Here is a 113,557-nt window from a genome sequence, read left to right as displayed (position 1 = left end):
CCAGGCGCAGCGTGGACAGGCGGCGCTTCAGCGCGTCCAGCAGCTCGTCCTGGATCGACTCCTGGACGATCAGCCGCGAGCCGGCGCAGCAGACCTGGCCCTGGTTGAAGAAGATGCCGTTCACGATGCCCTCGACAGCCTGGTCGATCGGGGCGTCGTCGAAGACGATGTTCGCGCCCTTGCCGCCGAGTTCGAGGGTGAGCTTCTTGCGCGTGCCGGCCACGGTCCGCGCGATCGCCTTGCCGACCGCCGTCGAGCCGGTGAACGCGACCTTGTTCACGTCCGGGTGCGCGACCAGGGCGGCGCCGGTACGGCCGTCACCGGTCACGATGTTGACGACGCCCTTGGGCAGGCCCGCCTGGCGGCAGATGTCCGCGAAGAACAGGGCGGACAGCGGGGTGGTCTCGGCGGGCTTCAGGACGACCGTGTTGCCGGTCGCGAGCGCCGGGGCGATCTTCCAGGCCAGCATCAGCAGCGGGAAGTTCCACGGGATGACCTGGCCGGCCACGCCCAGCGGCCGCGGCTCGGCGCCGAAGCCCGCGTGGTCGAGCTTGTCGGCCCAGCCCGCGTAGTAGAAGAAGTGGGCCGCGACCAGGGGGAGGTCCGCGTCGCGGGTCTCCTTGATCGGCTTGCCGTTGTCCAGCGTCTCCAGGACGGCCAGTTCGCGGCTGCGCTCCTGGATGATCCGGGCGATGCGGAACAGGTACTTGGCGCGCTCGGCGCCGGGCAGCGCGGACCACTTCTCGAAGGCCCTGCGGGCGGCCTTCACGGCGCGGTCGACGTCCTCCTCGGAGGCTTCGGCGACCTCCGACAGCACCTCTTCGGTGGACGGCGAGACGGTCTTGAAGACCTTGCCGCCGGTGGCGTCGGTGAACTCGCCGTCGATGAACAGGCCGTAGGACGGCGCGAGGTCGACGACCGAGCGGGACTCGGGCGCGGGTGCGTACTCGAATGCGGATGCGGATGCCATGGTGATCAGTCCACCGTCACGTAGTCGGGGCCGGAGTAACGGCCGGTGGCCAGCTTCTGACGCTGCATCAGCAGGTCGTTCAGCAGCGAGGAGGCGCCGAAGCGGAACCAGTGGTTGTCCAGCCAGTCCTGGCCCGCCGTCTCGTTGACCAGGACGAGGAACTTGACGGCGTCCTTGGTCGTGCGGATGCCGCCGGCCGGCTTCACGCCGACCTGGATGCCGGTCTGGGCGCGGAAGTCGCGCACCGCCTCCAGCATCAGCAGGGTGTTGGCGGGCGTCGCGTTGACGGCGACCTTGCCCGTCGAGGTCTTGATGAAGTCGGCGCCGGCGATCATGCCGAGCCAGGAGGCGCGGCGGATGTTGTCGTACGTCGACAGCTCGCCGGTCTCGAAGATGACCTTCAGCCGGGCGCTCGTCCCGCAGGCTTCCTTGACGGCGACGATCTCGTCGTACACCTTCAGGTACTTGCCCGCGAGGAACGCGCCGCGGTCGATGACCATGTCGATCTCGTCGGCGCCCGCGGCGACGGCGTCCCGCACGTCGGCCAGCTTCACCTCGAGGGCGGCGCGGCCGGCCGGGAAGGCGGTGGCGACCGAGGCGACCTTGACGTGGGAGCCGGCGACGGCCTCCTTGGCGACGGCCACCATGTCCGGGTAGACGCAGACCGCGGCCGTGGTCGGGGCGGTGCGGTCGGTCGGGTCGGGGTGGACCGCCTTGGCGCCGAGCGCCCGGACCTTGCCCGGGGTGTCCGCGCCTTCCAGCGTCGTCAGGTCGACCATCGAGATGGCGAGGTCGATGGCGTACGCCTTCGCGGTGGTCTTGATGGAACGGGTGCCGAGCGACGCGGCGCGCGCCTCCAGGCCGACCGCGTCGACGCCGGGCAGCCCGTGCAGGAAGCGGCGCAGCGTGCTGTCGGACGCGGTGACGTCGGCGAGCGCATGTGCGGGGGGTGCGGTGGTGGGCATGGTCACCAGACGAGCATATCTACGCGCGTAGCTGCTGTACACCCCCGGGGCGGATTCCGGGTCTCTCCGGTCCGTGCGGAGCCCGGAAGATCACGGATGGATACGGGTGCCGGGGCACATGGCGGCGCCCGCCGCGGCGTCATGCACAATCGGGCCATGACGACCCCGGACAACAAGCCACCCGCGTCGCAGCCTCCGGTACCCGCCGTGAAGGACCGGATCTACCGCTCGCCCATGGGGCTCGCGGGCGGCGCGCTGCTGCTCGCGGTCGTCGCCTGGCTGGGCTTCGACGCGCTGTTCAAGGGCCACGGCCGCACCCCGTGGCTCGCGCTGGCCTCGATGATCCTGGTGCTGCCGCTGGTGATCGCCTTCACGCTGCGCCCTGCCGTGTTCGCCAACGAGGACCGGCTGCGGATCCGCAACCCGTACCGGGTGATCACCGTGCCGTGGACCGAGGTGGAGGCGCTGCGCTCCAGCTTCACCAACGAGGTGCGCACCAAGTCCGGCGCCAAGTACCAGCTGTGGGCCGTCCCCGTGTCGCTGCGCGGCCGCAAGAAGGCCGAGCGGCGGGCGGCGGCCGCGGCACGGCGGTCGGCGACGGGCAGCGCGGGGCTCGGCGGCGGGATCGGCGCCCGGGGCGTCGGCTTCGGCACTCTCGGCGCCGGGGGCGACGGGCCGAGCCGCGCGGAGAGCGACAAGGTCATGGACGACCTGCGCGACCTCCTGGACCGGCGCGGGAACGAGGAGCCCGCCCAGGGCGGTACGACGATCCGCTGGGCCTACGAGGTGGCGGCGCCGACGCTGGCGGGCGCCGTACTGCTGGTGATCCTGCTGGCGACCGGCGGCTGAGAAGACGGCGGTACGGGCCGTACGGCGTTCGCGGCGCCGGTACGCGCGAGGGGCGCCCCCTGGGATCGGGACCGATCCGGGGGGGGTGCCCCTCGCTTTTCCGGTGATTTCCGGTGGCCGCGTTTCCGGTGTCTTCCGGTGGCCGCGGCGGTTTCAGATGCCGGCGGCCGCGGAGAGGTCGCGCTTGACGGCCTCCAGGAGCTCCTTCGCGCGGGCGTGCGCCGCCGGGAGGTCCGCGCGGTCCGGAACCGGTACGACGACCTCCAGGTAGCACTTCAGCTTCGGCTCGGTGCCGCTGGGCCGGACGATGACGCGGGCGCCGTCCAGGGTGTAGCGCAGGCCGTCCGTCGGCGGCAGCGTCTCGGTGCCCCGGGTCAGGTCCTCCGCCCGGGTGATGGCCAGGCCCGCGAGCCGCGTCGGGGGCTGCTCGCGCAGGCGGCGCATCGCGTCGGCGATCAGGGAGAGGTCCTGGACGCGCACGGACAGCTGGTCGGTGGCGTGCAGGCCGTGCTCGACGGCGAGGTCGTCCAGGAGGTCGAGGAGGGTACGGCCCTCCTCCTTCAGCCCGGACGCCAGCTCGGTGATCAGGAGGGCCGCGGTGATGCCGTCCTTGTCGCGCACGCCCTCGGGGTCCACGCAGTAGCCGAGGGCCTCCTCGTAGCCGTAGCGCAGGCCGTCGACGCGGGCGATCCACTTGAAGCCGGTGAGCGTCTCCTCGTACGGCAGCCCCGCCTTGCCGGCGATCCGGCCGAGCAGCGAGGAGGAGACGATCGACTCCGCGAAGGTGCCCTGGACGCCCCGGCGCACCAGGTGGGCGGCGAGCAGCGCGCCGACCTCGTCGCCGCGCAGCATCCGCCACTCGCCGCCGTCCTTGACGGCCACGGCGCAGCGGTCGGCGTCCGGGTCGTTGGCGATGACCAGGTCCGGATCGGTCGCGCGGGCCAGGCCGAACGCCAGGTCCATCGCGCCCGGCTCCTCCGGGTTGGGGAAGGCGACGGTCGGGAAGTCCGGGTCGGGCTCGGCCTGTTCGGCGACCAGCACGGGCTCCGGGAAGCCGGCCCGGGCGAAGGCGGCGAGGAGGACGTCCTTGCCGACGCCGTGCATGGCGGTGTAGACGGTGCGGGCGGTGCGGGGGGAGCCGGCGGCCAGTACGGCGTCCGTACGGGCGAGATAGGCGTCCAGGACCGCGTCGTCCAGGGTCTCCCAGCCGGACTCCGGGCGGGGTACGTCGTGCAGGGAGGCGATCGCGTCGATCTCGGCGGCGATGCCCGCGTCGGCCGGGGGCACGATCTGGGAGCCGTCGCCCAGGTACACCTTGTAGCCGTTGTCCCGGGGCGGGTTGTGGCTCGCGGTGACCTCCACGCCCGCGACCGCGCCCAGGTGCCGGATCGCGAAGGCGAGCACGGGGGTGGGCAGCGGGCGGGGGAGTACGGCGGCGCGCAGACCGGCGCCGGTCATCACGGCGGCGGTGTCGCGGGCGAAGTCGGCGGACTTGTGGCGGGCGTCGTAGCCGATGACGACGAGGCCGGCGTCGGGGCCGCCGTGGGGGGCGCCGTTCTTCTTCAGGTACGCGGCGAGACCGGCGGCGGCGCGGATGACGACGTTCCGGTTCATGCGCATCGGACCGGCACCGAGTTCACCGCGCAGGCCGGCGGTGCCGAACTGGAGGGTGCCGGCGAACCGCGCCGCCAGTTCCTTCTCGTCGCCGGCCTCGATCAGCTCGGCGAGTTCGGCGCGGGTGTCCGGGTCGGGGTCCTCGGCGAGCCATGCGCTGGCCCGCGCGATCAGATCGTGCACCTTGGGATCAACCTCTCCTGTGTTTGCCGATGTCCTGCCCGCCCGACTCGGTCGGCCGGATGGGTGACGGGTGGGGCGGGGCGGTGGGGATGGCTCCGGGGGCGGCCCGGGCCTTGCTCGTCCGGACCGCGCACGCCGTCCGCCGCCGGCGGGGACGTGATGCCGTCGGCGGGGACGTACACACGACCCGGTGCCCGCCCGGTCAGTCCACGCCGCCCGGCTCTCGACCGGGATGCACACGTGCCCCGCCGCCCGGCCGGACGGCCCGCGCGGCCCGGCTCTCGTCCGGGGCGGGCCCGTGGTCCGCCGTCGGGCGGGAACGTGCATGTGATCCGCTGCCCGGCCGGACGACTCGCGCCGCCCGGCCCTCGTCCGGACCACGCCCGTCAGCCGCCACCGGACTCGACACGCGGGTCGTCCGACGCGGGTCGTCCGACGCGGGCCGTCCGACGCGGGCCGGGACGCACGCCGCCCGGCGCCGGCCGGACATCTGCGGGGTCCGGCGCCGGCGGGGGCACGCGCGCACCGCCCCACCGTGGCCGCCGCGCCCCACCACGGCCGCCGCGCCCCACCGCGGCCCCGGCAGCCCCCGTGCTCCCGGTGCCCGGCCGGGCCCCGGCGTCCGGGTCGCCCGATGTCCGGACCGTCGGCCGGGGGCTACAGCTTGCGCAGCACCTGGGCCAGCAGCGTCCCCATGCGGGCGGCGGAGTCGCGGCCGGCCTGGAGGACTTCCTCGTGGTTGAGGGGCTCGCCGGTCATGCCCGCGGCGAGGTTGGTGACCAGGGAGATGCCCAGGACCTCGGCACCGGCCTCGCGCGCCGCGATGGCCTCCAGGACCGTGGACATGCCGACCAGGTCCGCGCCGATGACACGGGCCATGCGGATCTCGGCCGGGGTCTCGTAGTGCGGGCCGGGGAACTGCGCGTAGACACCCTCCTCCAGGGTGGGGTCCACCTCCTTGCACAGGGCGCGCAGCCGCGGCGAGTACAGGTCGGTCAGGTCGACGAAGTTCGCGCCCACGATCGGCGAGGTCGCCGTGAGGTTGATGTGGTCGCTGATCAGCACCGGCTGGCCGGGGCGCATGCCCTCGCGCAGACCGCCGCACCCGTTGGTGAGCACGATGGTCTTGCAGCCGGCGGCGACGGCCGTACGGACGCCGTGCGAGACGGCGGCGACGCCACGGCCCTCGTAGTAGTGGGTACGGCCCAGGAAGACGAGGGCGCGCTTGTCACCGAAGGTGTACGAGCGGACCTTGCCGCCGTGCCCCTCGACGGCCGGCGGCGGGAAGCCCGGCAGCTCGGTGACCTGGAACTCCGCGTCGGGAGCGCCGAGGGCGTCGACGGCCGGAGCCCAGCCGGAGCCCATCACGAGGGCGACGTCGTGGGTCTCGGCGCCGGTCAGTGCGCGCAGGCGCGCGGCGGCGGCGTCGGCGGCGGCGTACGGGTCGCCCTGGATGTCGTCCGGAAGAAGAGATGCGTTCACGTGGACGAGGGTAGCCGCTTCTCGCCTACGCGCGTAGATGACAGACCTCACGGGATTGGGATCGTTGTCTTGTCGTTTCCGACGATGGATTACCGCGGGTAATTCATCGGTGCGCGGGATGCGCGCCGGTCAGCAGGGGCGCTTGCGCAGCTCCATCACATAGTCGTGGGGCGCGCCGGCGGACTCCACGGCGTCGGCGATCTCGCCCAGGTAGCGGGCCGAGGGGAGGCCGCCCTCGTAGTCGTTGAGGACATAGGTCCAGGCCGGCTTCTCCCCGTCCAGGGTGTGCACGCGGACCCGGACCCGGCGGTACGTGCCGAGGTCCACGCCGTCCCAGCGGTCGAGGGACTCCTCGTCCATGGGCGCGATGTCGTACAGGCCCACGAACACCTGGGCCAGCGGCTCCTCGACGATCGTCGCCAGCGCGCCCTCCCAGCCGAACTGCTCCCCGCCGAAGGTCAGCCGCCAGTCGTTCAGCCAGCCCGTGGCGCGCAGCGGGGAGTGCGGGGCGCGGCGGGACATCAGCCGGGCGTCGAGGTTGCCGGCGTAGGCGGCATAGAGCGACATGGGGGAGAGGGTACGGCAGCGCTCCCACCCCGCCCGCGCGCCCCGGGAGCGAGCCCCGGGGCGCCCCTGAGGCTCCGGGCCGGGACCCATCGGGCCGCACGCCGGCGGGGGGCCTCGTCACCCAGGCGCTCGTCGGGCGGCCGGGTGGGATTACGTACGGTTCGTCATCCGGGGAACACGCGTCGGCGCACGTCGGGAGGGCCCCGCCGCCCCCGGGCAGTGGCACCTTGAAGCGTGCGGGACAATGGGGTACGTGACTCGGATCGTGATCATCGGTGGCGGACCTGGCGGATATGAAGCGGCGCTGGTGGCCGCGCAGCTCGGCGCGGAGGTGACCGTCGTCGACTGCGACGGCCTGGGCGGCGCGTCGGTACTGACCGACTGCGTGCCGTCCAAGACCCTCATCGCGACGGCCGAGGTCATGACGACCTTCGACTCGTCGTACGAGGAGCTCGGCATCATCGTCGCCGACGACACCCCGCCCCTGGAGCAGGCCGCCCGCGTCGTCGGCGTGGACCTGGGCAAGGTCAACCGACGGGTCAAGCGGCTCGCGCTGGCGCAGTCGCACGACATCACCGCCTCCGTGACGCGGGCCGGCGCGCGGGTCATGCGCGGACGCGGACGCCTGGAGGGCATGCAGTCGCTCGACGGGTCGAGGAAGGTCGTCGTCACCGCCGCCGACGGCACCGAGGAGACCCTCACCGCCGACGCCGTGCTGATCGCGACCGGCGGTCACCCGCGCGAGCTGCCCGACGCCCAGCCCGACGGCGAGCGCATCCTCAACTGGACCCAGGTCTACGACCTCGACGAGCTGCCGGAAGAGCTGATCGTGGTCGGCTCCGGTGTGACCGGTGCCGAGTTCGCGGGCGCCTACCTCTCGCTCGGCTCCAAGGTCACCCTCGTGTCCTCCCGCGACCGGGTGCTGCCCGGCGAGGACCCGGACGCCGCCGCCGTCCTGGAGGACGTCTTCCGCCGCCGCGGCATGAACGTCATGGCCCGTTCCCGCGCGCAGTCCGCCAAGCGCGTCGGCGACCGGGTCGAGGTCACGCTCGCCGACGGCCGCGTCATCACCGGCACGCACTGCCTCATGGCGGTCGGCGCCATCCCGAACAGCGCGGGCCTCGGCCTGGAGGAGGCCGGCGTCAAGCTGCGCGACTCCGGGCACATCTGGACCGACAAGGTCTCCCGCACCACCGCGCCCGGCGTCTACGCCGCCGGTGACGTGACCGGCGTCTTCGCGCTCGCGTCCGTCGCCGCCATGCAGGGCCGGATCGCGATGTACCACTTCCTGGGCGACGCGGTGGCCCCGCTGAACCTGAAGACGGTCTCCTCCAACGTCTTCACCGACCCCGAGATCGCCACCGTCGGCTACTCGCAGGCGGACGTGGACGCGGGCAAGATCGACGCCAAGGTCGTCAAGCTGCCGCTGCTGCGCAACCCGCGCGCCAAGATGCAGGGCATCCGGGACGGCTTCGTCAAGATCTTCTGCCGCCCGGGCACGGGCATCGTCGTCGGCGGTGTGGTCGTGGCGCCGCGCGCCTCGGAACTCATCCACCCCATCTCGATCGCGGTCGACAACAATCTGACGGTCGAACAGATCGCGAAAGCCTTCACGGTGTACCCCTCCCTCTCGGGATCGATCGCGGAGGTCGCGCGCCAGCTGCACACCCGCAAGGCGGGCGCCGAGGGCTGATGACCTGCGGCGACTTCCCGCTGATCGCGGGGAGTCGCCGGACATGCGGCTGGCATAGTCGGGCGGGATAGGTCGGGGGAAGGTCCTATACCACTTCGGGTTCGGCCATGCGAACAACTTCTGTTAATCGGCGCAAACTGCTGAAAGCAGACGGTCGCTGGGGTTACTGTCAGTTTCGTGTTCGCTGCTGAACGTCGCCAATTGATCCTCGAAATGGTGCGAGCGAACGGTGCCGTGTCGCTCCGTGAGCTCGCCCGCGTCGTCCAGACCTCCGAAGTGACCGTACGGCGGGACGTGCGGGCGCTGGAGGCGGAAGGACTCCTCGACCGCCGGCACGGCGGTGCCGTACTGCCGGGTGGGTTCACCCGGGAGTCCGGCTTCCCGCAGAAGTCGCACCTCGCGACCGCCGAGAAGACGGCGATCGCCGATCTCGCGGCCGGCCTCGTCGAAGAGGGCGAGGCGATCGTGGTCGGCGCGGGTACGACCACACAGGAGCTGGCCCGCCGGCTCGCCCGCGTGCCCGGTCTCACGGTGGTCACCAACTCCCTGCTGGTCGCACAGGCGTTGGCCCATGCGAACCGGGTGGAGGTCGTGATGACCGGTGGCACCCTGCGCGGCTCCAACTACGCGCTCGTCGGCTCCGGTGCCGAGCAGTCCCTACAGGGGCTGCGGGTGTCGAAGGCGTTCCTGTCCGGGAGCGGGCTGACGGCCGAACGCGGGCTGTCCACCTCCAACATGCTCTCCGCGTCCGTCGACCGGGCGCTCGTGCAGGCCGCCGCGGAGGTGGTGGTCCTCGCCGACCACACCAAGCTGGGGACGGACACGATGTTCCAGACCGTGCCGACGGATCTCATCACCCGCCTCGTCACGGACGAGCCGCCCGGCCACGACGACCGCGCCGCGACGGAGTTGCAGGCCCTCGCCGACCAGGGGGTGCAGATCGCCGTGACCGGGGCGAACGGAAGCCCGGGGGGTGACCAGGTCCCGCCGGCCCGCCGCCCCCAGCTGCCGGGACCACGCCGGGGCAACCCCCTGCGCTCCACCTCCGTCCTCTCCGACCAGCCCCAGCCTTCCGAACGGGCCAGGGTCGCCGACCTCCGCCGCAGGTGAGCCGCGCCGCGCTCGCCGAGCCGAGGGGCCGAGTCCTCGTCGGCGGGCGGGCCGAGCGACCCACCGGCGGGTTTATGACGCCGTGAGCCGTATACAGGCGTGACCGGTGCGGGCTGCTCCTGGTGGCCCGGGCGGGAACGCGCTGCCGGGAGCTGCCGATGCTGAGGGCTGTCCGGCCGGGCCGAGCCCGGCGGGGACCACTCGGCGCGGCCGGGTGACGTGGGCTGTACGACGGGATCGGCGGGCGCGGCTGAAAGCACGGGCTGCCGTGGCCCCGCGCTGCTCAGGCGGACCGGCACCGGACGGAACGGCCATGGGGAGGCTGCTTCGGCACACCGGCCGACCGGGCCGGGCGGAGGCTGCGGGGGCGGGGCGAGTCGCCTGTCCGCCGGGAGCCCGGCGCTCGCCGTTCCGGGCAGTCCCGAGCCCCCCTCGGCACACCCGGCCGTCGGCCGGCGCCCGCCCGCTTTGCCGACGCCTTCGCGCAACGCCTTCGTACGCCCCCTTCGTACGACGCCACGGCCGAGCCGGCGGGAGGCCGCCCCGCGCGGCCGGGCGCCCCCGCCGGGTCCGGTGAACGCCCGGTTCGTCGTCGGGGTCGGCCGGCCGCGTCCCGCCGCCGAGGACCCGCTCTCGCCGCCGTCGGAGCCCCGCTCCGAGTCCCGCCCCCAGCAGCCGCGCCCGCGCCCCGCACACGCCCGTCCGTGCCGTCCTCCACGCCCCGGAAGCCCCCGACGACGAACCGGCCCCCGGTGCACACGCACCAGGAGCCGGTTCAGGTCGTACAGGCGGACGTCAGTCCTTGATCTCGCAGATCGCCGCGCCCGAGGTGATCGACGCGCCGACCTCCGCGCCCAGGCCCTTGATCGTGCCGGCCTTGTGGGCGTTCAGGGGCTGCTCCATCTTCATGGCCTCCAGGACGACGACCAGGTCGCCCTCCTTGACCTCCTGGCCCTCCTCGACGGCCACCTTCACGATGGTGCCCTGCATCGGGGAGGCGAGGGTGTCGCCGGAGGCCACCGGGCCGGACTTCTTGGCCGCGCGGCGCTTGGGCTTGGCGCCCGCCGCGAGGCCGGTACGGGCCAGGGACATGCCCAGCGAGGACGGCAGCGAGACCTCGAGCCGCTTGCCGCCGACCTCGACGACCACGGTCTCGCGGCCCGTGTCCTCGTCCGCCTCGGCGTCGGCCGGCGCGGCGAAGGGCTTGATCTCGTTGACGAACTCCGTCTCGATCCAGCGGGTGTGGACCTTGAACGGCTCCGTGGAGCCGGTGAGTTCGGGCGCGAACGCCGCGTCCCGGACCACCACGCGGTGGAAGGGGATCGCCGTGGCCATGCCCTCGACCTGGAACTCGTCCAGCGCCCGCGCGGCCCGCTCCAGGGCCTCCTTGCGGGTGCGGCCGGTCACGATCAGCTTGGCGAGGAGCGAGTCCCACGCCGGGCCGATGACCGAGCCCGACTCCACACCGGCGTCCAGGCGGACACCGGGACCGGACGGCCCGGTGAACGTGGTGACCGTACCCGGGGCGGGCAGGAAGTTGCGGCCCGGGTCCTCGCCGTTGATGCGGAACTCGAAGGAGTGGCCGCGCAGCTCCGGGTCGCCGTACCCGAGCTCCTCGCCGTCCGCGATGCGGAACATCTCGCGGACCAGGTCGATGCCAGCGACCTCCTCGGTCACCGGGTGCTCGACCTGGAGACGGGTGTTGACCTCCAGGAAGGAGATCGTGCCGTCCTGGCCGACCAGGAACTCACAGGTTCCCGCGCCCTCGTAGCTGGCCTCCTTGAGGATGGCCTTGGAGGCGCGGTACAGCTCGGCGAGCTGCTCCTCGGACAGGAACGGTGCCGGCGCCTCCTCCACGAGCTTCTGGTGGCGGCGCTGGAGCGAGCAGTCACGGGTGGACACGACGACCACATTGCCGTGCTTGTCCGCCAGGCACTGGGTCTCCACGTGCCGCGGACGGTCCAGGTAGCGCTCCACGAAGCATTCGCCGCGCCCGAAGGCGGCGACCGCCTCGCGCACCGCCGAGTCGTACAGCTCCGGTACCTCTTCGAGAGTGCGGGCGACCTTCAGGCCGCGGCCGCCGCCGCCGAACGCCGCCTTGATGGCGATCGGCAGACCATGCTCCTCGGCGAAGGCGACGACCTCGTCGGCGCCCGAGACCGGGTCGGATGTGCCGGCCACCAGGGGCGCGCCGGCGCGCTGGGCGATGTGGCGGGCCGCCACCTTGTCGCCCAGGTCGCGGATGGCCTGCGGCGGCGGGCCGATCCAGTTCAGACCGGCGTCGAGGACGGCCTGCGCGAATTCGGCGTTCTCCGAGAGGAAGCCGTAACCCGGGTGGATGGCGTCCGCGCCGGACTCCCGGGCCGCGTTCAGGACCTTCTCGATGTCCAGGTAGCTGGTTGCCGGTGTGTCACCGCCCAGGGCGAACGCCTCATCCGCAGCGCGGACATGCAGAGCGTCCCGGTCCGGGTCCGCGTAGACGGCAACGCTCGCGATCCCCGCGTCCCGGCAGGCCCGAGCCACCCGGACAGCGATTTCGCCACGGTTGGCGATGAGCACCTTGCGCACGATTGAGGCTCCCTCCTTGAAACAAGCCGAGTTTAGGGACTGCCGACACGGCTTCTCGACCCGTCCCCAATGGTGAGCTTGCCCACACGGAGCGTGATGCGGGGCTCGCCCGACCCGCGAAAGTCCCCGTGGCACCGTGCTACGCAGGACTCCTCCGGAAAACCCTAGCCCTGTCATGTGGCCAAGGTCTCTGTAAGAGCGTGCTGCGGCCCACTCGGTTTCTTTGTCGAGTCCCTACGAATGGCCCAATGATTCTTTGCTGCCGCACGAACCCTTGTCCCCTGGTTTACCCGTTAGTAGCGTTCGCCCTGTCTCGGACTACTGCTGGTAACAGCGGTCAAGGTGGGGAGCGGGTGGGGCCGGTGGTGCGCAGAACCGTGGCGTGGGTGGTGACCGTCGTCCTCCTCGTGGAGGCGTTCGCCATCGGGGCGCTGAACTGGTTCCTCGGCGTGGTCGTGGAGCGGCAGAAGATGTCCATGGCCGGCGTGGACCCGCATCTGATGTCGACGTCCTCGAAGATCGGCGGCGTCGTCTTCGGCCTCTACTTCCTGCTCTGCGCCCTGGTCGCCCTGCTGGTGGCGGTCCGCGACCGCGCCCCCGCCGGCTTCGGGCGTGTCGTGCTGATCAGCGCGGCGGTCGTACACGGCCTGCTGGGCGCCTTCGCCTGGGGCCTGGTCAACGCGACGGCCTTCCTGGCGATGATCGTGATGCTCGCCCTCCTGGTGCTGCTCCTGGTGTCGTACGACCGTGACGGCGGCCGCGCCGAGGCCGCGCCCGGCGGGGACGGCCGGGACGGCGGGAGCGGGGGCGGCCCGAGGGCCGTCGACGAGCCTGTGGACGCCTCCCCGGTCCCTCCGGGGGAACCGGCGGCCGGGCGCCCGGCGGGGCCGCAGGACGGGGACGACGAGCCGCAGGACGCCGTCCCCGAGCGGCTCACCCGGCCGGTGCCCACAACTCCGTGATGCCGACGCCCAGTTCGGCCAGCAGTTTGCGCACCAGGGGCAGGCTGATGCCGATCACATTGCCGTGGTCGCCCTCGATGCCCTCGATGAAGGGCGCGGAACGGCCGTCCAGGGTGAACGCCCCGGCGACGTACAGGGGCTCGCCGGAGGCCACGTAGGCGGCGATCTCCTCGTCGCTGGGCTCGCCGAACCGTACGACGGTGGAGGCGGTCGCCGAGACGAAGCGCTTGGCGGCCGTGTCCCAGACGCAATGCCCCGTCTGGAGGATGCCGGCCCGGCCGCGCATGGACTTCCAGCGGGCGGTGGCCTCCTCGGCGTCCGCGGGCTTGCCGAGCGCGCGGTCGTCCAGCTCCAGCACCGAGTCGCAGCCGATCACCAGGGCGCCCTGCACCTCGGGCAGCGCCGCCACGACCGATGCCTTGGCCTCGGCGAGGGCGAGGGCCAGTTCGGCCGGGGTGGGGGCGGTGACGGCGTCCTCGTCGACCCCGCTCACGATGACCTCGGGCGTGAGGCCCGCCTGCCGGAGCAGGCCGAGACGGGCGGGGGACTGGGAGGCGAGAACGAGTCGCCTGCGGTGCGTCGAGGTCATGCGGTCAGGTTAGTCACCCGATTGCGGGCCCGCGCGAATCACCTGGCGGCGGCCCGCGCGAATCACCTGGCGGCGGGTCCGGCGCGGACCCGGTGGGCGCGGCGCGGGCGGTGGGCGCCGGCCGGAGCCCGGTGGGCTCAGCGCAGCCCCATCAGAGCGGCCACGATCATGGCCCCGGTCACCGCCACGGCCATCAGGATGCCGAGCCGCCGCAGCATGTCCTGCGCGTCGCGCAGCTCTTTCGGCGGTTCGTCGTCAGGGTCTGACCAGAGCATGCCTTAAGCGTGCGGCCTGGTCGGCGGGGGCCGCCTGAGTACGGGTACTCAAGTCGGCCCCCGGCGTCGTACCTCCGTACGCTGCCCCGCGCGCCCCTGAGGGCCTCAGCTGGGCCAGTAGGTGCGGGTCCAGGCCGCCGCGCCCGCGCGGGGGACGCGGGCGGCGGCGACGCGGGCCGGGTCGGACCACGCGTCCCTCGGGCCCCGCACGCCGGCCGGCGCGGCGGCCGCCGCCGCGGCGCGGGCGCGGACCACCGCCAGGGCGGCGGCCAGCTCCTCGGGGGTCGGGTTGCCTCGTACGACCTTGATCGTCATGTCGGCTCCTGTCGGTCGGCGGGCCTAGAGGGGGATGTTGCCGTGCTTCTTCGGGGGCAGTGATTCCCGCTTGGTGCGCAGCTGACGCAGGCCCCGGACGATGTGGGAGCGGGTGTCGGACGGCATGATCACCGCGTCGACGTAACCGCGCTCAGCCGCCACGTAGGGGTTGAGGAGGGTGTCCTCGTACTCCTGGATGAGCCGGGCGCGTACGGCCTCCACGTCCTCGCCGGTCGCGGCCGCCTCGGCGAGGGTGCGCCGGTGCAGGATGTTGACCGCGCCCTGGGCGCCCATGACGGCGATCTGGGCGGTCGGCCAGGCGAGGTTGAGGTCGGCGCCCAGGTGCTTGGAGCCCATCACGTCGTAGGCGCCGCCGAACGCCTTGCGGGTGATCACGGTGATCAGCGGGACGGTGGCCTCGGCGTAGGCGTAGATCAGCTTGGCGCCGCGCCGGATGATGCCCTCGTGCTCCTGGCCGACGCCCGGCAGGAAGCCGGGCACGTCCACGAAGGTGAGCACCGGCAGGTTGAACGCGTCGCAGGTGCGCACGAATCGCGCGGCCTTCTCGGAGGCGTCGATGTCCAGGCAGCCCGCGAACTGCATCGGCTGGTTGGCGACGACACCCACCGGGTGCCCCTCGACCCGGCCGAAGCCGGTGACGATGTTCGGCGCGAACAGGGCCTGCGTCTCGAAGAACTCGCCGTCGTCCACGACGTGTTCGACCACCGTACGGATGTCGTACGGCTGGTTGGCGCTGTCCGGGACCAGGGTGTCCAGCTCGCGGTCCTCGTCGGTGGCCGCGAGGTCCGCCTCCTCCGGGAAGACCGGGGGCTCGGAGAGGTTGTTGGACGGCAGGTACGACAGCAGCTGCTTGATGTACTCGATGGCGTCCTTCTCGTCCCCGGCCATGTGGTGGGCCACGCCGGAGACGGCGTTGTGGGTCCGGGCGCCGCCCAGCTCCTCGAAGCCCACGTCCTCGCCGGTGACGGTCTTGATGACGTCGGGTCCGGTGATGAACATGTGCGAGGTCTGGTCGACCATGACCGTGAAGTCGGTGATGGCCGGGGAGTACACCGCGCCGCCGGCGCAGGGGCCGACGACCAGGGAGATCTGCGGGATGACACCGGAGGCGTGGGTGTTCCGGCGGAAGATCTCGCCATAGGCGCCGAGCGAGGCGACGCCCTCCTGGATGCGGGCGCCGCCGGAGTCGTTGATCCCGATGACCGGGCAGCCGGTCTTCAGGGCGAAGTCCATCACCTTGACGATCTTCTGGCCGTAGACCTCGCCGAGGGCGCCGCCGAAGACGGTGAAGTCCTGGGAGAAGACGGCGACCGGACGGCCGTCCACGGTGCCGTAGCCGGTGACGACACCGTCGCCGTACGGCCGGTTCTGCTCCAGGCCGAAGTGGGTGGAGCGGTGCTGGGCGAACTCGTCGAGCTCGACGAACGAACCCTCGTCCATGAGCAGTTCGACCCGCTCACGGGCCGTCAGCTTGCCCTTGGCGTGCTGCTTCTCGACGGCGCGCTCCGAGCCGGCGTGCGTCGCCTCGTGGATGCGCCGCTGGAGATCCGCGAGTTTGCCCGCGGTCGTGTGAATGTCGATCCCTTGGATCTCGTGACGCTCTTCCGGCTCGGACATCGGGATGCGGCTCCCTGCCTGCTCAAAAGGGGGGACGGTTACTCGTTCGTAGAGTAGTGCTGGGGCTACCGATCAGCACTGCGTCGTTTGCCACACCTAGGGTGGCTTGCATGACGCCCCGAGATGCAGCAGACGACAACCCCGGCCGCTGGTCCGATCTGGACCGTCCGCCGCTGAACGCGAGTGCCCTGCGCCGCGCGCTGGTGCGCGAGGGCGGGCTGTGGTCCGGGCTGGAGGTGGTGGAGCGCACCGGCTCCACCAACAACGACCTCGTGGCGCGCGCCGCGGCCGGTCCGGTGGCCGAGGGCACGGTGCTGGTGGCGGAGGAGCAGACGACCGGGAAGGGCCGCCTCGACCGCCGCTGGTCGGCGCCGCCGCGCTCCGGCCTCTTCGTCTCCGTGCTGCTGCGGCCCGCGGAGGTTCCGGTGCACCACTGGGGGTGGCTGCCGCTGCTCACCGGGGTCGCGGTGGCGACGGGGCTGGCGCGGGCGGCGGGCGTGGACACGGCGCTGAAGTGGCCGAACGACCTGCTGGTGACGGTCGAGGGGGAGGAGCGCAAGGCGGGCGGCATCCTGCTGGAGCGGGCCGGCGAGGACGGCGTCGTCATCGGCTTCGGCCTCAACGTCTCGCTGCGCGGGGAGGAACTGCCGGTGGCACGGGCGGGTTCGCTGCTGCTGGCCGGCGCGGTGAACACCGACCGGGACCCCCTGCTGCGGGCGGTGCTGCGTTCCCTGGAGGACTGGTACGGCCGCTGGCGCGCGGCGCTCGGCGACCCCGCGGAATGCGGTCTCCAGGAGGCGTACGCGGCCGGCTGCGCGACCCTGGGCCGCACGGTGCGGGCGGAGTTGCCGGGCGACCGCGACCTGATCGGCGAGGCGGTGGCCGTGGACGGCGACGGCCGCCTGGTCATCGCGACGGCGGACGGGGTCCAGCCGGTGGGCGCGGGCGACATCGTCCACTTGCGCCCGGCGTGATCCGAACGAGGGGCCCTAAGGCCGGGGCGGGGTCCGGGTGCCCTCGAGGAAGGTGGTCAGGTAGCGGTGGGCGGTGCGCAGGCGGGAGGCCGTGTCGCCGCCGTGCAGGTTCACCGCGTGGGCGATGCCGCACATCAGCGGGACGAGGTCCGTCGCGGTGAGGTCGGCGCGGATCGCCGCCGCCGCGTGCGCCCGGTCGAGGAGTTCCGTGCCGGCCGTCGTGAGGGACCGCTTGAGCTCGGCCGTGCGCGGCAGCGCGTCGACCGCCGCCGCCGCGACCGGCGCCAGCGCCGCATCCGTGACCTGGGCCTCCACGACACGCGACAGGAATTCCTCCAGCGCGCGCAGCGGCTCCGTGTCGGCCAGCGCCAGCGCTCCGCGGCCGTGCTCCGCGAGCCCCTCCAGACAGGGCGCGGCCACGGTCTCCAGCAGCGCCTCGGGCGTCGCGAAGTGCCGGTAGACGGTCCCGACCCCGAGCCCCGCCCGCCGCGCGACGTCGTTGAGCTGGAGCGCGGTGCCCTCGTCCACCAGTTCGCGGGCTATGGCGACGATCCGGTCCCAGTTCCGGGCGGCGTCCTTGCGCAGCTGCGTGCTCGTCATAGGGGCAGTCCAGATCGCTCGTCTCGCGGCATCGGTTCGGCGTTCGATCGTACGTGGCGCGTTCGGGCCCGCGGGCCCGTGGGCGGCCCCCCGCACGGCCCCCCGCAAGGGCCGCCCACGGGTCCGGCCGTCACCGCCGGTGCCCCTCCTCGCCGAGGAACCCGGTGATCAGCTCCAGCCACCGCTGCGGCCGCTCCACGAAGGGCAGGTGCCCGGTGGCCAGTTCGACGGTCCGCGCGCCGGGTACGGCCGCGGCCAGCTCGCGCTGGAGGGCGGCCGGTATCAGGGGATCGGCGGTGGTGACGACGACCAGCGTGGGGACGCCGAGCGCACCGAGGTCGGCCCGGACGTCGACCCGGCGGACCAGGTCGACCTGGGCTCCGGTACCGGCCGGCAGCGCCGCCGCGGTCTGCTCGGCGGCCTCGCGCACCTGGGCCGGGGTGAGGGAGTTCAGCACCGGCGCGCTCACCGCCAGGTGGGTCAGGTACTGGGCGAGCAGGAGATGCTGCCCGGACTCGTACAGCTGCTGCCAGATCGCCGCGGCCAGGTCGGTGCGGGTGTCCGGGCGGGCGAAGGCCGCGCTCAGCACGAGCGCGGTGACCCGGCCGGGATGCCGGACCGCCGCCCTGACCGCGACCGGCCCGCCGAGCGAGTATCCGCAGAGCGCGAACGTGTCGAGCCCCTCCGCGTCCGCCGCGGCGACGAGCTGGTCCGCGAGTTCGTCGAGCCCGAGGGGCGCCGTCGCGGCGGGGGTCCGCCCCGAGCCGGGGTAGTCGACCCCGACGACGGTGTGCCGGGCGGCGAGTCCGGCCAGGAGCGGCCCGTAGTTGGCCTCGATGCCGCCGCCCGCGCCGTGCGCGAGGAGGAGACCGGGCCCAAAGCCGCGGACGGTGCGGGCGTAGGCGGCCGGGGCGGTGTCGGTCACGGTGACGTCCTTGTCGTGAGGGGCGTTGGCCGGCACGGCGGCCGGCGGGTCGGTCAGGGGGCCGGTCACGGGAGGGCGCCCACCGGTGCGTGGGTCTCGCTGAGCCGGCGTACGGCCTCGGCGAGCCGGGGGTCGGTCGCGTGCCGGAACGGAGCGACCGGGACCGCCCCGGGGCCGATGACGAGGCCGGTCCTGCCGGTCAGGGCGCCGTCGGTGGCGGCGGTGACCGAGGACCTGGCCGCCGCGGACGCCGGGCCGGAGGTGGAGCGGGCGAGCCTGCGCCGCACCAGCGGCCACAGCAGCCGCAGGGCGGGAGAGACGATCCGGGGATCGGTCAGGGTGCCGTCGGTCATGTCGGTCGCCGCGCCCCCGGGGTCGGCGGCGAAGACCGAGACGCCCGTGCCGTCCAGCCGGCCGGCCAGGTCCAGGGTGTACGCGAGGTGGGCGAGCTTGGCGCGTCCGTAGTGGTGGAAGCCGTAGTAGCCGCCGGGCGGTTCGACGGCGCCGAAGTCCCGCTTGGCGACGGCGACCGCGCCCGAGGTCACGTTCACGATCCTGCTCGGCGCGCCGGCCCGCAGGGTGGGCAGCAGCAGTTCCGTCAGCAGGTAGGGCGAGAGGTGGTTGACGACGAACGACGCCTCGACGCCGTCCAGGACCCGCCGCTCGGCGAACATCGCCCCGACGTTGTTGACCAGCAGCGTCAGGGGATTACCGGTGGCGGCGTGCTCGCCGGCGAGCCGGGCCGCGAGCGAGCGCACCTGGTCGAGCGAGGAGAGGTCGGCGCGCAGGAACCGTCCGGGACGCGCCGGGTTCACCGCGCCGATCCGCTCGACCGCCCCGGCCCCCCGCGCGTGATCGCGCCCGACGACGGTCACCGCGAACCCCGCGGCCGCCAGCCCCAGCGCCGTCTCCAGCCCGATCCCTCCCGTCCCACCCGTCACCACAGCTGTCTGCGACATGAGCGCGCCTCCACCCCGAGATTTAACCGGATAGATCATCCACTTGATGACGCCGAACGCTAGCACATAATCGGATTACCTATCCGTTTAATCTCCGGGCGCCTGCACCGCCCCGAAAGGGGCGCGGGGAACTGTGCGAGCAACCCCCACCGGCCCGCAGGTGCGCACGACGACTTCGCCCCCCAAGCTGATGGCGGGGGACTGGGGGCCGCAGGCCACCAGAAAGGGCGTCGGCGACGACCCCGGCGCACGACCCGGCACCGGACAACCAGACCCCGGCCGAACCCGACGGAGTGAGCTGGCGCACACCTGCCGTAGAGTTGAGGCCGGTCGTACCTGACCGCGGCAGATCGGAAGGGCAGCAGGCGTGACCGTCGACGACACGGGCCCCGGCGAGCAGGACCGGACGGACCCCAGCGCCGCCGACTCCGGCGAGGACCCGCTCGCGCTCCGTCTCGAACAGCTCATCCTGGGCGCCGAGCGCCGCTACACCCCTTTCCAGGCCGCCCGCAGCGCCGGCGTCTCCATGGAGCTGGCGTCCCGCTTCTGGCGGGCGATGGGCTTCGCCGACATAGGCCAGGCCAAGGCCCTCACCGAGGCCGACGTCCTCGCCCTGCGCCGCCTCGCCGGTCTCGTCGAGGCGGGGCTGCTCAGCGAGGCCATGGCCGTACAGGTGGCCCGGTCCACCGGGCAGACCACCGCCCGGCTGGCCGAGTGGCAGATCGATTCCTTCCTGGAGGGCCTGACCGAGCCCCCCGAGCCCGGCATGACCCGCACCGAGGTGACGTACCCCCTGGTCGAACTGCTGCTGCCGGAGCTGGAGGAGTTCCTGGTCTACGTCTGGCGCCGCCAGCTCGCCGCCGCGACCGGGCGGGTCGTCCAGGCCGCGGACGACGAGGAGATGGTCGACCGGCGCCTCGCCGTCGGCTTCGCCGACCTCGTCGGGTTCACCCGGCTGACCCGCCGCATGGAGGAGGAGGAACTCGGCGAACTCGTCGAGGCGTTCGAGACCACCGCCGCCGACCTGGTGGCCGCGCGCGGCGGCCGGCTCATCAAGACCCTCGGCGACGAGGTCCTGTTCGCCGCGGACGACGCGGGTACGGCCGCGGACATCGCGCTGCGCCTGGTGGAGACGCTGGCCAACGACGAGACGATGCCCGAACTGCGCGTCGGCATGGCCTTCGGCACCGTGACCACCCGGATGGGCGATGTGTTCGGCACGACGGTCAACCTGGCCTCCCGGCTGACCTCCATAGCCCCGCGCGACGCCGTCCTGATGGACAGCGCGTTCGCCAAGGAGCTGATCCGCGCCGGTGAGGCGCCCGCCTCGGAGGCGGAGGCGGCGGAGGCCGCGGCGGCCGCCGAGAAGGAGGGCGAGGAGCCGCCGTCGTACCGTTTCGCCCTCCAGCCGATGTGGCAGCGCCCGGTGCGCGGCCTCGGCGTGGTCGAGCCGTGGCTGCTCACCCGGAGGAACGGGGAGCAGTAGCCGGCCCCTGGCCCCCGTGACCGCCGAGCACGTCCACGTCCACACAGAGGGCGATGATCGGCAGGCACAGCCCGCCCGGAGCGGGCGCGGGGGCGCCGTGAGTCGGTGCGGGCGCCGGTGTCGTCGGCGGCGCCGGGTGCGCGGGCGGCGCGGGCGGTGCCGGGGCCGAGGGGCGGGGCGGGGCGCTCGGTGCGGTGCTCTTCCCGGGCGCGGGCGGCACTCCGCCCGCCGAACCGTCCGATCCGCCCGAGTCTCCCGAGCCGCCCGGGTTCCCTGGTGTCGTCGCGGCCCCGGTGGGCGTCGGCGCGGGAGTTCGTCCGGCCAGGTCGGCGGCCGTCGAGGGCGGCGCGAGCGGACCGGTGGCCAGGGTGCCGGTGTCGGTCGTGGCCGGAGCCTCGGGGCCGCCGGGCCGGGACGCGCCGGTGCCCGGTCCGGTGCTCGCGAGGGGGCCGCCCGGATCGAGCCGGGGTTCGGCCGCCGCGGTGCCGGGGGCGCCGACGCCGGACTCCGGGGACATGCGGACCAGGCCGAGCGCCCCGGCCGCGAGGAGGAGCCCGCCCGCGGCGAGCAACGCCCTGCGGGGACGGGGTTTACGGTGCCGTCCGCGACGTAGGCCGGCGAACCAGCCGCCCGGCGCGACCGGTTCCGCCGCCCCGGTCAGGCCCGTCCGTGTGCGTATACGTGTCTCCGCCATGCCTGCCCGCTCTCCCCCCCCCACGACTCCCGCGGCTCCCGCGGCTCCGCTCCCCGCGTCGCCGCGCGCTCCCCTCGCGCCCCCACCGCGCAGCGCACGCTATGCGCTCGTGTGGGTGATGTGGGGCGAGACGGCCGTGATGTCACTCGAACGGGCGTAGCGGTACGGGGTTTCCTGTGGTCGGGTGCGGCTGCGATGATCGGGCCGACAGGGGTTAACCCGCGTTAACACGTGTACCGGAGGATGCGATGAGCGAGGCGCGGTTCGGGGAGTTCGTGCTGGTACGGCGGCACGGATACGTCGCGGAGCTGGTCCTGGACCGGCCCAAGGCGATGAACGCCGTCTCCACGGAGATGGCCCGCTCGATCGCGGCCGCCTGTACGGCACTGGGGGCGGACCGGGACGCCCGGGTGACCGTCCTGACCTCGTCGCACGAGCGGGCGTTCTGTGTCGGCGCCGACCTCAAGGAGCGCAACTCCTTCAGCGACGCGGACCTGATGCGGCAGCGGCCGGTGACCCGGGGGGCGTACACCGGCGTGCTGGAGCTGCCGATGCCGACGATCGCGGCGGTGCACGGGTTCGCGCTGGGCGGCGGCTTCGAGCTGGCCCTGTCCTGCGACCTGATCGTGGCCGACCGTACGGCCGTGGTGGGGCTGCCCGAGGTGTCCGTGGGCGTGATCCCGGGCGGCGGCGGCACCCAGCTGCTGCCCCGGCGGGTCGGCGCGGCGCGGGCGGCCGAGCTGGTGTTCTCGGCGCGGCGCCTGGAGGCCGCGGAGGCCGGCGAGCTGGGGCTCGTGGACCACGTGGTCGAGGAGGGCCGGGACCGCGCGGAGGCGCTGGAGCTGGCGGCGCGCATCGCCGGTAACTCCCCGGTGGGCCTGCGCGCGGCCAAGCGGGCGCTGCGGCTGGGGCAGGGCCTCGAGCTGCGGGCCGGTCTGGAGGTCGAGGACGCCGCGTGGCGCTCGGTGGCCTTCTCCGGGGACCGCGCGGAGGGCGTCGCCGCGTTCAACGAGAAGCGGAAGCCTCAGTGGCCGGGGGAGTAGGGGCGAGCGCCCCTGAGGCGCACCCGGCGGGCACCCCTGAGGCGCCCCTCAGGCACCCCCGAGGCGCCCCTCAGGCACCCCTGAGGCGCGCCCCTCCGCCCCGGAGCGCGCCACTCAAGGTGCATCTCTGGCCAAAACCCCTATTCGCCGCACCGATATCCCCATCACCCGAATTCCTCCCTAATCTGGAGTAATGGGCGACGACGAGCGGCTTGCCGCAGTGGTGGCGTTGGCGCAGGGGATGGCCGCGGCGCGCACCCCCGAGGACTCGTGGCAGGCCGCCGCGCTCGGCGCCTGCCACGCGCTGGTCGGCAGCTTCGCCGCCCTGTCGGTGTGGGAGCGGGAACTGGGCCGGCTGCGGGTCCTGGTGAACGTGGGGGACCGGCGCCCGGACGAGGAGGAGTTCCCGGCGGCCGAGTCCTACCCGGTGCACCAGTTCCCGGAGATCACCGAGTTCCTGCACGAACGCTGGGCCGGGGGCGGCGGCCCGAACGCCTGGGTGGAGACCGCGGAGGGCACCGCCGCCGGCGTCCCCGGCTACTTCCACCAGCGCGTCGCCGCCCTGCGCCGGCGCGGCCGCGGCTGCTGTGTCGTCGCCCCCGTCGTGCTGCACGGCAGGGCCTGGGGCGAGGTGTACGTCGCCCGTGCCGTCGGATCGCCGGTGTTCGGCCGCGCCGACGCCGACTTCGCGACCGTGCTCGCCGCCGTCGTCGCCGCGGGGCTCGCGCAGACCGAGCGCCTGGAGGAGGCCCGCCGGCTCGCCTTCACCGACGCCCTGACCGGCCTCGCCAACCGCCGCGCCGTGGATGTGCACCTCGACGAGGCGCTCGAACGGCACCGCGTCGAGGGTGCCGTCGTCAGCCTCGTGGTCTGCGACCTCAACGGGCTCAAGCGGGTCAACGACACCGCGGGCCACGCCGTCGGCGACCGGCTCCTCGAACGCTTCGGCTCGGTGCTCTCGCTGTGCGGCGCGATGGTGCCGGGCGCGCTGGCCGCCCGGCTCGGCGGGGACGAGTTCTGCCTCCTCGCGGTCGGCCCGGCCGCCGACGAGGTGGTCAAGGCGGCCGACGAACTGTGCCGCCGCGCGGGCGAGTTGGAGCTGGGGGAGGGGGTCGCCTGCGGGGTCGCCTCGACCGACGACCCGATCGGCCCGGTGGCCGACGCCCGGCGGCTGTTCCGCCTCGCGGACGCCGCGCAGTACCGTGCCAAGGCGATGCGCGCCGACCGTCCCGTGGTCGCCGGCCGGGAGGGCCCCGACGACCCCGTGGTCCGGCTCGCCGACGAACCGCCGCCCACCCGCGCCGAGCGCCGCCGGTTCCGCGGCCGCAACCCCTGAGGGCTGCGACGAAGCCCACATCACCGGGTAAGGGGTGCACCCCGCCCCCACTAGTGACAGCGCTGCATTCAATGCGTACGCTCCTGAATATGGATATGCACACTGTGGTGGTGGGGACGTCCGGTGTCTCGGCGTCCGACGTTCTCGCCGTGGCGCGCGGCGCTGCCCGGATCGAGCTGTCGGAGGAGGCCGTGGCGGCACTGGCCGCGGCCCGCGAGATCGTGGACGCGCTGGCGGCCAAGCCGGACCCGGTCTACGGCGTCTCCACCGGCTTCGGCGCCCTGGCGACCCGGCACATCAGCCCGGAACTCCGCGCCCAGTTGCAGCGCAACATCGTCCGCTCGCACGCCGCCGGCATGGGCCCGCGGGTGGAGCGGGAGGTCGTACGGGCCCTGATGTTCCTGCGCCTGAAGACCGTCTGCTCCGGACACACCGGCGTACGCCCCGAGGTCGCGCAGACCATGGCGGACGTGCTCAACGCCCAGATCACCCCGGTCGTGCACGAGTACGGCTCCCTCGGCTGCTCCGGCGACCTCGCCCCGCTGTCCCACTGCGCCCTGACCCTGATGGGCGAGGGTGACGCCGAGGGCCCCGACGGCGTCGTACGACCCGCCGGCGAACTCCTCGCCGAGCACGGCATCCAGCCCGTGGAGCTGCGCGAGAAGGAGGGCCTCGCCCTGCTCAACGGCACCGACGGCATGCTCGGCATGCTGGTCATGGCCCTCGCCGACCTCGACACCCTCTACAAGTCCGCCGACATCACCGCCGCGCTCACCATGGAGGCGCTGCTCGGCACCGACAGGGTGCTCGCGCCCGAGCTGCACGCCATCCGCCCGCACCCGGGCCAGGGCGACGCGGCCGCCAACATGCTCGCCGTGCTGGAGGGTTCCCAGCTCACCGGCCACCACCAGGACGACGCCCCGCGCGTCCAGGACGCCTACTCGGTGCGCTGCGCCCCGCAGGTCGCGGGCGCCGGCCGGGACACCATGGCGCACGCCCGCCTGGTCGCCGAGCGCGAGCTGGCCGCCGCCGTCGACAACCCGGTGGTGCTGCCGGGGGGCACCTCCCAGGCTTTCGGCTCTGGGGGAGGCCGGGTGGAGTCCAACGGCAACTTCCACGGCGCGCCCGTGGCCTACGTGCTGGACTTCCTCGCCATCGCCGCCGCCGACCTCGGCTCCATCGCCGAGCGCCGCACCGACCGGCTTCTCGACAAGAACCGCAGCCACGGACTGCCGCCGTTCCTCGCCGACGACGCCGGCGTGGACTCCGGTCTGATGATCGCCCAGTACACGCAGGCCGCCCTGGTCAGCGAGATGAAGCGACTCGCCGTACCGGCCTCCGCGGACTCCATCCCGTCCTCCGCCATGCAGGAGGACCACGTCTCCATGGGCTGGTCGGCCGCGCGCAAGCTGCGCACCGCCGTGGACAACCTCACCCGGATCATCGCCGTCGAGCTGTACGCGGCCACCCGCGCGCTCGAACTGCGCGAGGGCCTGAGCCCGGCGCCCGCCTCCCGGGCCGTGATCGAGGCCGCCCGCGCCGCCGGCGTCCAGGGCCCCGGCCCGGACCGCTTCCTGGCGCCCGACCTGGCCGCGTCCGACGCCTTCGTGCGCGGCGGGCACCTGGTCGAGGCCGTGGAGAAGGTCACCGGACCGCTCCGGTAACCGGCCTGCTCCGGTCATCAGCCCGCTCCGGTAACCGGCCTGCTCCGTCTACCGGACCCCTCCGGCAACCGGACCGCTCCGGTCATCGGGGGACGCGGGGGCCCTGGCACTGTCCAGGGCCCCCGCGTCGTCACTTCAGCCTGGTCTCCTGGGCCTTCACGACCGCGGGCGTCACCCGGTACGCCTTCTCGGCCATCATCGCGCCCAGATTCGACGTGAAGTAGACGGACACGGTGGAGCCGTGCCGGTCCACCTCGGCGTGCACGAGGGCCGTGCCCGCGCCGTCGCCGTCGTCCTCCTGCCTCATGGTCGCGGCGAACGCCACCGACGCGTCCCCGCCGCCCACCGCCTTCTCCGCGGCGACCCGGGTGAACCGCACCGCGGTGCCCGCCTGCCGGCCGGTGAAGCCGCCCGCGCACGCCTTCACGGCGGCGGACAGCGACGTCAGCGCCCGCTCGGCGCCGTCCCCGTCGTACGAGGCGAGCGCCACCGTGGTGACGTCCCGGTCGAGGGACGTGCGCATCGTCTTCTCGAACTCGCCCTCGTCCAGGTCGTCCAGCGACGTCGGCTTGGCCGAGGGCCGCTTCTTCGCGTTCTCGGTGACCATGCGGTCGGTGCTCGCCGGGGCCTCGGTGGGCGCGAGCCCGCTGAGCACCCGGGTCAGCGGCCCGCAGGCCGCCTTGTCGGTGGTGATCCGCCGGCCGCGGGCCTCGGTCACCTCCCCGACCGCGTAGCCGGGCAGCTCGTGCTGAGTGACGAGCAGCTTCTTCAACTCGGCGGCGCTCAGCGCCTTTCGCGCGGGGCCCTGGTCCGCGGCGGCCTTCGACCCCCCGTCAGAACACCCCGTGACAAGGGCGAACGACAGCGCGCTCACGGCGACGGTGGCGCACAGCCGCCCACCCGATGATCTTTTCATGGGCGAACTATGTAAGCCCTGTGAAAGATCAGTCAAGGGAGATTAAAACCCCAGGCGTTCGCGGCGCACCGAATAGACCACGAACCCGGCGCCCAGCGTGAGGAACAGGGCGCCGCCGACGACGTACGGCGTGGTGTCCGGGCTGCCGGTGTCGGCGAGCCGGGCGTCGTCCACCGGGCCCGAACCGGCTCTGGTGGCCGCCGCCGTCACCACGTCCGCCTGCTCGGTGACGGGCGCGGAGAAGGTCGAGACGGAGCCGGCCGCGGTGTCCTGCGCCGGCCCCTCCTGGGACGCGTTCGCGGACGGGACGAACCACAGGGCGCACAGCAGAGTGCCCGCGGCGGTGGCGGTCAGCAGCGGACGGCGAGCGGATGACACGAAATATCGATCCCCTTGTGACGCTGGCGAATTGGCCGTGTGAGCCGATGTTAGTGAAAGTCGCGGGTCACGGGAAAGTCACGGGAGGTTTCGGCCGTACGCTCCCGCCATGAGCGATGAAGAGACATCACGTTATGTACGGCTTCGGGTGGAGCTGGTGGTCGAGGTCCTGGACGACGACGAGGTGACCAAGGCCGCGCTGCGCCGGCTCGCGGCCGATCCGGAGCTGCCGGAGTCCGAGCGGGACCAGGCCGAGGGCGCTGTGACGGAAGACACCGCGGAGGCCCTCGCCTATCTCGTGGACCCGTTCGACCTGGTCAGCGAGGTGCCCGGGGTGGAGCTCCAGCAGGCGTCCTGGTCGAGTGAGCGGATCGACTACGACCCGGACTCGCCCGAATGGGACATCGACGGCGATGATGGGGAGGACGACGAAGAGGACGGCATCGGCTGAGCGTCCAGGGGCACCTGAAACCCCGGACGGCGACCCGCCGTCCGGGGTTTCGCCGTACGAGGGGGCGCACGGACCGATCACACACCACGACCGCCCGGCGGCGTACCGCACGGGCCGCGGACGTGGTGTGCCCCACAGATCCGGTGGTTCCGGAACGGGACGAACCGGCCGTAGCGTTGAAGGTTCTTACGGGGACTCTCGGGGTTATCTGCGACTCGGCAACGATGGAGAAGCTTGTGATGACGGACGGTAAGCGGCGCAATGGCCTGGTGGCCGCGTCCGCTCTGCTCGGCGGTGTGCTGATGCTCTCGGCCTGTTCCGGAGGGGACAAGGCCGCGGCCCACGGCGGCGGCGCATCATCACAGGCCCAGGCCGACGAGGCGGCCGCCCAGAAGTCGTCCGAGGCGCAGATCGCCGTCACCCCGAAGGACGGCTCCGACAACGCGTCGATCAACAACTCCGGCACCGTCACGGTCGGCAAGGGCACGCTCACCGGCGTCACCATGACCACCGAGGACGGCAAGGCCGTCGCCGGCCAGCTGTCCGCGGACAAGCTGAGCTGGAAGCCGACCGTCCAGCTGGAGCGCTCCACCACCTACAAGGTCGCCGCGACGGCCAAGGACTCGCAGGGCCGCATAGCCCACGAGAACGCGTCCTTCACCACCGTCTCGCCGTCGAACAGCTTCATCGGCAGCTTCACCCCCGACAACGGCACGACCGTCGGCGTGGGCATGCCGGTCTCGATCAACTTCGACAAGGCGATCACCGACAAGGCGGCCGTGCAGAAGGGCATCACGGTCAGCACCAGCGGCGGCCAGGAGGTCGCCTGCCACTGGTTCAACGCCAACCGCATGGACTGCCGCCCCCAGGACTACTGGAAGGAAGGCTCCACCGTCACCCTGAAGCTCGCCCTCGACGGCGTCCAGGGCGCGAAGGGCCTTTACGGCGTCCAGCAGAAGACGGTCACCTTCCACATCGGCCGCAACCAGGTCTCCTACGTCGACGCGAAGACCCACCAGATGAAGGTCACGCAGGACGGCAAGGTCGTCAAGACCATCCCGATCTCCGCCGGCGCCCCCGAGCACACCACGTACGAGGGCCAGATGGTGATCTCGGAGAAGTTCAAGCAGACCCGCATGAACGGCGCGACCGTCGGCTTCACCGACGACGACGGCAAGGGCGAGTACGACATCAAGGACGTGCCGCACGCCATGCGCCTGACCACCTCGGGCACCTTCATCCACGGCAACTACTGGGGCGCCCCCTCGGTGTTCGGCAACGTCAACACCAGCCACGGCTGCGTCGGCCTCCAGGACGCCAAGGGCGCGGGCGACCCGAACACCCCGGCCGCCTGGTTCTACGACCACTCGCTGATCGGTGACGTCGTGGTGATCCAGCACACCGGCGACAAGACCGTCTCCCCGGACAACGGCCTCAACGGCTGGAACATGGACTGGTCGCAGTGGAAGGCCGGTTCGGCCGTCTGAGCCTGCCCCGACAGCCCCGTGAGTGCCGCCCCTTCGGGGGCGGCACCGCTGTTTTCCGGGGTTTCTTATCCATCTCTCACAGTGGGCTCAGGGTGCCGTCACGGTGCGTTTCTAACGTGCGGCGCATGTTCTTCACCTACCTGAGGCGCGAGCTGCGCCGCCGCCGGAAGGCGGCGCTCGTCGTCGCCTCCGGCCTCGCGCTGGGCATCGCGCTGGTCATCGTCGTCAACTCCGTGGCCAGTGGCATGGGCAAGGCCCAGGACAAGGTGCTGCAGTCGCTCTACGGCCTCGGTACGGACATGACGGTCACCAAGGCGGCCACGCCCACCGCCTCGGGCTCCCAGCAGCCCCGCTTCCAGTTCGGCGCGCACGGTGAGGGCGACAAGACCGCGCAGAGCAGCGACCGGGTCCGGGTGCAGGGCTTCAGCACCCTTGCCTCCTCGACCGTCTCCGAGGTCTCCGGCCAGCAGGGCGTCGCGGCGGCCGCCGGCGGCCTGAACCTCTCCGTGGTCAAGGTCAGCGGCACCTTCACCCGCGGCCAGTTCCAGCAGAGCGGCGGGGGCGGCGGCTACGGCTCCCGGCGCGGCGGCGGTCAGCCGCAGGGCGAGGTCAAGGGCGGCGGCGCCGACTTCGGCATCAACCAGTACTCGGTCTACGGCACCGACGTCACCAGAACCGGGCTCGGCCCGCTGACCTCCTCCAAGATCACCAGCGGCCGCGGCTTCACATCCATCGAGACGGACGCCAAGGTGGCCGTGGCGGACTCGGCGTACGCCAAGGAGAAGAACTACAAGGTCGGCTCCACCGTCACCATCAAGGGCACCCCGTACTCGGTGATCGGCATCGCCACCGCGGACAGCGGCGACCCGGCGGCCAACCTGTACATCCCGCTGGAGCAGGCGCAGACCCTCGCGGGCGAGAAGGACAAGGTCACCACGATCTACGTGCGGGCCACCGACTCCCAGAAGATCGACGCCGTCAAGGGCACCATCCAGAAGAACGTCTCCGGTACGACGGTCACCACCTCCGCCGACCTCGCCAAGACGGTCTCGGGCTCCCTGTCCACCGCCTCCTCGCTCGCCACCAACGTCGGCAAGTGGCTGTCGATCGCGGTGCTCGTGGCCGCGTTCCTGGTCGCCGGCCTGCTCACCTCCTCCGCCGTCTCCCGCCGGGTGCGCGAGTTCGGCACCCTGAAGGCGCTGGGCTGGAAGTCGGGCCGGGTCACCCGGCAGGTGGTCGGCGAGGCCATCGTCAACGGCCTGGTCGGCGGCGTCCTCGGCATCGCCCTGGGCCTCGCCGGCGCCTACATCGTCACCGCGATCAGCCCGACGCTCCAGGCCCAACTGGGCGCGGGCGGGGGCGGCTTCGGCGGCGGACACGCAGGTGGCGGCGGCTTCGGCGGGGGCGGTGGCGGCGGGTTCGGCGGCGCCGGCGGTCCCGGCCGGCAGGCCGCGAAGTCCCTGGAGGTGGCCCTGACCGCCCCGGTGAGCCTGACGACCATCCTGCTGGCGGTGGGCCTCGCGGTGGCGGGCGGCCTGATCGCGGGAGCGTTCGGCGGCTGGCGCGCCTCCCGGCTGCGCCCGGCGGACGCGCTGCGGCGGGTGGAGTAGCCGCGCCCCGCGCCAGTGCCCTCCCCGAAAAACCCTCCCAGGAGCCACCATGTATGAACTCAGGAACGTCACCAAGCGCTACACCCGGGGCAAGGAGAGCGTCCACGCCCTGGACGGCGTCGATCTGACCATCGGCGACGGCGACCGGCTGGTCATCCAGGGCCCCACCGGCGGCGGCAAGTCCACCCTGCTCCAGATGCTCGGCGGCCTGGACCGGCCCACCTCCGGCGAGGTCGTCCTGGACGGCACCGACCTGGCCAAGCTGAGCGAGGCCCGGCTGACCCGGGTCCGCAGCGAGAACATCGGCTTCGTCTTCCAGTCCTTCAACCTCATCCCCACGCTCACCGCGCAGGAGAACGTGGAGACCGCCCTCGTACCCCTCGGCATCAAGACGAAGCAGCGGCGCGAACTCGCCGCCGAGGCCCTGGAGTCCGTCGGCCTGGGCGAGCGGCTCGGGCATCTGCCGAGCGAGATGTCCGGCGGCCAGCAGCAGCGTGTCGCCATCGCCCGCGCGCTGGTGAAGAAGCCCAAGGTGCTGCTCGCCGACGAGCCGACCGGCAACCTCGACGAGAGCACCCGGGACGAGATCATGGACGTACTCGAACGGCTGTGGAAGGAGCACGGGCTGACCTTCGTCATGGTCACCCACGACTCCGCCCTCGCGAAGAAGGCCCCCCGGGTCGCCACCATCCGCAAGGGGAAGATCACCGTCAAGGAGAACGCGGGCGCCTGACGCCCGGCCGCGCGGGGACTACGCGGAGGTCCCCGCGCGGGTCGCGTCCGAGCCCCAGCTGGCCAGCAGCCGCAGGGACTCGGCGGACCCGGAACCGGGCTCCGCGTGATAGGTGACGAGGCACTGGTCGGTGCCGTCCGACATGCGGAAGGACTCGAAGTTCAGGGCGAGATCGCCCACCAGCGGATGGTGCAGCCGCTTGACGCCATGGCTCTTCTCCTTGACGTCGTGCGTGGCCCACAGTCTGCGGAACTCCTCGCTCTTGACGGAGAGTTCACCCACCAGGGCGGACAGCCGGGGATCGTCCGGATAGCAGCCCGCGTCCATCCGCAGCGCGCAGACGATGTCGATCGCCTTCTGCTCCCAGTCGACGAACAGATCCCGGTACTCGGGCTTGAGGAACACCAGCCGCGCCCAGTTGCGCCCGGCCACCGGCAGCTCCGCCCAGTCGCCGAAGACCGCCGCCGCCATCCGGTTCCAGGCGAGGATCTCCGAACGCCGGCCCACGATGTACGCGGGCACGCCCTCCATCGTGTCCAGCAGCTGGCACAGCACCGGGCGCACCTGCTGCTGGCGGGCCGCCGGCTTCTTCTTGTGCGACTTCGGCTTGGCCAGATGGGTCAGATGCGCGTGCTCGGCGTCCGTGAGGCGCAGGGCGCGGGCGATCGAGTCCCAGACCTCCGCCGAGACGTTGCGGCCGTTGCCCTGCTCCAGGCGCGTGTAGTACGCCACCGACACCCCGGCCAGCTGGGCCAGCTCCTCCCGGCGCAGCCCCGGCACCCGGCGGTGCCGGCCGAAGTCGGGCAGCCCCACGTCCTCGGGCTTGAGCCGGGCCCGCCGGCTGCGCAGAAACTCGCTCAGCTCGGCCCGCCGGTCCAGCGGCGGCCCGGTCACGGCGGCGTCCCGCGTCTCGTCCATACCGCAAGTATCCGTCGTCGCCGCTGGTCGTAGGCATGCCAGCCTGATCCCGCCAGTGGTAGGCACAGCAGTCGTACGCAAAGGCGTGTGCTGGGTGCGCTGCGGGATACGAGGCACTCTTGGGATGTGCCCGGTGGAAAAGCAGCCGGGCATGCGTAGACCTTGTGAGGGAGAACCCCGCCATGACCACTGTTGCCGCGTACGCCGCGCCCGCCGCGAAGGCTCCGCTGGAGCGGACCGAGATCGAGCGACGGGCGGTGGGCGAGTTCGACGTCCTGATCGACATCAAGTTCGCCGGTATCTGCCACTCCGACATCCACCAGGTCCGCGAGGGCTGGGGCAAGGCGTCGTTCCCGATGGTGCCGGGCCACGAGATAGCGGGCGTCGTCACGGAGGTCGGCTCCGGTGTGACGAAGTTCGCCGCCGGCGACCGCGTGGGCGTCGGCTGCATGGTCGACTCCTGCCGGGAGTGCGACAACTGCAAGGCCGGCCTCCAGCAGTACTGCGACCGGGGCCCCACCTGGACGTACAACGACACGGGCCGGGACGGGACGCCGACGTACGGCGGCTACTCCGAGAACGTCGTCGTGGACGAGAACTACGTCGTCCGCATCCCCGAGGGCCTGTCCCTCGATGTCGCCGCGCCGCTGCTGTGCGCCGGCATCACCACGTACTCCCCGCTGAAGCACTGGAACATCGGCCCCGGCAAGAAGGTCGCCGTCGTCGGCCTCGGCGGTCTCGGGCACATGGGCGTCAAGATCGCGCACGCGCTGGGCGCGGAGGTCACCGTCCTCTCCCAGTCCCTGCGCAAGAAGGACGACGGCCTGAAGCTGGGCGCCGAGCACTACCACGCCACCAGCGACCCGAAGACCTTCGAGGACCTCAAGGGCACCTTCGACCTCATCCTCAACACGGTCTCGGCCCCGCTCGACTTCAGCGCCTTCCTGTCCCTGCTGCGCACGGACGGCGCCATGGTCAACGTGGGCCTGCCCGAGGAGCCGGTGCAGATCACCCTCCAGTCCCTCTTCGGCAACCGCCGCAGCCTCAGCAGCTCCGGCATCGGCGGCATCCCGGAGACCCAGGAGATGCTGGACTTCTGCGCGGAGCACGGGCTGGGCGCGGAGATCGAGCTGATCGCCGCGTCGGAGATCAACGAGGCGTACGAGCGGGTGCTCGCGAGCGATGTGCGGTACCGGTTCGTGATCGACAACTCGACGATCTGACCTGCCCCCGCGCCCCTTCGAGGCACGTCTCGAAGGGGCGCGCGCGGTTCACAGCCGGCTGTACGTGTCGATGTCCTCGCCGAACTCCTCGATCGCCCGGGTGGTGAGGGTCGGGCGGGTGTCGGAGATGGCGGTCATGTAGTCCTCGGTGTCCGCCGGGCGCCCCTCGCGTTGGGCGACCTCGCGTTCGAAGGCGGCCTGCGCTCCCTTGCGGGCGGCGAACTCGATGTCCGCCGGGGTGAACAGCTCGCTGGCGGCGACCAGCCGGCCGACGTCCACCGAGCCGTTCACGCCCCGCAGATAGCGGGCCCAGATCGCCGCGCGGGCGGTCGGGTCGGGCGGTCCGATGGGGATGACGTAGTCGAACCGTCCCGGCCGCAGGAAGGCCGCGTCGAGGGACCGTACCGAATTGGTGGCGCACACCAGCAGCCGTGAGTCGGGCTCGCGGAAGACGGGGATCAGCTTCAGCAGCTCGTTGGTCACCCCGTGCCCGGGGTCCACCGCCTTGCCGGAGCGCGCGGCCGCGATCTCCTCCACCTCGTCGATGAAGAGCACCACCGAGTCCAGCTCCGCGAGATCCGCGAAGGCGTCCCGCAGCGCCGTGGCCAGCCCCTCGCTGGTGTCGGCGGCCAGCCGCGAGGGGAACAGCTCCACGAACGGCCAGCCGAGCCGGGAGGCGACCGCCTTGGCGAAGCTGGTCTTCCCGGTGCCGGGCGGCCCGAACAGGATGACCGACTTCGGCGGCACGACCCCGTACCGGTCGGCCAGCGCCGGTTCCGTCAGCGGCAGCACCACCCGCCGCTCCACGACCTGCTTCTCCCGCTCCATCCCGGCCATCGCGTCCCACAGCCCCTCGGGCAGCATGCGCCCGCCGAGCGCGGCGAGGACATCGGCGTTCGCGGCGCCGAGCGGTTCCAGCTTCTCGTGGTAGGTGAGGTCCGCGCGGCTGCGGTAGCCGCTGTTCGCCAGCGCCTTCGAACCGGCCGCGCCCGCCGGCAGCAGCGCGCTGATGTGCCGTACCCCCAGCGCCCGCAGCCGCCGCTCCAGCTCGGCGAGGAGCGCGCTGCCGATCCCGCGCTCGCGCCAGCGCGCGGCGAGCGCCATCAGCAGGATCCAGCCCCGCTTGCCCTGGGCCTGGGCCACCGCCATCCCCACCAGCTCGTCCCCGACCACCGCGACCACCGCCGTCTGCCCGGCCTTCGCCGCGGCCATCACCTCCGAGACCGGGAACACCGGGTCCTCGTCGGCCTGCCGGCACTGGTCCCAGATCTGGATCGCCTGATCGAGATCGTCGTCGTGATAGTCGCGCAGATGCCATGCGGGCATGGGGACACCACCTCACCGCCAAGGGGGTCTCCCATTGTCTCCGCGAGGGCGGGGGACGACATCTCCAGCCGGTCGCCGGGCCCCTCCCGCGGGCCCCCGCGGAAGGTGCGGGCGGATCAGCCGGGCAGGCTCGCCGGGCTGCCCCCGTTGGCCTCGAAACCCCCCACCGCCAGGGCGCGGTAGACGGCGAACTCGGCCGCCGGGTCGGCCGCCAGGGTCCAGGGCAGGGCGCCGACATGGCCGTCGACCTGTATCAGCTCATGCATGGCCTCCGCCCAGCGCTCGGCGCGGACCAGGAAGAAGACCAGCAGATGGCGGACGTACGGCAGCGTCGGATCGGCGGCGCCGGCCTCGTGCGCCGCGTGCTGGGCGCCCCGGACCGCCTTGGTGACGACCTCGCCGCGGTAGAGGCTCAGCACCAGGTTCACCTCGGGGAGGTGCTCGAACACCGCGAACAGCGGGAGCGCGGCGAGCAGCGATCCGCGCGGGGCACGGGCGGCGGCCGCCTCGGCGAAGGCGTACGCCTGCTCGCGCGAGCCGTGCCACTTCTCGCACCAGTAGGGGAGCGCGGCCAGATGCGCGCCCATGTGGTGCGGGGCGCGGTCGAGGACCTTCAGCCACAGCCGCTCGAACTCGTCGCGGGGCAGGGCCAGTCCGCGGCCGATCGCCAGCTCGATGATGTGCGGCACCGGGTCGGCGGGCGCCTGCCCGGCCGCCTGCCCGCACACCTCCCGGGCCTCCTCCAGCAGCAGCCGGAAGTCCTTGGTGCCGGCCGCCGACGCCCGCCAGGCCCGCTGCACCAGGAACTCCGCGTGCACGGCCGCACCGCCCGCGTCCTCGGGCCGCTCCGCCCGCCACACCCGCAGCCACTGGCCGCCCGGCGTCTCGTGCACCCCGCCGGGACGCTGTTCGACCTCCAGCGCGGCGGCGCCGCCGAGCGCCTGCACCCGCTGCCAGCGCAGCTCGCCCGCCGTCTCGGTGCCGGCCAGCAGCTGGGCCGCCGCCCGGTAGTCCTGGGTGCGCTGCACCAGCTCCAGCGCGTCCAGCAGATCCTGGTCCGGGCCGGGCAGCCGGACGTCCAGCTCCTCCTGGCGCACGAAGCCGTAGTCCGCGGGGTCGGCGGCGTCCGGGTGGTCCGGGTGCACCTGCTCGATCATCCCGCGCCTGCGCCGTACCAGCGGGAGCAGCACGAAGCTCAGCATGAGCAGTGCCATGAGCAGCCAGAGAATCGCCATGCCCCAAGGGTTCCAGACGCCACCGACAAATGCCCAACCCCGTCCCCGGCCTGTGGACAACTCCGGTCCTGGGCATGACAGCCGAGAGCCGGCCGGCACAGGGATATCCCTCCGCGCACCCCCGGCCCACCCCCCGCCCACCCCGCCGGGCCTCGGAATCCCGCCGGGCGCATTACGCTCGGTGCACATGAGCGACAGGCACATCAGTCAGCACTTCGAGACTCTCGCGATCCACGCGGGCAACACCGCGGATCCCCTCACCGGCGCGGTCGTACCGCCCATCTACCAGGTCTCGACCTACAAGCAGGACGGCGTCGGCGGGCTGCGCGGCGGCTACGAGTACAGCCGCAGCGCCAACCCGACCCGTACCGCCCTCGAGGAGAACCTCGCCGCGCTGGAGGGCGGCAGCCGCGGCCTCGCGTTCGCCTCCGGCCTCGCCGCCGAGGACACCCTGCTGCGCACGCTGCTCACCCCCGGCGACCACGTGGTGATCCCGAACGACGCCTACGGCGGCACCTTCCGCCTCTTCTCCAAGGTCGCCACCCGCTGGGGCGTGGAGTGGTCCGTCGCCGACACCAGCGACCCGGCCGCCGTACGGGCCGCGATCACCCCGCGGACCAAGGCCGTCTGGGTGGAGACCCCCTCCAACCCGCTGCTCGGCATCACCGACATCGCCGCCGTCGCCGAGGTCGCCCACGACGCGGGCGCCCGCCTCGTCGTCGACAACACCTTCGCCACGCCCTACCTCCAGCAGCCGCTGTCGCTCGGCGCGGACGTCGTCGTGCACTCGCTGACCAAGTACATGGGCGGCCACTCCGACGTGGTCGGCGGCGCCCTGATCGTCTCCGACCCGGCGCTCGGCGAGGAGCTGGCCTACCACCAGAACGCGATGGGCGCCGTCGCCGGCCCCTTCGACTCCTGGCTGGTGCTGCGCGGTACCAAGACCCTCGCGGTGCGCATGGACCGGCACAGCGAGAACGCCACCAAGGTCGCCGACATGCTCAGCCGGCACCCCCGGGTGACCAGCGTGCTCTACCCGGGCCTGCCCGAGCACCCCGGGCACGAGGTCGCCGCCAAGCAGATGCGCGCCTTCGGCGGCATGATCTCCTTCCGCGTCGAGGGCGGCGAGGAGGCGGCCGTCGAGGTGTGCAACCGCGCCCAGGTGTTCACCCTCGGCGAGTCGCTCGGCGGCGTCGAGTCCCTGATCGAGCACCCCGGCCGGATGACCCACGCCTCCGCCGCCGGCTCGGCCCTGGAGGTCCCCGCCGACCTCGTCCGCCTGTCCGTCGGCATCGAGAACGTCGACGACCTGGTGGAGGACCTGCGCCAGGCCCTGGGCTAGGGCCTGGCGTTTGGATCTTGCCGGGCTCGCGGGGTCTGGTGCCTGATCCGGCCTGATCCAAACGAAAGACCCTGGACACCGCGCGGGTGATCCGGGCCGCGCGCGGCCCGGATCACCAGCCGTCCACCGGTGGAGTCGTCTGCGAGGGCGGCTCCACCCAGGGGTGGGCGTACGCCGCCCACACTCCGAACACCACCGCCGCCACGCACAGCAGCGCCCACATCACCCGGCGCGCCAGCCGCCCGCGCCGCAGCAGCCGCTCGCCGCGCCGCACCGCGTCCGGGTACAGCTCCGGCGGCACCGGCACCGGCACCGGCCGCGCGCCCATCACCCGCCGTACGGCGGCCTCCCGCTCGGCCCGGTTCACCCCGGCCGCCCCGCGCCGTACGCCCGCCCGCTCCCGGCGCCTCGGGCCCTCATGACGGCGCCGCCTTCGCGTCCGCCGGGCGCGGACCGGCCGCCTTGGCCGGGTGCAGTACCCGGGACGTCGCCCGGTCGCAGACGGTGTGCACCCGTTCCGCGGTCAGCCCGAGCAGCGCGGCCGTCTGCTCCTCGGCGACCCCCTCGTACAGCCGCAGCACCAGGACCAGCCGCTCCTGCGGGTCCAGCCCGGCGAGCGGCCCGCACGGCTTGGGCCCCGCGCGGCGAAGGAGCCGGTGCCGGGGCCAGATCGTGCGGGCGAAGCGGACCGCGAGGTACTGGCGCGCGCAGTCGTACGGGTCTTCGCCGCGCAGCCGGTGCCAGCGGGCGTAGGTGTGGCCGAGCGCCAGCGTCAGCAGGCGCCGCGCGCGGGGGTTGGCGTCCGGGGCCTCGGCGGTGAGCAGCGTCGAGGCGAGCAGCAGCCGGCCGGCCGCGCCCGCGACGAACGCCTCGAACTCCTGGGCCCGCCGCGCCCCTCGGGCCACCTGCCGATCACGCAAGACGCCTCCCCGTCAGGGGGCCCGTCCGGTACGGGACAGGTGAATCGCGTACGACGCGGGACCCGGCTCTCATATGAGGCCAGCCGGGGCCCCGGGTCAAGACTCGGGAAGCTTCCCCTGGGTGCGGGCCGACAGGCCGAGGTTGAAGCGGGTCAGCAGGTCGCAGAACTGCTCGCGCTCCTGCGGCGACCAGTCCTCGGTCAGCTCCGCCATCAGCAGGCGCCGCGAGGAGCGCACCTCCGCCAGCCGGGCGGCCCCGCGCGGGGACAGCTGGAGCACCACCGCGCGGCCGTCCTCCGGGTGCGAGGTGCGCTTGACCAGGCCGGTGTCCACCAGCGGGGCCACCTGCCGGGTGACCGTGGAGGAGTCGATGCCCATGCCCGAGGCGAGCGCCTTGACGCCCATCGGGCCCTCCTTGTCGAGGCGGTTGAGCAGCAGATAGGCGGCGCGGTCCATGGAGTTGCGCGCCTGCCCGACACCGCCGAGCCGCGTCTGTTCCGCGCGGCGGGCGAACACCGCCACCTCGTGCTGGAGGGCGTCGAGAAGACCGGGATCACCGAGGGTCGTCATGTCCATCGACATTTCAGGTGTTGTGGGCATGGCCGGAGGCTCGCTTCATGAAGGGCTGCAAGGTTGGGGGACAGGGTACGCGGCCCGGCGCCGGGCCGTACCGGCGCTGCGCAAACCCGTCTTGGACCTTGGTCACCACCGTCGTCCGCCACCGCGAGCTGCGATGCTGGAGTCATGAACTACCGCACCGCCCACCCCTTGCGTTCGGTCACCCTGGACGACGTACGCGGGGCCCAGAAGATGCTCTCGGGCGTGGCGCGGACGACCGCGATGGAGGGCAGCCGGCACCTGTCCCAGCTGGTCGGCGCGCCGGTGCAGCTGAAGTGCGAGAACCTCCAGCGCACCGGCTCGTTCAAACTGCGCGGCGCCTATGTGCGCATCGCCGGGCTGCTGCCGGAGGAGCGGGCCGCCGGGGTGGTGGCCGCGAGCGCCGGCAACCACGCGCAGGGCGTCGCCCTGGCCTCCTCGCTGCTGGGCGTGCACGCCACCGTGTTCATGCCGCACGGCGCCCCGCTGCCCAAGGTCAGCGCGACCAGGGAGTACGGCGCCGAGGTGCGCCTCACCGGCCAGGTGGTGGACGAGACACTGGCCGCCGCCGAGGACTACGCGGCCCGCACCGGCGCGGTCTTCATCCACCCCTTCGACCACCCGGACATCATCGCCGGACAGGGCACGGTCGGCCTGGAGATCCTGGAGCAGTGCCCCGAGGTGCGCACGATCCTCGTCGGGGTCGGCGGCGGGGGACTGCTGGCCGGGATCGCGGTCGCGGTGAAGGCGATCCGGCCGGACGTGCGGATCATCGGCGTCCAGGCCGAGGGCGCCGCGGCCTACCCGCCCTCGCTGGCCGTCGGGCACCCGGTGGCGGTCGCGAACCCGGCCACGATGGCCGACGGCATCAAGGTGGGCAGGCCCGGCGTGGTGCCGTTCGGCATCGTCCGCGAGCTGGTGGACGAGATGCGCACGGTCACCGAGGACCAGCTGTCCGCCGCGCTGCTGCTGTGCCTGGAGCGGGCCAAGCTGGTCGTGGAACCGGCCGGCGCGAGCCCGGTCGCCGCCCTGATGGCGTCCCCGGACACCTTCGAGGGCCCGGTCGTCTGCGTGCTGTCCGGCGGCAATGTCGACCCGGTGCTGCTCCAGCGGGTGCTGCGGCACGGCATGTCCGCGCAAGGGCGCTATCTGGCCGTACGACTGCGGCTCACCGACCGTCCGGGCGCCCTCGCCACCCTCCTCGGGGTGCTGTCGGGGGTGGACGCCAACGTCCTCGACGTCAGCCACGTCCGCACCGACCCCCGGCTCGGCCTCAGCGAGGTGGAGGTCGAACTCCACCTGGAGACCAAGGGCCCGGCCCACTGCGCCGAGGTCGGCCGGTGCCTGCGCGACGCGGGCTACACGGTCCTCCCCTGAGGCCGTACGGCCAAGGAGGTACAGGAGGTACAGGAGGTACGACAAGACCCCCGGCGTCCGCTGCGGACGCCGGGGGTCCCGGGGTGGGTCAGGTCTGGGGGGCTCAGCCGTTGTAGGGCTCGGCCTTGAGGATGCGGACCGAGGCGGTCTTGCCGTTCGGCAGCTCGTACTCCGCGTCCTCGCCGACCTTGTGGCCGATGACACCGGACCCCAGCGGCGACTGTGGGGAGTACGTCTCCACATCCGAGCTCGCGTACTCGCGGGAGGCGAGCAGGAACGTCATGGTGTCGTCCTCGTCACCGTCGAAGGCGATCGTGACGACCATGCCGGGCGCGACGGCGCCGTCGGCGGAGGCCGGGGCCTCGCCCACCTTGGCGCTCTCGAGGAGCTGGGTCAGCTGCCGCACCCGCAGCTCCTGCTTGCCCTGCTCCTCCTTGGCCGCGTGGTACCCGCCGTTCTCGCGCAGGTCTCCCTCCTCGCGCGCGGCCGCGATCTTGGCGGCGATCTCCGTGCGCGCAGGACCAGTAAGGTACTCAAGCTCGACCTTGAGCTTGTTGTACGCCTCCTGGGTCAGCCAGGTGACGTTCTCGCTGGTCTGGGTCACAGGGTGCTCCTCGTCGGTACTGGGGATACAAAGCATCGCCCTACCCAGAAGAATGTTCCCTCTTGGATGGGCGAAACCACGAGCCTAACAATTCATCCGCGGAAGGGGGAGGACATAAGCCATCAGAATCACATCAACGCAGGTCGGACCGTCCGCATTCCGGGTGAGGGAGCGGCGGGGCGGCGCGTTCCGCGCGGTGGACCACTGGCCGGGGCGGGGCCCGGCGTGCGGTGCTCCCGGCGGGCCGGCGGTGTCAGCCGCTGTGGCAGCCCAGCAGCTCGGCCGTGGTGCCGCGGGCCGTCGTACGCAGCGTGACGACCTTGTCGATGCGGGTGGCCGAGCCGGTGAAGTGGAAGTCGGCGCGGCCGACCTCGGTACCGTCCGCCGACTGGGAACGCAGGGTGCAGTAGCCGTTCGCCCCGGCGTCCTTGTGGACCTCCAGGTGGGCCTTGACCGTGTCGTTCGTGGAGTCGAAAGTGATCACCTGGGCGCTGATCTTCGTCTGGGCGATGTAGTGGTACGCGAAGTAGCCGACCACGGCCACCAGGACGGCGCCGAGCACCACGGCGGCGGTCCTGAGTCTGCGGTCGGCACGCTCGTCAGAGGAGCGGCCGTAGCGGCCCGTGGGCAGCCCCGTGCTCGCCGTACTCATGATCGTCCTCTCCGCGGAATTAATCGCCCCCCGATTCGGTCACTATAGAAGCCTTCGATTGCGCCCTGAGCCTTGGGGGCGCCGACCTACCGAGGATTGAGTCTTGACTGACCAGCTGCGACTGATGGCCGTTCACGCGCACCCCGACGACGAGTCGAGCAAGGGCGCGGCCACCATGGCGAAGTACGTGTCCGAGGGGGTGGACGTGCTGGTGGTGACCTGCACCGGCGGTGAACGCGGCTCCATCCTCAACCCCAAGCTCCAGGGCGACCCCTACATCGAGGCGAACATCCACGAGGTGCGCCGCAAGGAGATGGACGAGGCCCGCGAGATCCTGGGCGTCAAGCAGGAGTGGCTGGGCTTCGTGGACTCCGGGCTGCCCGAGGGCGACCCGCTGCCGCCGCTGCCCGAGGGCTGCTTCGCCCTGGAGGACGTCGACAAGGCGGCCGGCGAGCTGGTGCGCCAGATCCGCTCCTTCCGTCCGCAGGTGATCACCACCTACGACGAGAACGGCGGCTACCCCCACCCCGACCACATCATGACCCACAAGATCTCCATGGTGGCGTTCGAGGGCGCGACGGACACCGAGAAGTACCCCGAGGACGAGTTCGGCCCCGCCTACCGGCCGCTGAAGCTCTACTACAACCAGGGCTTCAACCGTCCCCGCACCGAGGCCCTGCACCGGGCGCTGCTCGACCGCGGCCTCGAGTCGCCGTACGGGGAGTGGCTCAAGCGCTGGAAGGAGATCGAGCGGGTCGAGCGCACCCTGACCACGCATGTTCCCTGCGCGGACTTCTTCGAGATCCGCGACAAGGCGCTGATCGCGCACGCCACGCAGATCGATCCGGACGGCGGCTGGTTCCGGGTGCCGATGGAGCTCCAGCGGGAGGTCTGGCCGACGGAGGAGTACGAGCTGGCGAAGTCGCTCGTGGACACCTCCCTCCCCGAGGACGACCTCTTCGCGGGCATCCGGGACAATGCCTGACATGAGCGCAAGCGTGAGCCTGGCAGCGACGGACCTCGTCTCCCTCGCCGACCTCGACCAGAACAAGGTCACCCCCGGTGTCCTCGGCTTCATCGTGTTCGCGGTGATGGCGGTGGCGGTGTGGGGCCTGATGAAGTCGATGAGCAAGCACATGCGGAAGGTCGACTTCAAGGAGCCCGCCGAACCCGGCACGGACAGCCAGGCCGCCGACCCCGGCACGGACAGCCGGCCGGCCGACACCCCGGCCCGGCGCAGCTGAACCCCGGCCGACCCGGCCTTTGACCCCGGGCTCCGGCCCTCGGCCGACGGACCCGGGTCCCCGTCCCCGTGGACCTCGGCCCCCGAGCGCCCGGTCCGCGGGACTTCGCCGCTCGCGGCTCCGGCACCCGGAGCCGCGAGCGGCCACGGAAGTCAGCCGGTCCGCCGAATCCGTCGCCCCCGTCACCTCGCGGGCGCGGCGGTCCGCAGCCATGCGCTAACGGCGGGGGCCGAAGACTCTTGGCGGCGCGCCCCGCTTGAGCGGAGGGCGGAGGAGAACACGTCATGGCGGACGGCCCGGTCGTGGGCCGTCCGCCACCGCGGCGTGAGGTCAGAAGAGAGCCAGTGCCGAGGACGATGCCTTGAGGTCGCCCAGCTTGTCGTGCCAGAGGTGGGTGGGGTCGGCCTCGACGGCGGCGACCAGTTCCTTCATGGCGATCAGGGCGGGCGGCACATCACCGTCGTAGACGTCGCCCTGCAGCATCCGGATGATGTCGATGCGGTAGCGCGGGTCGTCGATGAAGGCCGTGAAGAGGACGTTCAGCCGGTAGTACATCGATATGAAGTCGTACCAGATGCTCACGCCCTGGCGCAGGGTGCTCACATAGGTGTCGAACCGCCCGGCGCTGAAGTCGTCCGCCGCGGCCGCGGCGATGATGTCCTTCGCGGCCAGGCGGGCGCTGTTCATGGCGACGCTCACCCCGCTGGAGAAGATCGGGTCGACGAAGCGGGCCGCGTCGCCGATCAGCACCAGGGCGTCTCCGGCGATCTTCCACATGCCGTAGCTGTAGTCGCCCTCGGTTTTGAAGGGGCGCAGCCGCGTCGCGTTCTTCAGCGCCCCGAGGAGCTCCGGCCGGGTCGCCACCGAGTCCCAGAAGAACGACTCCAGATCGTCCTTGGCCGCCTTGAAGCGTGTCTTCTGCGTGACGACCCCGACCGAGGTGATGGTGTCCGTGATCGGGATCTGCCACACCCAGGTGTTCTCCTGCGGCAGGAAGTGCACATGGATGTAGTCGGCGTCCTGCGGTCTGCGGGCCACCGAGGCCCGGTCGAGGCCCTCGAACCAGGTGTGCACCGCGTACTGGTCGAAGACGGGGTCCGGCACCTTCACCTTCAGCTGGCTGCCCACCAGGGTCTGGCGCCCGCTCGCGTCCACGACCATGCGCACCGGCACCGCCACCTGCCGGCCGCCGATCTTCGCCAGCAGCCGGGGACGACTCGGATCCGAGAAGTCGACCCGGTTGACCCGGACGCCCTGGAAGATCTTCGCGCCCTGTTCCTCCGCGTGCTCGAGCAGGATCTGGTCGAACTTCCCGCGGTCCACGTGGAAGGTGTACTCCCGGTCCACACCGCGCTGTGCACGCTCCTGGTACGCGATCTCGGCGACCCCCCAGCCGTGCGAGTTCGCCTGGAAACCGGTGGGGACACCGGCCCGGTGGTCGGCCGCCGTCCACGCGGCACCGTACTTGCGCGGGAAGCCGGCGGCGTCGATCTTGTCCAGGACGCCGATCTCCCGCAGCACCGGCATGACCGCCGGGACGAGTGACTCGCCCACGTGTTCACGCGGGAAGACCTGGCCTTCGAACACCGCTACCCGCAGGCCCGCCGCCGCGAGATACGACGCCATGGTCGAGCCGGCCGGGCCTCCCCCGATGACGCCCACGTCGTAGTCATAGGTCTCAGGCACGTCTCACTCCCATCAGGTCGAAGGCCGTGGTCAGCCGAGGGGCGACCGAGAGGCGGCGGCGCGGAGCGAGACGACCAGGTCCGTCACGCGCTCGAGGTTCTCGAAGTTGCGCCGGGACATCTCCGTGGGGGGCACCCGTACCCCGAACTCGCTGTGCAGGAAGGCGAGCAGCCGTGCCGTCTCGAGCGATTTCAGGAGCCCCGACGCCACCAGCGGCGTGGCCGGCTCCACGGCGATGCCCCGGTCGGGGATCAGTTCGGTGCCGACAAAGGCGATGAGCCTGCGCAGCACGGATTCGCGGTCGTTGTCCACTGTCATGTGCGGTCCGTCTCCGTCGTCGTCGCGCCAACGAAGGCCGAGCATGGCGGGCAGGTCTGGAGAATCGCTCGAGGTGGCGCGGGGCCCGGGAATCCACCCGGCGCCGCCATGACCGATCCTCCCTGTCAGGGGGTGCGGACCTGCGACTGCGTCGACTCCCACAGGGACCGCAGGGAGTCCGTCAGCCCCCGGCGGGGCGCCCAGCCGAGGCGCTGGGCGGCCGCCGAGATGTCCAGCAACTGCCAGTCGCCGCTGGCCCGTACGATCCGCCCGTCCGGATGGTCCTCCACCACGACCCGGGCGGCCGCACCGCTGATCCGGGCGAGCTGTTCCATCAGACCGCGGACGTCGACGGCCGTGCCGCCGCCCAGGTTGATCACGCCGAGACCGCCACGCCCCGCGGCCGCGGCCACCCCGTCCGCCACGTCACACACGTCCACGAAATCCCGGAAGACCCGGGCCGGTCCCGTGCGCAGCACCGCCGTCCGGCCCTGTGCGGCGGCGGCCCGCAGCCGGGCCACGGTCACCCCCGGCAGGCTGGTCGCCGGCGCGTTCGGACCGATCACGTTGGAGACCCGCAGCACGATGCCGTCGACCACGCCGGCGCGCGCGGCCTCCAGTACACACGTCGTGCCGCGCAGCTTCGTCCGTCCGTAATTGGTCTGCGGTCGCGGCAGAGTGGCCTCGTCGACGAGCGAGCCGTACGGCACCGGCCCGTACTCGTGGGCGGAGCCCAGGTGGATGAGCCGGGGCCGCCCCTCCCACGCGTCGAGTGCGGCGATCAGCCGCTCGACGAGCGTGACGTTCGACCGGGTCATCTGCTCCGCGTCGACGTTCCACACACCGCCCGCCGCGTTCACCACGACCGTCGGCCGGTGGGCCCGCAGCAGCGCGACCAGGGCCTCGGTGCCGGCCGCCGCGAGATCCAGGGCGGTGAACCGCGCTGCCTGACCCGTCCACGGCGGCCGGGTGCGGCCCACGGCGAGCACGTCATGGCCGAGCGCCGCGAGCCGGGCGCACACCTGCCGGCCGACGAACCCGGTCCCGCCGAGGACCAGCGCACGGGCCGCGCCGTCGCCCGCGCGCACCGGCTCACCGGACCGTCGCATCGGACCCCGTCCCCGTCCGGACCGCCTCGCGGTCGCCGCCCAGCAGCTGCCGGGCCTCGGCGAAGACGTCGAACTGTCCCCGCCAGTCCGCCCCGAAGGGGGCCAGCACCAGATGGTGCACGCCGGCGGCCCGATAGGCGTCGAGCCGCTCCGCGATCTCCTTCGGGCCACCCGCCACCGCGGCCCGGGCGGCACGGTCGGGATCGAGGCCGAGCCGCCCGGACAGGAACCCGGCCAGCCGCTCGGCGGCACGCGTGCCGTGCTCCCGCACCCCGGCGGCGATGACCAGCGCCGCCACCCGGGGCGCCGGCCTCCCGTACCGTGCGGCCAGTTCCCCCAACCGCGCACCCGCCGCGGCGAGTTCGCGGGGCGGGGTGGCAGCGGCCAGCCAGGCATCACCGTACTCGGCGGCCCGGAGCAGCGCCCGCTCGGTGCCGCCGCCGATCCAGAGCGGCGGCCGGGGGACGGCGGGGGCCAGCGTGACCTGCTCGGGCCGCGGCGCCGGTGCGTGCGGTTCCTCTGCCAGCAGACCGTCGAGCGCGGTCGGTTCCCCGGCCAGCAGTCCGGGCAGCGCGGCCAGGACGCGGTCGGTGCGCCGGCCGCGCCCCTCGAGCGGGACGCCCGCCGCCCGCCACTCCGCGGGCACGCTGCCGCCCGTGCCCACCCCGAGGATCAGCCGGCCCCCGGAGAGGTGTTGCAGGGTGGCGATCTGCTTCGCGGCCCACACCGGTTGGCGCAGCGCCAATTGCAGTACGCCGAGACCGACACGCACGCGCGTGGTGACGGCGGCGGCCGCCGCGAGCGCGAGTGTGCTCTCCAGCAGCGGCCGCCCGTCGGCGAGATGGTCACCGACCCACACGGAGTCGAAGCCGGCCGCCTCCGCGTGCCGGGCCGTCGCCGTGACCTCGGGGAGGTCGTCCCCGGCGATCGGCAGGGACACACCTGTTCGCAGACCCATGGGCTGTTCCTTCCACTCCGGTGTACGCCGCGGCCGACCCTGGCAGGCGCCGGTTGAGCACGGAGCGAGCGCGGCGCCCGAGGCCGTTCGAGGCGCTCTCCAGCCACCGTTGACGTCGCACCGGCACGCTGCCGGTGTCGGAGAGCGGCCGACGGCCCCGGCCGTCACGGGAAAGGAGACCCATGGGTACGGACGTGGTGGTGGTGGGCGCGGGGCCCGTGGGCCTGATGACCGCGGCTGAGCTGGCGTTGGGCGGGGCACAGGTCACCGTGCTCGAACGGGGCACGGAGCCGGCCGGCGACTCACGGGCCCAGGTGCTGCACGGCCGGACGATTCCCACGCTGGACCGCCGCGGACTGCTCGACCGGTTCACGGCGGCCGAACGGGAGATGAACGGGGGCGCGGGCCGCAGCCAGGACAGACGGGCGCTGCCCAAGGGACACTTCGCGGGCATCACCGGCCTGGACTTCCCGGTGCCCGGTGGCGGGCTGCCGGGCGCCGTCTTCGTGCCGCAGGCGGTGACCGCGCGGATTCTCGGCGAGCGGGCGGCCGAACTCGGGGTGGAGGTCCGTCGCGGCGCCGAGGTCGTCGGGGTCGAGCAGGACACCGAGGGCGTCGTGGTGCGCACGGCCGACGGCTCCCGGGTGAGCGCGGCCTTCGTCGTCGGCTGCGACGGCGCTCGCAGTGCCGTACGCCGCGGCGCGGGCATCGGCTTCTTCGGAACGGACGCGATCGCCTCGACGACGGCCGGAGAGGTGTTCCTGGGCGATCCCGCGAACGCTCCGGCCGGCTGGCACCGCACCGCGCGCGGCTGCACGGTGATCGCCGTGCACCCGGGGCAGGGGCGCAGCCGGGTGGTGGCCATCGAATTCACCGGGCCGCCCGCCGACCGTACGGCTCCTGTCACCCTGGACGAGCTCGCCCGGACCGTGGCGCGCATCCACGGCCGGGACATCCCCATGGCGGGGCTCGAGGCGGGTGCTCGCTACGGAGATGCCGCCCTGCTGGCCGACGTCTACCGCGCGGGCCGGGTCCTGCTCGCCGGCGACGCCGCGCACATCCACTACCCGGTCGGCGGCCAGGGGCTGAACATCGGGTTGCAGGACGCGGTCAACCTGGGCTGGAAACTCGCCGCGCACGTCACGGGCCGTGCCTCGGACGCCCTGCTCGACACCTTCGAGAGCGAACGCCGGCCGGTCGCCGACGCCGTACTGAACCACACCCGCGCCCAGCTGGCCCTGCTCGACCCGGCGCCGCGCGTGGACGCCCTGCGCGCCATGTTCAGCGACCTGATCGGCTTCGGCGAGGTGAACCGGTACCTCGCGGAGAAGATCTCCGCCGCGGACATCCGCTACGACACCGGCACGGCGGACCCGCACCCCCTGGCCGGCGGATGGGCGCCCGAGGCCGTGCTGACGCTCGGGGACAAGCAGTACAGGCTGGCCGAGCTCCTGCACGGGGGCAGGCCGGTGCTGCTACGGCTGGACGAAGGCGACACCGCGACCGTGTCCGCCTCCGCCCGCCTCGACGTGGTGCGGGCGACCAGCCCCCAACTCGCCGGTCTCACACAGCTGTTGATCCGCCCGGACGGCTATGTCGCCTGGGCCGCCGACACCGGTCTGCCCGCCGAGCGGGTCCGGTCCGAGCTGCACGCGGCACTGGCACGCCTGACGGGCGCATGACCGTACGACCGTGCCTCGAAGCCCTCGAAGCCCCGAAGCCCCGTAAACCCAGATCCGGAGGGAAAGTACCGATGACCGACGCCCCTTGGGCATCCCGGCTGCAGGACATGGCCGACCTGACGACACCGATGACGATCAGGGTGGCCGCCACTCTCCGCATCGCCGACCGCATCGCCGACGGCACCGACGGCCTGGCCGCGCTCGCGGAGCGGACCGGCGCGGACGTCTCGGCACTGCGCCGCGTCATGCGTCACCTCGTCGCCGTCGGCGTCTTCGCCGAGACCTCGCCCGACACCTACGCTCTCACCGACATCGGCAAGGAACTGTGCACCCAGGGCTCGGGTGACGCGCGCAGTTGGCTCGACCTGGAGAGCGCCATCGGCCGCGTGGACCTGGCTCTCACCGACCTCCTGGAGTCGGTGCGCACCGGCAGGCCCCCGGCGGCGCGCCCGAACGACACCTGGGAGGCGCTCGACCAGGACCCCGAGCTGTCGCGGACCTTCGACGAGCAGATGGCGGCGGGTGCCGCGGCCAAGGCGCCCGGCCTGGCCGGGACGTTCGACTGGTCCTCGGCCGGGCGGGTGGTGGACGTCGGCGGCGGCAACGGGACGCTGCTCGCCGCACTGCTCACGGCGCACCCGCACCTGCGCGGCACGGTCGTGGACCGGCCCGGGCCCGCGGCGTCGGCGGACGAGCGGTTCGCCGCGGCCGGCCTCGGCGAGCGGGCGGGAACCGTCGCCCAGAGCTTCTTCGACGAACTGCCCCCGGGGGCCGACGTCTATCTGCTCTCCGGTGTGCTGCACGACTGGGACGACGACCGGGCGGCCCGGATCCTCGGCCGGTGCGCCGAGGCGGCCGGTGCCACGGGCCGGGTGCTGGTCCTCGAGTCGCTCGTCGACCCGGCGTCCGCGCGCAGTTCGACGACCGACATGGACCTGCTGATGCTGGTCACCACGGGCGGCCGGGCCCGCACCGCGGCGGACCTGGAGGCCATGGGCACGGCCGTGGGACTGACGGTGAAGTCGGTGGCCCCCGTCGAAGAACCGCACAGCCTGCTGGAGTTCGTGGCCACGTCCTGACCGGACGCGCGGGAGGGGGCGGGCACCGCACCGGGTGCCCGCCCCCTCGTTTCCCGTGTCCGTCGCCGCACGGCCCGCTCAGCCGTGCGAGCCGGCGAAGGGGTCCACCCCCGCACCGGTACGCACCTCGGCGAGCCGTTCGGCGACGGCCGCGGCCGGCAGGCCGGCGAGCGCGTCGGGCACGAGGCTGTCGGTCCGGCGCACGCTCACCGTGCTGCCGCCCGCCGCGGGCCGCGCGCGGACCTCACCGCGTACCGAACGGCAGTACGCGGGCAGCCCCTCGGTCTGCTTCCACACGATCACGGTGTCCACGGGGCGCACATAGCAGCGTCGCAGCGCGGGCCCGCCCGGCGCCGTGCGCAGGTCGACGGACCGGCAGCGCTCGGCCTCGGCCACCACGGTCGCCGACGCGGAACCGGACAGTCTCCCGGGCCGGTGGGCCGGGCCCCACAGGGCGTCGACGGCCTCGAGCGGCGAGGCCGGCACGAACACCGAGGTCTCCTGCGTGAACTCGTGCTCCGTGAGGGCGTCCAGCTGTTCCGCGAACCGTTTCAGCCCGCGCAGCTGCTTGCCGATCCCCGTGTCCATGCGCCGCACCATCTGCTCCGCGGCCTCCGCGTCGTTGACGGTGAGGGTCCAGGCATGGCTCAGTTCCACGTCCGTACCGCCGTCGGCACCGGCCCGGATCGACCACTCGCCGTGCATGGAGGCCACCGGAGGAGCGGCGGCGAGCTGGTCGAAGGAGATCCGGCCGGCGTCCGCGTCGAGGGTGCGCGCCACCTGCCAGGTGCGAGGCGTGCCGCCGTCGATGACCCACCGCTGGATCACATCGTGATGGCTGTCGCCCTCCAGACGCTCGATGTGCACGACGGTGGGGGAGAGCCGCGGGGTGTGCGCGTTGTCGGCGACGAGGTCGTACACCACCTCCGGGGGCGCCATGACGGTGATGCGGTGGGCGAGCCGGCCCGGTGGCCGGGTGGCGGGAGTGGACGCGGATGCGGACATGGGCGCGGGTGCCTTTCGGTCTGGGGAAGAGAGGGAATCCGGTCTGCGGTGAACAGGAACGGGACGGAGGGCCACCGGTGCCCGGCTCAGGGGTGCTCGCCCTCGACCACCCGCACGGGAAGGCGGTCGTGCGGGTGCGTCCGCACGGACGTCAGGCCGGCCTCGGCGAGCATCGACGCGTAGGCGTGAGCGGAGTGCGTTTCGCCGCCCTCGGTGGTCGCCAGCATCAGCAGGCCGAGCATCTGCGCGTGGTACTCCTGGCGCGGGTCGGCGTCGCCGGTGGTGAAGCCGGCGATGACCACGCGCCCCCCGGGGGCCAGGGCCGGGGTGAGACGGCGCAGCAGGCCGACGCACCGGTCGTAGGAGAACATCAGCAGGAAGTTGGCCAGCACGATCACGTCGTACGGGCCGTCGAGCGGCACCTCGAAGGCGTCGCCCGGCAGATAGGAGGCCCGGTCCCCGAGCCCCTGCCGCCGGGCGTGCCGCGCGGCCACTTCGAGCACCTCGGGCCAGTCCTGGCACCACACGTGCCCCGCCGGCCGACGGCCCGCGAGGGTGAGCCCGAACAGGCCGTGCCCGCAGCCGACGTCCAGTACCCGCAGTCCGTCCCGTCCGGCCGCCCAGGGTTCCAGGACATCGGCGACGTGTGCGGCACCGGCCCGGGTGAGGCCGGTGAGATGGGTGGCGAAGTCGGTCCAGAACGGAAGCCCGGGCCGCTCCGCTTCGGCGTCGGCGACCGGACCGCCCTTGCGGACGACGTCGGGGAGGGAGCGCATGATGTCCCACTCCCAGCGGCTGCCGGCGACGTTGACGTTGCCGCCGAAGTACTCCTTGCTGGAGGTGACCAGCAGCCGCTCGGCACCCGGCACCAGCCGGAACGCGTCACCGGCCGGCTCCAGCAGGCCCGCCCCGCACAGCGCGTCCAGCAGCAGCCGGACGGCACGCGGGTCGGCGGAGACGGCGTGGGCGACCCGGCCCGCGTCGGCGGGGCCGTGTGCGAAGCAGTCGAAGATCCCCAGCTCGAGGGCGGTCCGCAGCAGATAGGTCGCCTTGAATCCGGTCATCATCCCGAGGAGGCGTTCGCGGGTGAGTTCCGCGTTCGTGTCAGCCATGCGCGGATGCTGGCACGCGGCGTTCGAGGAGGAATCGAGGTCGCCGGGGAGGCCGAGGACAACAGGGGGGAGGCCCTGGAGGCAACGGGGGCCGAGGGCAGCCGGGGAGGCCGGGGCGTGCCGGTCGGCCCAGCCAGGCTCGAGCCGGGCGCGACACCGAAGTGCGAGGGTCTGCGGCGCCGTCCGCAGGCAATTTGTCGCCGACACCCGGGAGTTCCGTTGCGCGTCCTCGCCATCTCGAGCCCGTCAGCCACCCACTTCATGCCCGCCGTGCCCCTGATGTGGGCGCTGCGCTCCGCCGGACACGACGTCATGTTCCTCGGACAGCCGGACGTGGTGGGCATGGCACGGTCCGCCGGATTGCCCACCGTCAGCGAAGGGGTGCTCTTCGACGTCGACGAACTGTTCCTGGGGCTGCCCGAGGGCCGGCGCCCGATCGACATCGGGCTGGCTCAGCTGCCGCCCGGCGGCTGGACGGCCGCCGCGCTCGCCTGGGTGTTCCACGCGAAGTACCTGCTGGACCCCTACCTGGACTTCGCGCGGCGCTGGAAGCCGGATCTGATCGTCACCGATCCGCTGGAGTACGCGGGCCTGATCATCGGGGGCGTCCTCGGCGTGCCCACCGTGCACCACCGGTGGGGACCGGAGCCCATCTCCGCCGCGGGCCTTGAGCTGGCCCGCAAGCTGCTGCACGGGCGCGCGGTCCGGCACGGCCTGGCGGGGCTGCCCGATCCCGCCGTACTGCTGGACCCGTTCCCGGCGGAACTGGCGCTGCCGGACCAGCCGGCAGGGCGGCCGATCCGTCCCGTGGCCTTCAACGGCGGGGGAACGGTGCCCTCCTGGGTGTGGCGGGCGGACCGCGACCGGCGCCGGGTGTGCGTCTCCTTCGGCCGTTCCATCCTGTCGCTCAACGGCATGACCCTGATCCGCCACGTGGTCGACGCCTTCGACGGCCTGGACGGGGTCGAGGCCCTGGTGACGCTGGAACGCGAACAGCACCCGGCGCTCGGGCCGGTGCCGGAGAATGTGCGGCTGGTCGAACCGCTGCCCCTTCGGGAGGCGCTGGAGATCTCGGACGCGGTGGTGCACCACGGCGGGGGCGGTACGACACTCACGGCGGTGCTGGGCGGGCGGCCGCATCTGCTGCTGCCCCAGATCATGGACCAGCATGTGCGGTGCCGGCGGATGGAGGAGGCCGGCGTCGCGGTGCGGCTCGGGGACGCGGCGAGCCAGAACGACCCGGCCGTCATCCGCGAGGCGCTGACCGCCCTGCTGGCCAAGCCCGGGTACCGGGAGACCGCCCTCGCGCTGCGTGACCGGGTGCTCGAACTGCCCTCACCCGCCGACGTCGCACGCGACCTCGAGGACATAGCCGGGCACTGACCGGCCCGCGCCCGGACCCGCCGCGGTGGGCGGCGCCTTCGCGGGGGTCCGGGCGCCGGGCCGTGCTCAGGCGGCCGGACCGGCCGGCTGCCGCTGGGACTTCTCCTTGATGAACAGGGACAGTACGGACGGTACGAGAACCAGGAAGGCGGAGATGAAGAACACCAGGTTGGTGGCCTGGACGAAGGTGTGGACCGCGGAGGTGTGCTGCTCGGGGGCCAGCTTGGCGAGGACCGCGGTGTCCAGCTCGCCGTTGACGTTGGCGGCGCCCGCGCTGCCGGTGAGGTGCCCGGCGAGGAAACGCGTGACGACCGTGCTGAACAGCGTGAAGCCGAAGGCGGTGCCCAATTGCTGGCTGAAGCGCAGCGAGGTGGTGGCGATGCCGAGGTCGTCGAGTTCGACGTTGTTCTGCGTGAACAGCAGGGCGAGGCCGAGGGACTGGCCCAGCGCGATCCCGATCACCGCCATGCCGATCCCGATGAGGACGAAGTCGGTGTGGTCGCCCAGTCCGCTGAAGCAGAAGAGCACGGAGGACTGGATGATCCCCGACGCGGTGAGCAGGTACTTGAACTTCCCGAAGAGCCTGATGATCCAGCGTCCGACGAGTGCGGAGAGGATCAGACCGCAGGCCATGCACAGGGTGAGCAGCCCGGCCCGGCCGGGGCTCAGGCCGCGGCCGATCTGCAGATAGCCGCCGACGTAGAACAACCCGCCGGCCAAGGCCAGTCCGCCGATCAGGGAGATCGGCATCATGATGCGGAACATGGGGTTGCGCAGCAGCGCCAGCGAGACGAGCGGTTCCTCGGCGGTGACGACGCGCCAGACGAAGCCGCCCGTCAGAAGCGCTCCCACGACGAACAGCGTGAGCACGGTCGGGGAGTCCCACGCGTACTTCTTGCCTCCCCAGTCGGCGATCAGCAGTGCGGCGGCCGCGGCGCCCGCGATCAGAGCGGCGCCGATGAAGTCGACCTTGCGCCGCTGGGTGTTCCGCGGCAGCCGCAGCATCGTGGCGGCAATCACGAACGCGGCGATGCCGAACGGCAGGTTGATGTAGAAGACCCAGCGCCAGTTCAGCGAGTCCGAGACGAAGCCGCCGAGGGTCGGGCCCAGGGCCAGGCCCACACCGAACATGACGGCGCCGAAGGCCGTCTTCGACGAGGTGGCGCCCTCGAGGTCGTCGGCGTCGGACCGGAACAGCACGCCCATGATGATCAGCGCGACGGCGGTGAGGCCGCCGGCGCCGACGCCCTGAATCGTGCGGAACACGATCAGCTGGGGCATGGTCTGGGCGACGCCGCACAGGCACGATCCGACGAGGAAGGTGCCGAGCGAGAACAGGAAGACGGGCTTGGGCCCGTGGACGTCGGCCAGCTTTCCGTACAACGGGACCACGATGCAGTCCGCCAGGGCGTAACAGGTGGTGAGCCAGGGCAGCCGGGAGATCCCGTGGACGGGATCGAGGTCGGCGACCATCTTCCACGAGACCGCCGAGACGATGTTGACGTCGAGCAGGGCCAGCAGCAGTGAGGCCAGGCAGGCCAGGGCCACCAGCATCACCTGGTTCTTCCCCATGAGCATCCGTGAGCCGTCGTAGATCGGCCGCGGTCCTTGCTGTGCGTCCGCCGAGGACGGTTGTCCATCGAGTCCGAGCTGTGTCATGGCACGAGCGTAGGGCATTGACTTTAGTAACTCAATGAATATGTGGACTATAAAGCTTTGCTCTCTCAGGCCAACTCGGTAGGGTGCGGGCATGAGCGAGCGACTTGGCCTGCGGGAACGGAAGAAGCTGCGGACGCGCGAGGCGATCTCGGACGCGGCCGTGAAGCTCTTTCTCGAGCGGAGTTTCGACAGCGTCACCGTCGCGGAGATCGCCGAGGCCGCGGAGGTCTCCTCCATGACGGTCTTCAACCACTTCCCGGCCAAGGAGGACCTCGTCCTGTGCCGGATCGACGACCACTTCGGCGAGGCGCCGGCGATCGTCCGCGCCTGCGGTCCGGAGGACTCCCCGCTAAAGGCGCTGCTGCGGCACTTCCTGGCCGGCCTGGCGGACCGCAACCCCTCCACGGGCCTGTGCGACGAGCCGGGGTTCCTCGCCTTCCAGCGCATGATCATGCAGACGCCCAGCCTCAAGCTGCGGCTGGTGGACCAGTGGCTGGGCAGCCAGAGCGAACTCGCCGACGCGCTCTCCGGCCGGCTCGGCGAGGACCCGGCCGCGATCGTGCCGAGGATCGCGGCGATGCAGATCACCGCCGCGCAGCAGGCGCTCGTCTCGCGCAACCTCGAGCAGGTGCTCGCCGGCCGCGGCCTCGACACGGTTCACCCGGAGGCCGTGGCCGAGGCGGAACGCGCCTTCGGTCTGCTCGAACACGGGCTGGGCCGGTACGGACTCGGGCGTCCCATGGCTTGAACTGCCGTCCAGGAGTGCTCGAACGACGCTTGGTTGGGTGGCGTCCACCAGCGGCGAGCGAGTTGGAGGACTCCGGTGAAATACGACAAGGACATCCGTATCGCGGGTACCGGCGTCTGGCTGCCGCCGCTGACCCCGCTGCGGCAGGCGGTCGCGGCCGGCCTCGTCGGCGAGCACCACCAAGCGCTCGGCTACGAGTCGGTCGCCGTGGCCGACGACGAGGCCGGAGCCGACATGGCGGTCCGTGCCGCGCGCACCGCCGTGCGGCGCGCGGGACTCGACCCGGCCGCCTACGACCTCGTGCTGCATGCCAGCTCCTGGTTCCAGGGGCTGGACTGGTGGCCCGCCGCGGCCTACGTCGCCGGACGCAGCGTCAGCCACCGGGCCGTCGCCGTCGATGTGCAACAGCGTTCCAACGGCGGCCTCGCCGCCCTCCACCTGGCCGCCGGGCAGCTCCAGTCGGGCGCGGCGGCCACCGCGCTGCTGACCACGGGGGACCACTTCGCCCCGCCCATGATCGACCGCTGGGCGACGCAGTTCTACACGATCTACGGCGACGCCGGGACCGCTCTGGTGCTGTCCACCTCCGGCGGCTTCGCCCGGCTGCTGTCCAGCGCCGCACACGCGGACACCTCGCTGGAACCCTGGAGCCGGGCCGACAGCCCGCTGACCCTGGCACCCGGGCAGCAGACACCCGTGCCGGTGCTCCAGCGCTTCATCACCCACAGCCGCGCCCCCGAGTCGAAGGGCTCGTGGGAACGGCTGGCGGCCGCCATGTCACGGGCCCGCGACGAGGCGCTCGCCGACGCCAATCTCGCCCTCGCCGACATCGACCGGATCGTCGTCCCCCATGTCCACCGCGGCGACGGCCGTAGCGAGAACTACGACGCGCTGGGCTTCACCGAGAGGCAGAGCGTCTGGGAGTTCGGCCGGCGCGTCGGACACCTGGGCGCGGGGGACCAGTTCGCCGCCCTCAACCATCTCGTCGAGGACAAGGCGCTCGGCCCGGGCGACCGAGTGCTGGTCACCGGGGTGGGCGTGGGCTACAGCGTCACGGCGGCTGTCGTCGAGATCCTCGAGACGCCCTCGCTCTGACCTCGCGCGTTTCCCGCGTCCCGCCGCCGGTGCGCGTAGCCGACGTGGCTTCGACGGGCTCTCGAGACGGCCGACCCAGACTCGTCCCGCAGCCGTGGGCAATCGAATACCGGGGGCGATCAATGGAAATCCAGGAGGACGTCTACGTCCGTTCCGTGGGCAGCAGCCTGCCGCGGAGTGTCAGCGTGGACTGGGCCATCGAACAGGGCCTGTACGATCCGGCCGCCGTGGAGATGTGCCGGCTGACGGCGACGTCCGTGGCCGAGGACGTCACCCCGGCGGACATGACCGTCGAGGCGGCGCGCACGGCGCTGCGGCGCGCCGGGGCGGACTCCAAGGAACTCGACGCGCTCATCCATTCCAGCGTGTTCCCGCCCGGACCGGCAGGCTGGTCGCTCGCCGGATACACGCTGCGCGAACTGGGCGGCAGTGCCCCCGTGACCGAGCTGCGCACCGGGTGCTCGGCGATGCTCAGCGCGATGGAACTCACCATCGGCCTGCTGACCGGCGCGGCGCGGCACCGCTCGGTGCTGCTGACGGGAGCCGACGTCTTCGGGCCGTGGATCGACCGCTGGGGCTCGTACTCCTTCATCGGCGGGGACGGCGCCAGCGCCGCGCTGCTCGGCACCGAAGGCGGTTTCGCCAGGATCCGGTCCGTGAACTCCCGTACGCTGCCGCAGCTGGAGATGATGCAGCGGGGAGCCGAATCGCTGTTCCCCGCGCCGTCCGCGGGCCGCATCGACGAGCAGGGACGCCTGGACCACTTCGTCGAGAACGTGATGTCGACCGTGGAAGCGGCCTCCCTGATGGCGGCCAACCACGCCGAGCTGACCCGGCTGTCGGTGGCCGAGGCGGGCATCGGGATCGGCGACCTCACCAAGGTCGTCTTCCACAACATGTCCCGGTTCGTCGTGGAGCAGTTCGTGATGGCGCCGCTCGGGCTGCCGATGGAACGCTCGTGCTTCGACCTCGGCGCGGTGACCGGGCACCTCGGGGTCAGCGATCAGCTGGTCTCCCTCGAACGGCTGCTGCTCGACGGACAACTAGCCCCGGGGGACCATGTGTTGCTGCTCGGCGGGTCGGCCGGGTTCGCCACGGTCGCCATCGTGCTGGAGATCCTGGAGCGGCCCGACTGGGCGCGCGGGGTCTGAACCCCGCCGCACCCCCGCGGCGGGGCCCAGCGGTGCGTCCGGCCCGCCGGGCCGGACGCACCGGTGTCATGCCGTGACCGGCCGGCCGTACAGCTCGAGGCATTCCTCGTACGTCGGGAGCAGGTCCTTGGCGACGGCTTCCTCCACGGAGGGCGCGGCCTCGTCGCTCTCGGACATCACCGCAGGCCCGGTCAGGCCCCAGGGCAGCGCGAGCCCCGGGTCGAGGGCGCTGACGGTGTACACGGCGTCGGCCACGTAGGGCTGGGAGCAGTGGTAGTTCATGACGGTGTCGTCGTCCAGCGCGAGGAACGAGTGCCCGAGCCCCTCGGCGATGTACAGGCTGGTCAGGGTGCGGTGATCGAGCCAGACCACCTCGTGGCGGCCGAACGTCGGCGAGCCGACCCTGAGGTCCACCACGATGTCGAGGACCGCGCCGCGCAGACAGGTCACCAGCTTCGCCTGGCTGAACTCCCCCCGCACCCCGTGGATACCGCGCAGTACCCGGCGGTGCGAGACGGACAGATTGCTCTGCGCGATGGTGAAGTTCCGGCCCAGGGCCTCGGACAGCAGATCCTGGCGGAACGACTCGTAGAAGGTGCCTCGGCGGTCCGGGAATCCCCTCGGTGTGACGAGGAAGACGTCCGGCAGCGCCAGGTTGCGGATTTCCATGCTGCGAGACTCCATGCGCCGGACGGTAGGGCCCCGGTCTCAAGGCCCGTTGGAGTCCGGCGCCCGGCCCGTCCGGGGCGCGGGGTGCCTCGAGCCCGTCTCCACCCGTAAGCCAGCCGGCGCGAGCAAGGTTCCGCGCATGAGAATCCTCGTTACCGGAGGAGCCGGATTCATCGGCTCCGCCTATGTGCGCACCTTGCTCGACGGGGGGTATCCCGGCTGTGCGGAAGCCGAGGTGACCGTCCTCGACGCACTCACCTACGCCGGCAACACCGACAACCTTCCCCTGGGACGGCCGCGCCTCGATTTCGTGCGCGGGGACATCACCGACACGGAGCTGCTGCGGTCTGTCGTCCCCGGGCACGACTGGGTCGTGCACTTCGCCGCCGAGTCGCACGTGGACCGGTCGGTGCGCGGCGCCGCCGCGTTCGCGCGGACGAACGTCCTCGGCACCCAGAGTCTGCTGGACGCCTGTCTGGCGGCCGGCGTGGACCGCTTCGTACACGTCTCCACGGACGAGGTGTACGGCTCGATCGACCGCGGTTCCTGGACCGAGGACAGCCCGCTGCTGCCCAACTCCCCCTACGCCGCCTCGAAGGCGTCCAGCGATCTGATGGCCCGCGCCTACTGGCGCACCCATGGGCTGGACGTGCGGATCACCCGGTGCTCCAACAACTACGGGCCGTACCAGCATGTGGAGAAACTCGTCCCGCTGTTCGTCACACGGCTGCTGACGGGCGGGACCCTGCCGCTGTACGGGGACGGGACCAACGTCCGGGAGTGGATCCATGTCGAGGACCACTGCCGCGCCGTCCACCTGGTCCTGACCGGGGGCCGGGCCGGCGAGGTCTACAACATCGGCGGCGGCACCGCGCTGACCAACCGGCGGCTGACCGAGCTGCTGCTCGGGCTGTGCGACGCGGGCTGGGACCGGGTGCGGCACGTCGAGGACCGCAAGGGGCACGACCTGCGGTACGCCATCGACGACGCCAAGATCCGGGCGGAACTCGGCTGGCGCCCGCGGGTGTCCTTCGAGGAGGGGCTGAGCGGCGTCGTGGAGTGGTACCGCGCGAATCCCGCCTGGTGGAAGTCGCTGGAGGCGGCGCGATGAGCGACATCGAGCGGCTCGAGCGGTCGGCGCGCACCCCCGACAGCGCGGTGACGCCCAACGCCGAGTTCGACGCCTGGTTCACCGAGCAGCGCCGCACCAACCGCTACGCGGTCGACCGCATACCGTTCTCGCAGCTGGTCGGCTGGAACTTCCGCGACGACACCGGTGACCTGGTGCACGAGAGCGGGAGGTTCTTCTCGGTGGAGGGCCTGCGGGTGGACACCGCCTGGGAGGGCACGGAGCACTCCTGGACCCAGCCCATCATCAATCAGCCCGAGATCGGCATCCTGGGCATCCTCGTCAAGGAGTTCGACGGGGTGCTGCACTGCCTGATGCAGGCCAAGATGGAACCGGGCAACCTGGACACCGTGCAGCTGTCGCCCACGGTCCAGGCGACCCGCAGCAACTACACCGGGGTGCACCGCGGCGCCCCGGTCCGCTACCTCGAGTACTTCAAGCCACCGCGGCGCGGACGGGTGGTCCACGACTCCCTCCAGTCCGAACAGGGCTCGTGGTTCCTGCGCAAGCGCAACCGCAACATGGTGGTCGAGGCCGTCGGCGACGTCCCCGAGCACGAGGACTTCCGCTGGCTCACCATCGGCCAGATCCACCGGCTGCTCATGCGGGACAACGTGGTCAACATGGACGCGCGAACCGTCCTGTCGACCATCCCGCTCCTCGCGCACGAGCCGCGCTCGTACCATGCCGACGAAGAGCTGCTGAGCCTGCTGACCGAGATCAGGTCGGTGCGCGAGCTGCGGCAGCGCAGCGTCCCGCTCGCCCACGTCGAGCGCTGGTACCGCAAGGACGACGAGATCGGCCACGAGGACGGCCGGCACTTCACGATCGTCGCGGCCGCCGTACGCGCCGCGAACCGCGAGGTCGCCCAGTGGACCCAGCCGCTGCTGGCCCCCGTCGAGCAGGGCCTCGCGGCCTTCGTCGCCCGGGACATCGACGGCGTGCGCCATCTGCTGGCCCAGGTCAAGACGGAGGCCGGCGGGCTCGAGGTCGCCGAACTGGCACCCACCGTGCAGTGCCTGCCGGGTCACGCCCGCGCGCTGCCAAAGGCGCAGCGCCCCCGCCGGCTCGAGTCGGTCCTCGAACCGGGCGCCGGACGCGTCCTCTACGACTCCGTCCAGTCGGAGGAGGGCGGACGCTTCCACCACGCGGACGCCCGCTACCGCGTGGTCGAGATGGGTGAGGACTTCCCGGTCGAGGAGGAGCCCGGCTACCTGTGGGTGACGGTCCGGCAGCTCAGCTCCCTGCTGAGGCACTCGAACTACGTGAACATCCAGGCCCGGACCCTGCTGGCCGGACTGCGCGGCTCGGAAGGGGAAAAGGCTCATGACACACGGCGGGCGTAGGACCGTAGTGGTGCTCGGCGGCACCGGTTGGGTGGGGCGGCACGTCAGCGCCTCGTTCGCGGCCGAGGGCTATGACGTGGTCACCGTGGCGCGGGACCCCGGCAAACGGCTGCCGTACGCCCGTTTCGTGCCGCTCGACCTGACCGCCGAGCCGGTGGAGCGGATCGCCGAGACCCTGCGCGCCGAGCGGCCCGCCGTCGTGGTCAACGCGGCCGGCCGGCCGTGGGGCAGCAGCGAGGAGGTGATGCGCACCTCGCTCCTCAAGCTCGCCGAGCGGGTGCTGACCGCGCTCGCCTCTCTCCCCTTCCGGCCCCGGTTCGTCCAGGTGGGAACGGTCATGGAGTACGGGCCGACCGCGCCCGGCGTGCCGATCGGCGAGCACACCGAGCCGCGGCCGGCCGGTCCGTACGGGGAGATCAAACTGGCGGCCTCCACGGCCGTGCTCGAGGCCGCGCGCGCCGGCCGCCTCGACGCGGTCGTCGTACGGCTCGTGAACGTCGCGGGTCCCGGTACCGCCCCGGCCAGTCTGCTCGGCCGGGTCCTGGAGGAACTCCTCGCCGCGCGCGCGGAGAGCCGTGAGGCCGAACTGGTGCTCGCACCCCTGCGGGCCGAACGCGACTACATCGACATCAGGGACGCGGGCGATGCCGTACTGGCCGCCGCCCATGCCACGGTCGGCGGGCGGGCCGTCAATATCGGCAGCGGCAGCACGGTGCCCGTGCGCCGACTGGTCCGCCGGCTGATAGCCGTCAGCGGGGTGCCGACCAGGCTGGAGGAACGGGCACCGGACGTCGGTGGACCGGTTTCCCCCGGCGCGGGCGGCGACTGGCTCGCCATCGACCCGGAACCCGCGAGGCTGCACCTGGGCTGGAAGGCGCAGCGCCCCCTGGAAGGCGCGCTGAGCGACGACTGGCACGACCGCGTCCGCCGCTCCGGCCGCCTCTGACGCGACCCCTGCCGCGCACCGCCACCGCCCCGCACCAACCAGCACGCCGCACTCCACCACGCATCCGAGGAGGGACGTTCCATGAGGGTGCTGTTCCACACCGCCCCGATCCGCGCCCACACACTCCCACTGGTCCCGCTGGCCTGGGCGCTGCGCGCCGCCGGCCACGACGTGCTCTTCGCGTCGGCCGGCGAGGGCACCGTGGTGACCGAGGCCGGACTCTCCATGGTGGACATCGCACCGGGCTTCGACATCCGTCCGATGTTCATGCCGCTCTTCCGACGCCACCAGGGCCTCTACGAGTCCCGCGCCACCAGCCCGGCCGAGGCCGACACCATCGCCGAGATCTTCGGCACGGCCAACGGCGAACTGGCACCCGGCCTGGTCGAGGCCGCCCGGCGCTGGCGGCCGGACCTGATCGTGCACGACTCCAGTGCGACCGCGGGCGCGATGTGCGCGGCGCTGCTGGGCATCCCGGCGGTCCAGCACGATGTGTACCTGGAGAGCTCGCGCGGGCAGCGCGAGCGCATCGCCTCGTACATGACCGACACCTTCGAACGGTTCGGCGTCGCCGGGCTGCCCGCCGACCCGGTCGCCCTCCACATCACGCCGCCCAGCGTGGAGCCCGAGGGCCAGTACGGCTGGGCCATGCGCAACCTCTGCTACAGCGGCGGCGCCGAGCTGCCCGACTGGCTCACGGCGCCCAAGCAGCGGCCGACCGTCGCGGTCACCATGGGGCTCACCTGGGGTGAGATCGGCCCGGTCGAGCGGATCATCACGGCGGCCGGCGAGGTGGACGCCGACTTCGTGCTGGCGATCAGCGGCTACGACCTGTCCAAGTACGGGACGCTGCCGTCCAACGTCCGTGCGGCGGGCTGGATTCCGCTGTCGGACCTGCTGCCGCGGTGCACGGCCGTGATCCACCACGGCGGGGGCGGGACCTCCCTGACCTCGCTGGCGCTGGGGCTGCCCCAGCTCGTCTTCGCGGGCGGGATCGGCCACTACGCGGCGGCCGCGGCGATCGGCCGGCGTGGCGCCGGGATCTTCGCGGACGCCGACGCCATCGAGCCCGAACTCTTCCGCCGCTGGCTCAAGGACGACGCGATCCGGCGGGCGGCCGCCGAGGTGCGCGCCGAGGTGGCCGCGCTGCCCTCGCCGGGGGAGATCGCCGCCCGGCTCGGTGCCATGGTCGCCGGGGGAGGGGACGGCCGTGGCTGACCTTCCGGGCGGCGCAGACCGGCTGCGGGTCGGGGTGCTGGGCTGCGCGAGCATCGCCGAGCGCCGCATGCTCCCCTCGATGGCGCACGAGCCGCTGATCGAGATCACGGCCATCGCCAGCCGGGACGGCGACCGGGCCAAGGGCTTCGCCGCCCGGTTCGGCGGCGCACCGGTCGAGGGCTACGAACGGCTCCTGGAGCGCCCCGACGTCGACGCCGTCTATCTGCCGCTGCCACCCCAGCTGCACGCGCGGTGGACGATCCGGGCCCTGGAGGCGGGCAAGCACGTCCTGTGCGAGAAGCCCTTCGCCACCGGCCTCGCCGAGGCCGCGAGGGCGGTCGCCGCGGCCAGGGAGCGACGGCTGCTGCTGATGGAGAGCTTCATGTTCCTCCACCACCCCCAGCACGCCGCCGTGGCCAGGCTCGTCGCCGAGGGCGCCATCGGTGAACTCCGCCTGTTCGAAGGGTATTTCACCATTCCCCGGCTGCCCGCGGAGGCCGGCGCCCCGCCCCGGTACGCCAGCACCGTGCCGGAGGTGGCGGCCTATCCGCTGCGGGCCGCGCGGCTGTTCCTCGGGGACGGTCTGCGGGTCCGGGGCGCCGAGCTGCGCCGGGCGGAGCGGGGCGGGCCGGCCATCGCCGGGTCGGCCCTGCTGGTCTCGGAGCAGGGCGCAACGGCGCACCTCGCCTACGGCGTCGACCACTCCTACCGCAGCGGGTACGCGCTGTACGGCAGCGAGGGGCAGCTCCGCCTGGAGCGGGCCTACAGCACGCCCGACGAGCACCGTCCGGTGGTCCGGATCGAACGGCGCAGCGGTGTGCGGGAGATCGGACTCGAGCCCGCGCGCCAGTTCACGCGGATCGCCGGCGCGTTCGCCCGTACGATCCTCGGCGGCGGCGACCCGGTACCGCACGGCGAGGACATCCTGTGTCAGGCCGAGCTGGCCGACGCGGTGGACCGGGCCGCCGCGAACCACTCCTGAGCACGCGCCCTGCGGACCGAACGAGGTCATACGCAACCGGCGCCGCGGGACCGCTCGGGTCCGCGGCGCCGGGTATCGGCTGTCCGGCAGGTCCTCAGGGCCGGTGTGCCTGCCCGACGGGCGGCGAGGACAGGGACCCGCTGTGCGCCAGGGCGGGCGTCCGCAGCTCCGGGTGCGGGCGGGTGAGCAGGGCCCCGCCGGCCGGGGACGACCGGACCGGCCACGCGCCGTCCGAGGTGTCGCCGTTCAGCAGGTCGCGCTGAAGGCGCTGCAACCGCTCGGAGGGCCGGATACCGAGCTCACGGTCCAGCACCTTCCAGAGCGACTGGTACGCCTGGAGCGCCTCACCACGCCGGCCGACCTCCTGGAGGGCCATGATGAGCTGGGCGTGGAACCACTCGTTGAGCGGATAGTCGACCACCAGCGAGCGGAGTTCGGGAATCAGTTCACGGTGCGCCCCGAGTTCCAGATCCACCTGGCAGCACAACTCCAGGGTGGTGATGCGCAGTTCCTCCAGGTGCACGATGTGCCCTTCGAGCAGCCGGCCGCTGCACACGTCGGCGAGGGTGCGCCCGCGCCACAGGGACAGGGCCTCGCGGAGCGTGCGGGACGCCTCCTCCAGGTACCCGCCCGCGAGTTGTTTCCGTCCCTTTGCCACCAGGCGCTCGAAAACCTGTGAGTCCAGCTCGCCCTGCTCGACGTGCAGGCAGTAGCCGGGTGACTGGCTCACCAGAAGCCGCTCCGAGGCGTTCTCGCCGAGCACACGGGTGAAGAGTTTCCGCAGTTGGTAAATGTACGTCTGCATGGTTGTCATCGAACTGGGCGGAGGATTCTCGCTCCACAGTTCGTCGATGACCGCCGCAGTGTCCACCACCTGGTTTGCGCGGAACAATAGAAGGGCCAGTGTGCGCCGGGTCTTGGGTGCCGTGGGGGTGCACACAAGGTCCTCGTGCGCGATCCTCATGGGTCCCAGTACCTTGAATTCCATTGAGCCCCCGAACTCTCGATGGTTTCGCGGAGATATGGCCTCCGGGGGACACTCTTGTTCGCCGCCTACGGGAAAGACAAGGGGGTGTGTGTCGAAGGATGTAGCGTCCCGGTCCCGGGGGCCTGGAGCGTCTCGAGTTCGCCCATTCTGATCGGCATGCGGTGCCAAGTGTGACGTACGCGTGCCAAGTCGGTCGTGGTAGCGGTATCGTCCCGATGGGATCGGCGAGACTAGATCCCCATGGTAAGAGTTCCTGACCCACTTCCTGAAGAGACGGCAAAGTTTTGGTAAGCGTGACGTCATCTTTTTGAATCTGGGTTGACTTGCGGCACGTCACGGGGGTGGCCAAGTGTCAAGTGTCGGCAGTGTGAAATCTGACGGAAATGCCCCGATACGCCTGCTTCTCCTCGAAGGGGGAAGTGTTTACCTGGCCGGATTGATTTCCATTCTTGGCTGTGAGTCGGGTGTGGAGATCGTGGCCCAATGCGAGAATCTGATAGAGGCCCTCAAGGTTCTTCCGCAGACGCTGCCGGACGTGGTATTAGTCGGCGTCGAGCGCGTAACCCGCCAGACGGAACGGCATATCGCGATTCTGCTCGATGCCATGCCGCGGGGGCAGGTGGTGGTTCTGGGGTATGACGACGATTCGTCGGTCAGACAAAGGCTGGTACGTCTCGGAGTGCGGGCCTACCTTTCCAAGGCGGTCCCCTTTCGGTATCTCGTGTCGGTCGTCTCCATGGCGCACTTCTATGAACTCCACTCGACCCAGGAGCGGTCTTCGGGAGAAGCCGCCGGAGATGATCACCCGATGGTCCTGTCGGAGCGCGAGCGGGAAATCGTGGCTCTGGTCGCACAGGCCATGACGAATGCCCAGATCGGGCGTGAGCTCCAAATCGCCGAGGGGACCGTGAAAAGGCATCTCAGTAATGTGTTCACCAAGCTCCATGCGGTGTCGCGCATCGACGCGGTGAACAAGGCGGCCGCGGCCCGTCTCATCGACGGGCACCAGCTCGTCGACGGAGGCACCGCCCCGGCGAGATGACCGGTGTGCGGGGCGTGAACGGCCGGACACCGTACGGCCGTTCACGCCCCTGTACGGCCACCCGGCTCAGCCGGGCCAGCCGCCGGCCACCTCGATCACGTACTGGCCGTACTGGGAACCGCCCATTTTCTCGCCCAGCCGGCGGCAGGCGTCGGCGTCGATGTAGCCCATGTGCAGGGCGATCTCCTCGATGCAGGCGATCCGCACGTGCTGCCGGCTCTCCAGGGTGTGCACGTACTGACTGGCGGCCAGCAGCGACTCCGGCGTACCGGTGTCCAGCCAGGTGAAGCCCCGCCCCAGATCCACCAGCCGGGCACGCCCCTGGGCCAGGTACGCCAGATTGACGTCCGTGATCTCCAGTTCGCCGCGCGCGGACGGCCGGATGTTCTTGGCTATGTCGACCACGTCATTGTCGTAGAAGTAGAGCCCGGTGATGGCCCGGTTGGACTTCGGGACGTTCGGCTTCTCCTCGATCGACACCAGCCGGCCCTCGGGGTCCACCTCGCCCACCCCGTAGCGCTGCGGGTCGTTCACGATGTAGCCGAACAGCGCGCACCCCTCCAGGTCGCGTGCCGTCTCCTGGAGCAGCGCGGAGAAGCCCGGCCCGTGGAAGATGTTGTCGCCCAGCGCGAGGGCCACCGAGTCCGGGCCGATGTGCTCGGAGCCGATGAGGAACGCCTCGGCGAGCCCGTTGGGACGGTCCTGCTGCGCGTAGCTGATGTTCAGGCCCAGCGAGCCCCCGTCACCCAGCAGGCGCCGGAACTGCGGCAGATCGGGCGGTGACGAGATGACGAGGATGTCCCTGATGCCGGCGAGCATCAGGGTCGCCAGCGGGTAGTACACCGTGGGCTTGTCGTAGACGGGGATGAGCTGCTTGGAGACCGCGAGCGAGGTTGGATAGAGTCGCGTTCCGCTCCCGCCCGCGAGCACGATTCCTTTCATGTCCGGTGCCCCTGACCGTGGTTGAGGGTTTTGCCTACGGCACCCATCACACGTGCCGGGTCTCGTGACCACCTCGTGCCGCGGTGGAGGCCGCCCGTGACGCCGCCCGGCCGCGGCCCTTCCACCGAACGTAGACGCGCTCTTGAGCACCCCTCGCCACGCTGGCTGCGAGCAGGCCGGCCCGGTCACCCGGTGACACGTCCGGTCACGCACCCATGGGAGGTAGACATGCCGAGCGACACCAGGGCGCTCATACTGGAGTCGGTGCGCAAGTATCACCAAGAGGTCTCGCAGCGACCGGAGTTCGTGCCCGGAGTGACCCCGGTGTGGCCGTCCGGCGCCTCGCTCGTCGAGGAGGACCGGGTGGCGCTGGTCGAGGCGGCGCTGGACATGCGGATCGCGGCGGGCGTGACGTCACGGAAGTTCGAGCGGAAGTTCGCCCGCGCGCTGGGCCTGCGCAAGGCGCACCTGACCAACTCGGGCTCCTCCGCCAACCTTCTGGCCCTGTCGTCCCTGACCTCACCGCAGCTCGAGGACCGCAGGCTGCGGCCGGGGGACGAGGTCATCACCGTCGCGGCCGGATTCCCGACCACCATCAACCCCATCCTGCAGGCGGGGATGGTGCCCGTCTTCGTCGACGTGGAGCTGGGCACCTACAACACCACGCCTGACCGGATCAGGGAGGCCATCGGCCCCCGGACCCGCGCGATCATGATCGCGCACGCGCTGGGCAATCCGTACGAGGTCGAGGAGGTCGCCTCCCTCGCGGAGGAGCACGGGCTGTTCCTGATCGAGGACAACTGCGACGCCGTCGGGTCCACCTACCGCGGCCGGCTCACCGGCACCTTCGGCGACTTCGCCACGGTCAGCTTCTATCCGGCGCACCACATCACCACCGGCGAGGGCGGTTGCGTCCTCACCGACAACCTCGTGCTGGCCCGCATCGTGGAGTCCATGCGCGACTGGGGCCGGGACTGCTGGTGCGAGCCCGGCGAGGACGACACCTGCCGCAAGCGGTACGCGTACCAGCTGGGTGACCTGCCGCCGCGGTACGACCACAAGTACACGTTCTCGCACGTGGGTTACAACCTGAAGGGCACGGACCTGCAGGCGGCGCTCGGGCTCAGCCAGCTCAGCAGGCTCGACGAGTTCGGCGCCGCCCGGCGCCGCAACTGGCGCCGACTGCACGAGGGGCTGGCCGACACCCCGGGGCTGCTGCTGCCCAGGGCGACGCCCGGCAGCGACCCGAGCTGGTTCGGCTTCGCCCTCACCGTCCTGCCCGAGGCCCCCTTCGAACGGTACGACCTGCTGCGTTTCCTGGAGGCGCGGAAGATCGGCACGCGCCTGCTGTTCGCGGGCAACATCACCCGGCACCCCGGATACCTCGACCAGACGTTCCGGATCGTGGGCGACCTGGCCAACAGCGACGTCATCACCGAGCGGACCTTCTGGATCGGCGTCTATCCGGGACTGACCGGCGAGATGGTGGACTATGTCGCCGAGTCCATCAGGGAGTTCGTGGCCGGGCGCGGCTGAGCCGCGTGAGCACGGGGAGGCCGCCTCCCCGTGCTCACGGTTCGCTCACAGCACCAGATCGATCCCGTACCCGGCGAGCCACTCGTTGAGCCACAGCGCCATCTCCAGCCCGCCCCGGTCGTACGGGCGGCTGACGTCCCGGACGGAGCGGCCCAGACAGCGCCTCACCCGGTCCATGTCCAGCAGGGGCAGCACGGGTGAGGACGGATCCGCCACGATCTCCGCCAGCTCCGCGCGCAGTGCCCGCTCGTAGGCGGGGTCCTGGGTCGCGGGATACGGCGTCTTGACCCGGCCGACGACCGACGCCGGCAGCAGATCGGCCGTGGCGGCCCGCAGCAGGCTCTTCTCCCTGCCGTCGAAACTCTTCATCTCCCACGGCACGTTGAAGACGTACTCCACCAGCCGGTGGTCACAGAACGGCACGCGCACCTCGAGGCCGACCGCCATGCTCATCCGGTCCTTGCGGTCGAGCAGCGTCTGCACGAACCGCGTGAGGTTGAGATGGCTGACCTCCCGCATCCGCCGTGCCCGCCCGGTCTCCCCGGGCAGCCGGGGCACCTCGGCCAGCGCCTGGTCGTAACGCGCGGCCCGCCGGCCCGGCACGTCGAGCTTCTCCACGAGTCCCGAATCGAGCAGCCCGAGTCCGCCGAAGTAGCGCGCGGACCCCGCGGTCAGCCAGGGAAACGTCTCCGCGTCCAGTGCCCGGGGGTTGCGGAACCACTGGTAGCCGCCGAACAGTTCGTCCGCCGACTCGCCCGACAGGGCCACGGTCGACCGCTCCCGCACCGCCTTGAAGAGCAGGTAGAGCGAGGGCCACATGTCGCCCCAGTAGGCCGGCGGCAGATCGGTCGCCGCGAGCACCGCCCGCCGTACGGCGGGCGAGGTGAGCTCGGCGCTGTCGATGACCACCTCGGTGTGCTCGGCACCGACGTGCCGGGCCATCTCCCGGGCGAACGGGGTGTCCGGGGACGCGCGCACCGCGTCCCCGGCGAAGCGTTCCGGTGCCCCCGCGAAGTCGACCGCGAAGGAGCGCACGGGACCGCGGCCCTCCGCTTCCAGAGCCCGCGCGGTGAGCGCGGTGACCGCCGAGGAGTCCAGGCCCCCCGACAGCAGCGTGCACAGGGGTACGTCGGCGACGACCTGGCCCGCCACCGTGTCCTCCAGCAGCCGGCGCACCGTGGCGATCGTGGTGTCCAGGTCGTCGGTGTGCTCATGCGACCGGAGCGCCCAGTAGCGGTGCCGGGTGGTCCCGCCCGCCCGGACCCGCAGCAGCTCGCCGGGGCGCACCTCGTGCATCCCCGTGTACACCGCCTGGCCGGGCGTCCTGACCATGTCGAGGACCTCGTACAGGCCGTCGGCGTCCACGCGGCGGGACACCGCGGGGTGGGCGAGGATCGCCTTCGGTTCCGAGCCGAAGATCACCCCGCCCGGGGTCGGCCAGTAGTAGAGCGGCTTGACCCCCATCCGGTCGCGCACCAGCAGCAGTTCCGCCCGGTCCGGGTCCCACACGGCGAAGGCGAACATGCCGGTGAGCCGCTCGGGCAGCCGCTCGCCCCACTGCAGATAGCCCCGCAGGACGACCTCGGTGTCGCTCGCCGTGCGGAACACATGCCCGTGGCCCTCCAGCTCCCGCCGCAGCTCCCGGAAGTTGTAGACCTCCCCGCAGAAGCTCAGGCAGGCCAGGGTGCGTCCGGAGGCGTCCGCCACCATGGGCTGGACGCCTCCTTCGAGGTCGATGACGGACAGCCGGCGGTGGCCGAGCACCGCGTGGCGGTCTCCCCACATACCCTCGGCGTCCGGGCCGCGGCAGGCGAGCGTGCCGGTCATCGCCCGGACGATGTCGAGGTGCTGTGGAAGCTCCGACCGGAAGTCCACCCAGCCGCTGATTCCGCACACGGGATCAGACCTTTCCGGAGGCGGGCTCGGCGATGTGGCCGTTGACCAGGTCCAGCATCAGCCGCGGGGTCAGCTCCTGGGAGACGATGTCGTCGGGCAGGGTGACGCCCACGATCTGCTGGATGCCGATGACGGTGTTCAGGAGGGCGAGCGAGTCGTAGCCGAGGTCGTCGAACGGGACGTCCAGGATGTCGCCCTCCAGGTTGACGTCCTCGTCCTCTCCAGCGCTCTCGCGCAGAACCCGGACGAGGTCGTTGAGCGTGAACTCGGACATGTCTCTCCTTCTTGTCGCCGCGCCCGGCGGTGCGGAGCGCGGGGGTGTGGGATGTACCGGCCCGCGGGCCGTGCGGACGGCCCGCCGGAGTTCGGGTGGGGCGGGGCGTCCGGATCAGTCCGCCCGGCGGAGCACCAGCGCGGAGTTGTGGCCGCCGTAACCGCGGGCCAGGACCAGCGCGTGCCGCAGCGACGCCGTACGGGGCTCCCCTGTCACGAGGTCGATCGCGTCGGCGTGGGCCGGGCGGTCGATGCCCACCGTGGGCGGGATGACGCCGTCCCGCAGGCCGAGCAGCGCGGTGGCCACGTCGAGCGCGCCCCCGCCGGCCAGCAGCCGACCGGTCATGGTCTTGGGCGCGGTCACGGGCACCGCCCGTGCTCCGAACACCGCCGCCAGCGTGTCGGCCTCGATCCGGTCCAGCTCCGGGACCCCCGCGGCGTCGGCGTACACGACGTCGATGTCACCGGGCCGCAACGACGCCTCTGCCAGGGCGAGTTCGATGGACCGGGCGAGGCCCGGCGGGCGCCCGGAACCGGGCCTCGGGTCGAAGGTCGCGGCGTACCCGACGACCGCGCCGTACGGCGTGGCACCGCGTGCCCGCGCCGTACCGGGGTCCTCCAGGGTGAGGATCGCCCCGCCCTCGCCGGGCACATGGCCGGCCGCGTCGTGGTCGAAGGGCACATAGGCGCGGCGCGGATCCCGCACGGTCGTGAGCCGTCCCGACCGGGTCATGCACAGCCAGCCCCAGGGGCACATGGCACTGTCGACACCGCCCGTGACCATGTAGGACGTGCCGTCGCGCACATGGCGGCGCGCCTTGGCCACCGCGTCCAGCCCGCCGGCCTGCTCGGCGACCAGGGTCGCGCTGGCCCCGCGCATGTTGTGCCGGATGGAGATCTGGCCCGTGTTGACCGGGTAGAACCACGCGAACGACTGATAGGCGCTGACATGGCTGCCGCCCCGGCTCCACAGCGCCTGGAGTTCGCGCTGCCCGAACTCGAAGCCGCCGCCCGACGCGGCGGTGACCACACCGGACGCGTAGGGCACGAGGTCCGCCGGGGCGACGCCGCTGTCGGCGAGGGCGGCGTCCGCCGCCACCAACGCCAGCCTGGTCATGCGATCCGTCTGCGGCAGCAGCCGGCCGGGCAGCGACTTCTTCGCGTCGAACCCCTTGACCTCGCCCGCGAGCCGAGCCGGATACCCGTCCGGGTCGAACAGGGTGATCCGGTCGATACCGCTCTCGCCCCGCAGCAGCGCGCTCCAGTACCCCTCGGTGGTCAGGCCGTTGGCGGCGATGACGCCGATGCCCGTGACCACCGGCGGCCGCCCGGACGACCGGGGCCCGTCCTGCTTCCGGCCCCCGGTGCCGGTCACCACCGGCGCCGTCACGCCGCGCTCCCCTCGGGCTTGGTGAGCACGATGGCGCTCTGGAAGCCGCCGAAGCCGCTGGCGACGCTGAGCACGACATCGGTGTTCTGCTCCCGGGCGACCAACGGCACATAGTCGAGATCGCAGTCGGGATCCGGTTCGTGGAGATTGGCGGTCGGCGGGATGACGGAGTGTTCGATGGCCAGAGCGCTCGCGGCGACCTCCAGGGAGCAGATCGCGCCCAGCGAGTGCCCGATCATCGACTTGATGGAGCTGACCGGCGCGCGGTACGCGTGCTCGCCGAGAGCCCGCTTGAACGCGGCCGTCTCGTGCAGGTCGTTCTGCTTGGTGGCCGAGCCGTGGGCGTTGACGTAGTCGATCTCCGACGGGTCGATCCGGGCCAGGTCCATCGCCTGCCCGATCGCCGCCGCCAGTTCGGCGCCGTCCGAGCGCAGCCCGGTCATGCTGTACGCGTTGGAGCGGGTCGCGTGCCCGGACACCTCGGCGTACATGTGCGCGCCGCGCCGCAGGGCGTGCTCCAGTTCCTCCATGACGAATATGGCCGCTCCCTCACCGAGTACGAAGCCGTTGCGTGTGCGGTCGAAGGGCCTGGAGGCGGTCTCCGGGCTGTCGTTGCGGGGGCTGGTCGCCTTGATGGCGTCGAAACAGGCCACGGTGATGGGGGAGATCGCGGCGTCCGACGCGCCACTGATCATGACGTCCGCGGCACCGTCCCGGATGAGGTCGGCCGCGTGCCCCACCACATCGATCCCGGAGGTGCAGCCGGTGGACAGCACGCCCACCGGCCCCTGCGCGTCGGCCAGCCAGGCCAGCTCGGCCGCCATGGAGGAGGGCAGGAAGTAGTCGTAGAGATAGGGCGAGCCGTGTGCGGCGTCCACCTGCCAGATGCGGCCCTCGTCGCTGACCACCGCGTACTCACGGTCGAGGCTGGTGGTCATGCCGCACGCGGTGCCGACCATCACCCCGGTGCGGTACGCGTCGAACTCGCCCAGGGCGCCGCTGTCGGCCAGCGCCTCCCGGGCGGCGACCACTGCGAACTGGGTGGTCCGGTCCCACTTGCGGATCTCCCGTCGGCTGAGCCCCGAGCGCACGGGGTCGAAGTCGACCTCGGCGGCCACGCGCGAACGGAAGTCGGCCGCGTTGAACAGCGAAATGGTGCGGGTGGCCGTGCGCCCGGCGGTCAGCAGTTCCCAGTACTGCTTGGTACCGATGCCGCCGGGAGCGACCACACCGATGCCGGTGATCACCACACGTCGGTCATCGCGTCTCGCTGACACAGAATCCCCCTTGGTCGCCGTCGGTGACCGGCGCTCCCCGGATGAGCGGACAGGGCCGGATGGCCTCAGCATCCGGACGGCCACTCGAGCCGATCTGGAAGAACGATGGATCCATTCGCTCTCGAGCGCCGCCGGTCACAGTGGTCCCCGCACATTCGCGCGGGAGGGCTGGGAAGGGAGGCAGCGGTGCGCGAGGAACACCGGCTGACGGTCTGGCGGGTACTGGCCGTGGGCCTGATGGGCGCGGGGATGTCCCATTGGACGGACCACTGCGTGTGGGCGGCGCTGTTCGACGAGTGGCACGACGAAGTCCGTCCCGGGAGCCCCTCGCCGTACGCCGGACGAACGTGGAGGGCGGGCGAGACCAGGGCGGGCCTCGCCCCGGACGGCGCCCCGCGGGACGGATGACACCGCCCCCGGGCGCCGTACGCCGGCAGCGTGCCGGACCGGTCACTCGGCCGTCCGGCGCAGCAGCTCCTCGCGCAGGTCCCGGCGCTGCACCTTGCCGGTGTTGGAGCGGGGGATGCCCTCGACAAGGTGCACCTGCCGGAGGTGCTCGTAGTACGGCAGCTTCGCGTTGACGAACTCGGCCAGCTCGGCGGGCTCGGCACCGCCGGGGCCGGCCACGACGAGCGCGTGCGCCACCGCCCCGCTCACCGGGTCGGGCATGTCGACCACCACACAGTCGTCGACGGCGGGGTGGCGGAACAGCACCCGTTCGATCTCCGAGGGGGACACCAGCCAGTTGTCGCACTTGAACGTGTCCTTGATCCGCTCGACCACGAAGAGGTAGCCCTCCGCGTCGACCCGTCCCACGTCACCGGTGGAGAACCAGCCCTCGGCGTCGACGTCGCGCGAGAGGTCGCGGCCCAGATAGCCCCGCATCAGCTGGGGCCCCCTAACCTGGATCTCGCCCTTGGCGTCGACGGGCAGCACCTCACGGGTGTCCACGTCGACGATCCGCACCTCGGTGCCCGGCACCAGGACGCCGGACGAGCCCGCTTTGGGCCGGTCGAAGTCGTCGAAGTGCGTGGACGGGGACGTCTCGGTGAGCCCGTAGCCCTGGAGCACGGGAATGCCGAAGTGCTGGCTCAGCGCGGAGGCCGAGGTCGGCGGCAGCGCCGAGCCGCCGGAGAGGATCGCGCGCAGCCGCGGGGCCTCGAGCTCGTTGAGGCCGGGGTCGGCGGCGAGCCGGGTGAGCCGCATCGGCAGGCTGTAGAAGTGGGTCGCCCCGTAGCGGGCGGCGGCCGTGACCGATCCGGCGATGTCGGTGCCGGACCACAGCACGTGCGTCGCACCGGCGCAGACACCGATCGTCAGATGCATCAGATGGAACGTCGGCAGGTAGTTGAAGAGCACCGACGACTCGGTGACCCGGTGCCCGTACGCGCTTTGCGCCGCGTTGACGGTGAGGTTGGAATGGCTGAGCCGGACGGCCTTCGCCGCGCCCGTGGTGCCGCTCGTGAAGTGCAGCCCGGCGATCCGCTCGGCCTCCTGGGCGTCCGTGCCCTGTTCCGGGTCCTCGGTGAACTCCGGTGCCGCGGCCATCAGTTCGGCCAGCGTGGGCACGGCGTCCGCGCTCTCGTCCAGGCTCTCGGCGCGTTCCGTCAGCACCACGTGCCGCAGCTCCGGCAGCCGGTTCCGGATGGCGGCGAGCGCCGGATAGAGCCCGGGGGAGACGATCAGAGCCCGGCACGCGGACGTGCCGAGGACGTGCAGCAGCCGCTCCTCGGTGAGCAGGGGGTTGACGACCGCGGCGACGTTGCGGGAGCGGGTGATGCCGAAGTAGCCGACGGCGAAGACGGGATCGAGCACCGCGGCGATCCCGATCACCTCGTCCGGGCCGCCCACCAGTTCGCGCAGCGCCGCGGCACACGCGCTCACCCGCGCGTCCAGCTCCGCGTAGCCGATGTCGCCCGTCGCACCGCGCAGCGCCGGCTTCCCGGGATGCCGGGCCGCCGCCCGGCTGAGCAGGCTGTCGACGCGAGGTCCGCCGAGCATCGCGGAGAGGGTGTTCAGGGGCGCGGCCCGCGTGGTGCTGTCGGCCTTGGTCACCGGTTCGGTCATGGCCATCGTGGATGTTCCTCCTCGCAACCGCCGTCAGATGCTGAGCGCGACTGTGGCCCGCGCGCTTCGGCTGCGGCTCGAGTGGCGGGCGAGTGGCGCTCTCCAGCGAGATTCCGGGCCGCGTCGAGCCACGCCACCGAGCCTGACCGGCAGATGCCGCGTGCGCCGTGGGCGCCGTACGACCGCGGTCGGGTCGCCCGACCGCGTACGACGGCGCACGAGCGCGTGCGGCCCCGCCGTACCAAGCCGACCAGAGGGAGGCCCGGATGGGCTCGGGGAAGACACCGGACACCGAGGTGCTCGTCGCGGGCGCGGGACCGGTCGGGCTGACGGCCGCCCATGAGCTGGCCCGGCGCGGGGTGCGTGTGCGGGTCGTGGACCGCGCCGAGGGACCGGCGGTCACGAGCCGGGCGACCGCCACGCACGCCCGTGCCCTCGAGGTCTACCACCAGATGGGAGTGCTGGAGGACGTGCTGCGGCTCGGCCGCCGCGTCGAGAAGTTCACGATGCACCAGCGCGGGCGGGCCCTCGCCCGGCTGGACGCCGACTTCTCCCGGCTGCCGACGCGCTTCCCCTTCACTCTGCAGATCGACCAGGTGCTGACCGAGCAGGTGCTGCGCGAGCACGTACGCGACCTCGGAGTGAAGATCGAATGGGGCGTGGGGCTCGAGCAGGTCACCTCCCACGACGACCACGCGGCCGTGACACTCAGGCGCGCGGACGGCACCGCCGAGCGGCTGACCGTACCCTGGCTGATCGGCGCGGACGGTGCGCACAGCACCGTCCGCCGAGCCCTCGGCATCGACCTCGTCGGCGAGAACAACGAGACCTGGCTGACGGCGGACGCCGTACTGGACACCGACCTGCCACCGGACAGCCTCCACTGGATGCACACCGGCAACGGCACCATCCTCATGGTTCCGTTCCCCGAGCCCGGCAAGTGGCGCCTGCTCGACACGGTGGACGTCGACCGCGCCGACGAACCCGAGGTGATCGCCGAGCGGTTCACCCAAAAGATCGCCCGCGGGACCGGCCGGGCCCTCACCGTGCGCGAGCTGACCTGGGTGTCCGTCTTCACCATCCGGCAGCGGATGATCCGCACCATGCGCTCCGGCCGCTGCTTCCTCGCCGGCGACGCCGCGCATGTGCACAGCCCCGCCTCCGGGCAGGGGATGAACACCGGCGTCCAGGACGCGCACAACCTCGCCTGGAAACTCGCCGCCGTCGTGCACGGCCACGCGGCCGAGGCGCTGCTCGACAGCTACAGCGCCGAGCGCGTGCCGGTCGGCGAGAAGCTGCTGATGTCCACGAAGACCGCCACCGGTCTCGTGGCGCTGCAGAACGCCGCCGCGCGGGCCCTCCTCCCGGCCGGCCTCGGCCTGCTCGACGCCGTCCGGCCGGTCAGGCGGAAGGTCGAACGCAAGGTGCAGCGCGTGATGTCCGGGCTCGCGCTCGCCTACCCGGACAGCCCGCTGACCTTCGCGGCACAGCGGCCCGACGGCATCGCCCCCGGCGCCCGGGTGGGCTGCACCGCGCGCACCGAGCGGGACTCGGCCGGCTGGCGCGCCCTGTGCGAGGAGTTCACCGACCCCCGCTGGGTGCTGCTGGTCCGCCCGTCCGCCGGCGCCTCTCCGGCCGGCCGGGCCGCACTCGAGCGGATCGACCGCCGCTACGGCGCGGAGGTCCGCGTCCGTACGGTCGGCGCGAGCGGCTGCGCACCGGGCCCGCACCCGCTGGCCGACCCGGACGGCGCACTGTGGCGGGGGCTGGGCGTGCCCGATCCCGGCTACGCCCTCGTCCGGCCGGACGGCTACCTCGCGGCCAAGGGCGGACTCGGCGCGGCGGACGAGCTGGAACACCTCCTGCGCCGGGTCCACCTGCTCCCCGGGGACGAGGACGCCGACGCGCATCCGGCGGGCGACGGGCCGGGCGCCGTCGTCTAGACCCCGGAACCCGACCGGCCCCGGACCGGCCCCCGACCGGCCCCGGACCAGCCCCCGACCGGGCCCGGACCAGCCCTCGACCGGGCCCGGACCGGTCGGCCCACGTCGTACCGAACAGAGCCGATCCAGGAGCGAGAGCGGAGCCGCCGTGCGCATCATCGACCTGTCCACCCCCGTCGACGCCGGCGTGTGGGAACCCAACCCCGTCGTCCACGAGGTCCTGTCCCCTGCCGAGGGTGCCCGGCACATGGCCGAGGGCATGCGGGAGAACTGGGGGATCGACTTCGACCCGGACCAGCTGCCGGACGGGGAACTGCTGTCGCTCGACACCCTGACCCTCACCACGCACACCGGAACCCATGTGGACGCCCCCTCCCACTACGGCACCCGCGCCGACTACCGCACCGGCGCCCCCCGGCACATCGACGCCATGCCGCTGGACTGGTTCGTACGGCCCGGCATGGTCCTCGATCTCACCGACGCGCCGGTCGGCGCCGTGGACGCGGACCGGCTGCGGCGCGCGTTCGACGAGGCCGGCCGGGAGCCGGCGCCGCTGGACATCGTGATGCTGCGCACCGGTGCCGACCGGCTCGCCGGCACCCCCGAGTACTTCACCGACTTCACGGGCCTCGACGGCTCCGCGACCCGGCTGCTGCTCGCCCTCGGCGTGCGCGTGATCGGCACCGACGCCTTCAGCCTCGACGCGCCCTTCGCCCACATGATCGAGAAGTTCCACGAGAGCGGGGACCACAAAGTCCTGTGGCCCGCCCACTTCGCGGGCCGGGAAAAGGAGTACTGCCAGATCGAGCGGCTGGCCAACCTGGACGCGTTGCCGGCCGCGACCGGCTTCACCGTCTCCTGCCTGCCGGTCCGTATCGTCGGGGCCGGTGCCGGCTGGGCGCGGGCCGTGGCCCTGGTCGACGAGGGATGAGCCGTCCCGCCCCCGGCCCCCGCCCCGTGGCACTCCTGCTGCCGGGACAGGGGTCGCAGTACGCGCGGATGGCCGCCGGACTGCTCCCGAGCGAGCCGGTCTTCGCCCGCGCCATGGACGAGGTGTTCACCGCGCTCGGCGACCGAGGCCGCGCCCTGCGCGTGCAGTGGCTCGCCGAGCGGCCCGAACCGCCCTGCGACGACGCGGCGTTCGCGCAGCCCCTGCTCTTCGCCGTGGACTACGCCCTGGGACGGCTCGTCCTCAGCTGGGGCATCCGGCCGGTCGCCCTGCTCGGGCACAGCGTCGGCGAGGTCGCGGCGGCCGTACTGGCCGGCGTGTTCCGCCTCGAGGACGCGGCGCGGCTGGTGGCGGACCGGGTGAGCCGGGCGGCGCGGGCCGAGGCGGGCGGCATGCTCGCCGTCGCGGCGACCGCGGCGCGGCTCGAGCCCTACCTCGGCGACGGTGTGGTGATCGGCGCGGTGAACGCGCCGCTCGCGGCCGTCCTCGCCGGGCCCGAGATCCCGCTCGCCAAGGCCGCCTGGCGGCTCGCCTCGGACGGGTTCGCCTGCCGCAGGGTGGCGTCCGCCACGGCGTTCCACAGTCCCCTGATGGAACCGGTGCTGGAGGGCGCCGAGCAGCTGATCGCCGCTGCCGGGCGCCGGGCACCGGCACTGCGGGTCCACTCCGGGTACACCGCCGTCCCGCTGAGCGCCGAGGAGGCGGTCAGTCCCGCCTACTGGGCGTACCAGCCCGCCCGGCCGGTGCTGTTCTGGCCGGCCCTGGACACCCTGCTCGCGGAAGGCGACCGGTTGTTGCTGGAGGTGGGCCCCGGGCAGGGGCTCGCCACATTCGCCCGGCGCCACAAGGCCGTCCGCACCGGCCGCAGCACGGTCGCCGCCCTCTCCCCGGCCCGGCCCGGCGGCGCCGAGGCGGACCGGCAGGCCCTGGAGAGGGCGCGCGACACGCTCCGGACCGAGGGGTACGGGCTGGACGGCTGATCCGGGCGCCAGCAGGCCCTGGGCCCCGGACCGCGGCGCGCGGTCCGGGGCCCAGGGCCGGTAAAACGGCCCTCACTCCTGGCCGGACTCGGCGAACTCCTTGAGCAGGGACAGCGTCGCCATGCTGTTGCCGCCGGCCGCCGCCCGGATGAAGTCCCGCGCCGTGGCGACCGTCGCCTCGGGTCCCAGCACCTTCGTGACCGCCGCCTCCTTGACGACGACGGTGTGCCGGGACGCGACGCGCACGCCGCCCTCGCCGGCCGCGCGCACGGTCCACTCGCCGGTGTGCGTGGCCATGAGGGACGGGGGGACGAGCTGCTTGTAGACGATGCGGTGCTCGTCCGGGAAGCACACCCGTACCGATTCGGTGCGGTGCGTGGAGCCGTCCTTGGCCAGCGTGTCCATCACCATCAGCTGCACGTCCGGCACGTCCTCGGCGAGGTCGAGCCGGGTGACGTGCGGCAGCCGCTCCGGCCACTTCTTCGCCTGGTACAGGAAGTCGTACGCCGCCTGCGCCGGCGCGTCCACGAGCACCGAGTCCTCGAAGGAGAACAGCAGTTCGCCGAGGTGCTCCCAGCCCTCCGCCAGCCCCTTGATGTTGCCGAGCTCCGTCCGGCTGTTGCGGTCGGTGGCCCGCTCCACCCACGCCACGTTCTGAGGAGTGTCGCCGACCGCCTCGAAGTCGTGTGTCAGCACCAGCCGCGCCCCGCCCCCGGGCCGCTCCGTGACCGTCCAGGTGCCGCCCATGGCGGCGACCGGGGGTGTCGAGACCTCCTGCCGGAAGGTGACGCGGTGCGCGGCCTCGTCGAGTTCACGACGCGAGGTCCAGGACTTCACCGCCTCGTTGGCGGTCGCCCAGATCCGGAGCCGCTCGGCGCCCTCCTCCAGCGCCTCCCGCTCCACGTGCACGGTCGGGCCGAAGAAGTCGGGCCAGCGCCGCGCGTCGGCGATGACGCGGTAGACCGTCCCGGCCGGAGCGTCGATGTCGATCTCGTGCGACGTGTGGTGCTTTCCGTGCGCAGCCATTCTGGCGTCCTCTCCGCGGCTCCCGGCCGCCGGCATCAGTAGATTCCCAGCCCGCCGCAGACGTTGAGCGCCTGGGCGGTGATCGAGGCGGCGTCCTCGGTCGTCAGGTAGTCCACGAGACCCGCGACCTCCTCGGGGGTCGAGTAGCGGCCGAGCGGGATCTTCGCCCTGAACTGCTCGTGCACCTTCTCCTCGGTGGTGTTCCAGGTGTCGGCGTACGCCTGCCGGACCCGCACGGCCATGGGCGTCTCCACATAGCCCGGGCAGACCGCGTTCACGGTCGTACCGGTGGGCGCCAGCTCCTTCGCCAGTGCCTTGGTGAAGCCGATGACCCCCGCCTTCGCGGCGGAGTACGGCGCACCCAGCGGAACCCCCTGTTTGCCGCCCGTCGAGGCGACGCTGATGATGCGTCCGGGACGCTCCGCGCCGATGCCGCCGTGCGCGAGCGCGGCTCGGGTCACCCGGAACACGCTGTTGAGGTTGGTCTCGATCACGTCGTCCCACAGCTCGTCGGTGATCCGGGCCGTCACCCCGCCGCCGTTGCGCCCCGCGTTGTTGACGAGCACGGTCAGCGGGCCGAACCGGTCGACGGCCGCCCGCACCAGCGCGTCCGCGGCACCCGGGTCGCGGACGTCGGCGGCGATACCGTCCGCCTCGAGCCCCTGGTCGCGCAGCGTGCCGACCGTCTCCTTCACATCGGCCTCGGTGCGGGCGCACAGGAAGATCCGGGTGCCGCGCGCGGCCAGCTTTCGTGCGACGGCCAGACCGATCCCACTGGTGCCGCCCGTCACCAGGGCGATGTCTGGGGTGGCGTCTGTGCTCATGGATTCCCTCCGGGCAGGTGTCGGTGCACGTCAGCGTCGTGCGCTCGCCTCGAGCGAGGGCGGAAGGCCGATCGAGGGGCGGGTGTGGGCACTCCCACGCCCGCTCCAGTACCTCTCGAGTCGGCGCTGTCAGGGTGACGCCAGATCATCGGCATCGAACCGAGAGGGAGGGCTCGATCACATGCCGCTCGCGGAGCACCGCACGGGCACGTACGACGACACCCAGCTCTACCTGGAGATCCAGCACTTCTACGGGAGGCAGATGCGCCACCTCGACAGCGGGGCCGTCGAGGAATGGGCCCTGACCTTCACCGAGGACGGGGTGTTCGCGGCCAACGCGCACCCCGAACCCCAGCGGGGCCGCGCGGAGATCGAGGCCGGCGCCCGCAGGGCCGCCGCGCAGCTCGCCGCCGAGGGCATCCAGCGCCGCCACTGGCTCGGCATGCTCCAGGTCGACCCGCAGGACGACGACACCGTCCTCGCCCGCACCTACGCACTGATCACCAGCACCGCACAGGGCGGACAGGCCGAGATACGGCTCAGCTGCACCTGCGACGACGTGCTGGTCCGCGAGGACGGCCGGCTGAAGGTCCGGCACCGCCAGGTCTACCGCGACGATCTGCCGACCGGGAAGGGCGAATGACCCCCATGACCACCGACACAGAGACCGGCACCGGCACGGCCGTGCCCGAAGCCGTCCTGCGGATGCGGGAACTCGCGCACAGCGCGGCCTGCGCCGCCGCGATCCGTGCCGCCGCCCGGCTCGGCGTCGCCGACGCCGTCGGGGACACCCCCGTCGCCGTCGCCGACCTCGCCCGCACCGTCGGCGCGGACGCCGACGCACTGGAGCGCCTGGTACGCGCCCTGCGGTGCTACGACATCTTCACCCTGACCGCCGACGGCCTGGTCGGCCACACGGCCTTCTCCCGGCTGCTGCGCGAGGACGCGCCCCGCGGACTGAAGTACAACGCGCTGTGGGCCACCGAGCCCTGGTCCTGGGAGGTGTGGGGCCACCTCGACGAGGCCGTACGCACGGGCAAGAGCGTCTTTCCCGGGCTGCACGCGAAGGAGTTCTTCACCTACCTGCACGAGGACGCGCCCGAGTCCTCCGCCGTCTTCGACAAGGCCATGACCCAGTCGAGCCGGCTCTCCGCCCAGGCCATCGCGGACGTGCTCGACATCGCGGACGCCGGCCGGGTCGCCGACATCGCCGGCGGCCAGGGACACGTCCTGAGCACCCTCATGGAACGCCATCCGTCGCTGCACGGCATCCTGCTCGACCTGCCGGACGTCGTGGCCGGCGCCGACCCGCGGCTGCGCGAGGGGGGTGCGCTGGCCGGCCGGGCGACCCTGGTGCCCGGCGACTGCCGCCAGGAGGTCCCCGTCGAGGCGGATGTCTACATCCTGAAGAACATCCTCGAGTGGGACGACGAGAGCACGGTGCGCACACTGCGCAACGTGGCCCGGGCGGCCCGCCCCGGCGCCCGCGTCGTCGTCATGGAGAACCTCGTCGACGGCAGCCCGGAGATGAAGTTCACCACCGCCATGGACCTGCTGCTGCTCCTCAACGTGGGCGGCAAGAAGCACACCCGCGCCGGTCTGCTCGGCCTGATCGAACAAGCCGGGCTGCGCGTGGACGGGATCCGCCCGGTCAACTCGTACCTGCACCTGGTGGAGAGCACGGTATGCGCGTCCTGATCACCGCCTACATCCCCAGTCACTTCATGCAGATCGTCCCGCTCGGCTGGGCACTTCGCGCCGCCGGGCACCAGGTCGTCGTCGCCGGCATGGCCGATGTGGTGGACGCCGCCGTCACGGCGGGCCTGCCCGCCGTACGGATCGGCACGGACGGGGGCTTCAGCGCACACGTCAGGCCCGGCCACATGAGCAAGGACGCCGCCCCGGCGAAGATCCTGACGGCGCGTGAACTCGCCGACCGCAGGCCCTGGGCGGACATGGGCCACTGGTGGCGGCTGCTCGTGCAGGACACCAGCCACCTGTTCACGGACTTCGCCCGCCGCTGGAAGCCGGACCTGGTCGTCTCCGAGATGGACTACAACGGGCTCATCACCGCGGGCCTGATCGGAGTGCCGGCGGTGTTCCACCGCTGGGGCCCGGACCTGCTCGCGCCGATGATCCACCACCACGCCACCGACGCGCTGCGGGAGTTCTGCGTCAAGGCCGGGCTGCCGGACGGCTTCCCCAGCCCCGACCTCACACTCGACCCCTGCCCGCCGGACCTCCAGTTCGCCGGCCTGCCGGCGGCCACCCCCGTCCGCTACGCCCCGTACAACGGGGTCGGGGAGATGCCCGAGTGGGCGCACGCCCCCCGCCGCGGCCCGCGCATCGTCGTCTCCCTCGGCATGCTCGGGGCACAGACCATGCGCGACGAGTGGAGCGAGGCCCTGGTCGCCTGTGTGGCGCGGGCCGTCGCCGGGCTGCGGGGCGCCGAGGTCGTACTGCCGCTGGGCACCGCCCACGCGGACCGGCTCGGCACGCTGCCGCCGTCGTTCCGGCTCGTCGACCCGGCGCCGCTCAACCTGTTCGTCGGCGACAGCGACCTGGTCATCCACCACGGCGGCGCCGGCACCTGTCTGACCACCGCCCATTTCGGTGTGCCCCAACTCGTCCTGGCCCAGCAGCATCCCGCCTACGTGGGCTGCGGCGAACGGGTCGCGGCGACCGGCAGTGGCCTCGCGCTGGACCATCACGCGGTCACCGACGACGGCCTCGCCGTCGGCGCGGCGATCGACGCCCTGCTCGGTGACGCGCGCTACCGGCTGTGCGCGGCCGAGGTGGCGGCCGGCATGGCCCGGCTGCCCTCCGTCAACGACACGGTGGCCCGGCTGGAGGAACTCCCGGGCCGCTGAGCGGCCCGCCGCGGTGAGGGAACAACTAGTGCGCGAGGAGCAGATCCCCTTGTCAGTCGTCAGTGACGGTCGTCCCCCCGAGCAGTCGCCCGCCGCGGAACCTGTGGCCATCGTCGGCATGGCCTGTCGGCTGCCCGGAGACATCAACACCCCGGACGAGTTCTGGGAGTTCATCCTCGCCGGCAAGGATGCCGTCGGCGAGATCCCGCCCGCCCGCTGGGCGGCGTACGAGCAGCGGGGGCCCGAGTACGCGCGAGCCGTGCGCCGCACCACCGCACGCGGCGGGTTCCTCACCCGCCCGCAGGGCTTCGACGCCGAGTTCTTCGGCATCACGCCACGCGAGGCGGAACTGATGGACCCGCAGCAGCGCATCGTGCTGGAACTCTCCTGGGAGGCTCTGGAGCACGCGGGCATCGCGCCGCACACGCTCGCGGGCCGCGACGCCGCCGTGTACATGGGCGTCGGCTCCGACGACTACGGGCGCCGGCTGCTGGAGGACCTGCCGCGGATCGAGGGCTGGACCGGCATCGGCGCCTCCTTGTGCGCCGTCGCCAACCGGGTTTCGTACACCCTCGACCTGCGCGGCCCCAGTGTCTCCCTGGACACCGCGTGCTCCTCGTCGCTGGCCGCCGTCCATCTCGGCTGCGCGGCGCTGCGGGCCGGCGAGACCGGCCTCGCCCTCGTCGGCGGGGTCAACGTGATCGCGGCTCCGGGCCTGTCCATGGTGCTCGACGCGGCCGGCGCCACCTCGCCCGGCGGCCGTTCCCGGCCCTTCGACGCCGACGCCGACGGGTACGGGCGCGGCGAGGGCGCGGGGATCGTCGTACTGAAACGCCTGTCCGACGCGCACCGGGACGGCGACCGCGTCCTCGCCGTGATCCGGGGCAGCGCCGTCTCCCAGGACGGGCGGACCAACGGGATCATGGCGCCCAACGGCGAGGCCCAGCAGGAGGTGGCCCGGCTCGCCCTGGGGCGGGCCGGTGTCTCCCCGGCGAGCGTCGACTACATCGAGGCGCACGGCACCGGCACCCGGGCCGGCGACCCCATCGAGGCCGCCGCCCTGAGCGCCGTGTTCGGGGCCGGCCGGGCACCGGACCGGCCGGGGCTGATCGGCTCCGTCAAGAGCAACATCGGTCACCTGGAGGCCGGCGCCGGCATCGCCGGTGTCATCAAGACCGTCCTCGCCCTGACGCACGGGGAGATACCCCCGCAGGCAGGCTTCCTGACCCCCAACCCGGCCATCCCCTGGGCCGATTCGGGGCTGCGCGTCGCCGCGCACCGCACCCCGTGGCCCGACGGCGACCACCCGCGCCGGGCCGGCGTCTCCGCCTTCGGCTACGGCGGCACGGTCGCCCACGTGCTCCTCGAGGAGGCGCCCCCAAACGGCGGCACGTCCAAGTCCCCCGGCGGCGCCCGGGACACCGCACCCCCTTCCACGGCCCAGCTGTACCCGGTCTCCGGCGCGTCCGCGGCAGCGGTGCGCGCGTACGCCGGCCGCCTCGCCGACACGGTGGACCGGGACGGCGGAGCCGCCGAACTCGCCGATCTGCGGCACACCTTGTGGCACGGGCGGACCCATCTCGCCCACCGGGCCGCCGTGGTCGCCAAGGACGCCGCGTCCCTGCGCTACGAACTGCGCAAGCTCGCCGCGGGTCAGCCCGCCGCCGGAACCGTCACCGGCAGCGCCCCGCTCACCGGACCCGCCGACGCCGTCTGGGTGTTCTCCGGACACGGCGCCCAGTGGAGCGGCATGGGTCGCGAACTGCTCACCGAGGAACCGGCGTTCGCCGCCGTCATCGACGAGATCGAGCCGGTCTTCCAGGAAGAGCTCGGCTTCTCCCCGAGAGCGGCGCTGCTGGACGGCGACCACGGGGGCGTCGACCGCGTCCAGGCGCTGCTGTTCGCGGTGCAGACGGGCATCGCCGCCGTGTGGCACGCCCAGGGCCTCGCTCCCGCCGCCGTGATCGGTCACTCCGTCGGAGAGGTGGCCGCGGCCGTGGAGGCGGGCGTGTTCGGCCTCGCCGACGGCGCCCGCCTCATCTGCCGGCGCTCCGCGCAGGTCGGGAAGGCCGCGGGCGGCGGCGCCATGGCCATGGTGCCGCTGCCCTTCGACACCGTACGCGCGATGCTCGCGGACGACGGCGATGTCGTCGCGGCCATCCAGTCCTCGCCCGGGTCCACCGTGGTGGCCGGCACACCCGACGCGGTCCGGGCCTTCGGCGAACGCTGCGCCGAACAGGGCACGCCGGTCCGGCCGGTCGCCTCCGACGTCGCGTTCCACAGCCCGCAGATGGACCCGCTGCTGCCCGGCCTGCGGCGCGCCCTCGGGGACCTTTCACCGTCCGCGCCCAGGCTCACGGTCTACCCCACGGCGCTGGACGACCCGCGCGCCGATCCGCCGCGCGACGCCGAGTACTGGGCGGCCAACCTGCGCAATCCGGTACGGCTCGCGGATGCCGTCACCGCCGCGGTCGAGGACGGCCACCGCCTCTTCCTGGAGGTGTCCGCCCACCCCGTGGTGTCACACTCCATCGGCGAGACGCTGGAGAGCCTGAACGCGACGGACGGCTTCGTCACCGGCTCGCTGCGCCGCGACCGGCCCGAGCGGGCCACGCTGCTGGGCTCCCTCGGGGCGCTGCACTGCCACGGCTGCCGGGTCGGCCTCACCGCGCAGGGCACCGCAGGCTCCCGGGTCGAACTGCCCGGCGTCGTATGGCAGCACCGCGACCACTGGCGTGAACTCCCGGCCGACGACGCCTGGCGCGCCCAGGGGCACGACGCCGGCACGGGCACGCTCCTCGGATCGCCGGTCGACGTGGCGGACGCCGCCCCGCTGCGGGTCTGGCGCACCGTCCTCGACCTCGACAACCGGCCCTACCCCGGGCGGCATCCGGTGCGCGGCGTCGAGATCGTGCCCGCCACCGTGCTGCTGCGCACCCTGCTCGTCGCCGGCGCCGCCGGAAGTCTGTGCGACGTCGCCTTCCTCACCCCGCTCACCCCGGCCGCACCGCGGGAGGTGCAGGTCCTCGTACGGGACGGGGCGGCGTCCATCGTGTCCCGGCCGTACGACGCCGGCGCCGAGCCGTCCGCCACCGGCGCCGCCTGGCAGACCCACACCACCGCGCTGGCCGGCGGGCCCCCCGCCGCCCGGCCGGACCTCGACCTGGGCGCCGTTCGCGCGCGCTGCACACGCGCACTGCCCCCGGGGGCCGCCGCCGAACGGCTGCGCACGACCGGCATCACCGACACCGGCTTCGCCTGGGAGACACCGGAACTGGCCGTGGCGCCCGGTGAACTCCTCGCCCGGATCAGGGTCGTCGACGTGTCCGGCGGATCGGGGACGTCCAGGGTGTCCGCCACCTCCGGCGCGGACGCGTCCGCCGGCGACTGGCCCGCCGTGCTCGACGCGGCCCTGTCGGTGGCGCCGATGGTCTTCGACGGCGAACCCGGCCTGCGCCTCGTCTCCCGGCTCGCCGGACTCGCGCTGACCGCCCCGCCGCCCGAGCGGCCGCTCGTCCACGTCAAGGTCACGGCGGGCGAGGAGACGTGTGTCGACATCGTCGTCACCGACGACGAGGGCCGCGTCGCGGGGTGCCTCACGGGCCTGCGCTACGCCGCACTCGACGGCGCCCCCTCGTCCGCCGGTCTCGGCCCTGGCACCCTGGTGCACCGGATGGACTGGCGGCCGGTCACCCGCGCCGCACGGTCCGCGCCGCCGCGCACGCTGGTCGTCGTCGGCGACGGAATTGGTACCGGCGCGCAATGGGCACGACAGGCCGAGGCGGCGGACACCCGCCATGTCCTGCTGGCCGGTGTGGAGGAACTCGGCGCCCTGGTCGCGGACTTGGACGACCGTGACGCCGTACTGCTCTGGACGGGCGCGGACGAGTCCGGCGATGCCGGCCTGACCGACCCCGGCCTGACCGACCCCGGCCGGACCGACCCCGGCCGGACCGACCCCGGCCGGACCGACCCCGGCCGGACCGACCCCGGCCGGACCGACCCCGGCCCGACCGACGCCGACCGGGCCGAGGAGCGGGCGTGGACCCTCGTGCGTGCCGCGCAGATCCTCGCCGGCGCGGGCCGGCTGCGCCTGCCCAAGCTGTGGCTGGGCACGGTGGGGCTCCGCGAGGGCGCGGGAAGCCGGGCGCTGTGGCAGGCCCCGCTGTGGGGCCTCGGCCAGATCGTCGGAGGCGAACACCCCGAGTTCTGGGGCGGCATCGTCGACCTCGACCCCAGCGGCCCCGACGCCGAGGCGGGCGCCGCCACGCTCCTCGACGTGCTGGGCGGCGGGGGTCCCGCCGAGGTCTTCGCCCCCCGGGCCGGTGAACTGCTCGCGGCCCGGCTCGTCCCGGCCGACGACGCGCCCGGGCGGGCCCCCCTGGTGTGCCGGCCGGACGCCACCTACCTGATCACCGGGGGCCTCGGAGTCCTCGGACGGTACGTCGCCGAGTGGCTGGTCGCCCGTGGCGCCCGCCGCCTGGTCCTGGCCGGCCGGACGGCCCTGCCGCCCCGCAGCACCTGGGACACGGTGACCGACCCGGCGTGGCGCGAGCGGATCACCGCGGTCCGCGCCCTGGAGGCGCGCGGCGTCACCGTGCGCACCGTGGCCGTGGATGTCGCCGACGCCGCGCGGCTCGCCGCCGTGCTCGACACCGACGCGCTGGGGCTGCCCCCCATCAGGGGTGTCGTGCACGCGGCAGGCGTCCTGGACAACCGGCTCCTCGGCGGTCTCACCCGCGACTCGCTGCACGCGGTCATGCGCCCCAAGGCCGTCGGCGCGCTGGTGCTGGACCAGCTCTTCCCGCCCGGCAGCGTCGACTTCATCGCGCTGTTCTCCTCCGTGGGGCAGCTGCTCGGTCTCACCGGCCAGGCGAGCTACGCGGCGGCCAACGGGTTCCTCGACGGTCTCGCGCGGCGGCGCGCCGCCGCGGGCCACGACGACATGCTCAGCCTCTGCTGGACCTCCTGGCGCGGCGCCGGCATGGCCGTCAACGACGTCGTGGACGAGGAACTGCGCAACGTGGGTGTCAGCGACATCTCGGCCGAGGAGGCGTTCTGGGCGTGGGACCAGGCATCCCGGTACCGGTATCCCCAGGTCGCCGTCTTCCGGACGCTGCCCGACGCCGACGGGACGGTACGGCTGCCCGTGCTCCGCGAGCTCGACTTCGGCGCGGCGTCCACCGAGGCCGCCGCCGCACCGGACGACATCGCCACGACCCTCGCGGCCGTCACCGCGGAGGAACGCCGCGCCTGGATGCTGGGCGAGGTCGGCGCGCAGGTCGTCGCCGAGACCCGGACGGACGCGGAGCACCTCGACGTCAACCGTCCCTTGACGGCTCTGGGCGTCGACTCGGTGATCACCCTGGCGATCCGCAACCGGCTGGAGAGGCGCCTCGGGCTGAGCCTGCCGGCGACCCTGCTGTGGCAGCTGCCCACCGTGAGCGCGATCAGTGACCACCTCCTCGACCTGCTCCTGCCGCCCGGGGCGACGGACGGCGACCCGGTCCCGGCACCCGCGGGGACTTCCACAGCGGACAGCAGAGGGTGAGGCGGCACGGACATGCGCTACGACGATCTCTTCATCGCCGGGGTCGGCTCCTTCCTGCCCAAGACGGTCGACGTCGACGAGGCCATCACGGCCGGCGCGTACGACGTGGAGGAGCAACGGGACAGCGGCCAGCGGTCGGTGACCGTCGCCGGCCCCGACGACTCCCAGCCGGAGATGGCGACGCGGGCCGCGCGGGAGGCCCTCGGGCGGTCCGGCCGCGCCCCCGCCGACGTGGCTCTGCTGCTGCACGCGGTCACCAGCCACAACGGCCTGGACGGCTGGAACGCGGCGGCCCATCTGCAGCGGCGGGTACTGGACGGCGGCGGAGTCTCCTTCGAGATACGGCAATTGTCGAACGGGGCCCTGGGCAGCGTCGAACTGGCCGCCGCCTATCTGGCGGGGGCACCCGGCCGGGACGCCGCGATCATCACCGCGGCCGACCGGTTCGCCGAGCCCGCCTGGGACCGCTGGCGCTCCCAGTGGGGGCTGGTCTTCGGCGACGGGGCGAGCGCGGTGGTGCTGTCGCGCTCCGGAGGGTTCGCGCGGGTACGGTCCGCCGTCACCGTGTGCGACACGGAACTGGAAGTGCTGCACCGGGGCACCCTGCCCTTCAGCGCGGCCCCGACCGAGGACCAGTACCCCATCGACTTCCGCGCCCGCACCCTCGACTCGTCCCTGATCATGGGCTTCGAGGAGGCGGAACGCAGAATCACCGCCGGACTGCGCGCGGCGGCGGAGCGGGCGCTGACGGAGGCCGGCACCACGGCGGCCGACGTGCGGCACTGCGTCGTGCCGCACTTCGGCCGGGAACTCCTGCGCAAGCAGTGCCTGGAGCCGCTCGGGATCGAGCTGGAGCGGACCACGTGGGAATGGGGTGCCCAGGTGGGGCACCTCGGCGCCGCCGACCAGTTCGCCGGGCTCGCCTACCTCACCGAGTCCGGACAGCTCGCCCCGGGCGATCAGCTGCTGCTGGTGAGCATGGGCGGCGGCTTCAACTGGACCTGTGTCGTCGCCGATGTCGTGACGGACCCCGACTGGGCGCTGTGAGGCTCGCGCGCGAGGACAGCTGCGAGGCTCGCGCACGAGGACAGGCGAAGGCGGGACACGACAGCAGGGGCGTGACGGCCACCGGCCCTCACGCCCCTGCGGCCGTACCCGCTCAGCCGGCCGCGACCAGCCCCTCGATCGTCCGCACCGCGTCCGCCGGGCTGGGCAGCTCCGCGATCTCCGACCGCAGCAGCCGTGCCCGCTCGCCGTACGACGGGTCCTTCAGCATGGCCGCGGCGGCCTGGACCACCGCGTCCGCGCTCGCCTCGGCGAACGGCACCTGCCGGGCGGCACCGGCGGCCGTCAGCAGCCGTGCCGACTCCCAGACCTCGGCGATCACCGGGATCGCCAGTTGCGGCACTCCGGCGGTGAGCGCCGTGAGGGTCGTACCGACGCCCCCGTGGTGCACGACCAGGTCGCACGAGGGCAGGATCTGGCCCATCGGCAGCTGGGCGGCGGCCCGTACCCCGTCGGGCAGTGCTCCCAGATCGCGGACGACGGAGTCGGCGGCGCCCACCACGACCTCCGCCCCGAGCTCCGGAAGGCGGTGCGTCAGTTCCTCCAGCATGGAGAACCCGCCCCGGATCGGCGACCGGTTGAGCGGCACCCGGGTCCCGAACGTCAGGCACACGCGAGGACGTTCCCGCGGCACGAGCACCCAGCCGGGCAGGTTCTCCATCCGCCCGTTGTAGGGAACGAACCGCATACGCAGGGAGCCCGGGCGGTCCTGCGGACGCAGTCCGGGCGGGCACAGGTCCAGGGAGAGCAGGGCGGGGGGCAGATCGGCGCGCCCCGACGCCGCCAGTTCCGGGCGCAGTTCGTCGACGCCGGCCCGGGTGATGGACGGCGGTGAGCTGAGCCGCATGCCCTGCTCGACCCAGGGGAGGGACAGTTCGGCGGCGATCAGCGGTCCGACGAAGCCGTAGGTCTCGGTGACGATCAGGTCGGGCCGCCATCGCCCGGCGAGGGCCCGGACCCCGTCGAGGAGCCGGACGGCCAGCCGGGCGTAGCCCCGGCCGATGTGCGGCAGCAGGTTCTCCTCACCGCGCGGCATGGGCACCGCGTTGCCTTCACGGTCGTACGACAGCACCTCGGGCATCTCGACGGCGGGATGGCACTCGGCGAAGGGGAGCCCCGCGTCGGTGATGACACCGGCCATGTTCGCCGGCGCCGTCACGAGCACCTCGTGGCCCGCCGACCTGAGCGCCCACGCGATCGGGACCAGCGGCAGCACGAGCCCCTCCGAACAGGAGGCCGTCACTAGGATTCTCATGCCGCGATTGAAGACAGGCTCCCTGGAGTCTCGCTCGACGACCGCCCCGAACCCCCGGCCGCTCCCGTCTCCCGCCGTCCGTCCACCGGTATTCGAGCCGACGTCGAACACCGCCGTACACGCTCGGCCGGACCCATCAGACCGCGCCGTAAGGGGAGGCGGATGCGCGTTCTCGTCACGATGTTCCCATGGACGTCCCACTATCTGGCCATCGTGCCGTTCGGCTGGGCCTGCCGGCTCGCCGGGCACGAGGTGCGGGTGGCGACCATGCCGACCATGATGCCCGCGGTCCTGGAGTCGGGCCTGACCGCGGTACCGATCGGTCCCGCCGGTGGTCCGGCGGAGGCGTTCGAGCGCGCGGGCATCGATCCCCGGCACAAGCCCCCGCGGCCCCGCCGCGCCGCCGGCGAGGACGGCGGACGCGACGACGCCGCCCAGGACACGCTGAGCCCCTGGCCACAGGACTGGCCCGCCCACCCGGAGCGGCTGAGCGACGCCCAGCGCCAGGCCGTCAGCCGTATCGGGCTGTTCGCCTCGGTGATCGGCGACTCCCAGGTCGAGGACCTCGCCGCGGTCATCAGGGACTGGCAACCCGATGTCCTGGTCCACGACAGCACCCAGTTCGCGGCGCCGGTCGCCGCCGCGCTGACCGGCACCCCGACCGCCCGCTATCTGCTGGGCACACCGGGCATGCTCCGGGTGGACACGGCCTACTCCGCCGAACCCGTCCCGGAATACGCGGAGTTGTTCACCAAACGCGGTCTCGTCCCGCGTATCGAGCCGGACGTCTGGATCGACCCCTGCCCGCCGAGCGTCCAGTACCCCTACCCGCCGGACGCCGACGTCCTCGCCATGCGCTTCGTCCCGTACAACGGCACGGCGACGGTCCCCGGCTGGCTGCACGCGGCACCGGCTCGCCCACGGGTCTGCGTCACCTGGGGGTTCACCGAGGCGGAGCTGTCCGGGACCCGGATGCTGGGGCTGCTCCGGCAGACCCTCGACGCGCTGTCCGGCCTGGACGTCGAGCCGGTCCTGGTGATCAATCCCAAGCTCCGGGAGCTGCTGGGCGAGCAGCCCGACGGCGTACACACGGTGCTGTCCACGCCGCTCGGGCTCGTGCTGGCGACCTGCGCGGCCGTCGTCCACCACGGCGGCGCCGGAACCGCCATGACCGCGTCCGCGCTGGGCGTGCCCCAGCTGGCGATCACCACACCGCCGCACTACGCCCTGCCCGGGTTCCGGGTCGCGGGCACCGGCGCCGGCCGTCATCTCAGGGTCGACGAGATCTCCGACGGAGCCGCGGGCGTGACGGAGATCAGGGAGCACGTCTCCGCCCTGCTCACCGATCCCGGCCACCGCGCCGCCGCGATTCGGCTGCGCGAGGAGATCGCCGCACTGCCGTCGCCCGCGGCGGTGGTCGAGTCCCTGGCCCGCCGGGTCGCCCCCGGAGACCACCGCAGCGAAGGGGCCCTGTCATGCGCGTCCTGATCACGCCCTTTCCCTGGGTGCCGCACTACTACCCGATCGTGCCGTTCGCCTGGGCCTGCGCCATGGCGGGGCACGAGGTGCGCGTCGCCGCCATGCCGTCCCTGACCGACGTGGTGCTGCGGACCGGGCTGCCGGCGGTACCCGTCGGACCCGACCCGGCCGAGGCGTTCCGGCGCGCGGGCGTGAACTTCACCCCGCCCAAGGGAACGCGCCACGCGGAGCCGCGGCGGGAGGCATGGCCCGAGGACTGGCCCGCCCACCCCGAACGCCTCAGCGAGCGGCAGCGCGACTACTTCCGCAAGATCGGACTGTTCGCCTCGCTGATGGCCGATGCCCAGCTGGACGACCTGGTGGCGTTCGGGCGGGACTGGCGGGCCGACGTCGTCGTGCACGACGGAACGCAGTTCGCCGGTCCGGTGGCGGCCGAGGCGCTCGGCCTGCCCAACGTGCGCTATCTGCTCGGCTATCCGGGGCAGTTGCGGGTCGACACGAGCTACGGGACCGACCTCGTCCCCGAGTTCCCGCCGCTCTTCGAACGGTTCGGCGTCGCGCCGCGCCCGGAGCCCACCGCCTGGCTCGACCCGAGCCCGCCCAGTGTGCAGTACCCCTGGGCGCCGGACGCACGGGTGCTGAACATGCGGTACGTGCCGTACAACGGCCCCGGCGAGCTGCCCGCCTGGCTGAACGAGCCACCGGCGCGACCCCGCGTCTGCATGACCTGGGGGCACACCACCGCCGAATGGGAAGGCCCCGCCCTGGTCGGCTTCATCCGCCGCACCATCGAGGCGATACTCGCCCTGGACGTCGAACTGGTCCTCGTCCTCAGCGAGACCCTGCGCGACCTGCTCGGCGAGCAGCCCCCCGGGGTCAGGACGGCGGTCGGCGTGCCGATGAACGCGGTGCTGCCGTCCTGCGCGGCCGTCGTCCACCACGCGGGGCCGGGCACCACCATGGCCGCCGCCGCCCTCGGCGTACCCCAGCTGATGATCACGAACCATCCGCACAACGCCGCGATGGCCGCCCGGGTCGCGGCGGCCGGCGCCGGACGGCACCTGCTGATCGAGGAGGTGCCGGAGGGGACGGAGGAGACCCGGGCCGAGGTCTCGGGACTGCTGGAGAAGCCGTCCTTCCGGGAGGGCGCCGAGCGGCTGCGGGCGGAGATCGCCGCACAGCCCTCGCCGCTGGACGTCGTGACGAGGGTCGAGGAGCTCGTGCGATGAGGTACCGCACCCTCGGGAGGAACGGGCCGCGGGTCTCGGCCGTCGGACTCGGCTGTCTGGCCCTCACCGGCGGATACGGCCCCGTGGACCGCGGCGAGTGCGCGAACACCGTCCGCGGCGCGCTCGACCTCGGCGTCACCCTGTTCGACACCGCCGACTTCTACGCCGACGGCACGAACGAGGAACTCCTCGGCAGGGCCCTGGCCGGGCGCCGGGAGGAGGCCGTCCTCGCCACCCGCACCGGACTGCGCCCCCGGGTCGCGGGAGGGCCGCCGACCGTCGTCGACGGCCGCCCGCACACCCTGAAGAGCGCCTGCGCGGCATCGCTGCGCCGCCTGGGAACGGATCACATCGACATCTACTACCTGGGACGTGTCGACCCACGTGTCCCCGTGGAGGAGAGCGTCGGCGCCCTCGGGGAACTGGTGACCGAGGGAAAGATCCGGCACGTCGGGCTCTGCGAGACTTCCGCGGACGAGCTGCGCCGGGCCCACGCCGTCCATCCGGTCACGGCGCTGGAGAGCGAGTACTCGCTGTGGGAGAGACACATCGAGGACGACGTCCTCCCGGCGGCCACCGCGGCAGGCGTCGGACTCGTCGCGCACACCCCGCTCGGCAAGGGGTTCCTGACGGGATGCCTCGTCGACCCCGAGGATCTGGGGGAGGGCGACTACCGGCGCAACCACCCGCGGTTCCAGGGCGACAACTTCCGGGCCAACCGGCGTATCGTCGCCCGGGCCGAGGAAGCGCTGGCCGGCACGGGGGTCTCCCTGGCCCAGGCCGCCCTGGCCTGGCTGCTCGCACGCGGCCCGTGGATCGTCCCCATCCCCGGCACCCGTAGCCCGCGGCACCTCGCGGACAACGCGGCCGCGACCGAACTCCGGCTCCGGGATGACCGGAGTGAGCGGCTCATGGAACTGCTGTCACCCAGACTGATCTCAGGAAGCCGGCAGGCGGTGCGCCGGTAAGTACCCGACGGAAGTGGATCGGTACATGGACGGCTTGCAGACGACACCGGCTCGGCGCGTCGAACTCGAATCCGCCGACGGCACCCGCCTCGTGGCGACCGACCGCGGGAAGGGACCGGCGATCCTCATCGTGCACGGGGGTGCCAGCACGGCGACCTCATGGGAGTTCGTCGCCGCGCAACTCGCCGACGACTACCGGGTGTTGTGCCTGGAGCGGCGCGGCTACGGCGTCAGCGACCGGGGCCCTTCCCCGCACTCGATCGCGGCGGAGACCGAGGACGTCGCCGCTCTCGCCACGACCGTCGGCGAACCGGTGCTGCTCGTGGGCCACTCGTCCGGCGCGGTGGTGGCCCTGGAGGCGGCCCTGGCCGCGCCGCGGGCCTGTGCCGGACTGCTGCTGTACGAGCCGCCGGTGGCCGTCGACCGCCCGCTCGGCGGTGCGGCGCTGCGCCTGGCCAGGGCCCAGCTCGACGAGGGCAAGCCGGAGCAGGCGATGGCCACCCATCTCCAGCGGATCGTCGGGATGTCCCGGCGGTCGGTCCTGCTCATGCGGACGTTGCCGCCGTTCCGGCAGATCCTCGGCATGCAGGCCGAGGCGCAGATCCGGGACGACGAGGCCATCGAGGCGCTCGGCGTGGGCCTGGACCGCTACGCCTCGCTCGACGTTCCGGTGCTGCTGCTGGGCGGCGAGCGCAGCCCGGCCCATCTGCGCGCGCGGCTCGACGCGTTGGCGAAGGTGCTGCCCCGGGTCCGCGGAACGGTGATCATGCCCCGGCAGGGGCACATGGCGAACTTCCGGGCGCCCGGCGAGGTCGCGAACGTCGTGGCGGGCTTCGCCGCCGATGTCCTTGGCTGACACCCAGGAACTCGCCGTCGCACGGCTTCCACTCCATCACCATCCCCGACGAGGGAGGACAACGTGACGCGGCCCGCTGTCGAGAACGACCCGCCGCCGGCCCCCGCCGACGCACGCGGCCGAGTGGCCGAACTGCACGGGCTGCGCGCCCACGCGCTGGCCGGGCCGGACGAGAGGGCGACCGAGGCCCAGCACGCCAAGGGAAAGCTGACCGCCCGCGAACGCATCGCCCTGCTGCTGGACGAGGACAGCTTCCACGAGGTGGGCCAGCTGCGCCGGCACCGCGCGACCGGCTTCGGCCTGGAGGCCCGGAGGCCCCTGACCGACGGTGTGATCACCGGCTGGGGCACGGTGTTCGGCCGGCTGGTGTTCGTCTACGCGCATGACTTCCGCATCTTCGGCGGGGCGCTGGGCGAGGCGCACGCGGAGAAGATCCACAAAATCATGGACATGGCGCTGGCGGAGGGCGCGCCGCTGGTGTCGCTGAACGACGGGGCCGGCGCCCGCATCCAGGAGGGCGTCTCGGCCCTCGCCGGCTACGGCGGCATCTTCATCCGCAACACCAGGGCCTCCGGCGTCGTCCCCCAGATATCGGTGATGCTCGGCCCGTGCGCGGGCGGTGCCGCCTACAGCCCGGCGTTGACGGACTTCGTGTTCATGGTCCGCGACACCTCGCAGATGTTCATCACCGGCCCGGACGTGGTCAACGCGGTGACGGGCGAGGAGATCAGCCAGAACGGCCTCGGCGGCGCGGACGTCCACACGCGGACGTCCGGCGTGAGCCACTTCGCGTACGACGACGAGGAGACCTGCCTCGCCGAGGTCCGCTACCTGCTGTCCCTCCTCCCGCAGAACAACCGCGAGAGGCCGCCGGCCGCGGCGACCGACGACCCGGCCGACCGCCGCTGCGAGGAACTCCTCGACCTGGTTCCCGCGGACGGCAACCGCCCCTACGACATGCGCGCGGTGATCGAGTCGATCGCCGACGACGGTGACTACCTGGAGATCCATGAGCGTTGGGCCACCAACATCATCGTCGCCCTGGCCCGCCTCGACGGCCAGGTCGTCGGCATCGTGGCCAACCAGCCCCGCTCGCTGGCCGGCGTCCTCGACATCAACGCCTCCGACAAGGCCGCTCGCTTCGTCCAGCTGTGCGACGCCTTCAACATCCCCCTCGTGACGCTCCTCGACGTCCCCGGCTTCCTGCCCGGCGTCGACCAGGAACACGGCGGCATCATCCGGCACGGCGCCAAGCTCCTGTACGCGTACTGCAACGCCACCGTGCCGCGCGTCCAGCTGATCCTGCGCAAGGCGTACGGCGGCGCCTACATCGTCATGGACTCGCGTTCCGTGGGCGCGGACCTGTCCTATGCGTGGCCCACCAACGAGATCGCGGTGATGGGCGCCGAGGGCGCTGCCAAGGTCGTCTTCCGCCGCCGGATAGCGGAGGCCGCCGACCCCGACGTGATGCGCGCCCACATGATCAAGGAGTACAAGGCCGAACTGATGCACCCGTACTACGCCGCCGAGCGGGGCCTGGTCGACGACGTGATCGATCCCGCCGACACGCGCCGGGTGCTGATCCGCTCCCTGCGCATGCTGCGCACCAAGCACGCCGACCTCCCGGCACGCAAGCACGGCAACCCGCCCCAGTGAACTCATCTACTCCGCAGTGGAGTTGCTCCCATGAAGACCGTGCCGAACACGATGAACACGATGAACACGCCGAACGCGGTGGTACGCGTCGAACGCGGCGGACGGATCACGGACGACGAACTCGCGGCCCTCACCGTGGTGCTGCTCGCCCGGGCCGCCGGCAGAAGGAGCACGGCCGCCCGCGACGACCGCGCCGAAAGCGCCCCACCGCGCTGGGAACGCCTGGAGCGGCACGCCCTCTACCGCCTCCCCGGCAGCTGGCGCGGCGGCTCGGAGACCGGGGGCTGAAGACGTGAGGGCGGCACCGCCGCTGCCGCGCCAGCTGGTGTGACCTCGCCTTGTCTGCCGCAGAGGCGGGTGCGGATGGTCAAGCGTCGACAGCGGGGCGGCTTCTCGGTGCCTTACAAGAGCCCGAGATCGACCGTGACGGAGAAAGGCGCGGTGGCCTTCACCGTGCCGGTGAACATCTCGCCGTTTCCGCTGCGCCCAGCCTACTGTTGCGAGGTGCCAGGTCGCCTGACTCGGGAGGGCGAGGGGCCGCCCGCCACGTGATGGCTCACCAGTGCAATTCGGCCACACGAGAGGGGCCCGTGAGGGTTTCGCCGGTCGTGCCAGGTGCTGTGAGAGGCTGGACCGTATGAACCGGTTGGCTGGTGTGACCTCGCCTTATCTGCTGCAGCATGCTGACAATCCGGTCGACTGGTGGCCCTGGACGCCGGAGGCGTTCGAGGAGGCCCGGCGGCGGGATGTGCCCGTGCTGCTGTCGGTGGGCTACTCGGCCTGCCACTGGTGTCACGTCATGGCCCACGAATCCTTCGAGGACCAGGACACCGCCGACTTCCTCAACGCGCACTTCGTCAGCGTCAAGGTCGACCGCGAGGAGCGGCCGGATGTCGATGCCGTGTACATGGAGGCCGTGCAGGCCGCCACCGGGCAGGGCGGGTGGCCGATGACCGTGTTCCTCACGCCGGACGCCGAGCCGTTCTACTTCGGCACCTACTTCCCGCCCGAGCCCCGGCACGGGATGCCGTCCTTCCGGCAGGTGCTGGAGGGGGTCCGGCAGGCGTGGAGCACCCGGCGGGACGAGGTCGGGGAGGTCGCCGGGAAGATCGTGCGGGATCTGGCGCAGCGGGAGATCGGCCACCAGGGGGCCCGGCCGCCCGGCGAGCAGGAACTCGCCCAGGCGCTGCTCGGGCTGACCCGCGAGTACGACGCGCAGCGCGGCGGATTCGGCGGCGCGCCCAAGTTCCCGCCGTCCATGGTGCTGGAGTTCCTGCTGCGCCACCACGCGCGCACCGGCGCCGAGGGCGCGCTCCAGATGGCCCAGGACACCGGTGAGCGGATGGCTCGCGGCGGGCTCTACGACCAGCTCGGCGGCGGATTCGCCCGTTACTCCGTGGACCGCGACTGGGTCGTGCCGCACTTCGAGAAGATGCTGTACGACAACGCCCTGCTGTGCCGGGTGTACGCGCACCTGTGGCGGGCCACCGGATCCGAACTCGCCCGCCGGGTCGCCCTGGAGACCGCCGACTTCATGGTCCGTGAACTGCGCACGGCTGAAGGGGGGTTCGCCTCCGCCCTCGACGCCGACAGCGACGACGGGAGCGGGCGGCATGTCGAGGGGGCGTACTACGTCTGGACGCCGGAGCAGCTGACCGGCGTACTCGGCGAGGCCGACGCCCAGCTCGCCGCGCAGTTCTTCGGGGTCACCGAGGAGGGCACCTTCGAGCACGGCCAGTCCGTCCTGCAACTCCCGCAGGACGAGGGCGTGTTCGACGCCGAGAAGATCGCCTCCGTCAAGCGGCGGCTGCTCGGCGCCCGCGCGCGGCGGCCCGCGCCCGGCCGGGACGACAAGGTGGTGGCCGCCTGGAACGGGCTCGCGATCGCCGCGCTCGCCGAGACCGGCGCCTACTTCGACCGCCCCGACCTCACCGAGGCCGCCCTCGGCGCCGCCGACCTGCTCGTGCGGGTGCATCTGGATGAGCACACCCGGCTCACCCGCACCAGCAAGGACGGCCGCGCCGGCGCCAACTCCGGTGTCCTGGAGGACTACGCGGACGTCGCCGAGGGCTTCCTCGCGCTCGCCTCCGTGACCGGCGAGGGCGTCTGGCTGGACTTCGCCGGACTGCTCGTCGGCCATGTGCTCGCCCGCTTCACCGATCCGGAGACCGGCGCGCTCTACGACACCGCGGCCGACGCCGAACGGCTCATCCGCCGCCCCCAGGACCCCACCGACAACGCCACCCCCTCCGGCTGGTCGGCCGCCGCGGGCGCGCTGCTCGGATACGCCGCCCAGACCGGCTCCGAGGTCCACCGGACCGCCGCCGAGCGGGCGTTGGGCGTCGTGGGAGCCCTCGGCCCGCGCGTGCCCCGTTTCATCGGGTGGGGGCTCGCGGTCGCGGAGGCGCTGCTCGACGGGCCCCGGGAGATCGCGGTCGTCGGCCCGTCCCTCACCGACCCGGCCACGACCGCCCTGCACCGTACGGCACTTCTGGCAACCGCCCCGGGCGCGGTCGTCGCCGTCGGCACCCCGGACAGCGAGGAGTTCCCGCTGCTCGCCGGCCGCCCGCTCGTCTCCGGACAGGCGGCCGCCTACGTCTGCCGCGACTTCACCTGCGACGCCCCGACCACCGACCCGGACCGGCTCCGCACCACCCTCGAAAGCCACTGAACCCGGCGGGAGAACGGGAGGACGGGAGGGCGTCACGCGCCGCTGAGGATCACCCCCCTCGGCGCCAGCGTCGCGATGCCCTCCGGGGGCCCGCCGGAACGGCCCGGCCGCTCGACCGCTCTCAGCCGTCCTGAGCGCTCCCCTGAGCACGCATGCTCAACGCCCGCTCCACGACCGCCTCCAGCTGGTCGTGATGCGCCCCCTTCCAGTACGCGCGCCCGCAGGACGCACACTGCGCGAAGACGTCGTACGACCGCTCGGTGCCGCCCTTGAGCTGGTCGGCGACCTCCTCCTTGGTGGCGGCCCGCAGCAGCCCGTTGCAGGCCGTGCAGCGGGTCCAGGGGCGCAGTTCGGGGGCGAACCGGCCGAGGACGTCCCGGAGCTGCTCCTCCGGCTGGGTGCTGTAGACGTAGGCCCCGGCCCACAGCTCGCGGCGGCGCAGCAGCCCCCGGTCGCGGCTGAGCATCACCCGCCGCTCGGCCGCCGAGCGCGCCGCCAGCGCCGGATCGCCGATGTCGGTGGACTCGTACGCCGTGTCGACGCCGAGCAGCCGCAGCCGGCGGGCCAGGGTGCCGAGGTGGACGTCGAGGAGGAAGCGGAGCGGCGCGCCGGGCACCCGCTGGGGGCGCGCCACCGCCCGCACGCGCACGCTCTCGCCCGCGCGCGGGATGTGCGAGACCGGAACCTCGCGGCCGTCCACGAGCAGCGCGCCGACCTCGGTCAGCGGCACCCCGAGGGACTCGATGACATGACCGAGCGTCGAGACGCCGTCGGTGCCGAGCGCGGTGGCGCCCGCGCGCCGGGCCGACGGGACGAACAGGTGCAGCTCGGGGGCGACTTCGACGCGGATCTCGGTTCCGTTCACCTCGTCAGCATGGCACGCCGGGAGCGAGCGGTCTCACTGGTCTCCGGCGCCCGGCGGACCGTGCTCCAGGACGTCCAGGGCGCGGTCGACGAGGTCTCGCGGGTCGTCCCGGTGGCCGTGCTCGGCCCAGTACACGAGGGTCTCCAGCAGACCGCCGATCAGCGACATGACGTAGACCCGCACCGCCAGGTCGCCGGGGTCGCGGCCGGTGCGCTCGGCGACGGCCCGGCACAGCAGGTGGCCGGTCGCCGACATGCTCTCCGTCATCCGCGAGCGCACCGCCGGGACCTCGACCATCAGGCGGGTGCGCAGCCGGGAGAGCTCCGGGTCCTCCTCCAGACCGGCCCGGACCGCGTGCCGCAGCGCGTGCCGGACGGTGTCGGTCCACGGCTCTTGCGCGGGCCGCCGCCCGATCTCCGCCAGGATCATCGCGTCGAACTCGTCGGTGAGGACGATGTCCTCCTTGGCCGGGAAGTACCGGAGGACCGTCGACGGCGACACCTCCGCCCGGTCGGCGATCCGGTCGATCGTCGTGGCGTCGTACCCCTGCTCCTCGACCAGGGCGTACGTCGCCCTGCGGATCGCCTCCCGCGTCTTGATCTTCTTGCGCTCCCGCAGACCGGGGCGGGGGCCTTCGGTGCCGGCGCGGGCGGGGGAGGTGCTGGTGGGGCGTGCGGCCGTCATACCGGTCATTCTCCGGGACCGGCAGCGGCACCGGCATCAGCGGCGGCGGCATCGGCGACGGCGGCCGGGGCGGCCATGTCTCTCCCGGCATGAAAAACGGCCACGGCTCGGATGAGCCGTGGCCGCGGAAGCGGACGGGGTCACGCGTGCTGGTACGCCACCAGCGAGATCCCCACGTAGTGCACGACGAACGCCGCGAGCGTGAAGGAGTGGAAGACCTCGTGGAAGCCGAACCAGCGCGGTGACGGGTTCGGCCGCTTGAAGCCGTAGACGACGCCGCCCGCGCTGTAGAGCAGCCCGCCGACGATCACCAGGACCAGGACGGCGATGCCGCCCGTGCGCAGGAAGTCGGGCAGGAAGAAGACGGCCGCCCAGCCCATCGCGATGTAGCAGGGCGTGTAGAGCCAGCGCGGGGCGCCGACCCAGAAGACCCGGAAGACGATCCCGGCCGCCGCCGCGGCCCAGATGCCCCACAGCAGCCACTGGCCCTTGGCGCCGGGCAGCAGCAGCATCGTCAGCGGGGTGTAGGTGCCCGCGATGATCAGGAAGATGTTGGCGTGGTCGAGCCGGCGCAGCAGGCCGTCCATCCGCGGGCCCCAGTTGCCCCGGTGGTACAGCGCGCTGACGCCGAACAGCAGGCAGGCCGTGAGGACGTAGATCCCGCAGGCGATACGGCCTCGGGTCGAGTCGGCCAGGGCGGTGAGGACGAGACCCGCGACGAGTACGGCCGGGAACATGCCGAGATGCAGCCAGCCGCGCAGCCTCGGCTTGATCGGGTGCGGCAGGGAGAGCGCCAGGGGACCGCGGCCGCCGGCCGGCGTGTCCTTGGGCGCGTCGGGGACGGACGCAGTCATGCGCCGCATGGTACCTACGCCTCCGTAAATCGGATGTGAGGGGCGTGCCTTGGTCGGGTGAGCGCAAAAAGACGTTCAGCTGAAATCCAGACAGACGCAAAGAAAATGCAAACGCCGCTGGAAGCGTGGCTCACCTCACTTCGCTCACCTGTGAGACCCCCTGGACAGATGGGCGGACCGGGCGGATGATCAAATGAGTGCAGTCGGCACCGGATGAGCGTCAGCGAAGCGTCCGGGTCGCAGCCCCCACGGGGCAACAAGGACAAAATCCCTCACTTAGGAGCAACCGTGGCGCGCGACAACTCGGCTACCAGCGTTCCCACCCGCCACCAGGAACTGATCTCGTGGGTCGACGAGATCGCCGAACTGACGCAGCCGGACAACGTGGTCTGGTGTGACGGATCCGAGGCCGAGTACGAGCGCCTGTGCGAGGAGCTCGTGGCCAAGGGCACCTTCAAGAAGCTCGACCCGGTCAAGCGCCCGCACTCCTACCTCGCCGCCTCCGACCCGACCGACGTGGCGCGCGTCGAGGACCGCACCTTCATCTGCTCCGAGAAGGAGGAGGACGCGGGCCCGACCAACAACTGGAAGGCCCCCGCCGAGATGCGGGAGATCTTCGCCGGCGACAAGGGCCTGTTCCGCGGCTCCATGCGCGGCCGCACCCTGTACGTCGTCCCGTTCTGCATGGGCCCGCTCGGCTCCCCGCTGTCCGCGCTCGGCGTCGAGATCACCGACTCCGCCTACGTCGCCGTCTCCATGCGCACGATGACGCGCATGGGCCAGGCCGTCCTGGACGAGCTGGGCGAGGACGGCTTCTTCGTCAAGGCCGTCCACACCGTGGGCGCCCCGCTGGAGCCGGGCCAGGCCGACGTGCCGTGGCCGTGCAGCCAGACCAAGTTCATCTCCCACTTCCCCGAGGCGCGCGAGATCTGGTCGTACGGCTCGGGCTACGGCGGCAACGCCCTGCTCGGCAAGAAGTGCTACGCGCTGCGTATCGCCTCCGTCATGGCGCGTGACGAGGGCTGGCTCGCCGAGCACATGCTGATCCTCAAGCTCACCCCGCCGCAGGGCGAGTCCAAGTACGTGGCCGCCGCGTTCCCGAGCGCCTGCGGCAAGACCAACCTCGCCATGCTGGAGCCCACCGTCTCCGGCTGGACCGTGGAGACCATCGGCGACGACATCGCCTGGATGCGCTTCGGCGAGGACGGCCGCCTGTACGCGATCAACCCCGAGGCGGGCTTCTTCGGCGTCGCGCCCGGCACCGGCGAGCACACCAACGCCAACGCGATGAAGACCCTGTGGGGCAACGCCGTCTTCACCAACGTGGCGCTCACCGACGACGGCGACGTCTGGTGGGAGGGCATGACCGAGGAGACCCCCGCCCACCTGACGGACTGGAAGGGCAACGACTGGACGCCGGGCGCCGAGGCCCCCGCCGCCCACCCCAACGCCCGCTTCACCGTGCCCGCGTCGCAGTGCCCGATCATCGCGCCCGAGTGGGAGGACCCCAAGGGCGTGCCGATCTCCGCGATCCTCTTCGGCGGCCGGCGCGCCAGCGCGGTGCCGCTGGTCACCGAGTCCTTCGACTGGGACCACGGCGTCTTCCTCGGCGCCAACGTGGCCTCCGAGAAGACCGCCGCGGCCGAGGGCAAGGTCGGCGAGCTGCGCCGCGACCCGTTCGCCATGCTGCCGTTCTGCGGCTACAACATGGGCGACTACATGGCGCACTGGATCAACGTGGCCAAGGACAAGGACCAGTCCAAGCTGCCGAAGATCTACTACGTCAACTGGTTCCGCAAGAACGACGAGGGCAAGTTCGTCTGGCCCGGCTTCGGTGAGAACGCCCGCGTCCTGAAGTGGATCGTGGAGCGCCTGGACGGCAGGGCCGCGGGCGTCGAGACGCCGATCGGCGTGCTGCCGACCAAGGAGGCGCTGGACACCGACGGGCTCGAACTGTCCGACTCCGACCTCGACTTCCTGCTCACGGTCGACAAGGAGGTCTGGCGCGAGGAGGCCGCGCTGGTGCCCGGCCACCTCGACACCTTCGGCGAGCACACCCCGAAGGAGCTGTGGGACCAGTACCGCGCGCTGGTGGAGCGCCTGGGCTGAGCCCCGACAAGCTCCGCGGCCGGTCCGACTAGCCCTGACCAGCAATAGTCGTCACGAAGGCCGGCCGCGGAAACCCGCTGAGGGCCCCGCACAACGGCGTGCGGGGCCCTCGGGCGTTCCCGGCCCTCCGGTGCGCTGCCGCCGGCGGTCCTCCAGATACCGCGTGTGCGACTCCCGCCTCCGCGCCTCCCGCTGCCGCGCCTCCGCGTCCCGCAGCGCCGACGCCGGCCGCTCGGCCTCCTCCGCCGGCCGACCCGGCCGGCGCTCCCGACGCCGCTCCGGCGGCTCCGCGCCCGGGGTCAGCCGGGTCCACCAGCGGGCCCGCGCGAAGGCGTCCAAGGCGTCCACCGTCTCCGGCACGTCCTGCCGTACCGTCCGGGCGACGGCCTACACCCCCTCCGGGTCCCGGGCGAGGGCACTCGGCGGCCCAGCCGGGCGCCAGCAGCGCGCCCAGCAGCCCGGTCGGTCCGCCGAGTACGGCCGCGGCTTCCGACGGCAGCTCGACGCCCGCGAGACACCCCTCCAGCTTCGCCAAATCGGCCCGGATGTAAGCCAGTTGGTCCGACGGGCTCGGGAAGCCGGGCGGCACCGGCCGCTCCGGCGGGGCGAGCAGCGCGCCCACGCCGTACGGCCCCGCCATCACCAGGCGAGGGGTCCTCCCGGAACTCCGCCTTCCCGGGCGCGGCCGGGGAACGCCGGGTGACGGGTCGGCCCCGGCACTGCGACGCGTGCGGGGCACCCGGTCCGCGCGTCGCTGCGGGTGCGCGCGGACCGGGGCCGATCAGGGGTGCCCGGGATCAGCCGGTGGCGGTGAGTTCCCTCGGGCCGGCGGCCGGCGCGGCCGGCGCGGCCGCGTGGGCGTCCATGCGCTCGGCGGCCAGGATCGCCACCGCGGTGTCCGCGCGGGAGGCGGCGACCACCAGGGCGCGCCCGGCCAGGGTGTGGGCGCGGCGGTGCAGGGCCGCCGGATCCCCGGGGGCGGCGCCCGGCTTCGCCCGCTGCGGCTTGCTCCCGCGCAGCCGGCACACCTGCGCCACCAGCCGGTCCGCGGCCGTGTCCAGGTCGGCCGAGGGGGCCTGCGCGCGCAGCTCGTCGGTGACCGCGAGCAGCGCCGACAGATGCCCGGCGAGCTGGATGTCCAGCTCTTCCTCGCGCGAGCGGTGGGGGAAGTCGGAGGTGCCGGCCGTCGTGCTGTGGACCGACTTGGTGCGGATCGGTTCGTACATGGGACGGCCTCCTGTGCTCTGGCAGGAAACCATCCTAGCTTGGATTTCGTCTAAAGTTGAGTCGGGTCACAGATTGAAGCGCGTCGACTACGGACCGCCGTCCGGACCGCCGTCCAGGGCGGCTCCCGTCTACGGCTGCCCGTAGCCGTCCAGGAAGGTCCCGATCCGCGTCACCGCGTCCTTCAGGTCCCCGACGTTCGGCAGGGTGACCACGCGGAAGTGGTCCGGCTCGGGCCAGTTGAAGCCCGTGCCCTGCACCACCATGATTTTCTCCTGGCGCAGCAGGTCGAGGACCATCTGCCGGTCGTCCCGGATCTTGAACACCTGCGGGTCGAGCCGCGGGAAGAGGTACAGCGCGCCCTTCGGCCGGACGCAGCTCACGCCGGGGATCTGCGTCAGCAGCTCGTACGCCGTGTCCATCTGCTCCTTGAGCCGGCCGCCCGGCAGCACCAGGTCCTGGATCGTCTGGCGTCCGCTCAGCGCGGCGACCACGCCGTGCTGCCCCGGCATGTTGGCGCACAGCCGCATGTTCGCCAGGATCGTCAGGCCCTCGATGTAGGAGTCGGCGTGGGCGCGCGGTCCGGAGATCGACATCCAGCCCACCCGGTAGCCGGCCACCCGGTACGCCTTCGACATGCCGTTGAAGGTCAGCGTCAGCAGATCGGGGGCGATCTTGGCGGTCGGGGTGTGCGTGGCGCCGTCGTACAGGATCTTGTCGTAGATCTCGTCGGAGCAGACCAGCAGGTTGTGGCGGCGGGCGATGTCCGTCAGCCCCTTGAGCATGGCCTCGTCGTAGACCGCGCCCGTGGGGTTGTTCGGGTTGATGATGACGATCGCCTTGGTGCGGTCGCTGACCTTGCGCTCGATGTCGGCGAGGTCGGGCATCCAGTCGGACTGCTCGTCGCACCGGTAGTGCACCGGCGTGCCGCCGGACAGGGAGACCGCGGCCGTCCACAGCGGGTAGTCTGGCGCCGGTACGAGGACCTCGTCGCCGTCGTCCAGCAGGCCCTGCATCGCCATCACGATCAGCTCGGAGACGCCGTTGCCGATGAAGACGTGCTCGACGTCCGTGTCGATGCCGAGGGTCTGGTTGTGCATGACGACCGCGCGCCGGGCGGCCAGCAGCCCCTTGGCGTCGCCGTATCCGTGGGCCGTGGAGACGTTGCGGAGGATGTCCTCCAGGATCTCCGGCGGGCACTCGAAACCGAACGCCGCGGGGTTGCCCGTATTGAGCTTGAGGATGCGGTGTCCCGCCGCCTCGAGCCGCATGGCCTCCTCGAGAACCGGGCCCCGGATCTCGTAACAGACGTTGGCGAGCTTGGTCGACTGGATCACCTGCATACGCGCGAGCTTAGGACCCCACGGCCGCTCATGGGTGGTGTTTTCCACCACGCGAGACGCGGTTTTGCCCCGTATTGCCCCGCGACCACCGGGACACCCACACGCCTCCCGGAAATCCGCCGCCCTCTCTATCGAACATACATACGACTCAGAACCACCCGGCCCGGCCCACATACCGCACGGCCCGACCGGCACCCCGCCCCGCGCCCTCCATCGCCCGGCCACCCCCGACCGCCCGCACCCCGGCGCCGACGCCACCCCGCACTTCCCCCTCCGGCAAAGGCCGCACCCACGCCATGCACCCCCGCCCACCCCCTCCTCAAGTCGGCAAGGAATCAAGAGAGTTGATCACAGGCGTCGCACAGGGAAACCCCTACGACCTGATCCGGCGTCTTGTTCCCGCCCCTCCGCTGTGCCGAGAATGCGCATGACAACACAGCGGGCGGCCGGAAATCCCTCCGGTCGCCCCCGCCGTAAGAGGGGACCCCCACATGAACAAGCCTCTCCTCGCCGCGCTGTCCGCCCTGGCCCTGGCCGGGCTCGGCGCGGCTCCCGCGGTCGCCGCCACGCACGCCGACTCCCCTGCGTCCAAGGCCAAGACGCCCGCCGTCACCGTCAACTTCGCCGGCACCGTCTCGCTCAGCGACTGCTCCGGCTCCGTCATCCGCTTCCCCAACTCCGCCGACAGCGACCCGGCGCTGGTGCTGACCAACGGCCACTGCCTGGAGACCGGCTTCCCCGACCCCGGCGAGGTCATCACCGGCCAGTCCTCCAGCCGTACCTTCGGCCTGCTGAACGCGAGCGGCAGCAAGATAGCCACCCTGCGCGCCAACCAGGTCGTCTACTCCACGATGACCGACACGGACGTCACGATCTACCGCCTCAGCACCACCTACGCGCAGATCAAGAGCTCGTACGGCATCAGCCCGCTCACCATGAACGACACCCACCCGACCGCGGGCACCGCCATCAAGGTCGTCTCCGGGTACTGGAAGACCACCTACAGCTGCAACATCGACGGCTTCGTCAACCAGCTGAAGGAGGGCGACTGGACCTGGAAGGACTCGATCCGCTACACCTCCAGCTGCAACACCATCGGCGGCACCTCCGGCTCCCCGGTCATCGACACCAGCACCGGCAAGGTCGTCGCCGTCAACAACACGGGCAACGAGGACGGCGAGCGCTGCACCGTCGACAACCCGTGCGAGGTGGACGCGAACGGCAACGTCACCGTCCACAAGGGCACCAACTACGCCGAGGAGACGTACGGCATCCCGGCCTGCTTCACCACCGGCAACAAGCTGAACCTCGGCGCGGCCGGCTGCACCCTGCCCAAGCCGTAAGGCGCGGACGCACGGCGGGTACGGCGCTCACCCGGGCGCCGGCACCTGCGTCCGGCGCACGGACCGCCCCGCGAGTACGTCCGTCCGCGCGCCGTCCTCGATGACGAAGCGGCCGTCGATCAGGACGTACGGAATGCCCGTCGGCGGCGTCCGGGGCGCCTCGAAGGTGGCGCCGGACGCGACCGTCTCCGGGTCGAACAGCACCAGATCCGCCCGGTACCCCTCGCGCACCAGGCCCCGGTCCGGCAACCGCAGCCGGGCCGCGGGCCGCGCGGTGAGACGCGCGACGCACTCCTGAAGCGACAGCACGCCCGACTCCCGCACATAGTGGCCGAGATAGCGCGGGAAGGTGCCGTACGCCCGCGGGTGCGGCTTCGCGCCCCGCAGGATGCCGTCGGAGCCCCCGGTATGGGCGCGGTGGCGCATCAGGGCGCGCACGTTGTCCTCGTGGCCGACGTGCTGGAGGACGGTCGTACCGAGCCGGTCCTCGATCAGCAGCCGCCGGGCCACCTCCCACGGCGACCGGCCCCCCGCCGCCGCCAACTCCCGGACCGTGCGCCCCACATACGCGCCGAGCGCCGGATCGGTCACCCCGGAGACCTCCACCGTCTCCCACTCCACCGGCACCCCGTGGCAGCCGTCCGAGCCGGTCACCTCCAGCTCCCGCCGGACGCGCTCGGCCGTCACCGGGTCCGCGAGCCGGGCCAGCACCCGCGCCGGACCGCCCGCACCCGCCCAACTCGGCAGCAGCGCCGCCAGGGTGGTGCAGCCGGGCGTGTAGGGGTACGTGTCGAAGGTCAGGTCCGCGCCCGCGTCCAGGGCGCGGTCGAGCAGGGCCGTCAGCTCGTCGGCCCGCCCCTCGTTCACCCCGAAGTTCATGGTGGCGTGCGCCAGATGCAGCGGGCAGTGCGCCGCCCGGGCCAGCGCGACCATCTCGGCATAGGCGTCCAGCGCACCGGCGCCGTAGGACCGGTGGTGCGGACAGTAGTAGCCGCCGTACGACGCCACCACCCGGCACAGCTCGGTCAGTTCGGCGTCGTCGGCGTACATCCCGGGGGTGTAGGTGAGCCCGGAGGACAGCCCGACGGCCCCCTGCTCCAGCCCCTGCGCCACCAACTCCCGCATCCGGCCCAGCTCTTCGGCGGTCGCGGGCCGGTCCTCCCACCCCATGACGAGCGCCCGGACCGTGCCCTGCGGGATCAGGTAGGCGGCGTTCACGGCGATCCCGCGCCCCTCGAACCCGTGGTCCAGCCGGTCGAGGTACTCCCCGACCGTGCGCCACCCGAAGTCGATGTCCTCGCCGTACCCGTTCCACCCGGCGATCGCCCGGCGCACCTGCTCCAGCGTCCGCTCGTCCACCGGCGCGTACGACAGCCCGTCCTGGCCGATCACCTCCAGGGTGACCCCCTGCGCGGTCTTCGCGCTGTGCTCGGGGTCGCGCAGCAGCGCGAGGTCGGAGTGGGCGTGCATGTCGATGAACCCGGGGGAGAGGACCAGCCCCTCGGCGTCCAGCTCCCGCATCGCCCGCGGCCGTTGGCAGCCGGCCGCCGCGGCCTCCTTGACGATGGCGACGATCCGCCCGCCGTCGACGACCACATCGGCCCGGTACGACGGCCCCCCACCGCCGTCGACCACCTCGGCGTCCCGCACGACCAGGTCTTCCATGCCGGCCTCCCCGACCGCTCCAGAAGCTTTCCGCCTCAGAAGTAGGTGCGGATGTAGTCGACCACCGTGCCGTCCGCCTGCGCCACCGGGATGAGCTGCCACTTCTCGAAGACGGTGCACGGATGGGACAGGCCGAAGCCGATCCAGTCGCCCACCCGGAGATCCGCCCCGTCACCGGTGCGCAGCCACAGATGTTGGTCGGACAGCGCAGTCACCTCGATCCCGGCCGCCGGCCGCTCGGCACCGTCCTGGCGCACCACCCGCGCCACCGGCAGATCGAGGTCGTACGAGACGTCCCGCTTCCCCGCGTTCGCGAACGCCTCCGTCGCCGAGGGCCGCGAGACCACCTGCGCCCACAGCCGGAACGCGGGCTCCAGCGCGCCCTCCCCGGGCACCCGGTTGAACGGGGTGAGCTCGCTGTAGTGCACATCGTCGTGCGAGACGTACGCACCGGAGCGCAGCAGCTTGAGCACGGGGACGGACAGCGCGGGGATCGCGGCGAAGACATCGGCCACGACGTCGAACCACTCGCTGCCACCGGCGCTGACGACGATCTCGTCCACACCCTCGAACAGCCCGTCCCGGTCGAACCCGACCGCGAGGGAGACGAGTTGCTCCAGCCAGCCGCGCACCCGCTCCGGGTCGGCGTCCGGCACCTGGGCCTCGTACCCCGCCACCCCCACGAGCCGCAGCGCCCGCGCCCGCCCGACCGCCTCGGCGACGGCCCGCGCGTCCGCCGCCGTACGGACACCCGTACGGGCCCGTTCGCCCGCGCCCAGCTCCACGACCACGTCCACCGGCCGGGCGGCCCCCGCGAGGGCCGCGTCCATCAGCTCCACACCGCGCACCGAGTCGACGTAGCAGACGAAGCGGAAACCGGGGTCGGCGGCGAGCTCACCGGCGAGCCAGCGCAGGGCCGCGGCGTCGACCAGCTCATTGGCGAGGAAGATCCGCTGCACGCCGAACTCCCGCGCGACGCGCACCTGGTGGGGCACGGCCAGGGTGATGCCCCACGCGCCGTGCTCGATCTGGCGCCGGAACAGCTGCGGCGCCATGGAGGTCTTGCCGTGCGGCGCGAACGCCAGACCGTGGCGGGCGGTGTACGTCTCCATGAGCGCGAGGTTGTGCGCGAGGCGCTCGGCGGACAGGACCAGCAGGGGGGTGGTGAATCCGCCGTCCGCGTCGAACAGGTTGCACCGCTGGGCGGCCAGCTCCCGGACGGTGAGACCGCGGGCGCCCGGCGGGAGGCCCTTGAAGCGGTGGTCGACCCGTTCCTCGGCCAGCCGGTCGAGCGCTTCGGTGTCCATGGGAGCCCTTCGTCGTCCGGCGCGTGCTCTGTTCGTTGCATTCTGTGCAACGCTCATTGCATGCAGTGCTCACTGCTGTCTAGCATCTCGCCGACAACGGGTCAACGGAGTGATACCGCCGACGCTGGGGGGGTGCGGGAATGGACGTCGTCGCACTGGGCGAATCCATGGCCACCTTCGTCCCCACCCGGCCCGGCCCCCTGGCCGACGTGCCCGCCTTCTCCCGCGCCGTCGGCGGCGCGGAGTCCAACGTGGCCTGCGCGATGGCGGCCCTCGGCCACGCGGCCCGCTGGGTGAGCAGGGTGGGCGCGGACGGGTTCGGGCAGTGCGTGGTGGCGGGCGTCGCGGAGTACGGGGTCGACGTGTCGGCGGTCCGCCGCGACCCGTCCCGGCCGACCGGCGTCTACTTCCGCACGGCGGCGGACCGGGACTCGGGGCGCACGAGGTGGCGTACTACCGGGCGGGCTCGGCGGCATCCGCGATGTCCCCGGACAACACGGACCTCACAGCGGTGCTGGCCGGACGAGTCCTGCACCTCTCGGGCATCACCGCGGCCCTCTCCGCCGAGTGCCGCGCCCTGATGCGGGACCTCACGTCCCCGCGCCCCGCCCGCCCGCTCGTCTCCTTCGACGTCAACTACCGTCCCGCGCTCTGGCGTCACGACACCGACGGACCACGCGTGCTGCTGGAACTGGCCCGCCGGGCGGACATCGTCTTCGTGGGCGAGGACGAGGCGGCACAGGTGTGGGGGGTGACCGGGGGACCGGGGGCGATCAGGAGGATGCTGCCGGAACCGGGCGTGCTGGTGGTGAAGCAGGGGGCACGGGGTGCGACGGCCTTCCGCCGGCGGGCGGGCAGCCGTACCGGCCCCCGGCCCGCCCCGGCACAGGGCATCTTCGAGCCGACCCGGACCACGGACGCGGCCGGCACCTTCGAGCCGAGCCCCGCCGTCACCGCCGTATCGGCCATCGGCGCCGGAGACTCCTTCGCCGCCGGCTACCTCTCCGCCACCCTCCGCGCCCTCCCCCTCCGCCGACGCCTGCGGTACGGCCACCTCCTCGCCGCCGCCACCCTCACCGCCGCCACCGACCTCGCCCCACCCCCACCCGCGCCCATGCCGACCGGCTCGCCGCCCTGGACGACACCGCATGGGGAAGACTGCGACTCGCCCCCGGCTGGACGCAGACCGCGCGGGCCCCGAGGAGGCCAACACCCCATGAGCCAGACCGTCGACCGCGCCCTGAGCATCCTGCCGCTGCTCGCCGAGGGCCCCGCCGACCTCGGCCGGGTCGCCGACCGGCTCGGCGTGCACAAGTCCACCGCCCTGCGGCTGCTGCGCACCCTGCACGAACACGGCCTGGTCTACCGCCAGTCCGACCACCGCTACCGCCTCGGCGCCCGCCTCTTCGCCCTCGCCCAGGAGGCGATGGAGAACCTGGACGTCCGCGAGATCGCCCACCCCCACCTCGTACGGCTGAACGAACAGTGCGGCCACACCGTCCACCTCGCCGTGTACGACGAGCCCGAGGTCCTCTACATCGACAAGGTCGACAGCCGCTACCCGGTGCGCATGTACTCCCGCATCGGCAGGCCGGTCGCCCTCACCGTGGCCGCCGTCGCGAAACTCCTCCTCGCCGACCTCCCCGAACCCGAACGCCGGGCCGTCGCGGAGAAGCTCGAC

At 72.5% G+C, this 113,557-nt stretch carries 99 protein-coding genes and 1 pseudogene (2 of these 100 only partly in view); 51 read left to right on the top strand and 49 right to left on the bottom strand.

All coding sequences use genetic code 11. The features are described from left to right. Positions 1-970, bottom strand: the 5' portion of a protein-coding gene (locus GHR20_RS14020; protein WP_111586477.1) for an aldehyde dehydrogenase family protein. It extends 473 nt beyond the left edge of the window; only the first 970 of its 1,443 coding nucleotides appear in the window; it begins with the start codon at positions 968-970; its stop codon lies off the left edge, out of view. A gap of 5 nt (positions 971-975) precedes the next feature. Beyond that, positions 976-1,935 (bottom strand): deoxyribose-phosphate aldolase, encoded by a 960-nt coding sequence (deoC, locus tag GHR20_RS14015; protein WP_153815976.1) that lies wholly within the window; start codon positions 1,933-1,935, stop codon positions 976-978. Positions 1,936-2,091: 156 nt separating this feature from the next. Between deoC and GHR20_RS14010 the strand changes: the two genes are divergently transcribed. Beyond that, on the top strand, positions 2,092-2,784 hold the full coding sequence (locus GHR20_RS14010; protein ID WP_153813354.1) for a PH domain-containing protein: 693 nt from the start codon (positions 2,092-2,094) through the stop codon (positions 2,782-2,784). A gap of 153 nt (positions 2,785-2,937) precedes the next feature. Here GHR20_RS14010 and GHR20_RS14005 read toward each other — a convergent pair whose 3' ends face one another. The 3 genes from GHR20_RS14005 to GHR20_RS13995 all read right to left on the bottom strand — a co-directional run bounded on the left by GHR20_RS14005 (position 2,938) and on the right by GHR20_RS13995 (position 6,630). Beyond that, positions 2,938-4,581 (bottom strand): phospho-sugar mutase, encoded by a 1,644-nt coding sequence (locus GHR20_RS14005; RefSeq protein ID WP_153813353.1) that lies wholly within the window; start codon positions 4,579-4,581, stop codon positions 2,938-2,940. Between the two features lie 657 nt (positions 4,582-5,238). Then, positions 5,239-6,063 (bottom strand): purine-nucleoside phosphorylase, encoded by an 825-nt coding sequence (locus tag GHR20_RS14000; protein ID WP_111586480.1) that lies wholly within the window; start codon positions 6,061-6,063, stop codon positions 5,239-5,241. Positions 6,064-6,192: 129 nt separating this feature from the next. Then, positions 6,193-6,630, bottom strand: a complete 438-nt coding sequence (locus tag GHR20_RS13995) for a gamma-glutamylcyclotransferase (RefSeq protein WP_111586481.1) — start codon at positions 6,628-6,630, stop codon at positions 6,193-6,195. Positions 6,631-6,874: 244 nt separating this feature from the next. On the opposite strand from GHR20_RS13995, the gene GHR20_RS13990 reads away from it, so the two are divergent. Both GHR20_RS13990 and GHR20_RS13985 read left to right on the top strand, forming a co-directional pair. After that, on the top strand, positions 6,875-8,323 hold the full coding sequence (locus GHR20_RS13990; protein WP_148026656.1) for an NAD(P)H-quinone dehydrogenase: 1,449 nt from the start codon (positions 6,875-6,877) through the stop codon (positions 8,321-8,323). Between the two features lie 201 nt (positions 8,324-8,524). Further along, entirely contained in the window at positions 8,525-9,433 is a 909-nt protein-coding gene (locus tag GHR20_RS13985; protein WP_202441066.1) for a DeoR/GlpR family DNA-binding transcription regulator, read from the top strand. A gap of 795 nt (positions 9,434-10,228) precedes the next feature. Here the strand turns inward: GHR20_RS13985 and GHR20_RS13980 are convergent. After that, the gene (locus GHR20_RS13980) at positions 10,229-12,001 is read right to left on the bottom strand and encodes a biotin carboxylase N-terminal domain-containing protein (protein ID WP_111586484.1); all 1,773 of its coding nucleotides are present in this window, start codon (positions 11,999-12,001) and stop codon (positions 10,229-10,231) included. A 377-nt stretch (positions 12,002-12,378) separates the two neighbouring features. Here GHR20_RS13980 and GHR20_RS13975 point away from each other — a divergent pair, with 377 nt between their 5' ends. After that, a complete protein-coding gene (locus GHR20_RS13975) occupies positions 12,379-12,963 on the top strand; it encodes a hypothetical protein (protein WP_243878344.1) in 585 nt (194 codons plus the stop codon). Here GHR20_RS13975 and GHR20_RS13970 read toward each other — a convergent pair. From GHR20_RS13970 to GHR20_RS13960, 4 genes are all read right to left on the bottom strand, one after another. Beyond that, entirely contained in the window at positions 12,935-13,552 is a 618-nt protein-coding gene (locus GHR20_RS13970; protein ID WP_111586485.1) for a nucleoside triphosphate pyrophosphatase, read from the bottom strand. The genes GHR20_RS13975 and GHR20_RS13970 overlap by 29 nt on opposite strands. 137 nt (positions 13,553-13,689) lie before the next feature. Beyond that, positions 13,690-13,827 (bottom strand): hypothetical protein, encoded by a 138-nt coding sequence (locus GHR20_RS36790; protein WP_181516653.1) that lies wholly within the window; start codon positions 13,825-13,827, stop codon positions 13,690-13,692. Between the two features lie 105 nt (positions 13,828-13,932). Then, complete coding sequence (locus GHR20_RS13965) at positions 13,933-14,142, bottom strand: acyl-CoA carboxylase epsilon subunit (protein WP_153813352.1); 210 nt, start codon at positions 14,140-14,142, stop codon at positions 13,933-13,935. Positions 14,143-14,166: 24 nt separating this feature from the next. Then, a complete protein-coding gene (locus GHR20_RS13960) occupies positions 14,167-15,780 on the bottom strand; it encodes an acyl-CoA carboxylase subunit beta (protein ID WP_111586487.1) in 1,614 nt (537 codons plus the stop codon). A 110-nt stretch (positions 15,781-15,890) separates the two neighbouring features. Between GHR20_RS13960 and GHR20_RS13955 the strand changes: the two genes are divergently transcribed. After that, on the top strand, positions 15,891-16,754 hold the full coding sequence (locus GHR20_RS13955; RefSeq protein WP_153813351.1) for a biotin--[acetyl-CoA-carboxylase] ligase: 864 nt from the start codon (positions 15,891-15,893) through the stop codon (positions 16,752-16,754). Between the two features lie 15 nt (positions 16,755-16,769). Here the strand turns inward: GHR20_RS13955 and GHR20_RS13950 are convergent, their stop codons facing one another. From GHR20_RS13950 to GHR20_RS13940, 3 genes are all read right to left on the bottom strand, one after another. Beyond that, positions 16,770-17,354, bottom strand: coding sequence for a TetR/AcrR family transcriptional regulator (locus tag GHR20_RS13950; protein ID WP_153813350.1), 585 nt, complete (start codon positions 17,352-17,354; stop codon positions 16,770-16,772). A 130-nt stretch (positions 17,355-17,484) separates the two neighbouring features. Then, positions 17,485-18,348 (bottom strand): alpha/beta fold hydrolase, encoded by an 864-nt coding sequence (locus tag GHR20_RS13945; protein WP_343336005.1) that lies wholly within the window; start codon positions 18,346-18,348, stop codon positions 17,485-17,487. After that, positions 18,345-19,238 (bottom strand): SDR family NAD(P)-dependent oxidoreductase, encoded by an 894-nt coding sequence (locus tag GHR20_RS13940; protein ID WP_153813349.1) that lies wholly within the window; start codon positions 19,236-19,238, stop codon positions 18,345-18,347. The genes GHR20_RS13945 and GHR20_RS13940 overlap by 4 nt, the downstream gene beginning before the upstream one ends. Positions 19,239-19,605: 367 nt before the next feature. On the opposite strand from GHR20_RS13940, the gene GHR20_RS13935 reads away from it, so the two are divergent. Continuing rightward, positions 19,606-20,724, top strand: a complete 1,119-nt coding sequence (locus tag GHR20_RS13935) for an adenylate/guanylate cyclase domain-containing protein (protein WP_111586491.1) — start codon at positions 19,606-19,608, stop codon at positions 20,722-20,724. Here the strand turns inward: GHR20_RS13935 and GHR20_RS13930 are convergent. Continuing rightward, positions 20,699-21,418: a hypothetical protein gene (locus GHR20_RS13930; protein ID WP_153813348.1), complete on the bottom strand. Its 720-nt coding sequence runs from the start codon at positions 21,416-21,418 to the stop codon at positions 20,699-20,701. The genes GHR20_RS13935 and GHR20_RS13930 overlap by 26 nt on opposite strands. 248 nt (positions 21,419-21,666) lie before the next feature. On the opposite strand from GHR20_RS13930, the gene GHR20_RS13925 reads away from it, so the two are divergent. The 3 genes from GHR20_RS13925 (at position 21,667) to hutH (ending at position 25,461) form a co-directional block, all read left to right on the top strand. Continuing rightward, on the top strand, positions 21,667-22,461 hold the full coding sequence (locus tag GHR20_RS13925) for an enoyl-CoA hydratase-related protein (RefSeq protein WP_153813347.1): 795 nt from the start codon (positions 21,667-21,669) through the stop codon (positions 22,459-22,461). Between the two features lie 193 nt (positions 22,462-22,654). Then, positions 22,655-23,797 (top strand): GGDEF domain-containing protein, encoded by a 1,143-nt coding sequence (locus GHR20_RS13920; RefSeq protein WP_153813346.1) that lies wholly within the window; start codon positions 22,655-22,657, stop codon positions 23,795-23,797. A 95-nt stretch (positions 23,798-23,892) separates the two neighbouring features. Further along, the gene (hutH, locus tag GHR20_RS13915; RefSeq protein WP_153815973.1) at positions 23,893-25,461 is read left to right on the top strand and encodes a histidine ammonia-lyase; all 1,569 of its coding nucleotides are present in this window, start codon (positions 23,893-23,895) and stop codon (positions 25,459-25,461) included. A 130-nt stretch (positions 25,462-25,591) separates the two neighbouring features. On the opposite strand, the gene GHR20_RS13910 is transcribed toward hutH, so the two are convergent. Next, a complete protein-coding gene (locus GHR20_RS13910) occupies positions 25,592-26,377 on the bottom strand; it encodes a hypothetical protein (protein ID WP_153813345.1) in 786 nt (261 codons plus the stop codon). A 42-nt stretch (positions 26,378-26,419) separates the two neighbouring features. After that, positions 26,420-26,755, bottom strand: coding sequence for an LAETG motif-containing sortase-dependent surface protein (locus GHR20_RS13905; protein WP_181516655.1), 336 nt, complete (start codon positions 26,753-26,755; stop codon positions 26,420-26,422). 109 nt (positions 26,756-26,864) lie between these two features. On the opposite strand from GHR20_RS13905, the gene GHR20_RS13900 reads away from it, so the two are divergent. The 4 genes from GHR20_RS13900 (at position 26,865) to GHR20_RS13885 (ending at position 31,036) form a co-directional block, all read left to right on the top strand. Next, positions 26,865-27,206, top strand: a complete 342-nt coding sequence (locus GHR20_RS13900; protein ID WP_111586496.1) for a hypothetical protein — start codon at positions 26,865-26,867, stop codon at positions 27,204-27,206. 239 nt (positions 27,207-27,445) lie between these two features. Further along, the gene (locus GHR20_RS13895; RefSeq protein ID WP_148026665.1) at positions 27,446-28,693 is read left to right on the top strand and encodes an Ig-like domain-containing protein; all 1,248 of its coding nucleotides are present in this window, start codon (positions 27,446-27,448) and stop codon (positions 28,691-28,693) included. A 125-nt stretch (positions 28,694-28,818) separates the two neighbouring features. After that, positions 28,819-30,303 (top strand): ABC transporter permease, encoded by a 1,485-nt coding sequence (locus GHR20_RS13890; RefSeq protein ID WP_153813344.1) that lies wholly within the window; start codon positions 28,819-28,821, stop codon positions 30,301-30,303. 49 nt (positions 30,304-30,352) lie between these two features. Continuing rightward, positions 30,353-31,036, top strand: coding sequence for an ABC transporter ATP-binding protein (locus tag GHR20_RS13885; RefSeq protein ID WP_111586499.1), 684 nt, complete (start codon positions 30,353-30,355; stop codon positions 31,034-31,036). 18 nt (positions 31,037-31,054) lie between these two features. On the opposite strand, the gene GHR20_RS13880 is transcribed toward GHR20_RS13885, so the two are convergent. Beyond that, positions 31,055-31,954, bottom strand: coding sequence for a helix-turn-helix transcriptional regulator (locus tag GHR20_RS13880; RefSeq protein WP_153813343.1), 900 nt, complete (start codon positions 31,952-31,954; stop codon positions 31,055-31,057). Positions 31,955-32,136: 182 nt separating this feature from the next. Here GHR20_RS13880 and GHR20_RS13875 point away from each other — a divergent pair, with 182 nt between their 5' ends. Further along, on the top strand, positions 32,137-33,177 hold the full coding sequence (locus GHR20_RS13875) for an NAD(P)-dependent alcohol dehydrogenase (protein ID WP_111586501.1): 1,041 nt from the start codon (positions 32,137-32,139) through the stop codon (positions 33,175-33,177). Positions 33,178-33,225: 48 nt separating this feature from the next. Here the strand turns inward: GHR20_RS13875 and GHR20_RS13870 are convergent, their stop codons facing one another. Together GHR20_RS13870 and GHR20_RS13865 are read right to left on the bottom strand one after the other, a co-directional pair. Further along, on the bottom strand, positions 33,226-34,503 hold the full coding sequence (locus GHR20_RS13870; protein ID WP_153813342.1) for a GNAT family N-acetyltransferase: 1,278 nt from the start codon (positions 34,501-34,503) through the stop codon (positions 33,226-33,228). A gap of 116 nt (positions 34,504-34,619) precedes the next feature. Then, positions 34,620-35,738: a hypothetical protein gene (locus GHR20_RS13865; RefSeq protein ID WP_153813341.1), complete on the bottom strand. Its 1,119-nt coding sequence runs from the start codon at positions 35,736-35,738 to the stop codon at positions 34,620-34,622. A 187-nt stretch (positions 35,739-35,925) separates the two neighbouring features. Here GHR20_RS13865 and GHR20_RS13860 point away from each other — a divergent pair, with 187 nt between their 5' ends. Next, complete coding sequence (locus tag GHR20_RS13860) at positions 35,926-37,080, top strand: cystathionine gamma-synthase (protein ID WP_111586504.1); 1,155 nt, start codon at positions 35,926-35,928, stop codon at positions 37,078-37,080. Positions 37,081-37,192: 112 nt separating this feature from the next. Here the strand turns inward: GHR20_RS13860 and GHR20_RS13855 are convergent, their stop codons facing one another. The 3 genes from GHR20_RS13855 to GHR20_RS13845 all read right to left on the bottom strand — a co-directional run bounded on the left by GHR20_RS13855 (position 37,193) and on the right by GHR20_RS13845 (position 38,600). After that, the gene (locus GHR20_RS13855; protein WP_153813340.1) at positions 37,193-37,447 is read right to left on the bottom strand and encodes a hypothetical protein; all 255 of its coding nucleotides are present in this window, start codon (positions 37,445-37,447) and stop codon (positions 37,193-37,195) included. A 49-nt stretch (positions 37,448-37,496) separates the two neighbouring features. Beyond that, positions 37,497-38,000: a sigma factor-like helix-turn-helix DNA-binding protein gene (locus tag GHR20_RS13850; RefSeq protein WP_153813339.1), complete on the bottom strand. Its 504-nt coding sequence runs from the start codon at positions 37,998-38,000 to the stop codon at positions 37,497-37,499. Positions 38,001-38,096: 96 nt separating this feature from the next. Continuing rightward, positions 38,097-38,600, bottom strand: a complete 504-nt coding sequence (locus GHR20_RS13845; protein ID WP_181516657.1) for a MarR family transcriptional regulator — start codon at positions 38,598-38,600, stop codon at positions 38,097-38,099. A 144-nt stretch (positions 38,601-38,744) separates the two neighbouring features. Between GHR20_RS13845 and ilvA the strand changes: the two genes are divergently transcribed. Beyond that, positions 38,745-39,974 carry a threonine ammonia-lyase gene (gene ilvA / locus GHR20_RS13840; RefSeq protein WP_111586507.1) on the top strand — a complete coding sequence of 410 codons (1,230 nt, stop codon included), beginning with the start codon at positions 38,745-38,747 and terminating at the stop codon, positions 39,972-39,974. Between the two features lie 103 nt (positions 39,975-40,077). Here ilvA and greA read toward each other — a convergent pair whose 3' ends face one another. Both greA and GHR20_RS13830 read right to left on the bottom strand, forming a co-directional pair. After that, entirely contained in the window at positions 40,078-40,578 is a 501-nt protein-coding gene (gene greA, locus GHR20_RS13835) for a transcription elongation factor GreA (RefSeq protein WP_111586508.1), read from the bottom strand. Between the two features lie 253 nt (positions 40,579-40,831). Continuing rightward, positions 40,832-41,230, bottom strand: coding sequence for a DUF4307 domain-containing protein (locus tag GHR20_RS13830; protein WP_153813338.1), 399 nt, complete (start codon positions 41,228-41,230; stop codon positions 40,832-40,834). 103 nt (positions 41,231-41,333) lie between these two features. Between GHR20_RS13830 and mca the strand changes: the two genes are divergently transcribed. Together mca and GHR20_RS13820 are read left to right on the top strand one after the other, a co-directional pair. After that, positions 41,334-42,215 (top strand): mycothiol conjugate amidase Mca, encoded by an 882-nt coding sequence (gene mca, locus GHR20_RS13825; protein WP_111586510.1) that lies wholly within the window; start codon positions 41,334-41,336, stop codon positions 42,213-42,215. Continuing rightward, positions 42,208-42,474 (top strand): hypothetical protein, encoded by a 267-nt coding sequence (locus GHR20_RS13820; RefSeq protein ID WP_194858880.1) that lies wholly within the window; start codon positions 42,208-42,210, stop codon positions 42,472-42,474. Before mca ends, GHR20_RS13820 begins: the two co-directional genes overlap by 8 nt. A 330-nt stretch (positions 42,475-42,804) precedes the next feature. Here the strand turns inward: GHR20_RS13820 and GHR20_RS13815 are convergent, their stop codons facing one another. From GHR20_RS13815 to GHR20_RS13800, 4 genes are all read right to left on the bottom strand, one after another. Continuing rightward, entirely contained in the window at positions 42,805-44,160 is a 1,356-nt protein-coding gene (locus GHR20_RS13815) for an NAD(P)/FAD-dependent oxidoreductase (protein ID WP_275549654.1), read from the bottom strand. A gap of 30 nt (positions 44,161-44,190) precedes the next feature. Continuing rightward, on the bottom strand, positions 44,191-44,478 hold the full coding sequence (locus tag GHR20_RS13810) for an acyl carrier protein (protein WP_146609825.1): 288 nt from the start codon (positions 44,476-44,478) through the stop codon (positions 44,191-44,193). A 125-nt stretch (positions 44,479-44,603) separates the two neighbouring features. Next, positions 44,604-45,587 carry an NAD(P)-dependent oxidoreductase gene (locus tag GHR20_RS13805; protein ID WP_153813336.1) on the bottom strand — a complete coding sequence of 328 codons (984 nt, stop codon included), beginning with the start codon at positions 45,585-45,587 and terminating at the stop codon, positions 44,604-44,606. Then, positions 45,571-46,545, bottom strand: a complete 975-nt coding sequence (locus GHR20_RS13800) for an LLM class flavin-dependent oxidoreductase (RefSeq protein WP_243878021.1) — start codon at positions 46,543-46,545, stop codon at positions 45,571-45,573. Before GHR20_RS13800 ends, GHR20_RS13805 begins: the two co-directional genes overlap by 17 nt. A gap of 182 nt (positions 46,546-46,727) precedes the next feature. On the opposite strand from GHR20_RS13800, the gene GHR20_RS13795 reads away from it, so the two are divergent. After that, positions 46,728-48,227, top strand: coding sequence for an FAD-dependent oxidoreductase (locus GHR20_RS13795; RefSeq protein ID WP_208446848.1), 1,500 nt, complete (start codon positions 46,728-46,730; stop codon positions 48,225-48,227). Between the two features lie 71 nt (positions 48,228-48,298). Beyond that, a complete protein-coding gene (locus GHR20_RS13790; protein WP_153813335.1) occupies positions 48,299-49,306 on the top strand; it encodes a methyltransferase in 1,008 nt (335 codons plus the stop codon). 78 nt (positions 49,307-49,384) lie between these two features. On the opposite strand, the gene GHR20_RS13785 is transcribed toward GHR20_RS13790, so the two are convergent. Together GHR20_RS13785 and GHR20_RS13780 are read right to left on the bottom strand one after the other, a co-directional pair. Next, the gene (locus tag GHR20_RS13785; RefSeq protein ID WP_153813334.1) at positions 49,385-50,311 is read right to left on the bottom strand and encodes an aromatase/cyclase; all 927 of its coding nucleotides are present in this window, start codon (positions 50,309-50,311) and stop codon (positions 49,385-49,387) included. 86 nt (positions 50,312-50,397) lie between these two features. Continuing rightward, complete coding sequence (locus GHR20_RS13780; protein ID WP_153813333.1) at positions 50,398-51,423, bottom strand: class I SAM-dependent methyltransferase; 1,026 nt, start codon at positions 51,421-51,423, stop codon at positions 50,398-50,400. A 261-nt stretch (positions 51,424-51,684) separates the two neighbouring features. On the opposite strand from GHR20_RS13780, the gene GHR20_RS13775 reads away from it, so the two are divergent. Further along, complete coding sequence (locus GHR20_RS13775) at positions 51,685-52,806, top strand: nucleotide disphospho-sugar-binding domain-containing protein (RefSeq protein ID WP_243878020.1); 1,122 nt, start codon at positions 51,685-51,687, stop codon at positions 52,804-52,806. A 66-nt stretch (positions 52,807-52,872) separates the two neighbouring features. Here GHR20_RS13775 and GHR20_RS13770 read toward each other — a convergent pair whose 3' ends face one another. Continuing rightward, positions 52,873-54,465 (bottom strand): MFS transporter, encoded by a 1,593-nt coding sequence (locus tag GHR20_RS13770; protein ID WP_202440045.1) that lies wholly within the window; start codon positions 54,463-54,465, stop codon positions 52,873-52,875. A 91-nt stretch (positions 54,466-54,556) separates the two neighbouring features. Here GHR20_RS13770 and GHR20_RS13765 point away from each other — a divergent pair, with 91 nt between their 5' ends. From GHR20_RS13765 to GHR20_RS13755, 3 genes are all read left to right on the top strand, one after another. Then, positions 54,557-55,213, top strand: coding sequence for a TetR/AcrR family transcriptional regulator (locus GHR20_RS13765; RefSeq protein WP_153813331.1), 657 nt, complete (start codon positions 54,557-54,559; stop codon positions 55,211-55,213). A 75-nt stretch (positions 55,214-55,288) separates the two neighbouring features. After that, positions 55,289-56,308, top strand: a complete 1,020-nt coding sequence (locus GHR20_RS13760; RefSeq protein ID WP_153813330.1) for a ketoacyl-ACP synthase III family protein — start codon at positions 55,289-55,291, stop codon at positions 56,306-56,308. Between the two features lie 122 nt (positions 56,309-56,430). Next, on the top strand, positions 56,431-57,459 hold the full coding sequence (locus GHR20_RS13755; RefSeq protein ID WP_153813329.1) for a ketoacyl-ACP synthase III family protein: 1,029 nt from the start codon (positions 56,431-56,433) through the stop codon (positions 57,457-57,459). A 66-nt stretch (positions 57,460-57,525) separates the two neighbouring features. Here the strand turns inward: GHR20_RS13755 and rfbC are convergent, their stop codons facing one another. Then, positions 57,526-58,128 (bottom strand): dTDP-4-dehydrorhamnose 3,5-epimerase, encoded by a 603-nt coding sequence (gene rfbC, locus GHR20_RS13750; protein ID WP_153815969.1) that lies wholly within the window; start codon positions 58,126-58,128, stop codon positions 57,526-57,528. Positions 58,129-58,267: 139 nt separating this feature from the next. Here rfbC and rfbB point away from each other — a divergent pair, with 139 nt between their 5' ends. The 5 genes from rfbB to GHR20_RS13725 all read left to right on the top strand — a co-directional run bounded on the left by rfbB (position 58,268) and on the right by GHR20_RS13725 (position 63,749). After that, entirely contained in the window at positions 58,268-59,239 is a 972-nt protein-coding gene (rfbB, locus tag GHR20_RS13745; RefSeq protein ID WP_111586524.1) for a dTDP-glucose 4,6-dehydratase, read from the top strand. Then, a complete protein-coding gene (locus GHR20_RS13740; RefSeq protein ID WP_153813328.1) occupies positions 59,236-60,603 on the top strand; it encodes an NDP-hexose 2,3-dehydratase family protein in 1,368 nt (455 codons plus the stop codon). Before rfbB ends, GHR20_RS13740 begins: the two co-directional genes overlap by 4 nt. 10 nt (positions 60,604-60,613) lie before the next feature. Further along, positions 60,614-61,549: an NAD-dependent epimerase/dehydratase gene (locus GHR20_RS13735; protein ID WP_243878019.1), complete on the top strand. Its 936-nt coding sequence runs from the start codon at positions 60,614-60,616 to the stop codon at positions 61,547-61,549. 81 nt (positions 61,550-61,630) lie between these two features. Then, positions 61,631-62,767, top strand: coding sequence for a nucleotide disphospho-sugar-binding domain-containing protein (locus GHR20_RS13730; protein ID WP_153813326.1), 1,137 nt, complete (start codon positions 61,631-61,633; stop codon positions 62,765-62,767). After that, a complete protein-coding gene (locus GHR20_RS13725; RefSeq protein ID WP_243878018.1) occupies positions 62,760-63,749 on the top strand; it encodes a Gfo/Idh/MocA family oxidoreductase in 990 nt (329 codons plus the stop codon). The genes GHR20_RS13730 and GHR20_RS13725 overlap by 8 nt, the downstream gene beginning before the upstream one ends. A 94-nt stretch (positions 63,750-63,843) precedes the next feature. Here the strand turns inward: GHR20_RS13725 and GHR20_RS13720 are convergent, their stop codons facing one another. Next, positions 63,844-64,713 (bottom strand): AfsR/SARP family transcriptional regulator, encoded by an 870-nt coding sequence (locus tag GHR20_RS13720; RefSeq protein ID WP_243878017.1) that lies wholly within the window; start codon positions 64,711-64,713, stop codon positions 63,844-63,846. A gap of 391 nt (positions 64,714-65,104) precedes the next feature. Here GHR20_RS13720 and GHR20_RS13715 point away from each other — a divergent pair, with 391 nt between their 5' ends. Further along, on the top strand, positions 65,105-65,779 hold the full coding sequence (locus GHR20_RS13715; protein WP_187279317.1) for a response regulator transcription factor: 675 nt from the start codon (positions 65,105-65,107) through the stop codon (positions 65,777-65,779). A 66-nt stretch (positions 65,780-65,845) separates the two neighbouring features. Here the strand turns inward: GHR20_RS13715 and rfbA are convergent, their stop codons facing one another. Next, positions 65,846-66,721: a glucose-1-phosphate thymidylyltransferase RfbA gene (gene rfbA / locus GHR20_RS13710; protein ID WP_111586530.1), complete on the bottom strand. Its 876-nt coding sequence runs from the start codon at positions 66,719-66,721 to the stop codon at positions 65,846-65,848. A gap of 228 nt (positions 66,722-66,949) precedes the next feature. Here rfbA and rfbH point away from each other — a divergent pair, with 228 nt between their 5' ends. Then, positions 66,950-68,257: a lipopolysaccharide biosynthesis protein RfbH gene (gene rfbH / locus GHR20_RS13705; RefSeq protein WP_153813324.1), complete on the top strand. Its 1,308-nt coding sequence runs from the start codon at positions 66,950-66,952 to the stop codon at positions 68,255-68,257. 45 nt (positions 68,258-68,302) lie between these two features. On the opposite strand, the gene asnB is transcribed toward rfbH, so the two are convergent. From asnB to GHR20_RS13685, 4 genes are all read right to left on the bottom strand, one after another. Further along, positions 68,303-70,153, bottom strand: a complete 1,851-nt coding sequence (gene asnB, locus GHR20_RS13700) for an asparagine synthase (glutamine-hydrolyzing) (RefSeq protein WP_153813323.1) — start codon at positions 70,151-70,153, stop codon at positions 68,303-68,305. A gap of 4 nt (positions 70,154-70,157) precedes the next feature. Then, positions 70,158-70,427, bottom strand: a complete 270-nt coding sequence (locus tag GHR20_RS13695; protein ID WP_111586533.1) for an acyl carrier protein — start codon at positions 70,425-70,427, stop codon at positions 70,158-70,160. Positions 70,428-70,541: 114 nt separating this feature from the next. Further along, complete coding sequence (locus tag GHR20_RS13690; RefSeq protein ID WP_275549810.1) at positions 70,542-71,744, bottom strand: ketosynthase chain-length factor; 1,203 nt, start codon at positions 71,742-71,744, stop codon at positions 70,542-70,544. A 68-nt stretch (positions 71,745-71,812) separates the two neighbouring features. Continuing rightward, positions 71,813-73,066 (bottom strand): beta-ketoacyl-[acyl-carrier-protein] synthase family protein, encoded by a 1,254-nt coding sequence (locus tag GHR20_RS13685; RefSeq protein ID WP_275549647.1) that lies wholly within the window; start codon positions 73,064-73,066, stop codon positions 71,813-71,815. 213 nt (positions 73,067-73,279) lie between these two features. Here GHR20_RS13685 and GHR20_RS13680 point away from each other — a divergent pair, with 213 nt between their 5' ends. Continuing rightward, complete coding sequence (locus tag GHR20_RS13680) at positions 73,280-73,501, top strand: hypothetical protein (RefSeq protein WP_153813322.1); 222 nt, start codon at positions 73,280-73,282, stop codon at positions 73,499-73,501. A gap of 42 nt (positions 73,502-73,543) precedes the next feature. Here GHR20_RS13680 and GHR20_RS13675 read toward each other — a convergent pair whose 3' ends face one another. After that, the gene (locus GHR20_RS13675; protein ID WP_153813321.1) at positions 73,544-75,166 is read right to left on the bottom strand and encodes a class I adenylate-forming enzyme family protein; all 1,623 of its coding nucleotides are present in this window, start codon (positions 75,164-75,166) and stop codon (positions 73,544-73,546) included. A gap of 260 nt (positions 75,167-75,426) precedes the next feature. On the opposite strand from GHR20_RS13675, the gene GHR20_RS13670 reads away from it, so the two are divergent. The 3 genes from GHR20_RS13670 to GHR20_RS13660 all read left to right on the top strand — a co-directional run bounded on the left by GHR20_RS13670 (position 75,427) and on the right by GHR20_RS13660 (position 79,032). Beyond that, complete coding sequence (locus GHR20_RS13670; RefSeq protein WP_153813320.1) at positions 75,427-77,103, top strand: FAD-dependent oxidoreductase; 1,677 nt, start codon at positions 75,427-75,429, stop codon at positions 77,101-77,103. A 148-nt stretch (positions 77,104-77,251) separates the two neighbouring features. Next, entirely contained in the window at positions 77,252-78,034 is a 783-nt protein-coding gene (locus GHR20_RS13665) for a cyclase family protein (RefSeq protein ID WP_153813319.1), read from the top strand. Further along, entirely contained in the window at positions 78,031-79,032 is a 1,002-nt protein-coding gene (locus tag GHR20_RS13660) for an acyltransferase domain-containing protein (RefSeq protein WP_153813318.1), read from the top strand. Before GHR20_RS13665 ends, GHR20_RS13660 begins: the two co-directional genes overlap by 4 nt. 72 nt (positions 79,033-79,104) lie before the next feature. On the opposite strand, the gene GHR20_RS13655 is transcribed toward GHR20_RS13660, so the two are convergent. Together GHR20_RS13655 and fabG are read right to left on the bottom strand one after the other, a co-directional pair. Further along, positions 79,105-80,058, bottom strand: coding sequence for an aromatase/cyclase (locus GHR20_RS13655; RefSeq protein WP_153813317.1), 954 nt, complete (start codon positions 80,056-80,058; stop codon positions 79,105-79,107). A gap of 35 nt (positions 80,059-80,093) precedes the next feature. Next, the gene (fabG, locus tag GHR20_RS13650; protein WP_111586540.1) at positions 80,094-80,882 is read right to left on the bottom strand and encodes a 3-oxoacyl-ACP reductase FabG; all 789 of its coding nucleotides are present in this window, start codon (positions 80,880-80,882) and stop codon (positions 80,094-80,096) included. 181 nt (positions 80,883-81,063) lie between these two features. Here fabG and GHR20_RS13645 point away from each other — a divergent pair, with 181 nt between their 5' ends. The 5 genes from GHR20_RS13645 to GHR20_RS13625 are packed head-to-tail and all read left to right on the top strand — an operon-like array spanning position 81,064 to position 90,350. Continuing rightward, complete coding sequence (locus GHR20_RS13645) at positions 81,064-81,525, top strand: nuclear transport factor 2 family protein (protein WP_148026695.1); 462 nt, start codon at positions 81,064-81,066, stop codon at positions 81,523-81,525. After that, on the top strand, positions 81,522-82,580 hold the full coding sequence (locus GHR20_RS13640; RefSeq protein ID WP_153813316.1) for a methyltransferase: 1,059 nt from the start codon (positions 81,522-81,524) through the stop codon (positions 82,578-82,580). The genes GHR20_RS13645 and GHR20_RS13640 overlap by 4 nt, the downstream gene beginning before the upstream one ends. Then, positions 82,568-83,752 (top strand): nucleotide disphospho-sugar-binding domain-containing protein, encoded by a 1,185-nt coding sequence (locus tag GHR20_RS13635; protein WP_153813315.1) that lies wholly within the window; start codon positions 82,568-82,570, stop codon positions 83,750-83,752. Before GHR20_RS13640 ends, GHR20_RS13635 begins: the two co-directional genes overlap by 13 nt. Before the next feature lie 49 nt (positions 83,753-83,801). After that, entirely contained in the window at positions 83,802-89,303 is a 5,502-nt protein-coding gene (locus GHR20_RS13630) for a type I polyketide synthase (protein ID WP_208446847.1), read from the top strand. A 12-nt stretch (positions 89,304-89,315) separates the two neighbouring features. Next, positions 89,316-90,350 carry a ketoacyl-ACP synthase III family protein gene (locus GHR20_RS13625; RefSeq protein ID WP_153813314.1) on the top strand — a complete coding sequence of 345 codons (1,035 nt, stop codon included), beginning with the start codon at positions 89,316-89,318 and terminating at the stop codon, positions 90,348-90,350. A 112-nt stretch (positions 90,351-90,462) separates the two neighbouring features. On the opposite strand, the gene GHR20_RS13620 is transcribed toward GHR20_RS13625, so the two are convergent. Further along, on the bottom strand, positions 90,463-91,623 hold the full coding sequence (locus GHR20_RS13620; RefSeq protein ID WP_153813313.1) for a nucleotide disphospho-sugar-binding domain-containing protein: 1,161 nt from the start codon (positions 91,621-91,623) through the stop codon (positions 90,463-90,465). A gap of 162 nt (positions 91,624-91,785) precedes the next feature. Between GHR20_RS13620 and GHR20_RS13615 the strand changes: the two genes are divergently transcribed. From GHR20_RS13615 to GHR20_RS13585, 7 genes are all read left to right on the top strand, one after another. Next, on the top strand, positions 91,786-93,111 hold the full coding sequence (locus GHR20_RS13615) for a nucleotide disphospho-sugar-binding domain-containing protein (protein WP_153813312.1): 1,326 nt from the start codon (positions 91,786-91,788) through the stop codon (positions 93,109-93,111). Further along, positions 93,099-94,331, top strand: a complete 1,233-nt coding sequence (locus GHR20_RS13610) for a nucleotide disphospho-sugar-binding domain-containing protein (RefSeq protein ID WP_153813311.1) — start codon at positions 93,099-93,101, stop codon at positions 94,329-94,331. The genes GHR20_RS13615 and GHR20_RS13610 overlap by 13 nt, the downstream gene beginning before the upstream one ends. Further along, positions 94,328-95,299: an aldo/keto reductase gene (locus GHR20_RS13605; protein ID WP_153813310.1), complete on the top strand. Its 972-nt coding sequence runs from the start codon at positions 94,328-94,330 to the stop codon at positions 95,297-95,299. Before GHR20_RS13610 ends, GHR20_RS13605 begins: the two co-directional genes overlap by 4 nt. Positions 95,300-95,324: 25 nt before the next feature. After that, on the top strand, positions 95,325-96,155 hold the full coding sequence (locus tag GHR20_RS13600; protein WP_153813309.1) for an alpha/beta hydrolase: 831 nt from the start codon (positions 95,325-95,327) through the stop codon (positions 96,153-96,155). Positions 96,156-96,218: 63 nt separating this feature from the next. Then, on the top strand, positions 96,219-97,811 hold the full coding sequence (locus GHR20_RS13595) for an acyl-CoA carboxylase subunit beta (protein WP_153813308.1): 1,593 nt from the start codon (positions 96,219-96,221) through the stop codon (positions 97,809-97,811). 30 nt (positions 97,812-97,841) lie between these two features. Then, complete coding sequence (locus GHR20_RS13590; RefSeq protein ID WP_243878015.1) at positions 97,842-98,099, top strand: acyl-CoA carboxylase subunit epsilon; 258 nt, start codon at positions 97,842-97,844, stop codon at positions 98,097-98,099. A gap of 349 nt (positions 98,100-98,448) precedes the next feature. Further along, positions 98,449-100,482, top strand: a complete 2,034-nt coding sequence (locus GHR20_RS13585) for a thioredoxin domain-containing protein (RefSeq protein ID WP_153813307.1) — start codon at positions 98,449-98,451, stop codon at positions 100,480-100,482. A gap of 121 nt (positions 100,483-100,603) precedes the next feature. On the opposite strand, the gene GHR20_RS13580 is transcribed toward GHR20_RS13585, so the two are convergent. The 3 genes from GHR20_RS13580 to GHR20_RS13570 all read right to left on the bottom strand — a co-directional run bounded on the left by GHR20_RS13580 (position 100,604) and on the right by GHR20_RS13570 (position 102,885). Next, positions 100,604-101,347 carry a Mut7-C RNAse domain-containing protein gene (locus tag GHR20_RS13580; protein WP_153813306.1) on the bottom strand — a complete coding sequence of 248 codons (744 nt, stop codon included), beginning with the start codon at positions 101,345-101,347 and terminating at the stop codon, positions 100,604-100,606. A gap of 33 nt (positions 101,348-101,380) precedes the next feature. Continuing rightward, positions 101,381-102,031 (bottom strand): TetR family transcriptional regulator, encoded by a 651-nt coding sequence (locus tag GHR20_RS13575; protein WP_243878014.1) that lies wholly within the window; start codon positions 102,029-102,031, stop codon positions 101,381-101,383. Between the two features lie 140 nt (positions 102,032-102,171). After that, positions 102,172-102,885, bottom strand: coding sequence for a hemolysin III family protein (locus GHR20_RS13570; protein WP_111586577.1), 714 nt, complete (start codon positions 102,883-102,885; stop codon positions 102,172-102,174). Positions 102,886-103,173: 288 nt separating this feature from the next. On the opposite strand from GHR20_RS13570, the gene GHR20_RS13565 reads away from it, so the two are divergent. After that, positions 103,174-104,994, top strand: a complete 1,821-nt coding sequence (locus GHR20_RS13565) for a phosphoenolpyruvate carboxykinase (GTP) (protein WP_111586554.1) — start codon at positions 103,174-103,176, stop codon at positions 104,992-104,994. 797 nt (positions 104,995-105,791) lie between these two features. Here the strand turns inward: GHR20_RS13565 and GHR20_RS13560 are convergent. Together GHR20_RS13560 and GHR20_RS13555 are read right to left on the bottom strand one after the other, a co-directional pair. Further along, positions 105,792-106,220 carry a hypothetical protein gene (locus GHR20_RS13560; protein ID WP_153813304.1) on the bottom strand — a complete coding sequence of 143 codons (429 nt, stop codon included), beginning with the start codon at positions 106,218-106,220 and terminating at the stop codon, positions 105,792-105,794. Between the two features lie 129 nt (positions 106,221-106,349). Next, complete coding sequence (locus GHR20_RS13555; RefSeq protein WP_111586556.1) at positions 106,350-107,561, bottom strand: pyridoxal phosphate-dependent aminotransferase; 1,212 nt, start codon at positions 107,559-107,561, stop codon at positions 106,350-106,352. Positions 107,562-108,052: 491 nt separating this feature from the next. On the opposite strand from GHR20_RS13555, the gene GHR20_RS13550 reads away from it, so the two are divergent. Beyond that, a complete protein-coding gene (locus tag GHR20_RS13550; protein ID WP_153813303.1) occupies positions 108,053-108,904 on the top strand; it encodes a serine protease in 852 nt (283 codons plus the stop codon). 27 nt (positions 108,905-108,931) lie between these two features. Here GHR20_RS13550 and GHR20_RS13545 read toward each other — a convergent pair whose 3' ends face one another. Then, on the bottom strand, positions 108,932-110,569 hold the full coding sequence (locus GHR20_RS13545; RefSeq protein WP_153813302.1) for a D-aminoacylase: 1,638 nt from the start codon (positions 110,567-110,569) through the stop codon (positions 108,932-108,934). A gap of 35 nt (positions 110,570-110,604) precedes the next feature. Next, positions 110,605-111,876: an alanine racemase gene (locus GHR20_RS13540; protein WP_153813301.1), complete on the bottom strand. Its 1,272-nt coding sequence runs from the start codon at positions 111,874-111,876 to the stop codon at positions 110,605-110,607. Positions 111,877-112,016: 140 nt separating this feature from the next. Between GHR20_RS13540 and GHR20_RS13535 the strand changes: the two are divergent. Then, a pseudogene (locus GHR20_RS13535) lies at positions 112,017-113,058 on the top strand (sugar kinase); the annotation flags it as partial. Positions 113,059-113,092: 34 nt separating this feature from the next. Further along, on the top strand, positions 113,093-113,557 hold the 5' portion of the coding sequence (locus GHR20_RS13530; protein ID WP_153813300.1) for an IclR family transcriptional regulator. 297 nt of this gene lie beyond the right edge of the window; only the first 465 of its 762 coding nucleotides appear in the window; its start codon is at positions 113,093-113,095; its stop codon lies off the right edge, out of view.

It is taken from the genome of Streptomyces sp. SUK 48 (assembly GCF_009650765.1).
Taxonomy (GTDB): Bacteria; Actinomycetota; Actinomycetes; order Streptomycetales; family Streptomycetaceae; genus Streptomyces.
Note: the sequence above shows the minus strand (reverse complement) of the source record. Positions and strands in the feature narration are given on the sequence as shown.

Coding starts and splice junctions, on each gene's coding strand:
- GHR20_RS13820 (WP_194858880.1), top strand. CDS start 42,208: ATGCCTGACATGAGCGCAAGCGTGAGCCTGGCAGCGACGGACCTCGTC.
- GHR20_RS13560 (WP_153813304.1), bottom strand. CDS start 106,220: ATGTACGAACCGATCCGCACCAAGTCGGTCCACAGCACGACGGCCGGC.
- GHR20_RS13990 (WP_148026656.1), top strand. CDS start 6,875: ATGGGGTACGTGACTCGGATCGTGATCATCGGTGGCGGACCTGGCGGA.
- GHR20_RS13810 (WP_146609825.1), bottom strand. CDS start 44,478: ATGACAGTGGACAACGACCGCGAATCCGTGCTGCGCAGGCTCATCGCC.
- GHR20_RS13885 (WP_111586499.1), top strand. CDS start 30,353: ATGTATGAACTCAGGAACGTCACCAAGCGCTACACCCGGGGCAAGGAG.
- GHR20_RS13940 (WP_153813349.1), bottom strand. CDS start 19,238: ATGTCGCAGACAGCTGTGGTGACGGGTGGGACGGGAGGGATCGGGCTG.
- GHR20_RS13625 (WP_153813314.1), top strand. CDS start 89,316: ATGCGCTACGACGATCTCTTCATCGCCGGGGTCGGCTCCTTCCTGCCC.
- GHR20_RS13805 (WP_153813336.1), bottom strand. CDS start 45,587: ATGCGACGGTCCGGTGAGCCGGTGCGCGCGGGCGACGGCGCGGCCCGT.
- rfbA (WP_111586530.1), bottom strand. CDS start 66,721: ATGAAAGGAATCGTGCTCGCGGGCGGGAGCGGAACGCGACTCTATCCA.
- GHR20_RS13970 (WP_111586485.1), bottom strand. CDS start 13,552: ATGACCTCGACGCACCGCAGGCGACTCGTTCTCGCCTCCCAGTCCCCC.
- deoC (WP_153815976.1), bottom strand. CDS start 1,935: ATGCCCACCACCGCACCCCCCGCACATGCGCTCGCCGACGTCACCGCG.
- GHR20_RS13620 (WP_153813313.1), bottom strand. CDS start 91,623: ATGAGAATCCTAGTGACGGCCTCCTGTTCGGAGGGGCTCGTGCTGCCG.
- GHR20_RS13865 (WP_153813341.1), bottom strand. CDS start 35,738: ATGGCGATTCTCTGGCTGCTCATGGCACTGCTCATGCTGAGCTTCGTG.
- GHR20_RS13720 (WP_243878017.1), bottom strand. CDS start 64,713: ATGAGGATCGCGCACGAGGACCTTGTGTGCACCCCCACGGCACCCAAG.
- GHR20_RS13895 (WP_148026665.1), top strand. CDS start 27,446: ATGACGGACGGTAAGCGGCGCAATGGCCTGGTGGCCGCGTCCGCTCTG.
- GHR20_RS13545 (WP_153813302.1), bottom strand. CDS start 110,569: ATGGAAGACCTGGTCGTGCGGGACGCCGAGGTGGTCGACGGCGGTGGG.
- GHR20_RS13600 (WP_153813309.1), top strand. CDS start 95,325: ATGGACGGCTTGCAGACGACACCGGCTCGGCGCGTCGAACTCGAATCC.
- GHR20_RS13800 (WP_243878021.1), bottom strand. CDS start 46,545: ATGGGTCTGCGAACAGGTGTGTCCCTGCCGATCGCCGGGGACGACCTC.
- GHR20_RS13860 (WP_111586504.1), top strand. CDS start 35,926: ATGAGCGACAGGCACATCAGTCAGCACTTCGAGACTCTCGCGATCCAC.
- GHR20_RS13920 (WP_153813346.1), top strand. CDS start 22,655: ATGGGCGACGACGAGCGGCTTGCCGCAGTGGTGGCGTTGGCGCAGGGG.
- GHR20_RS13780 (WP_153813333.1), bottom strand. CDS start 51,423: ATGGCTGACACGAACGCGGAACTCACCCGCGAACGCCTCCTCGGGATG.
- GHR20_RS13585 (WP_153813307.1), top strand. CDS start 98,449: ATGAACCGGTTGGCTGGTGTGACCTCGCCTTATCTGCTGCAGCATGCT.
- GHR20_RS13590 (WP_243878015.1), top strand. CDS start 97,842: ATGAAGACCGTGCCGAACACGATGAACACGATGAACACGCCGAACGCG.
- GHR20_RS13640 (WP_153813316.1), top strand. CDS start 81,522: ATGACCCCCATGACCACCGACACAGAGACCGGCACCGGCACGGCCGTG.
- GHR20_RS13880 (WP_153813343.1), bottom strand. CDS start 31,954: ATGGACGAGACGCGGGACGCCGCCGTGACCGGGCCGCCGCTGGACCGG.
- GHR20_RS13670 (WP_153813320.1), top strand. CDS start 75,427: ATGGGCTCGGGGAAGACACCGGACACCGAGGTGCTCGTCGCGGGCGCG.
- GHR20_RS14010 (WP_153813354.1), top strand. CDS start 2,092: ATGACGACCCCGGACAACAAGCCACCCGCGTCGCAGCCTCCGGTACCC.
- rfbH (WP_153813324.1), top strand. CDS start 66,950: ATGCCGAGCGACACCAGGGCGCTCATACTGGAGTCGGTGCGCAAGTAT.
- ilvA (WP_111586507.1), top strand. CDS start 38,745: ATGAACTACCGCACCGCCCACCCCTTGCGTTCGGTCACCCTGGACGAC.
- GHR20_RS13570 (WP_111586577.1), bottom strand. CDS start 102,885: ATGACTGCGTCCGTCCCCGACGCGCCCAAGGACACGCCGGCCGGCGGC.
- GHR20_RS13605 (WP_153813310.1), top strand. CDS start 94,328: ATGAGGTACCGCACCCTCGGGAGGAACGGGCCGCGGGTCTCGGCCGTC.
- GHR20_RS13660 (WP_153813318.1), top strand. CDS start 78,031: ATGAGCCGTCCCGCCCCCGGCCCCCGCCCCGTGGCACTCCTGCTGCCG.
- GHR20_RS13890 (WP_153813344.1), top strand. CDS start 28,819: ATGTTCTTCACCTACCTGAGGCGCGAGCTGCGCCGCCGCCGGAAGGCG.
- GHR20_RS13960 (WP_111586487.1), bottom strand. CDS start 15,780: ATGTCCGAGCCGGAAGAGCGTCACGAGATCCAAGGGATCGACATTCAC.
- fabG (WP_111586540.1), bottom strand. CDS start 80,882: ATGAGCACAGACGCCACCCCAGACATCGCCCTGGTGACGGGCGGCACC.
- rfbC (WP_153815969.1), bottom strand. CDS start 58,128: ATGGAAATCCGCAACCTGGCGCTGCCGGACGTCTTCCTCGTCACACCG.
- GHR20_RS13900 (WP_111586496.1), top strand. CDS start 26,865: ATGAGCGATGAAGAGACATCACGTTATGTACGGCTTCGGGTGGAGCTG.
- GHR20_RS36790 (WP_181516653.1), bottom strand. CDS start 13,827: ATGCTCTGGTCAGACCCTGACGACGAACCGCCGAAAGAGCTGCGCGAC.
- GHR20_RS13785 (WP_153813334.1), bottom strand. CDS start 50,311: ATGTCCGCATCCGCGTCCACTCCCGCCACCCGGCCACCGGGCCGGCTC.
- GHR20_RS13910 (WP_153813345.1), bottom strand. CDS start 26,377: ATGAAAAGATCATCGGGTGGGCGGCTGTGCGCCACCGTCGCCGTGAGC.
- GHR20_RS13995 (WP_111586481.1), bottom strand. CDS start 6,630: ATGTCGCTCTATGCCGCCTACGCCGGCAACCTCGACGCCCGGCTGATG.
- GHR20_RS13790 (WP_153813335.1), top strand. CDS start 48,299: ATGACCGACGCCCCTTGGGCATCCCGGCTGCAGGACATGGCCGACCTG.
- GHR20_RS13610 (WP_153813311.1), top strand. CDS start 93,099: ATGCGCGTCCTGATCACGCCCTTTCCCTGGGTGCCGCACTACTACCCG.
- GHR20_RS13830 (WP_153813338.1), bottom strand. CDS start 41,230: ATGAGTACGGCGAGCACGGGGCTGCCCACGGGCCGCTACGGCCGCTCC.
- GHR20_RS13955 (WP_153813351.1), top strand. CDS start 15,891: ATGACGCCCCGAGATGCAGCAGACGACAACCCCGGCCGCTGGTCCGAT.
- GHR20_RS13730 (WP_153813326.1), top strand. CDS start 61,631: ATGAGGGTGCTGTTCCACACCGCCCCGATCCGCGCCCACACACTCCCA.
- GHR20_RS13795 (WP_208446848.1), top strand. CDS start 46,728: ATGGGTACGGACGTGGTGGTGGTGGGCGCGGGGCCCGTGGGCCTGATG.
- GHR20_RS13965 (WP_153813352.1), bottom strand. CDS start 14,142: ATGACGATCAAGGTCGTACGAGGCAACCCGACCCCCGAGGAGCTGGCC.
- GHR20_RS13645 (WP_148026695.1), top strand. CDS start 81,064: ATGCCGCTCGCGGAGCACCGCACGGGCACGTACGACGACACCCAGCTC.
- GHR20_RS13755 (WP_153813329.1), top strand. CDS start 56,431: ATGGAAATCCAGGAGGACGTCTACGTCCGTTCCGTGGGCAGCAGCCTG.
- GHR20_RS13540 (WP_153813301.1), bottom strand. CDS start 111,876: ATGGACACCGAAGCGCTCGACCGGCTGGCCGAGGAACGGGTCGACCAC.
- GHR20_RS13635 (WP_153813315.1), top strand. CDS start 82,568: ATGCGCGTCCTGATCACCGCCTACATCCCCAGTCACTTCATGCAGATC.
- hutH (WP_153815973.1), top strand. CDS start 23,893: ATGCACACTGTGGTGGTGGGGACGTCCGGTGTCTCGGCGTCCGACGTT.
- GHR20_RS13770 (WP_202440045.1), bottom strand. CDS start 54,465: ATGACACAGCTCGGACTCGATGGACAACCGTCCTCGGCGGACGCACAG.
- GHR20_RS13575 (WP_243878014.1), bottom strand. CDS start 102,031: ATGACGGCCGCACGCCCCACCAGCACCTCCCCCGCCCGCGCCGGCACC.
- GHR20_RS13555 (WP_111586556.1), bottom strand. CDS start 107,561: ATGCAGGTGATCCAGTCGACCAAGCTCGCCAACGTCTGTTACGAGATC.
- GHR20_RS13740 (WP_153813328.1), top strand. CDS start 59,236: ATGAGCGACATCGAGCGGCTCGAGCGGTCGGCGCGCACCCCCGACAGC.
- GHR20_RS13765 (WP_153813331.1), top strand. CDS start 54,557: ATGAGCGAGCGACTTGGCCTGCGGGAACGGAAGAAGCTGCGGACGCGC.
- GHR20_RS13775 (WP_243878020.1), top strand. CDS start 51,685: ATGCCCGCCGTGCCCCTGATGTGGGCGCTGCGCTCCGCCGGACACGAC.
- GHR20_RS13870 (WP_153813342.1), bottom strand. CDS start 34,503: ATGCCCGCATGGCATCTGCGCGACTATCACGACGACGATCTCGATCAG.
- GHR20_RS13875 (WP_111586501.1), top strand. CDS start 32,137: ATGACCACTGTTGCCGCGTACGCCGCGCCCGCCGCGAAGGCTCCGCTG.
- GHR20_RS13615 (WP_153813312.1), top strand. CDS start 91,786: ATGCGCGTTCTCGTCACGATGTTCCCATGGACGTCCCACTATCTGGCC.
- GHR20_RS13675 (WP_153813321.1), bottom strand. CDS start 75,166: ATGGCCATGACCGAACCGGTGACCAAGGCCGACAGCACCACGCGGGCC.
- GHR20_RS13550 (WP_153813303.1), top strand. CDS start 108,053: ATGAACAAGCCTCTCCTCGCCGCGCTGTCCGCCCTGGCCCTGGCCGGG.
- GHR20_RS13695 (WP_111586533.1), bottom strand. CDS start 70,427: ATGTCCGAGTTCACGCTCAACGACCTCGTCCGGGTTCTGCGCGAGAGC.
- GHR20_RS13925 (WP_153813347.1), top strand. CDS start 21,667: ATGAGCGAGGCGCGGTTCGGGGAGTTCGTGCTGGTACGGCGGCACGGA.
- GHR20_RS13930 (WP_153813348.1), bottom strand. CDS start 21,418: ATGGCGGAGACACGTATACGCACACGGACGGGCCTGACCGGGGCGGCG.
- GHR20_RS13950 (WP_153813350.1), bottom strand. CDS start 17,354: ATGACGAGCACGCAGCTGCGCAAGGACGCCGCCCGGAACTGGGACCGG.
- rfbB (WP_111586524.1), top strand. CDS start 58,268: ATGAGAATCCTCGTTACCGGAGGAGCCGGATTCATCGGCTCCGCCTAT.
- GHR20_RS13845 (WP_181516657.1), bottom strand. CDS start 38,600: ATGCCCACAACACCTGAAATGTCGATGGACATGACGACCCTCGGTGAT.
- GHR20_RS13655 (WP_153813317.1), bottom strand. CDS start 80,058: ATGGCTGCGCACGGAAAGCACCACACGTCGCACGAGATCGACATCGAC.